The 95885-nt window shown below is 68.5% G+C and carries 89 protein-coding genes, 1 tRNA gene and 1 pseudogene (1 of these 91 running past the window's edge); 42 read left to right on the top strand and 49 right to left on the bottom strand.

Translation table 11 applies throughout. The annotated features are described in order from the left end of the window. On the top strand, positions 1 to 42 hold the end of the coding sequence (locus tag QSK05_RS15245) for an ester cyclase (protein ID WP_285597852.1). Its footprint begins 573 nt before the window's first position; only the last 42 of its 615 coding nucleotides appear in the window; its start codon lies off the left edge, out of view; it ends in the stop codon at positions 40 to 42. On the opposite strand, the gene QSK05_RS15250 is transcribed toward QSK05_RS15245, so the two are convergent. Further along, on the bottom strand, positions 21 to 170 hold the full coding sequence (locus tag QSK05_RS15250) for a hypothetical protein (RefSeq protein WP_285597853.1): 150 nt from the start codon (positions 168 to 170) through the stop codon (positions 21 to 23). The two genes, QSK05_RS15245 and QSK05_RS15250, sit on opposite strands and share 22 nt — an antisense overlap. 31 nt (positions 171 to 201) lie before the next feature. On the opposite strand from QSK05_RS15250, the gene QSK05_RS15255 reads away from it, so the two are divergent. Beyond that, positions 202 to 1734: a GGDEF domain-containing protein gene (locus tag QSK05_RS15255; protein WP_285597854.1), complete on the top strand. Its 1533-nt coding sequence runs from the start codon at positions 202 to 204 to the stop codon at positions 1732 to 1734. A 68-nt stretch (positions 1735 to 1802) separates the two neighbouring features. On the opposite strand, the gene QSK05_RS15260 is transcribed toward QSK05_RS15255, so the two are convergent. Then, a complete protein-coding gene (locus QSK05_RS15260; RefSeq protein ID WP_352301409.1) occupies positions 1803 to 3233 on the bottom strand; it encodes a non-reducing end alpha-L-arabinofuranosidase family hydrolase in 1431 nt (476 codons plus the stop codon). A 130-nt stretch (positions 3234 to 3363) separates the two neighbouring features. Further along, positions 3364 to 4704, bottom strand: coding sequence for a glycoside hydrolase family 10 protein (locus QSK05_RS15265; RefSeq protein ID WP_502879758.1), 1341 nt, complete (start codon positions 4702 to 4704; stop codon positions 3364 to 3366). Positions 4705 to 5477: 773 nt separating this feature from the next. Here QSK05_RS15265 and QSK05_RS15270 point away from each other — a divergent pair. Then, a complete protein-coding gene (locus QSK05_RS15270) occupies positions 5478 to 7043 on the top strand; it encodes a sigma-70 family RNA polymerase sigma factor (RefSeq protein ID WP_285597857.1) in 1566 nt (521 codons plus the stop codon). A 30-nt stretch (positions 7044 to 7073) separates the two neighbouring features. On the opposite strand, the gene QSK05_RS15275 is transcribed toward QSK05_RS15270, so the two are convergent. Further along, positions 7074 to 9218 (bottom strand): putative bifunctional diguanylate cyclase/phosphodiesterase, encoded by a 2145-nt coding sequence (locus tag QSK05_RS15275; RefSeq protein ID WP_285597858.1) that lies wholly within the window; start codon positions 9216 to 9218, stop codon positions 7074 to 7076. 187 nt (positions 9219 to 9405) lie between these two features. Beyond that, a complete protein-coding gene (locus QSK05_RS15280; protein ID WP_285597859.1) occupies positions 9406 to 9837 on the bottom strand; it encodes an SRPBCC family protein in 432 nt (143 codons plus the stop codon). Positions 9838 to 10049: 212 nt separating this feature from the next. Between QSK05_RS15280 and QSK05_RS15285 the strand changes: the two genes are divergently transcribed. Further along, positions 10050 to 10493: a hypothetical protein gene (locus QSK05_RS15285; protein ID WP_285597860.1), complete on the top strand. Its 444-nt coding sequence runs from the start codon at positions 10050 to 10052 to the stop codon at positions 10491 to 10493. A gap of 105 nt (positions 10494 to 10598) precedes the next feature. On the opposite strand, the gene QSK05_RS15290 is transcribed toward QSK05_RS15285, so the two are convergent. Both QSK05_RS15290 and QSK05_RS15295 read right to left on the bottom strand, forming a co-directional pair. Beyond that, complete coding sequence (locus QSK05_RS15290; RefSeq protein ID WP_285597861.1) at positions 10599 to 11153, bottom strand: hypothetical protein; 555 nt, start codon at positions 11151 to 11153, stop codon at positions 10599 to 10601. A gap of 53 nt (positions 11154 to 11206) precedes the next feature. Next, the gene (locus tag QSK05_RS15295) at positions 11207 to 11836 is read right to left on the bottom strand and encodes a TetR/AcrR family transcriptional regulator (protein WP_285597862.1); all 630 of its coding nucleotides are present in this window, start codon (positions 11834 to 11836) and stop codon (positions 11207 to 11209) included. Positions 11837 to 11928: 92 nt separating this feature from the next. Between QSK05_RS15295 and QSK05_RS15300 the strand changes: the two genes are divergently transcribed. From QSK05_RS15300 to QSK05_RS15325, 6 genes are all read left to right on the top strand, one after another. After that, a complete protein-coding gene (locus QSK05_RS15300) occupies positions 11929 to 14178 on the top strand; it encodes an MMPL family transporter (RefSeq protein ID WP_285597863.1) in 2250 nt (749 codons plus the stop codon). Between the two features lie 215 nt (positions 14179 to 14393). Next, on the top strand, positions 14394 to 15257 hold the full coding sequence (locus tag QSK05_RS15305) for an ABC transporter permease (protein WP_285597864.1): 864 nt from the start codon (positions 14394 to 14396) through the stop codon (positions 15255 to 15257). Further along, entirely contained in the window at positions 15254 to 16030 is a 777-nt protein-coding gene (locus QSK05_RS15310; RefSeq protein ID WP_285597865.1) for an ABC transporter ATP-binding protein, read from the top strand. Before QSK05_RS15305 ends, QSK05_RS15310 begins: the two co-directional genes overlap by 4 nt. A gap of 38 nt (positions 16031 to 16068) precedes the next feature. Next, positions 16069 to 17445 (top strand): NtaA/DmoA family FMN-dependent monooxygenase, encoded by a 1377-nt coding sequence (locus QSK05_RS15315; RefSeq protein WP_285597866.1) that lies wholly within the window; start codon positions 16069 to 16071, stop codon positions 17443 to 17445. Then, on the top strand, positions 17445 to 17957 hold the full coding sequence (locus QSK05_RS15320) for a flavin reductase family protein (protein WP_285597867.1): 513 nt from the start codon (positions 17445 to 17447) through the stop codon (positions 17955 to 17957). The genes QSK05_RS15315 and QSK05_RS15320 overlap by 1 nt, the downstream gene beginning before the upstream one ends. Beyond that, positions 17954 to 18949, top strand: a complete 996-nt coding sequence (locus QSK05_RS15325) for an Lrp/AsnC family transcriptional regulator (protein ID WP_285597868.1) — start codon at positions 17954 to 17956, stop codon at positions 18947 to 18949. The genes QSK05_RS15320 and QSK05_RS15325 overlap by 4 nt, the downstream gene beginning before the upstream one ends. A gap of 106 nt (positions 18950 to 19055) precedes the next feature. Here QSK05_RS15325 and QSK05_RS15330 read toward each other — a convergent pair whose 3' ends face one another. From QSK05_RS15330 to aztA, 3 genes are all read right to left on the bottom strand, one after another. Further along, the gene (locus QSK05_RS15330; RefSeq protein WP_285597869.1) at positions 19056 to 20171 is read right to left on the bottom strand and encodes an adenosine deaminase family protein; all 1116 of its coding nucleotides are present in this window, start codon (positions 20169 to 20171) and stop codon (positions 19056 to 19058) included. Then, positions 20171 to 21220, bottom strand: a complete 1050-nt coding sequence (locus QSK05_RS15335; protein WP_285597870.1) for an ABC transporter substrate-binding protein — start codon at positions 21218 to 21220, stop codon at positions 20171 to 20173. Before QSK05_RS15335 ends, QSK05_RS15330 begins: the two co-directional genes overlap by 1 nt. Positions 21221 to 21507: 287 nt before the next feature. Next, positions 21508 to 22128, bottom strand: coding sequence for a zinc ABC transporter ATP-binding protein AztA (gene aztA, locus QSK05_RS15340; protein ID WP_285597871.1), 621 nt, complete (start codon positions 22126 to 22128; stop codon positions 21508 to 21510). A 56-nt stretch (positions 22129 to 22184) separates the two neighbouring features. On the opposite strand from aztA, the gene aztB reads away from it, so the two are divergent. From aztB to aztD, 4 genes are read left to right on the top strand one after another with little or no spacing between them, the layout of a single operon-like run. Then, positions 22185 to 23045: a zinc ABC transporter permease AztB gene (gene aztB / locus QSK05_RS15345; protein WP_285597872.1), complete on the top strand. Its 861-nt coding sequence runs from the start codon at positions 22185 to 22187 to the stop codon at positions 23043 to 23045. A gap of 14 nt (positions 23046 to 23059) precedes the next feature. Continuing rightward, on the top strand, positions 23060 to 24277 hold the full coding sequence (locus QSK05_RS15350; protein WP_285597873.1) for a hypothetical protein: 1218 nt from the start codon (positions 23060 to 23062) through the stop codon (positions 24275 to 24277). Beyond that, a complete protein-coding gene (gene aztC / locus QSK05_RS15355; protein ID WP_285597874.1) occupies positions 24274 to 25179 on the top strand; it encodes a zinc ABC transporter substrate-binding protein AztC in 906 nt (301 codons plus the stop codon). The genes QSK05_RS15350 and aztC overlap by 4 nt, the downstream gene beginning before the upstream one ends. A gap of 24 nt (positions 25180 to 25203) precedes the next feature. Beyond that, positions 25204 to 26409, top strand: coding sequence for a zinc metallochaperone AztD (gene aztD, locus QSK05_RS15360; RefSeq protein WP_285597875.1), 1206 nt, complete (start codon positions 25204 to 25206; stop codon positions 26407 to 26409). 98 nt (positions 26410 to 26507) lie between these two features. Here the strand turns inward: aztD and QSK05_RS15365 are convergent, their stop codons facing one another. Beyond that, positions 26508 to 27044, bottom strand: coding sequence for a GNAT family N-acetyltransferase (locus QSK05_RS15365; RefSeq protein WP_285597876.1), 537 nt, complete (start codon positions 27042 to 27044; stop codon positions 26508 to 26510). Beyond that, positions 27041 to 27181, bottom strand: a complete 141-nt coding sequence (locus QSK05_RS15370) for a hypothetical protein (protein WP_285597877.1) — start codon at positions 27179 to 27181, stop codon at positions 27041 to 27043. The genes QSK05_RS15365 and QSK05_RS15370 overlap by 4 nt, the downstream gene beginning before the upstream one ends. Before the next feature lie 270 nt (positions 27182 to 27451). Here QSK05_RS15370 and QSK05_RS15375 point away from each other — a divergent pair, with 270 nt between their 5' ends. Then, a complete protein-coding gene (locus QSK05_RS15375; RefSeq protein WP_285597878.1) occupies positions 27452 to 29320 on the top strand; it encodes an AfsR/SARP family transcriptional regulator in 1869 nt (622 codons plus the stop codon). Here QSK05_RS15375 and QSK05_RS15380 read toward each other — a convergent pair. The 8 genes from QSK05_RS15380 to QSK05_RS15415 form a co-directional block, all read right to left on the bottom strand. Beyond that, complete coding sequence (locus QSK05_RS15380; RefSeq protein WP_285597879.1) at positions 29303 to 29914, bottom strand: GAF domain-containing protein; 612 nt, start codon at positions 29912 to 29914, stop codon at positions 29303 to 29305. The two genes, QSK05_RS15375 and QSK05_RS15380, sit on opposite strands and share 18 nt — an antisense overlap. A gap of 1 nt (position 29915) precedes the next feature. Continuing rightward, positions 29916 to 30788 carry a S8 family peptidase gene (locus tag QSK05_RS15385; protein ID WP_285597880.1) on the bottom strand — a complete coding sequence of 291 codons (873 nt, stop codon included), beginning with the start codon at positions 30786 to 30788 and terminating at the stop codon, positions 29916 to 29918. Then, on the bottom strand, positions 30785 to 33799 hold the full coding sequence (locus QSK05_RS15390; protein WP_285597881.1) for an adenylate/guanylate cyclase domain-containing protein: 3015 nt from the start codon (positions 33797 to 33799) through the stop codon (positions 30785 to 30787). Before QSK05_RS15390 ends, QSK05_RS15385 begins: the two co-directional genes overlap by 4 nt. 26 nt (positions 33800 to 33825) lie before the next feature. Beyond that, positions 33826 to 34056 (bottom strand): aroma-sacti cluster domain-containing protein, encoded by a 231-nt coding sequence (locus QSK05_RS15395; RefSeq protein ID WP_285597882.1) that lies wholly within the window; start codon positions 34054 to 34056, stop codon positions 33826 to 33828. Beyond that, positions 34056 to 34718: an iron-containing redox enzyme family protein gene (locus QSK05_RS15400; protein ID WP_502879763.1), complete on the bottom strand. Its 663-nt coding sequence runs from the start codon at positions 34716 to 34718 to the stop codon at positions 34056 to 34058. The genes QSK05_RS15395 and QSK05_RS15400 overlap by 1 nt, the downstream gene beginning before the upstream one ends. Positions 34719 to 34768: 50 nt before the next feature. Then, entirely contained in the window at positions 34769 to 35920 is a 1152-nt protein-coding gene (locus tag QSK05_RS15405; RefSeq protein WP_285597884.1) for a radical SAM protein, read from the bottom strand. A 20-nt stretch (positions 35921 to 35940) separates the two neighbouring features. Next, a complete protein-coding gene (locus tag QSK05_RS15410; protein ID WP_285597885.1) occupies positions 35941 to 37155 on the bottom strand; it encodes a glycosyltransferase in 1215 nt (404 codons plus the stop codon). A 153-nt stretch (positions 37156 to 37308) separates the two neighbouring features. Then, positions 37309 to 37551: a hypothetical protein gene (locus tag QSK05_RS15415; protein WP_285597886.1), complete on the bottom strand. Its 243-nt coding sequence runs from the start codon at positions 37549 to 37551 to the stop codon at positions 37309 to 37311. A gap of 120 nt (positions 37552 to 37671) precedes the next feature. On the opposite strand from QSK05_RS15415, the gene QSK05_RS15420 reads away from it, so the two are divergent. Further along, complete coding sequence (locus QSK05_RS15420) at positions 37672 to 38661, top strand: helix-turn-helix domain-containing protein (RefSeq protein ID WP_285597887.1); 990 nt, start codon at positions 37672 to 37674, stop codon at positions 38659 to 38661. Between the two features lie 253 nt (positions 38662 to 38914). On the opposite strand, the gene QSK05_RS15425 is transcribed toward QSK05_RS15420, so the two are convergent. Further along, entirely contained in the window at positions 38915 to 39832 is a 918-nt protein-coding gene (locus QSK05_RS15425; RefSeq protein WP_285597888.1) for a JmjC domain-containing protein, read from the bottom strand. Positions 39833 to 40292: 460 nt separating this feature from the next. On the opposite strand from QSK05_RS15425, the gene QSK05_RS15430 reads away from it, so the two are divergent. The 4 genes from QSK05_RS15430 to QSK05_RS15445 all read left to right on the top strand — a co-directional run bounded on the left by QSK05_RS15430 (position 40293) and on the right by QSK05_RS15445 (position 46437). Continuing rightward, the gene (locus QSK05_RS15430; RefSeq protein WP_285597889.1) at positions 40293 to 41477 is read left to right on the top strand and encodes a radical SAM protein; all 1185 of its coding nucleotides are present in this window, start codon (positions 40293 to 40295) and stop codon (positions 41475 to 41477) included. Between the two features lie 4 nt (positions 41478 to 41481). Further along, positions 41482 to 44901: an MFS transporter gene (locus tag QSK05_RS15435; protein WP_285597890.1), complete on the top strand. Its 3420-nt coding sequence runs from the start codon at positions 41482 to 41484 to the stop codon at positions 44899 to 44901. A gap of 203 nt (positions 44902 to 45104) precedes the next feature. Then, positions 45105 to 45920: a DUF3152 domain-containing protein gene (locus tag QSK05_RS15440; protein WP_285597891.1), complete on the top strand. Its 816-nt coding sequence runs from the start codon at positions 45105 to 45107 to the stop codon at positions 45918 to 45920. 46 nt (positions 45921 to 45966) lie between these two features. After that, on the top strand, positions 45967 to 46437 hold the full coding sequence (locus tag QSK05_RS15445) for a hypothetical protein (protein ID WP_285597892.1): 471 nt from the start codon (positions 45967 to 45969) through the stop codon (positions 46435 to 46437). 97 nt (positions 46438 to 46534) lie between these two features. Here QSK05_RS15445 and QSK05_RS15450 read toward each other — a convergent pair whose 3' ends face one another. Together QSK05_RS15450 and QSK05_RS15455 are read right to left on the bottom strand one after the other, a co-directional pair. After that, positions 46535 to 47290, bottom strand: coding sequence for a hypothetical protein (locus tag QSK05_RS15450; protein WP_285597893.1), 756 nt, complete (start codon positions 47288 to 47290; stop codon positions 46535 to 46537). 3 nt (positions 47291 to 47293) lie between these two features. Then, positions 47294 to 47854, bottom strand: a complete 561-nt coding sequence (locus QSK05_RS15455) for a SigE family RNA polymerase sigma factor (RefSeq protein ID WP_285597894.1) — start codon at positions 47852 to 47854, stop codon at positions 47294 to 47296. A gap of 280 nt (positions 47855 to 48134) precedes the next feature. Between QSK05_RS15455 and QSK05_RS15460 the strand changes: the two genes are divergently transcribed. After that, positions 48135 to 49175, top strand: coding sequence for a glycoside hydrolase family 26 protein (locus QSK05_RS15460; RefSeq protein ID WP_285597895.1), 1041 nt, complete (start codon positions 48135 to 48137; stop codon positions 49173 to 49175). 582 nt (positions 49176 to 49757) lie between these two features. Here QSK05_RS15460 and QSK05_RS15465 read toward each other — a convergent pair. Continuing rightward, positions 49758 to 50366 carry a class I SAM-dependent methyltransferase gene (locus QSK05_RS15465; RefSeq protein ID WP_285597896.1) on the bottom strand — a complete coding sequence of 203 codons (609 nt, stop codon included), beginning with the start codon at positions 50364 to 50366 and terminating at the stop codon, positions 49758 to 49760. 1755 nt (positions 50367 to 52121) lie between these two features. Continuing rightward, positions 52122 to 53060: an alpha/beta fold hydrolase gene (locus QSK05_RS15470; RefSeq protein WP_285597897.1), complete on the bottom strand. Its 939-nt coding sequence runs from the start codon at positions 53058 to 53060 to the stop codon at positions 52122 to 52124. A gap of 188 nt (positions 53061 to 53248) precedes the next feature. On the opposite strand from QSK05_RS15470, the gene QSK05_RS15475 reads away from it, so the two are divergent. Next, a complete protein-coding gene (locus QSK05_RS15475) occupies positions 53249 to 54196 on the top strand; it encodes a helix-turn-helix transcriptional regulator (RefSeq protein WP_285597898.1) in 948 nt (315 codons plus the stop codon). Between the two features lie 257 nt (positions 54197 to 54453). Here QSK05_RS15475 and QSK05_RS15480 read toward each other — a convergent pair whose 3' ends face one another. The 4 genes from QSK05_RS15480 to QSK05_RS15495 form a co-directional block, all read right to left on the bottom strand. Further along, entirely contained in the window at positions 54454 to 54864 is a 411-nt protein-coding gene (locus tag QSK05_RS15480; protein WP_285597899.1) for an Imm1 family immunity protein, read from the bottom strand. A 4-nt stretch (positions 54865 to 54868) separates the two neighbouring features. Beyond that, positions 54869 to 55273 (bottom strand): DddA-like double-stranded DNA deaminase toxin, encoded by a 405-nt coding sequence (locus QSK05_RS15485; protein WP_285597900.1) that lies wholly within the window; start codon positions 55271 to 55273, stop codon positions 54869 to 54871. 586 nt (positions 55274 to 55859) lie between these two features. Next, positions 55860 to 56717, bottom strand: coding sequence for an NAD(P)H-binding protein (locus QSK05_RS15490; protein WP_285597901.1), 858 nt, complete (start codon positions 56715 to 56717; stop codon positions 55860 to 55862). Continuing rightward, on the bottom strand, positions 56710 to 57078 hold the full coding sequence (locus QSK05_RS15495) for a VOC family protein (protein WP_285597902.1): 369 nt from the start codon (positions 57076 to 57078) through the stop codon (positions 56710 to 56712). Before QSK05_RS15495 ends, QSK05_RS15490 begins: the two co-directional genes overlap by 8 nt. A 168-nt stretch (positions 57079 to 57246) precedes the next feature. On the opposite strand from QSK05_RS15495, the gene QSK05_RS15500 reads away from it, so the two are divergent. Next, positions 57247 to 57831 carry a LytR C-terminal domain-containing protein gene (locus QSK05_RS15500; RefSeq protein WP_285597903.1) on the top strand — a complete coding sequence of 195 codons (585 nt, stop codon included), beginning with the start codon at positions 57247 to 57249 and terminating at the stop codon, positions 57829 to 57831. Positions 57832 to 57940: 109 nt separating this feature from the next. Here QSK05_RS15500 and QSK05_RS15505 read toward each other — a convergent pair whose 3' ends face one another. Further along, a complete protein-coding gene (locus QSK05_RS15505; RefSeq protein ID WP_285597904.1) occupies positions 57941 to 58729 on the bottom strand; it encodes a DeoR/GlpR family DNA-binding transcription regulator in 789 nt (262 codons plus the stop codon). 29 nt (positions 58730 to 58758) lie between these two features. On the opposite strand from QSK05_RS15505, the gene QSK05_RS15510 reads away from it, so the two are divergent. The 5 genes from QSK05_RS15510 (at position 58759) to QSK05_RS15530 (ending at position 65830) form a co-directional block, all read left to right on the top strand. Then, positions 58759 to 60009 carry an MFS transporter gene (locus QSK05_RS15510; protein WP_285597905.1) on the top strand — a complete coding sequence of 417 codons (1251 nt, stop codon included), beginning with the start codon at positions 58759 to 58761 and terminating at the stop codon, positions 60007 to 60009. A gap of 179 nt (positions 60010 to 60188) precedes the next feature. Beyond that, positions 60189 to 60443: a hypothetical protein gene (locus tag QSK05_RS15515; RefSeq protein WP_285597906.1), complete on the top strand. Its 255-nt coding sequence runs from the start codon at positions 60189 to 60191 to the stop codon at positions 60441 to 60443. 22 nt (positions 60444 to 60465) lie between these two features. Further along, a complete protein-coding gene (locus QSK05_RS15520) occupies positions 60466 to 61659 on the top strand; it encodes a sensor histidine kinase (protein WP_285597907.1) in 1194 nt (397 codons plus the stop codon). Continuing rightward, positions 61656 to 62336 carry a response regulator gene (locus QSK05_RS15525; RefSeq protein ID WP_285597908.1) on the top strand — a complete coding sequence of 227 codons (681 nt, stop codon included), beginning with the start codon at positions 61656 to 61658 and terminating at the stop codon, positions 62334 to 62336. Before QSK05_RS15520 ends, QSK05_RS15525 begins: the two co-directional genes overlap by 4 nt. A 170-nt stretch (positions 62337 to 62506) precedes the next feature. After that, complete coding sequence (locus QSK05_RS15530; protein WP_285597909.1) at positions 62507 to 65830, top strand: DUF4132 domain-containing protein; 3324 nt, start codon at positions 62507 to 62509, stop codon at positions 65828 to 65830. A 192-nt stretch (positions 65831 to 66022) separates the two neighbouring features. Here QSK05_RS15530 and QSK05_RS15535 read toward each other — a convergent pair whose 3' ends face one another. The 5 genes from QSK05_RS15535 to QSK05_RS15555 all read right to left on the bottom strand — a co-directional run bounded on the left by QSK05_RS15535 (position 66023) and on the right by QSK05_RS15555 (position 70203). Then, positions 66023 to 66466: an HNH endonuclease gene (locus tag QSK05_RS15535; protein ID WP_285597910.1), complete on the bottom strand. Its 444-nt coding sequence runs from the start codon at positions 66464 to 66466 to the stop codon at positions 66023 to 66025. 52 nt (positions 66467 to 66518) lie between these two features. After that, positions 66519 to 66592 (bottom strand) — tRNA-Leu (locus QSK05_RS15540). Between the two features lie 465 nt (positions 66593 to 67057). Continuing rightward, positions 67058 to 68665: a CotH kinase family protein gene (locus tag QSK05_RS15545; RefSeq protein WP_285597911.1), complete on the bottom strand. Its 1608-nt coding sequence runs from the start codon at positions 68663 to 68665 to the stop codon at positions 67058 to 67060. Beyond that, complete coding sequence (locus QSK05_RS15550) at positions 68665 to 69342, bottom strand: DUF4956 domain-containing protein (RefSeq protein WP_285597912.1); 678 nt, start codon at positions 69340 to 69342, stop codon at positions 68665 to 68667. Before QSK05_RS15550 ends, QSK05_RS15545 begins: the two co-directional genes overlap by 1 nt. Before the next feature lie 12 nt (positions 69343 to 69354). Continuing rightward, entirely contained in the window at positions 69355 to 70203 is an 849-nt protein-coding gene (locus QSK05_RS15555; protein WP_285597948.1) for a polyphosphate polymerase domain-containing protein, read from the bottom strand. Between the two features lie 362 nt (positions 70204 to 70565). Between QSK05_RS15555 and QSK05_RS15560 the strand changes: the two genes are divergently transcribed. Continuing rightward, positions 70566 to 71720, top strand: a complete 1155-nt coding sequence (locus QSK05_RS15560) for a sensor histidine kinase (protein ID WP_285597913.1) — start codon at positions 70566 to 70568, stop codon at positions 71718 to 71720. Continuing rightward, positions 71717 to 72397, top strand: a complete 681-nt coding sequence (locus QSK05_RS15565) for a response regulator (RefSeq protein WP_285597914.1) — start codon at positions 71717 to 71719, stop codon at positions 72395 to 72397. Before QSK05_RS15560 ends, QSK05_RS15565 begins: the two co-directional genes overlap by 4 nt. Before the next feature lie 10 nt (positions 72398 to 72407). Here QSK05_RS15565 and QSK05_RS15570 read toward each other — a convergent pair whose 3' ends face one another. Further along, positions 72408 to 72965, bottom strand: coding sequence for a TetR/AcrR family transcriptional regulator (locus QSK05_RS15570; protein ID WP_285597915.1), 558 nt, complete (start codon positions 72963 to 72965; stop codon positions 72408 to 72410). A gap of 159 nt (positions 72966 to 73124) precedes the next feature. Between QSK05_RS15570 and QSK05_RS15575 the strand changes: the two are divergent. Further along, positions 73125 to 73397, top strand: a pseudogene (locus QSK05_RS15575) (response regulator transcription factor); the annotation flags it as partial. Between the two features lie 252 nt (positions 73398 to 73649). Here the strand turns inward: QSK05_RS15575 and QSK05_RS15580 are convergent. Next, the gene (locus QSK05_RS15580) at positions 73650 to 74012 is read right to left on the bottom strand and encodes a hypothetical protein (protein ID WP_285597917.1); all 363 of its coding nucleotides are present in this window, start codon (positions 74010 to 74012) and stop codon (positions 73650 to 73652) included. Here QSK05_RS15580 and QSK05_RS15585 point away from each other — a divergent pair. From QSK05_RS15585 to QSK05_RS15595, 3 genes are all read left to right on the top strand, one after another. Continuing rightward, positions 73989 to 74615 carry a DddA-like double-stranded DNA deaminase toxin gene (locus QSK05_RS15585; RefSeq protein WP_285597918.1) on the top strand — a complete coding sequence of 209 codons (627 nt, stop codon included), beginning with the start codon at positions 73989 to 73991 and terminating at the stop codon, positions 74613 to 74615. The genes QSK05_RS15580 and QSK05_RS15585 overlap by 24 nt on opposite strands. Then, positions 74612 to 75160, top strand: coding sequence for a hypothetical protein (locus QSK05_RS15590; protein ID WP_285597919.1), 549 nt, complete (start codon positions 74612 to 74614; stop codon positions 75158 to 75160). Before QSK05_RS15585 ends, QSK05_RS15590 begins: the two co-directional genes overlap by 4 nt. Before the next feature lie 90 nt (positions 75161 to 75250). After that, the gene (locus QSK05_RS15595) at positions 75251 to 76705 is read left to right on the top strand and encodes a protein adenylyltransferase SelO (protein WP_285597920.1); all 1455 of its coding nucleotides are present in this window, start codon (positions 75251 to 75253) and stop codon (positions 76703 to 76705) included. Between the two features lie 13 nt (positions 76706 to 76718). Here the strand turns inward: QSK05_RS15595 and QSK05_RS15600 are convergent, their stop codons facing one another. The 3 genes from QSK05_RS15600 to QSK05_RS15610 all read right to left on the bottom strand — a co-directional run bounded on the left by QSK05_RS15600 (position 76719) and on the right by QSK05_RS15610 (position 80519). Beyond that, positions 76719 to 76964 (bottom strand): hypothetical protein, encoded by a 246-nt coding sequence (locus QSK05_RS15600; RefSeq protein WP_285597921.1) that lies wholly within the window; start codon positions 76962 to 76964, stop codon positions 76719 to 76721. Between the two features lie 144 nt (positions 76965 to 77108). Further along, the gene (locus tag QSK05_RS15605) at positions 77109 to 78494 is read right to left on the bottom strand and encodes a tetratricopeptide repeat protein (protein ID WP_285597922.1); all 1386 of its coding nucleotides are present in this window, start codon (positions 78492 to 78494) and stop codon (positions 77109 to 77111) included. A 942-nt stretch (positions 78495 to 79436) separates the two neighbouring features. Next, positions 79437 to 80519, bottom strand: coding sequence for a DUF3616 domain-containing protein (locus QSK05_RS15610; protein WP_285597923.1), 1083 nt, complete (start codon positions 80517 to 80519; stop codon positions 79437 to 79439). Between the two features lie 108 nt (positions 80520 to 80627). Between QSK05_RS15610 and QSK05_RS15615 the strand changes: the two genes are divergently transcribed. Together QSK05_RS15615 and QSK05_RS15620 are read left to right on the top strand one after the other, a co-directional pair. Next, a complete protein-coding gene (locus QSK05_RS15615) occupies positions 80628 to 81200 on the top strand; it encodes a TetR/AcrR family transcriptional regulator (RefSeq protein ID WP_285597924.1) in 573 nt (190 codons plus the stop codon). Positions 81201 to 81211: 11 nt separating this feature from the next. Beyond that, on the top strand, positions 81212 to 82162 hold the full coding sequence (locus QSK05_RS15620) for a PNPOx family protein (protein WP_285597925.1): 951 nt from the start codon (positions 81212 to 81214) through the stop codon (positions 82160 to 82162). 87 nt (positions 82163 to 82249) lie between these two features. On the opposite strand, the gene QSK05_RS15625 is transcribed toward QSK05_RS15620, so the two are convergent. Then, positions 82250 to 82978 carry a carbon-nitrogen hydrolase family protein gene (locus tag QSK05_RS15625; protein WP_285597926.1) on the bottom strand — a complete coding sequence of 243 codons (729 nt, stop codon included), beginning with the start codon at positions 82976 to 82978 and terminating at the stop codon, positions 82250 to 82252. Positions 82979 to 83512: 534 nt separating this feature from the next. Between QSK05_RS15625 and QSK05_RS15630 the strand changes: the two genes are divergently transcribed. The 4 genes from QSK05_RS15630 (at position 83513) to QSK05_RS15645 (ending at position 87026) form a co-directional block, all read left to right on the top strand. Next, positions 83513 to 85105: an amidohydrolase family protein gene (locus tag QSK05_RS15630; RefSeq protein WP_285597927.1), complete on the top strand. Its 1593-nt coding sequence runs from the start codon at positions 83513 to 83515 to the stop codon at positions 85103 to 85105. 38 nt (positions 85106 to 85143) lie between these two features. Further along, positions 85144 to 85719 carry a hypothetical protein gene (locus QSK05_RS15635; RefSeq protein WP_285597928.1) on the top strand — a complete coding sequence of 192 codons (576 nt, stop codon included), beginning with the start codon at positions 85144 to 85146 and terminating at the stop codon, positions 85717 to 85719. Between the two features lie 61 nt (positions 85720 to 85780). Beyond that, positions 85781 to 86428 carry a TetR/AcrR family transcriptional regulator gene (locus QSK05_RS15640; protein ID WP_285597929.1) on the top strand — a complete coding sequence of 216 codons (648 nt, stop codon included), beginning with the start codon at positions 85781 to 85783 and terminating at the stop codon, positions 86426 to 86428. A 127-nt stretch (positions 86429 to 86555) separates the two neighbouring features. Continuing rightward, positions 86556 to 87026 carry a methylglyoxal synthase gene (locus QSK05_RS15645; protein ID WP_352301415.1) on the top strand — a complete coding sequence of 157 codons (471 nt, stop codon included), beginning with the start codon at positions 86556 to 86558 and terminating at the stop codon, positions 87024 to 87026. Between the two features lie 191 nt (positions 87027 to 87217). Here the strand turns inward: QSK05_RS15645 and QSK05_RS36645 are convergent, their stop codons facing one another. The 5 genes from QSK05_RS36645 to QSK05_RS15670 form a co-directional block, all read right to left on the bottom strand. Next, complete coding sequence (locus tag QSK05_RS36645) at positions 87218 to 87448, bottom strand: hypothetical protein (RefSeq protein WP_285597931.1); 231 nt, start codon at positions 87446 to 87448, stop codon at positions 87218 to 87220. Between the two features lie 282 nt (positions 87449 to 87730). Continuing rightward, entirely contained in the window at positions 87731 to 88285 is a 555-nt protein-coding gene (gene cyaB / locus QSK05_RS15655; RefSeq protein WP_285597932.1) for a class IV adenylate cyclase, read from the bottom strand. Positions 88286 to 88490: 205 nt separating this feature from the next. Then, positions 88491 to 89246, bottom strand: a complete 756-nt coding sequence (locus tag QSK05_RS15660; protein ID WP_285597933.1) for an aldo/keto reductase — start codon at positions 89244 to 89246, stop codon at positions 88491 to 88493. Positions 89247 to 89399: 153 nt separating this feature from the next. Beyond that, positions 89400 to 90029, bottom strand: a complete 630-nt coding sequence (locus tag QSK05_RS15665) for a deoxynucleoside kinase (RefSeq protein WP_285597934.1) — start codon at positions 90027 to 90029, stop codon at positions 89400 to 89402. Between the two features lie 103 nt (positions 90030 to 90132). Continuing rightward, entirely contained in the window at positions 90133 to 90693 is a 561-nt protein-coding gene (locus QSK05_RS15670; protein WP_352301418.1) for a TetR/AcrR family transcriptional regulator, read from the bottom strand. 96 nt (positions 90694 to 90789) lie between these two features. Here QSK05_RS15670 and QSK05_RS15675 point away from each other — a divergent pair, with 96 nt between their 5' ends. Next, on the top strand, positions 90790 to 91743 hold the full coding sequence (locus QSK05_RS15675) for an NADP-dependent oxidoreductase (RefSeq protein WP_285597936.1): 954 nt from the start codon (positions 90790 to 90792) through the stop codon (positions 91741 to 91743). Continuing rightward, the gene (locus QSK05_RS15680; RefSeq protein ID WP_285597937.1) at positions 91740 to 93227 is read left to right on the top strand and encodes an MDR family MFS transporter; all 1488 of its coding nucleotides are present in this window, start codon (positions 91740 to 91742) and stop codon (positions 93225 to 93227) included. The genes QSK05_RS15675 and QSK05_RS15680 overlap by 4 nt, the downstream gene beginning before the upstream one ends. Before the next feature lie 43 nt (positions 93228 to 93270). Here QSK05_RS15680 and QSK05_RS15685 read toward each other — a convergent pair whose 3' ends face one another. Genes QSK05_RS15685 through QSK05_RS15695 form a run of 3 tightly spaced genes read right to left on the bottom strand, consistent with a single transcriptional unit; the run spans position 93271 to position 95596 of the window. Further along, positions 93271 to 94047: a MerR family transcriptional regulator gene (locus QSK05_RS15685; protein WP_285597938.1), complete on the bottom strand. Its 777-nt coding sequence runs from the start codon at positions 94045 to 94047 to the stop codon at positions 93271 to 93273. Positions 94048 to 94061: 14 nt separating this feature from the next. Further along, complete coding sequence (locus QSK05_RS15690) at positions 94062 to 94814, bottom strand: ABC transporter permease (RefSeq protein WP_285597939.1); 753 nt, start codon at positions 94812 to 94814, stop codon at positions 94062 to 94064. Next, the gene (locus QSK05_RS15695; protein WP_285597940.1) at positions 94814 to 95596 is read right to left on the bottom strand and encodes an ABC transporter ATP-binding protein; all 783 of its coding nucleotides are present in this window, start codon (positions 95594 to 95596) and stop codon (positions 94814 to 94816) included. Before QSK05_RS15695 ends, QSK05_RS15690 begins: the two co-directional genes overlap by 1 nt. Between the last annotated feature and the right edge of the window lie 289 nt (positions 95597 to 95885).

Consider the following 95885-nt stretch of genomic DNA (forward strand, 5'->3'; position numbering starts at 1 on the left):
TTCTGGGACAACCAGTCCTTCTACCAGCAGATCGGCGTCTGATCACCGACGATCTCCACCGACGCGGCCGTCACCGGCAGGGCCATCCCGCCGTTGACGGCCGGGCGGGACACCGTCAGCGAGCGCTCGGCCCCCTGAACAGCTGGGCCGAAAGAGTGCCCGCGTCTCATTCCCTGCCCTGGCTGCGTCGACCTTGCACCGGTGAGCCTCCCGCGCGCTGATGCGCTCTTCCGGTTGCATCTGGTCGTCGGCGTGGCGCTGTCGATCGGGTGTGCCCTCATGCCTGCGGGCCTCGGCCACGACGCTCTGTACACCGTCATCAGTTTCGGGTGTGTGGCCATGCTGGCCGTGGGTATCCGGCGGCACCGGCCGACGGCAGCTCGCGGCTGGTGGCTGGTCACGGCTGGTGTCGGGGTGTGGGCCTGCGCCGACCTGGTGTGGGCGGTCTATACCTGGATCCTGCACATCTCGCCGTTCCCGTCACCGGCGGATGCTCTGTACCTCACCAGTTACGTCATCATCGCGGCAGGCTTCTGGAGCTTCGTGCGTTCCCGTAGCGGTGAGGGCGACCGTGAGGGTTTCACCGACGCGGCCATCTTCACCGTCGGGTCCGTGCTCCTCAGCTGGGTCGTGCTGATGCGCCCGGGGCTGGAGGCCGCCGGGGACTCGACCGTTGCCCGGGTGCTCGCCGCGGCCTACCCGATGGGTGATGTGCTGATGCTGGCGCTGCTCGTGCGCCTGCTGACCACCACCGGGGCGCGCAGCACGGCGTTCCGCTGGCTCGTGGCGGGCAACACGCTGCTGCTGGCGGCCGACTGCGCCTACCAGTACACGACCACGACCGGAACCTACTCCGGCGGGATCATCACGTTGCCCTGGCTCCTGGCCTACGTGAGCTTCGCGGCGGCGGCCCTGCACCCTTCGATGCGCCACCTCACCGACGGCGGTGATGAGGGGCAGGACGCCCACTTCACCCGTGGCCGGCTCATCGCTCTCACGGTGGCCAGTCTGGTGGCTCCCGGCACGCTCCTGCTGCAGTTGGCTCTGGGGCTGCACCTGGACGCCTGGGCGGTCGCGCTGTCTTCGGTCGTGCTGTTCCTGCTGGTCGTGTGGCGGATGTCCGGCCTGCTGCAACGCCTGGACGCCCAGGCGTCCGCGCTGGCCGACCTGGCGCGCACCGATGCCCTGACCGGACTGCCGAACCGACGCACGACCGACGCCGAGCTGGAGCGCATGCAGACCCGCGCCCGGGGCGAGGGCCTGCCGCTGTGCGTGGCGGTCCTGGACCTGGATCGCTTCAAGGCGTTCAATGACACGTTCGGCCATCAGGCCGGTGACCGGCTGCTCGTGGCCGCGGCCGCCGCCTGGCGGGAGACCGTCCAGACCGCGAGAGCCGGAGTGGGTGCCGGGCGCGCTGTGATGCTGGGGCGCTGGGGCGGTGAGGAATTCGTCCTGCTGCTCCTGGGCCACGATCTGTCGGCGGCCGTGACTCTGGCCGATGCGATGCGTCTGAGTACGCCTGCGGGACAGACTTTCTCCGCAGGCGTGGCGTGCTGGGACGGCCTGGAGTCGGCGGCGGAGGTGTTCTCCCGGGCCGATGCGGCTCTCTACGCGGCCAAGTCCTCGGGGCGCAACCAGATTCACCCTGCCGACCCGATCGCCGCACCGGACTCGAGCGCCGCACCGATCCTGGTCGCCGAAGACCGGTCGGCCCCCGGACCGGCCGGCCCCTGATGAACCGGCTCGTGCAGCGCCTACCGGAACCGGCAGGCGCTGCACGTTTTCGGGTTATTCCTGCTCGCTCAGCGCTTCAGGGTGAGCAGGCCCGGCCGGTAGGGCAACAGACCGTAGTCGCCGCCGGAACTCGGGGATCGGCCTTGGTACAGCAACTTCAGGTTGCAGGGGTCGACGGTCATGCTCTGGTCGGCACTGGCGCGGATCAGCTCGCCGTGGCTGATGTCGTTGGTCCAGGTGGCACCGCTGTTGGCCTTGCCGGCGAACGGATTGCTCTCGGTGGCTGCCTGCGGCGTCCACGAGCCGTTCAGGCTCGTGGCGGTGAAGGACCGGAAGTAGCGGCCGTTGGAGCCGATCGCCTCCACGATCATCAGGTACTGGTTCTGACCCTGGACCTTGTACACCTGGGGTGCCTCGAACAGGTTGTTCGTGGTGTCGCTCATGACCACGGTCGAGTTGGTGCCGAAGGTCCCCGGGAAATTACCGATCGGCATGCTCGCCCGGTAGATCTTGCCGTTGTCGCCGGCGAAGAACAGGTACATGTTCGTACCGTCGCCGATGATCGTCTGGTCGATGGGCCCGGTGCCGGAGCCCGTGATGGTTCCCGAGAACAGCGGCTGCGCCGCGGACCAGCCGTTGGCGTTGGTGGGGTCACTGGAGGTGCGGTACGAGAAGGCTGTTCCGCCCCACTGGTAGGTGAGCACCCAGATGTTCTTGGGCGCGAAATAGAACAGCGTCGGTGCGACGGCCGACGACGTCATCGTGTTCTGGGTGGCCGAGGCCAGGTCGGACCAGTTGGTGACGGGGCTGAAATTCATCGACCCCCAGCTCGACCCGTTGTCGTGCGTCGTCGCGTAGACCAGGTTCTTGCCGTTGTACGGGACCGTGGTGAAGTCCTTGAGCGAGACCCAGCCCGACTTCGGGTTCGCGAGCGAGCCCGTCGACGACCAGCTGTACTTCGACGGCAGCGTGCAGGTGCCGGTCGACGTGGGCGTAGGCGTGGGGGTTGACGTGCCGACCGGGGCGAGTTGCCACTGCTGGTTACTGCCGTTCCAGTCGGTGTACTGGACAACAGCGGCGCCGTCGGTGGTGGCGCCGCCCTGCACCTCGAGCGCCTTGCCACTGTTGCGGTTGATCAGCTGGATGTAGCCGTCGATGTCCTGGACGCTGAACTGCTGGTGGGTGGCGTTGTTGTCGGTCCATTGGACGATGGCCCCGCCGTCGGCGGTGGAGGAGTTGGAGACGTCGAGCACCTTGCCCGACAGCTTCGACCGCAGCCGGTAGTAGCCGTTGCCCGAGTCGACGAACTGCCACTGCTGCTGCGACTGGTCGTTGCGGGCCCACTGAACGATCTTGGCCCCGTCGGTGGTGGCCAGGTTGTACACGTCGAGCGCCTTGCCACTGTTGCGGTTGACCAGGACGTACGAGGTGCTGGTGTCGATCGTGGCGGCGGACGCCGCGGAGACGGGCACAGCAGCCGCACCGTTCCCGCCCAGCATCACCGCCGCGACGAGCAGCGTCACCGCGGACAGCGCGACACCCCACCAGCGGTGCCGTCCCGTCCGCGGACCGGCCACCGGTGATCCTTCAGTCATCATGTGCTCCTCAGGGAGGTCATCGGGAAGACCGTCAGCTACCGGTGCAGGAGCTGATCTGCGGCCGGGCGGTGGTGTTTCCGTTGAAGGACGTGGTGAAACCGAACGCGGCCCCGGACCCGTTGGACTTCATGGTCATCACGTTCCCGCTGGCGTCCCAGGTCGCCGTGCCGTTCCAGGTGGACGTGATCTTCTGTGGCGCGGTCATGGTCACGACGACCGTCCAGGTGCTGGCTCCGCTGACCGTCACCGAGGTGTTGTACCGGTCTCCCCAGACCGTGCCGGGGGTCACCGTCGCGGTGCAGCCGGTCCCACCGTTCCCGCCGCCTCCGCCGCCTCCACCGCTTCCGGCGTTGAGAGCGTTCAGGACCGAGGTGTACGCGGCCTTCTTGTTGCCCGAGGAATCGAACAGCAGCGGGTTCTCACCGGTCCGCCACGAGTCGCTGTCGCGGATTCCCCACACCGTGATGCCGGTGCAGCGCGACACCGCCAGGCAGGCCTTGGTGACCGTGCCGTAGATGCTGGCCTGGTTGCCGCCCTGCGCGACATCGAGCTCAGTGATCTGGACGTCGACGCCGAGATCGGCGAAACGCTGCAGATTGGACTGGTAGTCGCCGGGTACGCCGGTGCCCAGGTGGGACTGGAAACCGACGCAGTCGATCGGGACACCGCGGGCCTTGAAGTCCTTGACCATGGTGTACACGGCCGTGCTCTTGGCGTTCACGCCGTCGGTGTTGTAGTCGTTGTAGCAGAGCTTGGCGCCCGGGTCGGCCGCCCGGGCGGCCCTGAACGCGGCCTCGATCCAGTCGTTGCCGGTCTGCTGCAGCGACGAGTTGCGCCGGGAGCCCTGACCGTCGTCGGCGAACGCCTCGTTGACCACGTCCCAGGCGTAGATCTTGCCCTTGTAGTGGGTGGCGACATTGGTGATGTGGTTGAGCATCGCCGAGCGCAGCGTGCTGCCCGAGAGCGACTGCGCCCAGCCCGGCATCTGCGAGTGCCAGGCCAGGGCGTGTCCGCGTACCTGCTGGCCGTTGCTCTGCGCCTGGCTGACGATCCGGTCACCGGAGGTGTAGTTGAAGGTGCCCCGGGACGGTTCGGTGGCGTCCCACTTCATCTCGTTCTCCGGGGTCACCGAGGTGAACTCGGTGCTCAGGATGCGGGTGTACGTGGTGTCGCTCAGCTTCGAGGCGGCGATGGCCGCACCGAAGTAGCGTCCGGTGGCGGTGGCGGAGGCGCCGAGCGTCGTGGCCGCCTCGGCCCGGTTGGCCGCCATCACGGTGCCGGTGGCGGCGACGGTGCTCGCCACGATCGCAGCGGTCAGTACGGCTGGTAGGTATCGACGTAGGCGACGGTGGGGGGATCGCGAACTTGTCATGATGAGCCTTTCCTGAGGTGTTGCCGGTCGGGAGCCGGATCTGGGCACCCGGGATCCAGGGGTGGGGTCGATGCGGTCGCCCGTGACGACCGGGCCGAGGGCGGCCAAGACGCAGCCAAGAGGCGGCCATGACGCGGCCGTGACGCCGCCGTGACGCCGCCGTGACGCTGAAGGGCGACCCGGTGGGCGTCGTCCAGGACGAGCTGCCCGGCGATGCCGTGGGCACGACATAAGAAGCCGTTGACGGCCCGGGAATGATGGGCCGGGTGGAGGCACAGCGAGGTACGACTGTCTCCTTCGTACAGTCCGGTCGCAGGGAATTCATGGGCCCGGTGACAAACCCGGCAGGACCTGCAGAATCGAGCTCGACCCGGGAGCCGGCGCAAAGTTTTCGGCGGTGATTCCGGCCCGCTATTGGATATTGCCAGAACATTTCAGCGGACTCAAGTTCCTATCCGAAACACATCATCCAGGGCGGTCAGATATCACCGGCATTATTCATAACCGCAGGTCAAGACAACGACAAGGAGACATCTCGCTCTCTCCAGCAGCACACGAGACGCACGACCCGGCGGGAGGCCGCCAGATAACAACTTTTCGGCAGAACATTCAACAATGATCACGGCATTCATGCGCAGTGATGGAAGATATGACGACGCATCGAAATATTTACGCCGCGAGGTAGGCCTTTATGAATGCGTTCGAAACGTCACGGCGAGGTACTATTGCGCGATCGCCAGGTAATTGACTGACCGGACAGAGGTAATGCACGGATGACGATGCTCGACGACGAGATGACGGCTCTGGTCGTGGCCGCGCAGCGCGGTGACCAGACCGCGCTCGATCGGCTGGTGACGCAGCACCTACCGCTGGTCTACGACATCGTGGGCCGGGCGATCGACCGCCGTGAGGACGCCGACGACGTGGTTCAGGAGACCATGTTGCGCGCGGTGCGCAAGCTACCCACGCTGCGTCGGCCGGCCAGTTTTCGTTCCTGGCTGACCGCGATCGCGATCCGGCAGGTCGGCACCCATCAGCAACGGCGGGCGACCACCCATGCCGGACTGGACGAGGCGGTGTCCTGGCCCGACCCGGCCGCCGATGTGGAAGGCATGACGGCGGTGCGCCTGGCCGTCTCCGCGCAGCGCCACCAGGTGGCGCAGGCCACCCGCTGGCTGGACCGGGGCGATCGCGCCGTGCTCGCGCTGTGGTGGCAGGAGGTGGCCGGCCGGATGAACCGGGCCGAGATCGCCGACGCGCTGCACCTGAGCGTGGCGCACAGCAATGTCCGCATTCAGCGGATGCGTGATGAACTCGACCTGGCCCGGGGCGTCACCGCCGCCTTGTCGGCCCGGCCCCGGTGTTCCCCGCTCAGCACCCTCACGGCAGCCTGGGACGGTACGCCGAACCCGTTGTGGCGCAAGCGCATCGCGCGGCACGTTCGCTCGTGTGCGGCTTGCTCCGCGGCGGCCGGAGAGCGGGTACCGGCCGAGCGTCTCCTGGCGAACGTGCCCGCCCTGGTGGTGCCGGCCGGATTCGCCCAGGCGACGCTGGCGAAAACCGTGGCCGCGAGCTCCACGGCGAGCGCGTCGGGCACCGCAACGGCCGCCGCCGTCACCCAGGCAGTCACCGCTCATCCTCTGGCCGGGGCGTTCGCCGCCATCACGGCGGCCGCGGTCGTGGTCGTGCCGTTCGTTCACTCTCCCGGAACCGAGCCCGCCCGGCCACGCCCGGTCGCCGTGCCGGCGGTCTCCTCGAGCGCCACGACACCGCCGGTGAGCACGACCTCCCGTCCGGCCCGCCCCACTCCTGCGCCCGCAACCACACCGGCGCCCACACGCTCCCGGACGGCTCTGGCGGGCACCACCGGACCCAGCACCTCGCCCATCTCGAACAGGGTCTATCTCGGTAGTCTTTCGCTCGAGTGGGTCGGCGGCGGATATCTTGCCTCGGACGAGGGCAGCGCCCCGGCCGCCGTGATCGGCCTGGACGAGAACAGTGGTGCGGCGAACCGGCGGCGGGCCACGTTCACGGCGACGGCCGGCCTGGCCGACGCCACGTGCTTCTCCTTCCGCACCCGTGACGGCCGCTACCTGCGCCATTACGAACTCCAGGAGTACACCAGCGTTCCGCAAGACACGGCGATCTTCCGCGGTGATGCCACGTACTGCCCGACACCGGGCCTGGACGCCAACTCCGTCATGTTCCGGTCGTTCAACTATCCCGACTTCTGTCTCCGCTGGACCGGAACCGAGCTCGGGATAGGATATTTCAAGGACACCAGCGCATTCCGCAGATCCAGTTCCTTCCGTGTCCGCCCTGCGCTGGAGTCGAGCTGACCGCTTTCTTCGACGTGGACGAGGCAGCGCTCAGGAGGGAAGGCCGAGCCGCACGGCTTCCAGCCGCTGCGCGAAGGCAGCGCCCGTCATCGGGCGCGCGTAGTGATACCCCTGGCCGAATTCGCATCCCATGCCCCTCAGACAAGTTGCTTGTTCGGCGGTCTCGATACCTTCGGCCACCACGCGCAAGCTGAACGCTTCAGCCAGATGAACCAGGGCTTCGGTCACGGCCCAGGCATCGGCATCGGTGTCGATGCCGGCGACGAAGGAGCGGTCTATCTTCAGGACGGTGACGGGCAGACTGCGCAGGTAACTGAGCGCCGCGTAGCCGGTGCCGAAGTCGTCGATCGCGATGCCCACGCCCCGGCTGCGCAGGGCGGCCATGCGTGCCACGGTCGCCTCGTCCGGTTCCAGGACGACGCTCTCCGTCAGCTCCAGCACCAGATGATCGGCAGGGAAACCGGTCTCGGCCAGGATGTCGGCAATGGTGCTCTCCAGGTCCGCACGGGTGACCTGGCGGACCGACAGGTTGACGCTCAGCGTCAGGTGCTGGGCCTGTGGGTAGGTCTGCCGCCAGAGGGCCGCCTGCCGGCAGGCCTCCCGCAGCACCCATTCCCCGATCGGGACCACCGCGCCGGTCTCCTCGGCCAGTTCGATGAAGGCACCGGGCATCAGTAGTCCACGCGTGGGATGGTTCCAGCGCACCAGCGCCTCGACCCCGACCTCGTGCCCGTCGGTCAGCCTGACCACCGGCTGGAAGTGCACGACCATCTCATCGTTGGCCACGGCCCGGCGCAGTTCGGCGTCCTGGGCCCGGGGGTCGAGTTCCGGGGTGTAGAGGCAGAACGTGCCCCGCCCGGTGCGCTTGGCCACGTACATCGCCACATCCGCGTGGGCCAGCAGTCGTTCGGGCTGGCTGACCGTGCTCTCGTCGTGGATGGCGACACCGATGCTGGCTTCGACGTTCAACAACAGATCACCGAAGATCACGGGTGTGCTGAAGGCCTCCACCAGTCGTCGGGCGACCGCCTCGGCAGCTTCGCGGCCGGGCAGATCCGGCAGGACGACGGCGAACTCGTCACCACCCAGTCGCCCGGCGGTGTCCCCGGAACGGATCACGCTACGCATCGAGGTCGCGACCGCCTTCAGCACGGCGTCACCGGCCTCGTGCCCGTAGGTGTCGTTGATCGGTTTGAAATGATCCAGATCGATCAGCAGGACCGCCTTGCACCGTCCGTCGTGCGCAGGCTGGCGGGTCATCTCGGCGACGCGCTCGTTGATCCGGGCGCGGCTGGACAGCCCGGTCAAGGAGTCGGTGACGGCCATCCGGTGACTTTCCCGCTGGACGATCACCTGCCGAACGATCACCAGGCCGGTCAGAACCATCGCCCCGAGGATCATTCCTCCCAGCGCGTAGAGCGATTCACGTCGGGCAACGAAAACCAGCATGCCGTAGGCCAGAGCGATGGCCACGTAGGGCAACCACCCGAAACTAGGATAGGTACGGCGTGCGGAACCGCGAAGATCGTCGTGCTGCAGTCGATGATGGGCAGACAGCAGAACCAAGAAGTCTGCCGTCACCCACAGCAGGAAGGGCCAACTACCGGGTGCATACACCACGTCGAACTGCACGATGGCCATGATGTAGGTGGTGTCGGTGACGACCTTGAGCAGGATACTCGCGGCCAGCAGCCTGAGCACCAGGCCGAGGTTCGGGCGGCACAGCACCAGGGTGGCCAGCGCGAAGAGCAGCAGCAGGTCCAGGACGGGCACGGTCGCCGCGAACGCGATGGCTTCGAAGTCCGCTCCCGGTGTTTGCAGCAGCGGAGCGATCTCGAGGTACCACAGGGCTGTACAGGCACCCGCCACCACGATCAGTGAGTCGATCAGCAGCTTGCGGCGTTCGGCCCGGCTCCGGACCGCGGTGGGCAAGAGCATCACTCCGGCCACCATGGCCGGGATCGGTGCCGCGTACAGGTAGTCGGCCACGGCGGGAAAGGGCGCCGACCCGGGTGTCAGAGCCTGGGCCAAGGACACGACGTGGGCGCTCAGGCCCACGACGAACGCCATCCCCAGGAGCACCCAACTGCGGCGTTCCCCGGCCTCCAGATCATCCCGGAGGATCAGCCGCCCGCCCAGCACCACCGTCAGCACGGCCATCGGCAGGCGCGTCAACTCACTGAAAGCTTGTGCCTGGGAGGGATGAACCCAATCGGTGCCGCTCTGGATCAAGAATGCGAGCAGAACGATCCCGAAGGTACCGACCAGGACGATCGGCACGCGAGGAGATCGCCGTTTCGCTCGGACCATACTCTCGGGATCGGCGGCGAAAGAGTGAAGGTTGAGCCGGTCCGGCCGTTGGTCACAGCGCGTTCAGGGCGCCGGTCAGCCGCTCGACGGTTTCACCGGCCAGTTTCTCGAAGATCACCTTGGCCAGGGGCGAGGCGACCTTGGCCATCCCGTTGAAGATGACCTCATTGGTGTAGGTGATGGACGATCCGGTGCCCTCGGGTGCCACCTCGATGGTTTCGGTGGACGTGGCGGTGTCGTTGCGCCCGACATGGACCACGCGGGTGGGAGAGAGGTGTTCCAGGGTGTAGAGCAGTTCCGTGGAGATCCCGGCGATCTTCGAGGTGTTGCGCCACTGCGAACCCACCTGCACCGGGCCGGCATCCACCCGGACACAGCGAACGGTGCCCGGGTCCCACTCCTGGGCGTGGCCGAAGTCGGCCAGATACGCCACCACCACGTCCGGAGCGGGCTCGACCGAGAACGTGCGGGACACCACAGCCATGGCTGGCCTTCCGATCGACGTGTGGACGAGGGACCGGCGCCCGAAGAACCGATGACCCGAGGGTGTGCCCAGCATGCCGCGCCCCGGCGAAAACGCATCCGGGCCCGGCCCACCCTCATGATGACGGCAAATTATGCAGCGATTAAGGCACTTTGTCCGTCTCGCGCAGAAGCTTGAAACATCCCGTACGCCATCGAAAGGCTCATGTCTTCATGCCGTTCAAGCGCAAGCTCACCGTCCTGGCCTCCACCGCGCTGCTCACCCCGGCCGCGCTCGCTGGCGCGATCGCCCCGGCCTCGGCCGCAACCGGCCAGGCGGCGGCCGATTCCTGCGCCGACTACCCCTATGCCGTGGCAGGCGAGTTCCGCGAGGGCTGGGCCCGGGAATCCACGCCCTACAACTACCTCGTGCCGCAGGAAGGCGCCTACACCGCCTGCCTCGACGGGCCGGCGGACGCCAACTTCGACCTCGAAGTCCTGCAGTGGAACACCGCAGCGGGCGGCTACCAGTTGATCGCCGCGTCCCGCAACGCCGACTCGACCGAGCGCGTGACCTGGGACTCCCCCGCGAACTCCACCCAGTACCGGCTCCGCGTGGTCGCGACCAGCGGCTACGGCACCTACACCGTGGGCGTCCGGTTCCCCGGCGAGGCCTGAGCCCGGCCGGAGCTGATGGGCCCGCGCCGGCCCGGTCGTGGGCCCATCAGCCCTGGGTCGACCCAGCGGGATGGGGCACCGCGTTCACGACCGGCCCCTGCACTGTCAGATCTGTTCGAACAGTTGACGTTTGCGGGCCTCGAACTCGGCGTCGCCGACGTCTCCGGCCTGATGCCGGGCCCGCAGTTCCGCGAGTGCGGTCAGCGGGTCGACGGCCGGCCCGGCCTCGGTGGGTGCGCGCAGGGTGTTCTCGGCGAAGGTCTCGGCCTGGGTGCCCAGGATCTGATCGACGACCAGGTCCCCGGACCCCGTGGTGAGGATGAGGCTGCCCAGTCCCCGGTGCGTCTGACCCCGGGCGTCCACGACGTCGGCGCGGTGGATGATCAGTGCTGCGCGGGGATCGGCGCCCTCGGCCGTGAAGAGGATGCGGCGGCTGGTCAGGGCCATCAGCCCGCTCACCTTGCCCCGGCGCCCTTCGAGCAGTTGCTGGACGATCTCGTCCGGTTCCAGCAGTCCGGCGAGGATCGCCAGCTCGCCATCGACGGGACGCCCGAAGGCGGCCTGGTCGGCGGCCTCGGCCAGGTCTTCGCGCACCTGGGCGGCCCGTAGCTGTTCGCCCACGGGAGTACGTCGCAGCCAGGTGAAGATTCCGCCGTCCATCCCGACATTCTCTCAGGCTGTTCGACGGACTCGAACGGGCCAACGGACAGCCTTCACGGCTCGGGCGGCGTCATCCTCGGGAAGGCCGGGGGCTCGCCCGTCAGGGCGTCCATGACCTCGCTCGCAGCCGCCGCGAAGGTCTCCCCACCGAAGACCGCCCCTTCGACCCCTCGCGCCCGCAGGCCGGCGAGCTCGAAGACGCTCATGGCCATCCGGGCGGTCATGGCGCAGTAAATGTCATCGGCCGGGCGCCGCAGGCGCTCGCCGATGGCCTGTTCCAGCCGGAGGCGCTCTCGTGTGGACTCCTCCCGCAGGCGCGAGCGCAGGGCGGGCGAGGCATCGACCAGCTGACTGACCTGCCGCAGTCGCTGCGGGTTTCCGCGGGGCGCCCGCAGGATCGCCATGACGGCGTGCCCGAGGGCTACGTCGATGGGCTCGTCGACGGGGCGGGCGGCGAGTTCTGCCGCCATCTGCCCGTTGAGGGCCACCGGGGTCAGGACCAGAAGGTCTTTCGTCGGGAAGTAGCGGTAGAGCGTCGAGATCGACACTCCGGCCCGCTCGGCCACCTGATCGAGCCTGGCCTCCTCGTATCCCTGCTCGGTGAACAGGGCGATGGCGGCGTCGAGGATCAGCTCCCGCGTCCGTTCGGCATTGAGCTCACGCAGTCCCACGAGGCGGACCATAGCACCGACGTTCTTTTTGAAGTTCCACTTCATCTTCGAGTACGGTTTCAAATTCGAGACGAACTTCATGATGGACGACGAGAGGTCCCGCCATGGCATGGCACCTGTTCAGACTCGGCCGATGGGCCTTCGTGCACCGACGACTGGTCACGGCCACCTGGCTGGCGATCTTCGCCGCCACCATCGCCGGGATGCTCACCCTCGCGGGTGAGACCAGCGACGCCTTCGAACTCGACGGCCTGGAGTCCACGCAGGCCTTCGAACTGATCGAGGCCCGCACCCCGAACGTGAACCCGGAGGCCGCCGGGGCGCAGATCGTGTTCCAGGCCCCGGCCGGTCAGCGCCTGGACACCCAGGCCGGCCGGGCCGCGGTCACCGACGCGCTGGCGGCGGTACGCACCGACCACGTCGATTCGGCCACGAACCCGTTCACGACCGGCACGGTCTCCCCGGACGGCACCGTGGCCTACGCCGCCGTCGACTACACCGTGTCCGCCCTCGAGCTGACCGAGACCGACCGGCAGGCTCTGGCCCGGGCGAAGGACATCGCCGGCCAGGCCGGGCTGCAGGCCTACGTCGGCGGTGATGCGGCCGAGGAGTCCAGCGAGCCCCCGCTGGGTGAACTGATCGGTGTGGGAGTCGCCTTCGTCGTCCTGACCATCACCTTCGGCTCGCTCGTCGCGGCCGGGATGCCCCTGCTGACCGCCGTCATCGGGGTCGGGATCGGCGTCACCGCGATCGGGACGCTCAGCGGTTTCGTCGAGCTCGGCTCCACCACCCCGGCCCTGGGGGTGATGCTGGGCCTGGCCGTGGGCATCGACTACGCGCTCTTCATCATGTCCCGCTACCAGCACGAGGTCCGGCAGGGACACGACCTGCCCGAGGCGGCCGGACGGGCCGTGGGCACCGCGGGATCGGCGGTCATCTTCGCCGGTGCCACCGTCGTCATCGCGCTGGCCGGCCTGTCGGTCTGCGGGATCGGCTTCCTCACCCAGCTCGGCCTGGCCGGTGCCGGGATGGTGGCCCTGTCGGTGCTCATCGCCCTGACACTGCTGCCCGCCCTGCTGGGCTTCGCCGGGCAGCGGGTCACGGCCGGGCGGCTGCGGTTCCTGAAGTCGCGCGACCCCGAGGGTGACACCGAGCGCACCAACGGCCTGCGCTGGGTCGAGGCCGTCGCGCGCCGGCGCTGGCCGGTCCTGGTCGCCGGTGTGGCTGCGGCTGCCGTCATCGCGGTGCCGGTGTTCTCGATGCAGCTGGCACTGCCGGGCCCGGCCACCGACCCGGCCGGATCGGACACCCGGGTCGCCTACGACCTGATCTCCGAGAACTTCGGCGAGGGTGTCAACGGCCCGCTCGTGGTCGTCGTGGACACCGAGAAAGCAGCCGACCCGGTGGGCGCCGTCCAGACCGCCGTCACCCAGCTGAACTCGATCGGCACGGGGGTCGCCTCGGTCGTCTCCCCGCTGGCCGGTACCGGGAAGAAGGCCCGCGCAGCGCTGGCCCAGCAGCTGGATGCCGTGGGCTTCGCGGCCGTGACTGTGATCCCCGCCAGTGGCCCCACCGACGCCGCGACCAAGGACCTGGTCACCACCATCCGGGCCGCCCTGGCCGGCCTTCCCGCCGAGACCGGGGCCCGCGCCCTGGTGACCGGGCAGACCGCGGTGGGCGTCGACATCGCCGACGAGCTGAACCGGGTGTTCCCCCTCTACCTCGCCGTCGTCGTCGGCCTGGCCTTCATCCTGCTGGTCCTGGTGTTCCGCTCCATCCTGGTCCCCCTCAAGGCCGCGGTGGGATTCCTTCTCTCCGTGGGTGTCTCGCTCGGGGCGACAGTCGCGGTCTTCCAGTGGGGCTGGCTCGGTGAGCTGCTCGGCCTGGACACCACCTCACCGGTGCTGTTCCTGCTGCCGCTGCTGCTGACGGGCATCCTGTTCGGCCTGGCCATGGACTACGAGGTCTTCCTGGTCACCCGTATGCGTGAGGCCTATGTGCACGGCGCCGACGCACACCAGGCCGTGGTCGAGGGATTCCGTCACAGCGCCCGCGTGGTCACCGCCGCGGCCGTCATCATGATCGGCGTCTTCGCCGGGTTCTCGCTCGTCGACGACTTCACCCTGAAGACGATCGGATTCGCCCTGGCGGTCGGGGTCCTGGCCGACGCGTTCCTGGTCCGCATGACCATCGTCCCGGCCGTCATGTTCATCATCGGCCGGCGCATCTGGTGGATCCCCCGCCGGCTCGACCAGATCCTGCCCGATCTCGACATCGAGGGCGAGAGCCTGATGCGGCGCCAGGAAGCGGCGGACTCCGCCGCGGACCTCGAGGAACCCGTCACCCAGCATTGACAGCGCTGACAGCGCTGACAGCGCTGACAGCACTGACCACTGCGGCATCGGGCCGGGAAGCGGCAGCGCCGCCCTTCCCGCGCCGGTGCCGGCAGCAGCGACGATCTCTGCGCACCACAATTAACATGTACGCAATACAAGAGCCGCAAGTACGTCACCTGGACGACGTTCTCTGTGCCCATGGCGTCATTTGATTCAAAAAACGCAGAGCAAGCATGACCACGACCATCGAACGGATCCAGAGTCCTTCGGCCCGGCCACCGGCCCCCTCGCGTGAGTCACCGCAGCGCTCCGGCCGCCCCGGCCGCGCTGCAGACACGGCCCTCCGCACGCTGGCGCCCGCCGCCGCCCTGGCCGTACTCGTCCTGGTGTGGCACCTGGCCGCCGGCCGCGAGAGCATGTCCGCCGCCGTGCTGCCCTCCCCGGCGCGCGTGATCACGGCCGGGTGGGACGATCGGGTGGCCCTCCTCGACGCCACCGGCGCCACCTTGCGGATCACCCTGCTGGGCCTGGCCGGTGCCGTACTGATCGCCCTGCTCACCGCCACCGTGCTCAGCTTCGTGGCACCGCTGCGGCTGATGCTCCTGCCCCTGCTCATCGGCGCCCAGTCGGTTCCGATCATCGTTCTGGCACCGCTGTTCGTCATCTGGTTCGGGTTCGACAGCGGGCCGAAGATCGCGATCGTGGCCATCGTCAGCATGCTCCCGATGACCATCTCGACCCTGCAGGGCCTGCTGGCCGCCGACCCGGAGGCGATCGCCCTGCTGCGCTCCATGGGCGCCTCCCGCTGGAAGATCTATCTACGCCTGCGGGTCCCGACGGCCCTGCCGCACTTCATCACCGGCCTGCGGATCATGTCGAGCTTCATCGTCGTCTCGGCCATCTTCAGCGAATACGTCGGCGCCCGAACCGGTCTGGGAATCTACATGCAGACCCAGAAAAACGTGTTCCGGACCGACCTGGTCTTCGCCGCCGTCATCGTCAGCATCGCCATCGGGCTGACCCTCTTCGCCCTCACCTATCTACTCGAGGCACTCGCCATGCCCTGGGAACGTCGCCGGAAGGCGGCCCAGCGATGAACACTCCCCTGCTCACGGTCGAATCACTGGCCAAGTCGTTCTCCTCGCCCCGCGGCCAGGTGACGCCCGTCATCCACGACATCAGCCTGAAACTGGCCGAGAACGAGTTCGTCTCGGTCATCGGGCCGAGCGGATCGGGCAAGTCGACCCTCTTCAACCTGCTCGCCGAGCAGACCGAACCGACCGGCGGCCGGGTCACCTTCCACGGCGAACGCCGTCCCGGGGAGCCCTTCTCGGCGTACATGCCGCAGCGGGATCTGCTCTTCCCCTGGCTGAGCGTGCAGGACAACGCCGGCCTCGGGCTGGTTCTGCAGGGGCTGTCGAAGAAGGCCGCCCGCCGGCAGGTTGCTTCCCTGCTGCCGACCTTCCGCCTCGACGGACGCGCCGGCGCCTACCCGTTCGAGTTGTCCGGAGGGATGCGCCAGCGGGTAGCTCTGCTGCGCACCGTGGTGCAGGGCCGGCCGGTGCTGCTGCTGGACGAGCCGTTCGGTGCCCTGGACTACCTGACCCGTACCGAACTGCAGCTGTGGCTGGCACAACTGTGCGTGGACGACGGTCTGTCGGTCGTCCTGATCACCCACGACGTGCCCGAGGCGCTGTTCCTGTCCGACCGGGTGTACGTGCTGTCGGACCGCCCGGCCACCGTTCGCCTGGTGCTGGAGCAGGACGCGCCGCGTCCGCGCACCCTGGACTTCCTCGAGACCGCCGAGTTCCGGCACAACGAGCGCCTGCTGCTGGACGAGCTCACCGCCGGCGCCGGCCACCTCACCTGACGTCATTCCAGATCGGATCAGATCGGAGCACCACCCGCATGAGCATCATCCTCGGCGCCTTCCAGACGATGAACCCGAACGGCACGGTCGGGGTCAGCTGGCGTCATCCCGAGAACACGTCGCTGGGATTTCTCACCCTCGACTACTGGACCCGGCTGGCCCGCCAGCTGGAGGAGGGGCACTTCGACTTCCTCTTCTTCGCCGACAGTTACGGCTACCCGACGACCCCGGACGGCCAGACCATCGACCAGGCCCTGGTCGACGCCACCAACCTGCCGCTGGCCGATCCGATCACCGTGGTGTCGGCGCTGGCCGCCGCGACCACGCGGCTGGGACTGGTCGTGACCTCCTCCACCCAGGTCGAACGCCCGCCCGCGGTGGCCCGCCGGTACGGGACCCTGGATCATCTGACCGGCGGCCGGATCGGCTGGAACGTCGTGACCGGAGCGGCCCAGGCCTCATCGGCGGCCCTGTTCGGCGAGGAGATGGTGCTGCACGACCGCCGGTACGCCCAGGCCGAGGACCACATCAGCATCTGTCTCAAGCTGTGGGAAGGATCCTGGGCCGATGACGCCCTGGTGGCTGACAAGGAGTCCGGCGTCTACGCCCGGCCCGAGCGGGTGCGCCAGATCGAGCACAAGGGCGAGTTCCTCAGTGCGAAGGGAACGTACGGCCTGCCGCCGGGTCCGCAGCGCAGCCCGCTGATCCTGCAGGCCGGGGCCTCCCGGGCCGGGCGGGACTTCGCCGCCACCTACGCCGAGATGGTGTTCATCGGTGGCGGCGACACCGAGGAGATCAAGGCCCAGATCGCCGACATCCGCGAGCGCGCGGTGCGAGGGGGCCGGGGTGCACAGGCGATCAAGTTCGTCGCCGGGGCACACTTCATCGTCGGTGCCGATGCGGCCGAGGCCGCCGGGAAGCGCGCCCAGATGTTGGAGTTCGCCACGCTGGAGAACGCGGCGACCACGTACGCCTGGCTGACCGGGATCGACCTCACCGGCCTGCCGCAGGACGAGCCGCTGCCCGATCTGCACACCGAGATGGGGCAGAGCGCTCTGGACCGTTTTCTCAACCCGGCGACCGGACTGCGCAGGACACCGCGCGAGATCCTCACCGAGTTTCGCGACAACGGCCTGAACGGAACTGTTTTCATCGGTGACGCCACGGCCGTGGCCGATCAGGTGGAGGCATTCCTGGAGTACACCGGGGCGGACGGCTTCCTGGTTCAGCCGCACATCACGCCCGGCACCTACGACGACTTCATCGGCCACCTGGTTCCGGAGCTGGTGCGCCGGGGACTGGTGGACGAGGCCAAGGGCGGCGGCACGCTGCGCTCCCGGGTGTTCCCCGAGCACGGTGACCATCTGCCGGAGCACCACGTGGGGGCCTCCTTCCGGGTTCCCCGGGAAGCGTGATGAGTCTTCCCCTGCAGCCGTACACCGGTGATGTCGGCCGGCTCAAGGAGGTCTTCGCCGAGTATCCGTCCGGGGTGGCCGCGATCGGCGCGCGGATCGAGGGTGAGGAAATCCTCATGATCGCCTCCTCCTTCACCGTCGGGGTCAGCTACGTCCCGCCGCTGTGCTCGGTCGCGATCCAGAAGTCGTCGCAGACCTGGCCCCGGCTGCGGTCGGCCCCGCGGATCGGGGTGTCGGCCCTGGGTGCCGGGCACGCCGCGTCCGTCGGTCAGCTGGCCTCGCGCCGGCGGGCCGGGCGGGCGGCCGGTCTCGGGATCCTCAGCACCGCCGGCGGCGCCGTTCTCCTGGACGGCGCCGCGACCTGGCTGGAGTGCCGGGTCGCGGGACAGCACGAGGCCGGTGATCACGTCATCGTGCTGCTGGAGGTCGTCTCGACCGGTGCCCCCACCGGCGCACCACCTCTCGTGCTGCACCGTGGGCGCATGCATCAGCCGGTCCTGATGGATCTGTGAGAGCCGGGTCCGGCACCGTGCTGATCTCCCCGGACGTGGGCCCGGTAGGGTTCACGATCGTGAAGGGCGACGTCCCGGGGCTGGACGCCACGGATCAGCAGATCGTCGCACTCCTGATCGCGGACGCCCGGATCTCCACCCGGGCTCTCGCGCAGGCTATCGGTCTGCCCGAGTCCACCGCCCGGGCGCGGCTGCGGGGTCTCATCGACAAGGATCTCGTCGGCCCGACCATCGTCGTTCACCCCTCGGTCGAGGATCACCGGTTCGTCTACGTGACGCGCCTGACCCTGGCTGAGGGGATGGTCGGCCTGCCGGATCATCCGGCCCTGGCGGACGCTCCCTGGGTGGCGCGGGTCGCCACCGCGCCCACGTACTTCGTCCAGCGGGCGGCCCGGACCTTCGAGGAACTGGTGGCGGCGATCGACACCGTCTCCGAGATCGACGGGATCGCCTCGGCGTCCCACTCCCTGTTCCTGCGGCTGTTCGTCGGGGGCAACTGGGACGGTCAGGCTCCGACGCCTCAGGGGTGGGAGCTGAATTCGGACCGGGCGCTGGACGCGATCGACCGGGTCCTGATCCAGGGGCTGCGCCGGGACGGGCGGGCCAGTTACACCGCTCTGGCCGTGACGGTCGGGCTGACGGTCGTCGCCACCCGTAAACGGGTGCTCCGCCTGGTCGATGACCAGGCCATCCGCTTCGTCACCCGGGTCCGCACCCCCGTCGACGAGCAGACCGCCAATCTGGACCTCCAGGTCGCGCCCCGCGACCTCTCGTCCGTGATCCAGCGTCTGTGCTCACTGGATTGCGTCCGGTACGTGGCTGAGCAGACCGGTGGGCACAACATCGCGTGTCACGTGGTGGCCCCCTCGACCCCGGACCTGACCGCGGCCATCGGCCACATCGTGCAGGATCCGCAGATCATCGCCCACCAGGTCTTCCCGTTCGTGACGGTGCGGGACGAACTCAGCTGGGTTCCGGCCGACCCTGGCTGAGCCGGCGCCTCCACCGGGGAACCCTCCGCCCGAACACCACGGGGCAGACGTCGACGGGGGCCAGGCAGATGCCTGGCCCCCGTCGACGTCTGCGGGTTGCGGCCCGCTACCGGACAGCTGACTGCTGAGCATCCGGTGCGTCCGGTGCGTTCAGACGTGGCGCCCGGGGATCGTGCAGCAGGGCCTGGGCCTCTGCCCGCCAGCCGTTCAGCAGACCGGCCCGCAGGTGCTCCGGCAGCCAGGCAGCCTCCAGGGAGGCCATCGCGATCTGAGCGAGATCACGCCCCCCGTACCCGTAGGCCCGGGCCGCCAGCCGGTACTCGCTCGAGGAGTCGGTGAAGAACATGGCGCCGTCGTCCACGTTCAGGGTCACGTGAACGCCGGCCCGGCGCAGTTCCTCGAACGGGAACCCGGCGGCGGTGGGGAACCGGCCGGGCAGCATGATCAGGCAGCTCGTGATCGCCATCGTGACCGGGACACCGGCGCGGGCGACCGCGCGCTGTAGCTCGTCCTGCCCCTGCAACTCCCAGGCGTGGTCGATCCGGTCCAGATCGAGGTCCAGGGCGTCGATCACATCCTGCGGCTTGTTCGCATGACACGTGGTGCGTAGTCCTCGTTCCCGGGCGGCCGCGAACGCCGCGGCGAATTCGGGGAGCGGCCGGGAGGGGAACCCGTCGTTGCCGATCCCGAGCACCGGGACACCGCGTTCGCGGGCCCGATCGGCCTGCTCGACCGCCTCCAGGGCCTCGGACGGTGAACTGTTGCGGTCCATCGCCACGATCAGGCCACCGCTGAGCCCGACGCGTTCGCCCATCTGCGCGAACGCGTCCCCCGCAGCGTCGAGTACGGTGGCGAAAGGCACTGAGCTGCCCTCGAACTCCGCGCGGTTGACCGAGAGTTCCAGGTGCCGGCAGCCGTGGTCGACGCCACCCTCAAGGATTCTGAGGGTGGCCTCGGTGATCCGCTCGACACTGTTCAGGTGCCCGGCGAACCGGCGATGGTTGACGAAAAATCCTTCCACGTCGACGTAGTCGTGCGCCTGATCGGGACGGACCCCCGGTCCCGCCCCGAGCCGGGTGAACGAGGGCCGGACGGCACCGGCCAGATGACAGTGCAGCTCCGCCCGGGGCAGCCGCCGGGCGAGAAGATCCAGGACCAGGTCAGGATCCAGGGGACCTGTCTGTTCCGAGGTCCAGTCGTTGTCGTGCGGCTCCGGTCCCATCAGCCGAGGTAGTCGTTGGTGAACAGCCCGGCCACATCGAGCGACTTCAGGGGCTTGCCACTGTCGTCGACCAGCAGGCCCTTCTCGGCCATCCAGTCGGCGTTCGCCTGCCACATCTGGGCGGACTGGTTCCCGAACTTTCCTTCGGCCGGTGGGTAGAAGTCCTTGTTCTGCAGTTCACTGATGTAAGACGTCACCTGGTCGTCGACCGCACCGGGGAACTGCGCCGCCAGCGCCTTGTTCGCGGCCTCCGGGTCCTTGAGCGCGACCTCGTAGCCCTTCTGCACGGCCTGCACGAACTTCTCGGTGACCTCGGGGTTGTCCTTGACGAAGGAGTTGTTGCCGATCAGGAGCGTGGCGGCGGCATCCGGCACCCCGAAGTCGGTCGTGTCGAAACTGGAGATCTTCGTCCCCGCCTGCTTCATCGCGTAGAGGTCGCCCGGGTAGGACAGCGTCGTATCGACACGACCAGCGCTCAGCGCCTGATAGGCGGCGGCACTGAGAACCACCTCGTCCGCCTTCCCGCTGCCGCCGTCGCTCTCGATCATCTGGTTCACGACCGCCAGCTCGAACGGAGAACCGAAACCGCCGTACGTCTTTCCCGCCAGATCGGCCGGACGCGCCACCTTGCCGTCATCGAGAACCGTCAGCTGGTAGGGCGTGTGCTGGTACACCGCCATCAGTGACGTCAGCGGCATCCCCTTGGCCTGGGCGAGCAGGGCCGATCGGACGTCGACGGTGTTGCCGAACTGCGCCTGACCACTGGCCACCAGGCTGTCCGACGACGTCGATCCGAACGGCAGCAGCTCCACCTCGATACCGGCGTCCTTGAGCAGGCCGTCCTGCATCGCGTAGGCCAGACCGTTCAGATACGGATCGGGGAGGTAACTCAGCGCAAAGGTGATCTTCGTCGTGCCGCCGTCGGCACCCGTGGTCGTCCCGCTCCCCGAGCCACAGGCGGCCAGGACACCGGAGACCAGGGCCGCGAGGGTGAGTGCAGCTGCGCGACGCCCGCGCCGGCCTGCACTATTTGAAGTTCTGAAAATCATTGCTACATAAAACGCAGGACTTGTGTCGCTACGGGGTACCCCACGTTTCATATATGTAACCTGCCATTGGGCCCTTGACGCCCTGGGCGCATCGCCGGTTTTGTCCGGGCGCCAGTCCGCCCAGGGCAGGACCACTCGGTCCGCAGGCGAGAGGACACCCGATTCCGGCCACGGTCCGTCACACCGTTTCACCACCGCCCAGGAACGCGACCCACAAGATCGCCATGGCCGCTCTTTGCTCGGCGAGATGCTCCACCCGGGCCCCATAGTCCGGCACCCCGAGCAGGTCACGCGGTGCGACGCCCGCGCTCGAGCCGGACCACCACGTCGGCGGCCACGATGGATTCGTCGTCGTGCGTCACGCAGGCCACCGCCGCGCCGCGCGCGGCCTCGGCGGCGAGCATGGCCCGGGTACGGGCACGGCTGTCGGCATCGAGCCCGGCCGCCGGTTCGTCGAGCAGGAAAATCCTGGCCTGCCGGGCCATTCCCTGAGCCAGAAGAGCGCGCTGACGCTGGCCACCCGAGAGGGCGGACAACGGCCTGGTCGCCAGCTCGGCGAGCTGCACCCGCTCCAGGGCCTCCTCCACCTCCCGGCGTCGCCGACTGCGGGACATCCCGGTGTTCCAGGTGCCCATGGTCACCACGTCCCACACCGTCAGGGGCAGCGTGTCGGGTGCGGCCGGGCGCTGAACCACCAGCGCCACCCCCTGCGCCCGTTCGACCGTTCCCGATCGCGGGGTTCGCACCCCGGCCAGGATCTCGAGCAGCGTCGACTTACCCGCGCCGTTGGGGCCGGCCACGGCCGTCACGGTTCCCCAGTTCAGGTCCAGGTCGACGCCGTCAAGGACGGGGACGTCGTCGAAGGAGAAGTGGAGGCCGCGGGCCCGGACGGCGGTCGAGGTGAGCATGGCGTCACCTTATTCGATATTGAGAACGATTATCGTTTGCGTGTAGGGTTCTGGCCGTGCAGTGGTTGACGGAACCTTTCAGCGCGGGCTTTGTCCTGCGGGCCCTCCTCGGTGGAAGCCTGGTCGCAGTGATCTGCGGCGTGGTCGGCACCTGGGTGGTGATCCGCGGAATGGCCTTCCTCGGTGAGGCAATGGGCCACGGCATGCTGCCCGGCGTCGCCCTGGCGACCGTCATCGGGGCGCCGGTGATGCTCGGCGGCGCCCTCAGCGCAGTGACGATGAGCGCCCTGATCGGCGTGCTGCAACGCCGCGGCCGTCTGTCCTACGACACCAGCATCGGCCTGCTGTTCGTCGGCATGCTCTCGCTGGGCGTCATCATCGTGTCGCACTCGCGCACCTTCGCCACGGACGCGACGGCCATGCTGTTCGGCGACATCCTGGCCATCGACGACAGCGACCTCCTGATCCTGCTGGTCGTCACGGCCCTGGCCATCTCGATCGCGATCGCCTTCCACCGCAGCTTCGTCGCCGCCGCCTTCGACGTCCGCATCGCCCAGACCTTGGGACTGCGCCCCCATCTCGCGCACCTGGCACTGGTCGCCCTGGTCACGCTCGCCGTGGTCTCCTCGTTCCAGGCCGTCGGCAGCCTGCTGGTGGTCGGGCTCCTGCTCGCCCCCGCGGTCGCGGCCGGCCCGTGGACCCCGACGATCCCCGTCCGCATGCTCCTGGCCACCCTTTTCGGCGTCCTGGCCGTGGCCACCGGGCTGCTGTGCTCCTGGTACGCGGGCACCGCCGCCGGTGCGTCCATCGCCGCCTGCGCCATCGCGCTCGCGGCGATCTCCGGCCTCCTCGCCCCACTGAACCACCGCCTGGCCGCCGCCCAGCGCCGCGCGCCCGCCCTCGTCCTCCATTCCTGATCGGTCAAGCCTTGATGTACCACCGAAAACTCCTGTCCGTCCTCGGCCTCCTCGCGCTGGCCGGCTGCGCGGGCGGCCCCTCGGCCCCCAGCACCGACGAACCAGCCGGTGGCCACGGCGTTGTCGAAGGCGCCACCGAAGTTGCCGAACCGCAGCTGCATCTGGTCGCGATCGATGCGAAAGGACAATCCTCGATGCTGGATCTGCTGGACGGCACCGATACCGGCCTCGACACCGTCACTCCCCCGGACACCGTCTCGACCGACGGCCGCTACGTCTTCGCGGCCGATGACGCCGGGGTGAGCATCATCGACAGTGGCGTGTGGACCTGGGATCACGTGGATCACTTCCACTACTACCGATCACAGCCGCGGCCCCTGCCCCGGCTCGACGGTGAAGGGACCGCCACCATCTCGACGGGCCTGTTGTCCACCGCCGGCAGCACCGGCGTCTTCTTCCCCGGATCCGGGGAAGCGGTTCTGCTCGACAACCAGGCACTCTCGCAGGGAGAACTCGCCGAAACCCTCCGCCTGACGGTGAATCCACACGACGGTCTGATCGCACCGCTCGGCCGTGGCGCCCTGGTGAGCCGGACCGACCAGGGCGAAAAGGCCACACGGGTGGACGCGGTGGACGATGCGGGAACGACCGTCACCTCCCACACCTGCGAGGCTGCCTCCGGCACGATCACCACCCGTGTCGGACTGGTGGTCGGCTGCGCCGACGGGGCCGTGATCGCCACGCTCGACGGCGACACGCCGGTGCTCGAGCACATCCGATATCCCAGCGGCGCGGCGGCTCCCGCCGCCACGTTCCAGGCCCGGAAAGGACGCCCCACGGTCGCCGGGATCGGTGACGGTAGCGGCATCTGGCTCCTCGACACCCGCGAACGCAGCTGGCAGTGGCTGGAAACCATTACCCCCGTGGTAACAGCCACAGCAGTGGACGACGCGGGCGAGCATGTTGTGGCCGTGGGCACGGACGGCACGATCCAGGTGTACGACGCCGGTTCGGGCCATCAGATCGGCTCCACCAAGCCGCTTCTGGCCTCGACACTGGCCGACCCCGGGCTGTCCGGTTCGGTCGGCGTGACGGTCGACGGGCAGCGGGCCTATGTGAATGCTTCCGCCGATGGCGTGGTGTACGAGATCGACTACGCCGATGCGGCGCGCGTGGCCCGCACACTCGAACTTCCCACGCGGCCGGTGCACCTGATGGAGACCGGACGATGAAGCTGTACGTGCTCATGGCTCTCACCGGGCTACTGAGCCTGGCCGGATGTACGCAGTCCGGTGGAAGCGACGGACCCCAGGTCGTCGTCACGACGAACATCCTCGGCAATGTCGTGGAGGAGGTGCTCGGCGACCAGGCCCGGGTGACGACGCTGATGCAGCCGAACGCCGATCCTCACTCCTTCGAGATCTCCGCGCGGCAGGCGGCTTTGATGGACGACGCCGATCTGGTGGTCTCCAACGGGCTGGGTCTGGAGGAAGGGCTCCAGCAGCATCTGGACCGGGCTGCGAAGACCGGTGCGCCCATGCTGGTGGCCGGTGACGTGATCAACGTCGTCCCTTATGCCTCGGGTGATGCGGCAGGCACCCCCGACCCGCATTTCTGGACCGATCCCGCCGCCATGCTCGACGTCGTCGATGCTCTCGAGACCTCCACGGCCACCATCGACGGTATCGACACCGAACGGCTGGCGGCCCAGGCCGATGCCTACCGCCAGGAACTCACGCAGCTCGACACCGAGATGACCACAGTGTTCGCGGCGATCCCCGGGAGTCGGCGGTCCCTCGTCACCAATCATCACGTCTTCGGCTACCTGGCAAAGCGTTTCGGCTTCCGCGTGATCGGTGCGGTGATCCCCGGCGGCACCACCCTGGCCGCGCCCAGCGCCGCCGACCTCCGTGACCTCAGCACGGCGATCGATCAGGCCGGTGTCCCGACCATCTTCGCGGAATCCTCCCAGCCGGACCGGCTCGTTCAGGTCCTGGCCGGCGAGGCGGACATCGACGTCGACGTGGCCGAGCTGTTCACCGAATCCCTCACCGCACCCGGCGAAGGCGCCGGCACGTACCTCGAGATGATGCGCGCCAACACCGAGCGCATCGCCACCGGTCTCGGGCCCTAGATTCCCAGAGAAATGAGAAGAAACATGACACCGCTCCGCCCTGACCGTCTCGCCGGCCTCGCCGCCCTGGCCGGGGTTTCGCTCCTGGTAACCGCTTGCGCTTCGGGTGGTTCCGTCCTCCAGGCGGCCGCCCCGCAACCGTCCTCGACGAATACGGAAGGACGCGTTGCCGTTTCCTACGAGGGTGGCCTGGCCGTGCTGGACGCCACCACGCTCGAGGTGGTCACGACGTTCGACGCCGAGGAGTTCACCCGGCTGAACGCCGCCGGCGACGGCCAGCACGTCGTCGTGACCACCTCCGACGGTTTCCAGTTGCTCGACACCCTCACCCCGGAACTGACCAGCCTGAAGTACGCCGCGACCACGCCCGGCCACGTCGTGCGGCACGCCGGCCGGACGGTGCTCTTCGACGACGGCACCGGCAAGACCTCGATCATCGAGACGGCCGACCTGGCCAAGGCCACCGACGTTCTGCCGCCGGCGCAGACCTACACCTCGGAGGCCGCCCACCACGGCGTGTCCATCGTGCTCGAGAACGGCACCCTGCTCACCACCGTCGGCGACGAAGCCACCCGCACCGGCGCGGTCGCCCTCACCTCCGCCGGCGACCAGTGGGACGAGATTGCCTCCAACAGCCAGTGTCCCGGCATCCACGGTGAAGGAACGGCCGCCGACGAGGCGGTCATCTTCGGTTGTGAGAACGGCGCCCTGTTGTTCAAGGACGGAAAGTTCCAGAAGTTCACCGCCCCGGACACGTACGGGCGGATGGGAAACGCCTACGTCTCCGGGACCAGCCCGATCGTCGTCGGTGACTACAAGGACGACCCCGACGCCGAGGGCTACCTGCTCAACGCGGTGACCCTGATCGACACCGCGAAGAGTGAGTACGAGGTCGTCCGGCTCCCGCAGAACGTGCAGTACACCTTCCGCGACGTGGCCCGCGGCCCCGACGACCTGGCCTACATCCTGTCCACCGACGGCTCGATCCACGTGCTCGACCCCGAAACCGGCAAGCTGGTGAACGAGTTCCCCGTCGTCGACGCGTGGGAGGGCCCGGTCGAGTGGCAGGATGCCCACCCCGCCATCATCGCGAACGGCGACATCGCCTACGTCACCGAGCCGGCCAAGAAGGCGGTACACGCAGTCGACCTGAAGACCGGCGAGAAAACTGCTTCGGTCACGCTCGATCAGACGCCCAACGAGATCGCCGCCGCTCTCGGCACGGACTGATTCCTCAGTGGTAGGGGCGGTGGCCACGAATGTCCGCGGCGGGTGGGCGTGCTTGCTCATTCGTGGTCACCGCGCGCGGAGCCTGCGGGCTCAACTGGCTACTGCATCATGACCCAGGTCGGCACCGGCTCGGTCAGCTTCGCCGCCACCTTCCAGCCCGCCCGCTCGTACATCGTCACGTTCTGCGCAGTGGATGTCTCCAGGTAGGCGGGAAGTTTCTCTGCGGCAGCACGCTCGAGACCGGCCCGCATGACCGCCCGCCCGTATCCCTTGCCCCGGTGATCGGGGTGGGTACCCAGCACCCCGAGGTACCAGAAGGGAGTGCTCGGCAGGGCTGCGTGCACGGCCTCGTCGTAGGCGCGCATGCGGGCCGCGGCCGGCCCGGGCAGATCCAGCGATCCCGTAGCGGGGGTGTTCGGCGGCTCCCAGACGGCCACGGACAGAGCGTCGCCGGCCATCCAGATCGAACCCCTCGACACCCGCTTGTCGAAGAGGTGACCGAAGAAGGCCCGCGCTCCGGGCGGATACTCCTCCGGCGCGGGAAACAGCATGCGCAGCACCGGGTCGGCCTCAAAAGCAGCCACCAGCGTACGGACGATGTGGGCGCGGTGGGCGGGCGTCGCGACGGTGATCACGGGAGACACCCGATCGACGGGCTCGAGCCGGCGCCGAACGATGCCCGGGCCGACGGTAGGTGGTTGACCTGCGCGGCCACCGGGCCGTCACGTTCACCGGTTTTCCGGGCGACCTGGCCCGCCGTCTCGAGGTCCATGCCCGAAGTTTAATCCGGTGCATCGGGAGAGTCGGCCACCTCCTACACCGATGCTCTCGGAGCTTGGCTGTTCGTCGACGCGACCTCCCCTGCCCCGCCCCGAGAGCGGTTGAGGGTGGCGGTGAGACTGCCACCCGACTGGTGGCGCCGGAGGTGCCAGGACCTGCACGGCGGCTGCGCACGCTGCGGCAGGCTCCTGCCACCGGCTGTCCGGTTGGTGCCGTGCCGTGGGGATCGCGCATCGGCGGTGTCCGGATTGCACTAGTTCCCATGCGGTCAACGAACGTCTCCACGAGTGACGTCTTCACAGCGTCAGTGCGTTTCCGGGTGCTGGGCCCCCTCGAGGTCGACGTCGACGGTGTCACGGTTCCTCTGGGCGCCGTGAAACAGCAACTCGCCCTGGCGGTACTGCTGAGCCGGGCGAACGCCGTCACCTCGATGGACCTGCTCGTCGACAGTCTCTGGGCCGATGCGCCACCCCGCACCGCGCGTAAGAACCTGCAGGTGTACGTGGCCGGGATCCGCAAGCTGCTGGGCAGCGCCGACGATCACCGGATCCGGTTCGGTATCGGCGGGTACCGGCTGAAGGCCGAAGCCGCCGAGCTCGACGCCCTGCAGTTCACCACGCTGGTGGCGGCGGGGCGACGGGCCGCCGTCGAGGAGGGGCCGGCCGCGGCGGCGGGTCTGCTGCGCTCGGCGCTGGACCTGTGGCGAGGGCCGGTGCTCGAAGGGCTGACCACCGTGCCGGTGCTGGCGGAGTACGCCGAACAGCTGGATCGTCTGTTCCCGGCGGCCTTCGAGGACTGGGCCGACGCGGAGCTGGCGGACGGCAACGCCGCCAAGGTGGTCGACGAGATCTGCACGACCGCCGCACGCTATGCCTTCCGGGAGCGACTGCGGGGCCTGCAGATGAGGGCTCTGGGGCATTGCGAGCGGCAGGGCGAGGCGCTGGCGGTGTTCGACGAGCTGCGCCAGAGCCTGGCCCGCGAACTGGGCCTCCAGCCCGGGGCCGCCCTCCAGCAGCTCTACCGCCGGGTGCTCGACGGTGATCCGGTGGACGATGCCGCCGCGTGGAGCGTGCGGACCCCCCGACGCGTGCCGCCTCCGCTGGCGCTGCCACCGGATCTTCCTGATTTTGTCGGCCGGGACGCCGAGACCGATGATCTGACCGGGGTTCTGACCGGGGGTGGCGATCCGATCGCGCTGGTGCGGGGGCCGGTCGGGGCGGGAAAGACCGCGGTGGCGGTCCATGTCGCGCATCGGCTGGCCGATCGCTTTCCGCACGGGCGGATCATGGTCCGGCTGCGGTTCGACGACGGTTCGCCCCGGCCGCCGGTGAGCGTGCTGAGCGAGGTGCTGCGGCGGGTGGGGGCCGAGCTCCCGCCGCGCGCGGCCGGCCCGCTGGACACCATCGAGGCGCTGGGGCAGGCCTGGCAGGACTGGGCGCGCAAGCGGAGGGTACTGCTGGTGGTCGACGGCGCGGGCCTGCTCGCGCCGCCCCCGCCCGGCCTCCTGCCGGTCTCGGGTCCGGGGGCGGCCCTGGTCACCGGGCGTCCCTGGGGAGGTCAGGCGGCGTCCGCCGTCCCGATCGAGTTGGCGCCCCTGACCGTGGCAGAGGCGGTCGAGCTGATCACTGCCCTGATCGGTGCCTCCCGGGTCGCCGCCGATCGTCCTGCCGCGCAGCGGCTCGTGATCGCCGCCGGGCTGTGGCCGGCCGCCGTCCGCGCGGCGGGCCTCAAACTGCGCCGCCTGCGGCACCTGCCCTTGGCCGAGTTCGCCGACCGGCTGGGCGAAACCGGCCGATTGCTGCCCGAGCTGAGCGGGAGCGAGGCCGACCTGGGCCGTCTGGTCGAGGCCGACCTGACCGATCTGGGTGCCCCCGAGCGCGCGGCTCTGCACCAGCTGGGGCACCTGCCCGCCGGATCGTTCTCGCTCACCGAGGCGGCCGGGCTCCTGGACACCGACCCGGCCACGGCCCTGCACCTGCTCGAGGCGCTCATCGAGCACGACCTGATCACGCCACCGACGGCCGAGGTGAGCGCCCACGCGGTCCGCTACGAAATCCCATTCCTGATAGCCTCTTTCGTTCGTTCGAGGACCGACCCCGGCCTCCTCTCGTCATCAACCAGCCAGCAGTAGGTTACGTAGGGTGTCGAGCAGCTGGACCCCGGCCAGCCGGGTGTGACTCGGCATCGCCTGTACCGACTGCACCAGCGAGCGCATCTCGGGCGGTGAGCTCGTGCGCTCGGCCACGACCATGCGCAGCGCCCCGGCCGCCTGGTTGGCGAACAGCATGAGCAGATCGAGTTCGCCCAGGGCGGAACGGTTGTCGGTTGCCGGGTCGAGCACCTCCAGCACCCCGAGCACCCGGCCGTGGTGCACCAGCGGGGCCGCCATCAGGGCCTTCGGCACGTACTCGGTGGACTCGGCCAGCTCACGATCGAAAGGCCCGCCGCCGGAGTCCAGGTCGTTCATCACCATGGGCTCGGCGGACATCGCCACCCAGCCCGCGATGCCCCGGTCGGCGGGAAAGCGGCGGCCGATCAGGAACTGCTCGCCCTGGCCGGAGACGGCCTGGAACACCAGTTCCCCGGCGGCCTCGTCGAGCAGGAACACCGAGCTCGCCTGGGCCCCGAAGATGGCCCGGGCGACCTCGACCACGGACTGGAGGAACTCGAGGGCATCGTGATCGGGCGCTTCGGCACCGGAAGCGGGCGGGGTCGCGGTGGTCATGTCACTCCTGTCGGTCGTGATCGGGAGAGGGTTCGGTGTGCACGTTGGCGGAGATCCGGTAGAGCACGGACTTGAGCTGGAACATCGTCAGCTGCGGATGTTTGGCCAGCACCCGGGCCGCGAGCCCGGCCACCCGGGGTGCGGCGAAGCTGTTGCCGCTGGAGCGTTTCGTGCCTCCGTTCAGCCAGGCCACCTCGACGTCCTGGCCCTGCGCGAAGAACTCGACCGGCGGAACCGGGTTGTAGAGAAAGAGGTTGGGGTCGGCGCGGCGGTGGCTGCCCACCGACAGCACGGACGAGAACCGCCAGGGAAAGCTCTCGACCGGGGTGTTGTGCGCCGACGCGACGATCGCGGTACCGCCGAAGAAGGCGGTGTCGGCGAGCTCCCGCAGCTGGGGTGCGAATTGCAGGCGGGTGGTCGAGAGGCTGAGGTTGATCACGTCGAATCCCTGCTGCACGGCCCAGGTCAGACCGGCCAGCAGCACCTCACCGGTGCCCGAGAACTTGCCACCGAGTACCTGCACGCTGGTCAGCTCGCAGTCCGGGGCCTGCTCGCGCACGATGCCGGCGCAGGCCGTGCCGTGCCCGCAGGTGTCTCCCCCGGCGCTGGGCACCACCTGGCACCCGTCCTCGTCCTTGACCACCACGAACGAACCGGCCAGCGGCCCGACCCGGGGGTGATCAGGTTCCACGCCGCTGTCGACCACGCAGACCCGCACGCCCCGTCCGGTGGAGCCGGACCAGGCCCAGTCCGGGGTCAGGGCCGCCAGACCGCCGGCCCGCACCCGCAGGGCGTCGGGATCGTGCTCGCGCAGACCCCACGTGAGTTTCGGCCGGTCGTCGGGTGCGGCCCGGACCGGTAGCCCCGCGGTCATCGTGGTCCTCCTTCAACGTCGTAGGGGGCCGCGCGTAGTTCTTTGCGGGCGAACCATCGCTCAGCGCTGCGGGTGGCGTCGGCGGCACCCGGGCGGCCGAGCACCAGCAGCGTGTCGGCCCGGTCGAACTCGGCGAAGCCCCGGGACCACGGCGAATCCGTGCCGGAGGCGATCGCCACGGCCCGGTCCGCCCAGGTCAGGGCTTCGTCCCGGCGGCCACCGCTACGGGCGAGCACGCGGGCCCGCAGCCCGGCGTCGTCCGCGGCCTCGGCGGGTGGCAGATCCGCAGGGCTGTCCACCGGAACCTCCCCGAGCACGGCGGCTGCCTCCGGCCAGGCCGAGCGCAGCAGCAGGGTGCGGGCCAGGTCCCGCGAGGCGCTCTCGACCAGGACCGGGGAACCGAGCGTGCGGGCTGCTTCCCGGGCCTTGCGGATCAATCGTTCCGCTTCGTCCCGGTTCCCGGCCGCGATCTCGATCTGGGCAGCGAACTGTGGCAGGACCACATCGGCCTCGGCGTATCCGAGTTCCCGGGCCCCCGTCTCCGCTCTGGCCATGTGGTCCCGCGCCTCGGCGGGCCGGCCCTGCAACCCCAGCAGGACCGCCTGCGTGCACGAGAGCGTCACCTGCGCGGCCCGGCCCCCGTGTTCAGCCAGCAGGGCCCGGCACTGCTGCACGGCCGAGCCGAGCGGCTCCGGTCCCAGCCACAGTGAGACCCCGATCGCGCCCAGTGCCAGCGCCCGGTCGGCCTCGGCGCCCAGGGACACCGCCTCCGCCAGGCCCTGGCCCAGCAGATCGAGGGCCTGCTCGTGACGGCCGTGGAACTGTTGCTCCTGAGCGAGCCGGATCTTCGCCCGGGCCACCCCGAGCCGGTCCCCGGCAGCCTCGAAGACGGCCAGGGCGGCCCGGGCCGCCTCACCCGGGTTCCCTTCGGGGGCGTGCGCACTCAACAGCAGCCGGGCGTGCGCGGCCGTCACGGGATCGGTGAGCGGGTCCTCGAGCACCTCACCGAGCAGGGCCGTGCCCTCGGGGATCCGGCCCAGCGCGAGCAGCACCTCTCCGAGATGCCGGGCAGCGGTGTTCTGGCCGGGCTCCCCCGGGCGGGCGAGGTCGTGAGCCCGGCCGAGCAGGTCGACCGCCCAGGTCAGGTCGGCCCGGGCCAGGGCCAGGGTCCCGGCCGTGGTCAGGGCCGCGCCGGCCCGCCGCCGCAGGTCCGCGGTGGCGGTGTCGACCAGGCCCAGTTCGGCCCGCAACCGGTAGGCCGCCTCCAGGTGACCGGCCGAGGACGCCAGGTTCTCGGCCGGCAACTGATCAGCGACCCGCTCATGGCGTTGCGCCCGGATCCGTTTCGGGGTGCCCACGTACGCCACTTCCTGGATCAGCGCGCTGCTGAAGCGGAACCGGCCGCCGGGGCCCGCCCCCTCGACCAGGCGTCGCCGGCGCAGATCGCGCAGCACCGGGCCCGGGTCGTCGAGTTCTGCCCCGGCCAGCTCGCGCACGGTGCGGGCGTCGAAGTCGCGGCCGATCACCGCCGCCAGCTCCAGCACCGCGCGCTCGGGCGGGCTGAGGGCCCCGATCCGGGCCGCCAGCAGCGCGTGCACCGAGGCCGGGAGCGCTTCCGAGCCACCGTCCTGCAGCAGCGCGGTCACCACCTGCTCCAGGTGCAGCGGATTACCGCCGGCCCGCTCGACGGCCCGGGCCAGCACCCCGTCCGCGTGGGCGCCCACCTCGACCAGACCGGCCGCCAGGAGTTCCGCCTCGGGACGCGCAAGCGGTTGCAGCACCATTGAGTTCATGTTCAGCCGACCCCCGCCCCAGCCCGGCCGGGTCTCCATCAGCTCGGGCCGGGCCAGACAGACGAACAGCACCGGCGCCTGGTCGGTCCGGTCGATGATGTCGTCCAGCACGTCGAGCAGCGCGGGCGCGGCCCAGTGGCAGTCGTCCAGCACGAGCACGACCGGTGCCTGCGCCGCCAGCAGCTCGCTGACCGCTGCCACGGTCTCGGCGACGGAGGGGTTGGGCGTACCGTCCCGCAACAGCCCGTCGCGCAGGACGGAGGGGATCTCAGCGGCACCACCCGCGTGCGTCAGGGTCGTGATCGCCTCGGCCAGCGGGGCCAGCGTGCCCGCCGCGCCGTAGGGCCGGCACCGGCCGGTGCCCGAGCGCACCCCGGATGCCCCGTTCGCGAGCCAGGTCCGCACCAGACGGGTCTTGCCGATACCGGCGTCACCGAACACGCTCATCAACTGGCCCTCGCCCTGCCGGTGGAGGCGATCAAGCACCAGCGTCAGCTCGGCCAGCTCCGGGGCCCGCCCGACGAAGGGCAGGTCGAAACGACGCACCACCTCGGGCTCGTCCGAGAGCACCCCCAGCAGCACGTAGGCGGTCACCGGCTGCGACTTGCCGCGCAGCACCAGGTCACCCGCGGGCTCGACCACCGCCACGCCTCCCGCGGCACGTACCGTCTGGGGTCCGACCAAGATCTGCCCGGGCGCCGCGTTCTGCTCCAGGCGCGCGGCCACGTTCACCGTCTCCCCGGAGACGAACCCGTGCCCGGCCGAGGTGTCGGGGGTCGTGACCACCTCGCCGGTGTTCACCCCGATCCGCACATCCAGCCGGATCCCCAGCCCGGCCTCGAGTTCGACGTTGAAATCGGCCAGGGCCGCGACCATGTCGTAGGCGGCGGCCAGGGCCCGGCGGGCGTCGTCCTCGTGCAGCACCGGAATACCGAAGGCCGCCATCACCGCGTCGCCGATGAATTTCTCCACCACCCCGCCGTGCGCCTCGACGCAGTCCCGCATCAGATCGAAGTACCCGAGGGTGACCGAGCGCAGCACCTCCGGGTCCAGGCGGCCCGCCAGCGAGGTCGATCCGACCAGATCGCAGAACACGATGCTGACCAGGCGACGCTGTTCGGCCGACCCTGCCGGACCCGAGACAGACTGCGCAGTACCGCAGTTCGCGCAGAATCGGACCTGCTCCGGGGACAGCGCCCCGCACGCAACGCACCGCATCAGCAGCCCTCTGCTCCCGGCCCCGGTCAGAACAGTCCCGCGCCGGCGACCGTGACGTGCGCCTGTACCTCGGGCTCCACCGCGTCCAGACGCTGCTTGATATCCACCAGCAGGGTCACCTCGTCAGCGGACAGGCCGGTCAGGACCTCGAGCTGTTCCTCGGTGAGCTCATCGACCGGGAAACCCGCCCGGCGCAGGCCGGTCAACGGGTTCGCCGGCGGGCCGGCGGGTGAGTTGTCGTGCGGTGCTGGGGTCATCACGATGTCCATTCGGGTTTCGGTGGGTGCGCAGGTGCTCTGGAGGTCGACACCCGGTGCAGCAGATGGGCGAAGGCGTCGACGGTGTGGAGGGCGCTCAGGCAGACTGCGTCCCGGTGCGGCGGTTGCAGGGGCAGCCGGTCCAGCAGGGCGTCGAGCTCGTCCCGATGACCGGTGTCGAGGACCGCGTGGGCGTGCAGGGTACGGAAGGCGGCGTCCGGCAGACCGGTCCGCTGCGCGAGGTGCCGGGCCAGCCCGGGCGGTGGGGCGTTGCCCTCCAGCACCGCGATATAGCCCAGCAGCGCCACCGGGTGGTGGTGGGCGATCCAGTAGTACTGCGGCCCCACCAGACGGGCGATCACCGGGCCGGGCAACCCCGATCGCACGGCCTCCGGGTCACGGCCCGCGACCCGGAGGTCCTCGAGCAGCCAGTCGTCGTGCCCGGTCTCTTCCGCCACGTGCCCGACCAGGTAGGAGGCCAGCGTCCCCGCCACCGGGTCGGCCGGGAGCTCGCGGCAACGTGCGATCGCGGCCACCATCAGGGGTACTGAGGCCCGGATCACGCCGTGCATGGCCTCGAGGTAGTCCAGGTAGCGTTCCGCCAGCCCGGGCGACGGTTCCCAGAGCAGCGCCGAGGCCGCTCTCAACGCGGGTGCGCTCATGTCGAGCCGGGCCTGGAGCATCGTGCTGGACTTTCCGCCGGCGCCCGGCGTCACGGCTTCACCCCGGTGGCGGCCGGCCGGCCCGGCTCGATCAGGTGCGCGTAGCGGGAGGCGCCGTAGCGCTTCAGGAGGGCAATGGCTCCGGCGCGGCGCTGGCGATCGGCGGCGTCGCGGTCGAGCATCGCCCCGGCCGGGCCCGCGAGCGCACCCAGTACCGCCGCAGCGCCGGCCGGGCCGGTCTCCTTGGCTGGATCGACCCGATCGACCCGATCGACCCGATCGGCCCGGTCGCTCAGGGCGTGGCAGCGCCCGCACACCCCATCACGCCCACGGGCGTGCGGGGCATCGTCTGGGTGCGCGAAACGCGCCGCCAGGTGGTCGGGTCCCATCACCCGCACGCCACGCAGCATCGGTGAGGCCAGCAGGCGGGTCCGGACCGTCTCCCAGTCGTCACGGCCCAGTGTTCCCAGGAGCAGGTGCCGGGGCACCGGCCGGCGGTCGAGGGTCGCCGGGCTGCAGCAGGCGGTGATCACCCCGTCGGCGGCCAGGACCGGCCAGGCGGCGAGCGCGCACGGCGAAAGTGGCGTTGTCGTAGCTGCTTGCGTCTCGGGTCGGGCCTGACGCCAGGCCGCCGCGCGTCCGACGGCCTGAAGGTCGCTGACGAGCATCGGCACGTCGGCGCCGAACCGGCGGCGCACCTCGGCCGTGGTCGGGGCCAGATAGGCCTCGGTACCGGTCAGGTGCAGGCTCACGCGGTGGCCCCGGCGCAGCAGCTCCCGCAGGACGGCGAACACATCGGGGCGCGGCACCTCCCGCTCGTGGAAGGCGTCCAGGCTGATCGAGACGTGCCCCATCGTCAGCAGGGCCTCGCGTACCCGGGCCGGGATCCGGCCGCCGCGGGCGAAGTAGGCACCGGTCAGCACGACCGGGATCGATCCGGTGGCCCGGGCCGAACCGGCCAGCTCGGTCAGCAGCCGGGGGCGCAACAGTGGCTCGCCCCCGGTGAAAAAGGTGACATCCGGCCGGTTCAGGGATGTGAAGCCCTCGATGAACCGGTGCAGATCAGCCGCCTGCGGCTGCGGTCCTGTCATGGTGGAGGCGGTCGAGCAGTGGGCGCAGGCCAGGGGGCAGCGGCTGGTCAGGGCGATGAGCAAGCCGGTGCCGGGCACCGCCCGGCGGGCCATGATGTCGGCCAGGTGCATGACGGTTCCTCCCTTCCCGATCACAGGATCGGCGCCCACGGTTGGGCAACGACTTCGGGTGGGTTCGCCAGCGGTTCGGCCGCGGCCGGGCGGCCTGCCCCCACCGCTGCCTCGACGGCGTCGGCCGCCCGCGCCGGGCCGTGCGCGCCGGCCAGCCGGCCGCCGAGGTCACGCACCCGCCCGGTCAGGGCCGCGTCGGCCTGGGCGGCCCAGATCGTGGCCCCGATGCGCTCGTCGGGCTCCTCCGGCAGCCGCACGGCCACTCCCGCCCGCAGGCAGGCCGCTGACAGCACCGGCTGCTCGGATCCGGAGGGCGCCAGGACCAGGCCACGCCCGGCCAGGAGAGCTGCCAGTACCGGCGAGCTCGTGCCGTTGGCCAGGACCAGCCCGGCGTGGCGGATCAGGGGCGCCATCCAGGGCTTGCGCACCACGGTGATGTCGGCTCCGGGACCGGGTCGGGGTGGGCCCGAGCGTCCACGCTCCACGACGGCCTGAAGGCCGGTCCCGGTGAAGGCCGCGTTCAGCCGGGGCCACAGCGATGCGCCGCCGAAGTCCCGGCCGAGGTGCACGTAGACCAGTGGTTTTCCGATCTGCTCCACCCGCTGGGCGATCTCCTCGAGCTCCCCGGCGGGAACCGGTGGTTCCCAGGTGCAGGGACCGATATGGCGTGCCCCGGCCGGCAGGCGGGCGCCGGTGGCCTCGAAAGCCGTGTCGCCCCGGAGCAACAACCCGGCTCCGAGTAGCGGTGACTGACCGGGGCCGGGCGCCGGCAGACCCAGACGACGCCGCAGCCGGTGGTACTCGCGCAAGGTAACCGCGGTGCGCCAGCGTCGCAGTTCCGTATCATCGGTGCGGTCGGTGACCGGTTCGGCATACGCCCAGAGGTGGCTGGCGAAGCCGATGACCACGGCCGGACGGTCGAGCACCTGGGCCGCCAGCAGGGCACCGTGGCCGAGCACCGAGGTGACCAGCACCTCGGCCCGTACCGCCCGGGCAGCCCGCAACACGGCCTCGAACTGCTGTTCGCCGGCCGAGAACCAGTGCCCGACGCCGAATCCGGGGTCCGAGGCCGGGGGCGGGGAGAGCGGGGTCAGCCCGGCGGCGGTGACCGTTCCCGCGGCCGTGCGCCGGGTCAGCACGTGAACGCTGTGCCCCCGCCGGGCCATTTCCCGGCCGATCGCCAGGGCCGGGTAGAGATACCCCGGCTCGGCCAGTGCGCAGAGCATCACCCTCATCGCCGCTCCTGGTCTCGATCACCGGATCATCGGATGACCGGAACGCTAGAAGGATGAGCTTAAGGTTCGGTATGGTTTGCGCTGGTTCGTGATGCTGACCCGCCCTGAGATGTCTTGTCCACGAAGGAGGTACAGCATCCACGCGCCGATTTTTCAACCCCCGCGCACTGCCCACCGGGCGAACCGGGGCTCGGCCAGCAGGGTGTTGATGCGGGTCTGCACGATGTCGAGTTCCTCGGCGGTCCCGGTCTCCAGGGTGACCAGGTCCGGGTGCTGGAAACGCACGCTCACACCGGGCACGTTCAGCAGTTCGCCCATCATCCAGGTGGCCACCATGGCCGCCGGCTCTCCGGCCGTGTCCACGCGGACCAGGCGTAACTGCGGCTTCGCGTTCATACGGGTATCCCGTCCACTCGGATCATCCACTCCATCGTCGGTGCGGCGGGAGACCGGGGGGCGGCCCGGCCGTGGCCGGTTCCTGACGGTATCGGTCATCAAGTAGACATCGCGGGTTCGATGTCTCTTCGTGATCTCGGTTTCTCCGTCGTCCAGGAGCGCGTGTACCGCGAGCTGCTCGCCGACCCGGTGGCGGAGCTGTCCACTCTGGCCGCGCGCACCGGCCTGCCCGACGAGGACGTCATCAACGCCCTGGACGCCCTCGCCGAGTTCCAGGTGGTGCGGATCGACGCCTCCGGCGTCACGATGAACGATCCGGGCCTGACGCTGGGCAGACTGATCGAGACCCGGGAGGACGAGCTGATGTCGCAGTATCGGCGACTGTCGTCCACCCGCTCCGACGTGGCCGCGATCGTGGCGGCGTTCACCCGCCCCCCGGCGGTGCAGGAGCCGGAGATCGAGAGCGTGCAGGGCGTCGAGGCGGTCCGCGAACGGATCGCCGAGCTGGCCTTCTTCGCCCGCAGCAGCGTCGACTCGATTCAGCCGGGCGGGCCGCAGAGTGCGGCGGCACTGGAGGCCAGCCGGCCGCTGGATCTGCGGGCCATCCGGCGGCGGATCCGGATGCGGGTGATCCACGAGACCAGCGTGCTCGACGACGAACTGAACCGGGTGCACCTGCGCGACCTGGTGATGCTGGGCGTCAGCGCCCGGGTGACCGACCCGCCGATCGGGCGCATGCTGATCCTCGACGAACAGGTGGCCGTGGTGCCGATGGACCCGGCCGACAGCCGGCGAGGGGCCCTGGTCGTGCGTAATCCGGGACTGGTGGCGGGATTACAGCACCTGTTCGACCGGACCTGGAACGCTGCGGCGGAATTGCCCTGGGGCACCGACGACACGAACGCCGAGGGAACCAGTGACGAGATCACCGATTCCGACCGGCGGGTGCTGGCCATGCTCGCCTCGGGCTGCACCGACGAGACGGTGGCCCGCGACCTGGAGGTCTCGGTACGTCACCTGCGCCGCCGGATCGCCCGCCTGATGGTGGTACTCGGCGCCCGTAGCCGCTTCGAGGCAGGGGTGGAGGCCGCCCGGCGGGGCTGGTTGTGACGGCAGGTTGATGTCCTGACCGGGACAGTTCATGACCGGTCCAGGTCGTTGTCCGCCGGCCCGGGACACGGTGTTGTTGTCCTCATCGGAAAACACCAACTCCCCGACCCTGAGGTGGTAGCGACCATGAGCCGGACCTTCTCCATCGACGTTCCCTGGACCCCCTTCGTCAGCAACGGCCTCGGCACGCTCCCCCCGTGCGGCGACGGTGTGCTGGGGTGGGACTGACCCCTCGTCAAGCTGGTCAGACTGGTCAGGCTCGGTAGCGGTCCAGCGCCTCCTGAAGCCCGGCCGGGGAGGGCAACGAAGCCTTGGCCCGCGCCGGGTTCCCGGGATCGATCGATGACCAGCGGGCCGCGCCCAGTCGCTCGATCAGGAGCCCGAGCCGCTCCTGCATCGCCTCGTCGGGGTCTACCGTCGCGAACCGCGAGGGCAGGAACTCCGCCAGTTCGTCGATCCCGGTGCCGACCGCCTGGGCCAGGTTCGCCAGGGCCTTGGCCCAGGTGATCTGGAACATCCCGATCGACAGGTGCAGCGACGGCTCGTCCAGGGTCTCCCCGACGTGCATGCGCCCGCGCGGGATGTAGATGCAGTCCCCCTCTTTCAGCAGGATGTCGATCTCGGGAGGGGTGCGGGCGAACTCGAGGGGGTCGGGGCGCTGATCCGCGGGCCCGGTCTCGGCCGGCCAGACCCGCCAGCGCTTGACCCCGTGCACCTGCCGCAGGAAGAAGCCCACCTTGTCCCGGTGCGGGCCGGCTCCCCCGGCCCGGGCCGGGGTGAGGAAGGCCGTACTGTCCACGTCGTACCCGGTCTGGGCCGACACCGCCGACGTCAGGGCCTCGACTCCCGGGCTGAACAGCTGGAGTTCCTCGATGGCCACCGTCGCCCCGGCGCGGACCTCGCGGTACAGGGCGGGGGCGTGCACGAGCTGGCGGGCGTTGCGCCCCCGCCGGCCCGCGGGCCGGGTGAGCAGGTCGGAGGACAGGAACTCGCCCTCCTTGAAGAGCCGCGCCGCCGCCAGCGGCAGGCTCCCCTCGATGAGTGCCTCGACCGACGCCACCGAGAGCACGTCGTCGAAGTCCCCCAGCCCGGTGCTGACCACGGTCTCGCGTTCCCAGGCGCGCGTCAGCACCTGCACGTCGTTCACGAGTCGGTTCAAGCCCTGCTGCACGATGACCTCCCGGAAACAGATGGTGGACGTTCAGGATGGTTCACGGTCGGTCGCGGGACCCCCGAAGAACGAGGGTCCCGCGACGCGCCGCTGATGGATCAGGCTGCGAACTGTCCTCAGGCCGCGTTGAACTGACCGACGCAACCCGCGCCGTCCTCGTCCTCCTCGGCGCTGTGGGCCAGCACCTCGTCGGTCTCGGGCTCTTCGGGGCTGATTTCCTGGTTGCTCATGGGAATCTCCTCACCGTGTCGGGCCACTCGGCAGCGGCTCTGGGAAAGACATTAGGAAGGCCGGGTTCGGCGTCGGTATGGTCCGGCTTCATTGTCAGCCAGGCCTTTTCGCTGACCCTCGTTCCGGGTTCCCAACCGTCCTCATACCGGCCCCATACCGGTTACGCCTAGCGTCATCACGTTCTGGTGGACGCCCGCGGACACGCCGGCGACGAACGACAGGAGCGGGCATGATCGGCACCCGGCTCGACGAAACGGACTCACCCCGCCTGGTTCGCAGCGACCGGGGGTGGTGGTTCATCGGGAACCAGACCTGGACGCTGCTGCGCCACGACCAGGTCGGCCCGGACGGCACGATCAATCCCGAGACCGAGGGTTTCCTGCGCGAGGCGGGCGCCTACCGGCCCCGGGTCCCGCGCTCGTACATGATCACGGTGCTCACCAGTACCGTCTGTAATCTGGGCTGCGGCTACTGCTTCCAGAACACCGGCGCCGGGGACGGCAACCCCTTCCGGCCCGACCGGATCACCCGCAAGCGCCTGACCAGCCCGATGATCGACAAGATCATCGACTTCACCCGGGAACGGATGGATGCCGCCGGGCTGGACCGTCTCTACCTCCTGCTGTTCGGCGGCGAGCCGCTGCTGAACCCGAAGGGCTGCCTGGAACTACTGACCCGGACCGGTGAGATCGGGCGCGGGTACGCCAACATGGCCACCAACGGGGTACTGCTGAACCGGAAGCTGGCCATCGATCTCGAAGCCGCCGGGCTCTGCGGGGCCCAGATCACCCTGGACGGCAGCCGCGCCGATCACGACAGCGTGCGGGTGAAGCACTCGGGGGCCGGAACCTTCGATGCCATCGTGAAGAACGTAGCTCGCGCCACCGAGGCCACCGACCTGCGCTGGAACCTGCGGGTGAACGTGTCGCACCACAACGCCGAGCGGATCGGCGAGCTGTTCGGCCAGCTCGACGGCGCGATCGACCCCGCCCGCAGTACCATGACCTTCGCCTGGGTCGGCGACTCCGGGGTCGGATACGCCAACGATTTGCGCCACCAGGACAGCGTGGCCGACCGGTTCCTCGACTGGTCGATCCAGGCGCTCGAAGCCGGATACCGCATCGCCCGGCCGACGATGCGCACCACCTGCCAGACCTGCTCCGACCCCGGAGGCCGGCACGGCGCAGTGATCAACGCCGACGGAACCCTTTACAGCAGCTGGCAATCCGCCGGCAAGGAAGGCTGGCAGGTCGGCACCGTGGACTCGGGCTACCTCGACGTCGACAGGGTCCGCAACCGCTGGGTCACCTGCGGCTACGAATACCAGCAGGCCGACGGGACCCAGGTGGCCCGGTTCCAGGACAGCGTCGACGGCCGGCTGCTGGACTACCTGCTCGCCTCCGATCGGCTCTGACGCCGTGATCACCGTCCTGATCGGCCTGGTTCCCGCCGTGCTGCGGCGTAACCCTCTCTACCGGAGGATCTTTCTCTCCGAGTTCGTCTCGACCCTGGGCTCGTCGATGTCGACGCTCGCCTTTCCCCTGCTGGTGCTGTCCACGGGTGGCAGCGCCGTGCAGGCCGGGTCGATCGCCACCGTGGCACTGGGCACCCGCCTGGCCTTCCGGCTCCCGGCCGGGTCGCTGGCCGACCGGTGGGATCCCCGGCGGGTGATGATCGCCACCGACCTGGTGCGGCTGCTGGCCCTGGGCAGCCTGCCGGTCGTGGCCCTGACCGGCGAACCCCATTTCGCCCAGATGGTCGCGGTGGCCGCCGTCGAAGGGCTGGCCGGGGCCCTGTTCAGCCCGGCCGCCGGGCTGATGACCCGCGACGTCACCGCCACCCACAGTCAGCTCACCGAGGCGATGGGCCTGGGCCAGATCGTGCAGGCCGGGACCAGCCTGCTGGGCCCGGCCCTCGGCGGCTCGCTGTTCATGATCGACCCGATGCTGCCGTTCCTGCTCGACGGTGCTTCCTATGCGGTCTCGGCCCTGCTGCTGGCCGGTATCTCCCGGCCCGCCACCGTCGTCGCGGCAGTCGCCGAACGCGGCGGCGTCACGGCCGGGATCCGCTGGCTGCTGACCGCCCGGCCCCTGCTGCTGGTACTCGTGTTCTGCGGTGTGATCAACCTGGTCGGCGGCGCGATGGAGCTGCTGATCGTGATCGACCTGCGCCTGCACGGCGCCACCGGCAGCATGATCGGTCTGACCATGTCGTGCGCCGGGATCGGCGCCGTGGCCGGTTCGGTGCTTGCCCTGCCCGTGACCCGCCGGCTGGGAGTGGCCTCGATCCTGCTCGGCCTCGGCGCGACCTGGGCGCTCGCGTTCACCGCATTGGCCCTGGCTTTCAGCCCGGCGCTGGCGGCGGGTCTGCTGACCACCCTGATGGTGCTCTCCCCGGCGGCCGGGGTCGTGGTGGGCACGACCGTGCTCGGCGGCACCCCCCGGCACCTGCTGGGCCGGGTGAACGCCGCCACCAGCCTGCTGCTGATGGGGCTGGCCGTGCTCGGCCCGATCACGGCCGGGGCCCTGGTGCAAGGGGTCGGGACCTCCGGGGCATGGACGGTGCTGGCCGCGGTCACCGCTGCCCTCACCGCCCTGATCTGGCAGCCCCTACGCCAGGCCTGGAGGGCCGACGCGTCCCCGCCGAACCGGAAGGACGAGCAGGACGACCTCGCTGAGGCCGCCCAGCCCGAGGTGCTGGCCCACCTGGCCCCCGACGCGATCGCTCCTGTCGTACCGGCCGACCCGTTGCTCTGGCTGGAGCAACGCGACGACCCGCGCACCCAGGAGTGGAGCCGAGAACGGGCGGTCGAGTTCGACCGGGCCACGGCCGGCTGGAGTCACCGGGACCACTTCGCCACCGAGATCGAGCGGCTGGCGCAGGTCAGTTCCCCGGTCTCGACGCCCCGCCCGGCCGGGGGACGATGGTTCGTCCAGTGGCATCCCACCGGCTCCGAGCATCCGGTGATCGCGGTGATCGCGCCCGGCGGCCCGGTGCGCACGCTGCTGGACCCGCACCGGCTGGACCCGACCGGCCGCACCACGCTCGAGGCCTGGCACCCCTCCACCGAGGGGCGCCTGCTGGCGTACCAGGTCGCGGCCGGGGGCACCGAGAACGCGCAGCTGTGGGTGCTCGACGTCGACACCGGCACCGTGGTCGACGGCCCGATCAGCCGGGTGCGCAACTCCACCGTGGCCTGGCTCCCCGGCGGGCAGGCCTTCTACTACGTGCGGCGACCGGATCCGGCGCAGCGGCCTGGGGAGGACCAGTACCACCGCCGGGTGCGCCTGCACCGCATCGGCACCGATCCGGACCACGATCCCGTGGTGTTCGGCGAGGGCCGCCGATCCACCGAGCACTACGCCGTGCGCACCGATCCGGACGGCCGGTGGCTCGTGGTCAGCGCCTCGGCCGGGACCGATCCCCGCAAGGACCTCTGGCTCACCGACCTACGCAGCAGCGACCCGGCCGCCCCGCAGTTCCGGGTCATGCACGAAGGGATCGACGCCCGGACCCGGCCGAACCCGCGCCCGGACGGCATCTACGCCCTCACCGACCTCGGCGCGGACCGCAACCGGCTGATCCGCTGCACACCCGACGCTCCTGAGCCCGGCTCCTGGAGCGACCTGGTGCCCGAGGACCCTGACGCGGTGCTCGACGACTACGCCGTGCTCGACCACCCCGGCCTACCCCGCCCCCTGCTGCTCGTGTGCCGGGTGCGCCATGCCGTCGGCGAGCTCACCGTGCACGACCTGCGCGACGGCACCCTCCTGAACGTCGTTGCCCTGCCGGGGAACTGCTCGATCGGCCAGCTACGCACCGAACCCGCCGCAGCCGACGCGGCCTGGTTCGCCGTCACCGGCTTCGACCACCCCACCACGGTCTACCGATTCGACGCCCACACCGCTCTGGCCGCCCCCTGGACCCCGCCCGCCGGCCTCGGAACCCACGACGCGCGCACGCCCGACGGCCCGCCGATCCGCACCCGGCAGCTGACGTACCCCTCCGCCGACGGCACCCCCGTACGCCTCTTCGTCGTCACGGCCGATCCCCCCGACCCGCAGACTGCACCGGCCCCGAGGCCCCCGGCACCGACGATCCTGATGGCGTACGGCGGTTTCGGGCAATCGACCACCCCGAGCCACGCGCCGGACGTGACAGCCTGGGTACGCGCGGGCGGCGTGTACGCGATCGCGGCGGTGCGCGGTGGCGGCGAAGAGGGCCGTGCCTGGCATCGGGCCGGCCGGCTGGCGGGCAAGCAGACCAGCATCGACGATCTGAACGCCGCCGCGCAGCACCTCGTCGACCTCGGTCTCACCACGCCGGGGCAGCTGGGGGTGTGGGGCGCCTCGAACGGAGGGCTACTGGCCGGCGGCGCCCTGACCCAGCACCCTGAGCGCTACGGCGCCGTGGCCTGCCTGGCGGCGCTGCTCGACATGGTGCGCTACCAGCAGTCGGGCCTGGGACCCAGCTGGGTCGGTGAGTACGGCGACGCCGCCGACCCCGAGCAGTTGGCCTGGCTGCAGGCGTACTCGCCCTACCACCGGGTGAGACAAGGGCAGGCCTATCCCGCCGTGCTGCTCGCGGTGTTCGAGGCCGACACCCGGGTCGACCCGCTGCACTCCCGCAAGATGGGCGAGGCCTTGCGGCGGGCCGGGTCCGGCGCCGCGCCGGTGCTGCTGCGGTCCGAGGCCCACGCCGGGCACGGTGCCCGGTCCCGGTCCAGCCTCACGGCCCTGCAGGCCGACCTGCTCGCCTTCTTCGCCCATGAGCTGGGGCTCGGCTCGCACGCGCGTGGCTCATCCCCGGCTGAGCACAGTGATCCTGAAGTCTCGTGAGGAGAGGGACCCGTCACTGCGCCGAAGCTCGCCCTGACCGATGATGCGGCCCACGACCCGGAAGCGGCCTACGCATCGTGCACGCCCACCTACTTCCCGTGGACCGTCGGCTCCGCAATGCCGAAACAGCAGACCACATACAACCTCCCGCGCCCCCAAACCGTGTCTAGGTCGCAGATACGGAAACGGGCAAGGGAGCAAGGATGCAGGTCGACACAACGCCGTCCACCCGGAGAACCGGGCGCCGGCTGGTCGGGGCGCTCGGCTCCGCCGCGCTCCTGGCGATGACCGGGTGCGCGCCGGCGCCCCACCCGGTCGCGAGCGCTCCTGTGGGTCTCGCCCGGGCCGCCTCGACGTCTCCGGAGCCGAGCACGACGGTGGAAGTAGTTCCCAGTTCTTCGCCTTCGCCTCCGGTCACCTATCCCCGCTCCGGTTCGGGTCGCTGGCGGACAGCTTCGCGTGAGGCTCGGGTCGCCGGCGATCGGGGCCCGTTGCGCCGGTACCGGGTGGCGGTCGAGCGAGGTATCACCGGTGTGCGGATCGAGGATTTCGCTGATCGGGTGACGAAGACGCTGGCCGATGGACGAGGTTGGACCGTTACCGGGGAGGTTCGGCTCCAGCGGGTCGGGCCCCAGGATCCCTACGACTTCACCATCTACCTGGCGACGCCGGGCACGCGGGACGAGTTGTGCGGCGATGCCGCGGCCGGGGAGGTCGACGAGTACACCTCGTGCCGGAACGGGCCGAGTGTCGTGCTCAACGTTGCCCGGTGGGTGCACGGAGTTCCGGGCTACGGAGCGTCTTTGGGCACGTACCGCAGCTACATGATCAACCATGAGACGGGGCATGCCCTGGGGCACCACCACGAGCTGTGTCCGGGTCCGGGGCGGAAGGCTCCGGTGATGGAGCAGCAGACCCTGGGGTTGCACGGATGCGTGGCCAATGGCTGGCCGGTCGTGCGGGGAAAGCTGCTGAGTGGGGCTCCGGGGCAGTACAACGATCCGGTTCCGGCGCCCTGATCAAGATTGTCGGTGGTGACCTCTAACGTCGCACCTCATGACGGGCATGACGAGTATGACCGGTACGACGGGCTGGGGACAGATCATCGCCGCCATCGGGATCGCGCTCGGGGGTGAGCCTGAGCGCGGGCGGCACATGATGCTGGCGTGCTGGAACGCCACGGCAGAGAGCGATTTCGCGCAGCGGTGCGTGCTGGCCCATTACCTGGCCGACACCGAGGCCGTCCTGGATGACGAAGTGTCCTGGGACGAGCGGGCTCTGGCGGCGTTCGCCCACGTGGGGAAAGACGACCTGGCCGCGATCGGGATTCCGGACGCGGCTGGGTTGGCTCCCAGCCTTCATTTGAATCTGGGTGACGGTTACCTGCGCCAGCACCGCCCGGCCGAGGCCCGGGTTCAGCTGGACGCCGGACTGGCCGCGGCCGGTGTCCTCGGTGCGGACGGGTACGGGACGTTGATCCGCGACGGGCTGGAACGGCTGGCCGGACGCATCGCCGATGTACGGCAGGCGCAATGACCCGGGCACTCACGCGTGCGTCGACTTCCTCACCGGCACAACGCAATCCACCCGCGTCCCTGATGTTGAGGACGCGGGTGGATCGGTGGGGAACAGCTCAGCCGAGGCCGGCCTCGGCGTTGCTGAGAACCTTGACGCTCTGGGCGAACTTGAGCCACTGGGTGTCGTTCCAGTTCAGGGACGACGGGCCCTGGACCACGATGTTGTGGCCCTTGTCGTCGGTGAAGTCAACGCTCACCGACGTGGACCGGCCCGGGGTCCTGGACCGGTCCGGGGTCTTGGGCCGGGTCAGCCAGGCCTGGTGCCCGTTGACGGTGACCTCGGTGACGGTCGTCTCGAGGTCCTCCCCCTCCATCCCCCACGCCTCCAGATCGGCCTGGGTGACGGGTTCGTGGTCCGGAGCAGCGTCCTTGGACTGCAGCAGGACAGCGATCTTGCCCACCCACTGGTTGATGTCCTGGTTCTTGAAACCCTTCGGGGCGATCGCCAGCACGGTGCTCGATCCGCCCTGGATCTCCCAGCCCTTCGGCACGAACCCGACCTGGTAGCCGGGCACCTGCTCGCCGGTGTAGGCGACCAGCGCGATTCCCGGGAGTGAGTCGTCCTTCGTTGCCGCCGTGGTGGCCGCCGGCGCCGAGGCGATGGCGGGCACCGGGGTGACCGTCTGGGTGCCCTGGGTGGACAGCACGCCGCCGACGGCCGCGATCACCACCAGTCCGGCAGCACCGGCACCGGCTCGCGTCATGCGGCGCCGGCGTAGCTGACCACGCGCACGGGCGAGGTCAGCGGACGGGTCCACCGGTGCGTCGTCCATCAGAACGGCTCTGTCGAGAATGTCTTTCAGATCGTCCATGGCTTACCTTCCCGTCTGATATCCGGGCGCCGTCGGGAGTGACGGCGCGGTGAGGAGGTCGCGTAGTTTCGCTGTTCCCTTCGCCGCCTGGCTCTTGATCGTGCCCTGGGTGCACCCGAGCATGCGGGCGCTGTCCTCGACGCTGAGGTCCAGCCAGTAGCGCAGGATCACCACTGCTCGCATCCGGGCGGGCAGGGTCGCCAGCGCGACCCGTACCCGTTGCCCGTCGGGCCCGAACCGACCGTGCTCCAGCCCCAGGATCCCGTCAGGACCTTCGTGCGCGGCCATGTCGGGCAGGACGGGGGTGGACCGTTCCCGTCGCCAGCGCGGGCGGCGGGTCTCATCGATATGGCTGTTCAGCAGCGTGCGCCGGGCGTAGGCCAGCTCACCCTCGCTGCGTCGCAGCTTCGGCCAGGCCAGGTACACCTTGGTCAGGGCGGTCTGCACCAGGTCTTCGGCCTGGTGCCCGTCCCCCGCCGTGAGCAGGCAGGCGAACTTCAACAGCGACGTCCGATGGTTCTGGACGAACGTCGCGAACTCGTCGTCACGAGTGGGGCGCGGCATGTCGGCACCTCCTTCGCCCCCTGTACGGATCCAGCACTCCCCCAGGTTGCCTGGTTTCAGAATCTTGGTGGACGCCGGTCGGCCCCCAGGGGGCCCCGCACCTGCCCAACGTGACCCGAACGGGCTCTGGACGTGCTCGTCCATTTGCCCTTTCCGGGTGAATCTCCTCGACCCGCCCCTCAGTCGCGCCGATGTTTCTCCGTAGTAATCGGTGGAGTGCAGTGCCGCGCCCGGTAGATCTCGGCCGGTTCCGCCGGGGCGGACCACGCAAGGAGAGCTCATGAGACGCGTCCACTCGTTCAGCGCCGCCCTCGCGGCCGCCACGGCGATCCTCGCCGGTGCGGCCGCCGTGGTGGCCCCGGCGGTGGACGCACCCGGTCGGCCCCCCGCGTCGCCGGCCCTCAGCTACGACCTGGTCGCGGAGACCGGCCAGGCCCCGGATCCGACGACGTACGCCTCGGGCCTGCCCTGGAGCGATGGCGGGTTCTTCGGGCACTCGGCGACCAAGGCCCGAGACTTCGCCACCTGGCGCGGCGCCCCGGTCGACAATGTCGTTGCTTACACCACGCGCACTACCTGGTCGGCGGAGCTGAACAACTGGTGGGCCTCCAGCGTGCCGGCCGGCTTCGACCCCGCACGTGACGACTTCATCCTGTCGGTGCCGCTGTGGACCGACGACGGCATGGCCGGCGGCGACCAGGGGTGGAAGGAACTCGGCCGGCAGATCGCGGCCGTCGACCCGAACGGCCTGGTGCGCCTGGGCTGGGAGATGAACTGCTGTTTCTCCCACGCCACGAACGTCGCGCAGTGGCGCAAGCAGTTCTCCCGGGCCGTGAACCTGATGCGGTCCACCGCTCCCGGCCTGCAGATCGTGTTCAACCCCAACGAGGGCGCCGCGCAGAACGGCACGGTCAGCGCCATCGAAAGCCTCTACGTCAAGGGCAAGGTCGACATCATCGCGCTGGACGCCTACGACTGGTGGGCGCCGTTCACCACGCAGGCCAACATCAACAGTCACTTCACCAAGAAGTACGGCTGGAACTACTGGTACAAGTTCGCCCGCGCCCGGGGCCTGCCGTTCGCCCTGGCCGAGTTCAGCGTGTCGTCGGCGGCCGCGGGTTCCGGCGGCGACAACCCGAAGTTCTTCGACGCCACCTACTCCTGGTTGTCGGCCAAGGCGAAGTCCGACCCCGGCTCCATCCGCTTCGTGTCCCTGTTCGACGAGGGCGCCAGCTACTGCGGGTGCGCCATCTCCTCGAGCCAGAACCCCAAGGCGGCCAAGGCGTACAGGTCCCGGATCCTCGGGCTGCGTCATCCCTGAACGCCCCGGCCCCCCGGAACTGACTACGGGTAGGAAGGATCTTGACTTGTGCAAATTCACGTTCAATCCATGGAGTCGTTCGCGAACAGAGGGACTTTGGACGTGGACACCGGCATAGTCACGCCCCTGACCAAGGAGCGATGGAAGAGAGCGCTTCCACCGGGACCAATACGGGGACATTTCGCTCTCGTCAACGACAAGGACATGGTCCTGTATCGACGCGATGGCGGCCATCTGCGCTTGTCGTACTCGGGTCAAGACATTTGCTTGGACGACAGCGTGAGAGTTACGTGGACAAGAGTTGACACCCACTCTGCACAGCTCGAGGTTTCAGGAAGCTCGACTCTTGAAGTACGGTATTCATCCGACGAGGAAAAGATTGCACGACTTGTGGCAGGGGCCATCATGTCCGAGCCGGAAGATTACGACTTCGGTTTGTTCGTGCGAAACGTTTCCTCTGACGAGGCGCGCCGAAATGGCATCTACCAGGAATAGATTGATGTCGATGATGTGATGGCGCTCGCGGGATTCACCAAAACGCTATCCGCTGGCCGTTCAGCATCGCCGGCAGAAAGCCTCCGCTCAGGCTTCGTCGGGGTGGGACCGAGCGATGACGTGCAGCCAGTTCTCCGAGCGGCCGACGACATGGTCGACAGCAAGCACCGACCACCTCGCCCCCTCCAGAGCCTCACGGACGGCCGCTTCCCGCCAGTAGGTGAAGTGCCTCGGCAGATCTACCTTTTCCGTGCTCCACCCGTCGCCATCACCCTCCTTGAGGGTGAAACCCAGCAGACCGTCGGGCACGACGGCCTGCCCCGCACGCCGTAGGAAGTCCTCAAACCCGTTGCGGGGCAGATGGAGCAGCACAGCGTCGGCCAGGATGGCCTGGTAGGGACCACCCAACGGGTCGGTCCGCGCGTCCAAAATCTGGGCATCATGGCCCCGGGCCCGCAAGCGCTCGACGAATGCCCTGGTCGCGTCGGTCCGGACCACCCGCAGCCCGCGGGTCTCCAGATGATCGGCGTCCCAGCCCGGTCCGCTACCGATCTCCAGGACCGTGCCCCCACCGATCAGAGCCGCCAGACGGTCCAGGAATCCCAGGACCGTCGATCCAGGGAGCCCACTCATGTCGACATAGGTCTCGGCCGCAGCCTCGTAGGTAGCCAGGGTGATGTCGACCGGATCTTCCACCGTTGACTTCTACCATCCGTGACGGCTACCAGTGGATGCGGCAATGGGCCGACGGCGGCTTCGATCATCTACTGACATAGGTTTCGCTCGGAGCGATGTTCAAGGTCATCACCGAGAACTCCGGCGTACCGCGAGCATCACTGGCCCCGGTCCGGCCGCTTCGAGGCCATAAGACGGCCGTCACAGGTCTCACCTACGCCTTGATCACATCGCCGTGCACCGATAGCCATGAACCGTGACGGATCGAACTGACGCGATGGTGGAGTCGCTCACGTGGCGCTCGGGTATGAGAACGGCGCCGAACATCTTGCCCGAGCTATCGGTGATCTCCGGGTCCCTACCTACATAGGATCTCCGATACCGCCCAGGTCAGTAACCCCTCGCACTCACACGAGGTGTCCCATCCCATCCTGACCAAGAGGGGCCTTGGATGCTGTGGCGGACACCGACGTCATCGCCCGCTGGGCATCGTCACAGCAGATGCCAGGGGTGGCCGACTTATCACTCGCCCGCTCCCAGCATCTTCGAAACAACCCCTCAGTACAACAGAGCCCAAACTACGCGGTCATTTTCGCTGTACAGGTTGACGCGCCGAAGGTCAAGATCGTCTGTTCCGGAACGGCATTCTCCATCTTCTCCAGCGATTCTGACTGTGTAGCCGCCTTGCTTGGCCTGCTCCGTAGCCTCATTTAAGTTGAGCCCTTCCAACTCCGACATGCCTTCCCAGTCTCCGTTGGGACCACATGGAAGATCAGCCGGCCGTGATGCCGGTTCAGTCGTTGCCAGATCATCTGGCCCAGGAGTCGCGCTCGTTGTAGACACTGCTAGCTTCTGGCTGGCACCCACTTGCGTGGCACTCCCGTCAGCGCAGGCGCCGAGCAAACCCACCAACGCGCTGGCCAAGATCACACTACCGATTATTCTCATTGTGGCTCCTGGTCAGTGACCGTCTGAACGGCGCCGGCCACGAGGCCAGCGACTCGATCAGGGTATCGGCGAGGCCATCAGAGTTCTTACCCTGGGGCAGGCCCAGTATGGTCGCGAACCGTGTCGTGCGTTCAACGAGAGTTGCTGCAGCACTGACATTTTAGGTGCTAACAACCAGGTCACCTTCCCAGTGTCCCGGGAATTTCCGGTCATCGGCCTCGGTCAGGCGCTTATCGATCGAGGTCATCCCCACGATCGGTCCTGGGCGTTTGCCCAGCTGGGCACGGGGCTGCGGCGGGTTCGGCCGGAGTACAGGAGGACCCATGCCAAGTAATCTCGCGCTTGGGCGGGGCATACATCCAGGCGTAGATCGCTTCGTGACTCACCGTGCGTCCTCGTCCCTGCGGGCTGCCGACCGCTGTCTGCAGCCCAGGATCGCCTACCTCGGCCATCAGCCGGTCAACGATCTGCCAGGGCGAACGCCAACGCCGCAAGTCCGACCAAACACGTTTCCGGACAACCGTATCAGTGTCAATCTTGCGTTCCTGCGGGCGCCGACGTCGCTTCTCTGCCTTCACATCCGCGGTGACCGGAACGTACCGGCCGTCCGCACCGCCGTTACGCGAGACGTCCCATGACACGACCGACACGTCCCTGTCGATCAACCGAGCGATCTGCCGCAGCGTCTGACCCGACTTCGGACCGGGTGGAGATCTCCACCCGGTCCGAGACCGTCAGTACCCGCCGACCCAACCCATGCTCCAACCCTGACCTGCTCTGTTGCTAGGCAAACCACGATAGGACACCGGCCTTGGACCAGACCATGACCTACGTGGCATCCCGCTGATCCAGCCAGTTCAAGATCGCCTGGGTTGTTTCTTCCGGCTTCTCCTGCTGGATCCAGTGACCGCAATCCAGAGTCATCACTTCCGCACGGGGCACGAACGTTGTGAGCCTTTCGGACTGCTGGACCGCATCTCGCTCGCCGTAGATCATGAGGGTCGGCTGGTGAATGATGGGGTCCACGTCCGCCAGCAGGCGCCAGTTTCGGTCGAGGTTCCGGTACCAATTGATACTTCCCGTGAACCCTGATGCTTCAAAGGCGGAGACGAAAACAGCCAGTTCGCTATCACTCATCACGGGCTCGCCCAGTGGTTTTTCTGCGTTGGCGAGATTGATCATCGCCATTCCCGGTTCTGGCGCTGCGAGTGGCACGTTCTTCCGGTACAGGTTGCGAAGAAAACGGAACGTCTTCGCGTCCAGTAGTGCGTCCGCGACTCCTGGCTGCCGATTGAAGTGAACGAAATAGAAGTCTGCGCCCAGTATTTCTTCCATGAACTCGATCCAGGGCTTCTCTCCGCGCTCCTGGTACGGCAGGCTCAGGTTGATCACCGTGTTCACGCGGTGCGGATGCAGCAAGGTCAGCCCCCAGACGACCATGGCACCCCAGTCATGGCCGATAAAGGTGGCATCTGGATATTCGTAGTGATCGAGAAGTGCGACCAGATCACCCGACAAGTTTTCGATGTCGTAATCTGTCATCTCGGACGGCCGGGACGAGTTGCCGTAACCGCGCTGGTTGGGAACGATGACGTGGTATCCCGCTGCGGCCAGGGCGTGTATCTGATGGCGCCAGGAAAAGGCATGCTCCGGCCAACCGTGACACAGCACAATGGGTTTTCCTGGCCGGCCCGCTTCAAAGACTTCAAGTTCCACACCATTGACGGCGATGAGGGTGGGCTGGGGAAAATTGGCTGGATCGAACACGCTATGTCCTCGGTATCTCTTCGGGATGATCAGGCGACGACGGTGCCCGTAGGCAGCGTCGTCCCCGCCCTGACAGGCCCCGGGTCGATCCGGTGGTCGCAAGGCGGACTCGTCGGTGAGGCCATGTCGCCATCTTGGCGACGGAAACCGGTCATCTCCTGACCGGTTTCCTGTGGAAGTGTTACCCGATGCGAGCTGACCGGCTGATAGCCATCCTCCTGTTGCTGCAACAGCGCGAGCAGGTGACGGCACCAGAGGTCGCCCGAGAACTGGAGATCTCCGAGCGCACCGCCCGCCGCGACCTCGACGCCCTGGCCATGGCCGGGGTACCCGTGTATTCCACCCAAGGTCGAGGCGGCGGATGGCGCCTCGTGGGCGGCGCCCGCACCGACCTGTCCGGTTTGACCGCGAGCGAGGCCCGAGCACTGTTCCTGGTTGCCGGCCCGGCCGCGCCTGCGACACCGGCCGTGAAGGCCGCTCTGCGCAAGCTTGTCCATGCCCTGCCGGAGCCCTTCCGGGTGCACGCCGAGGCGGCGGCAGCATCGTTGGTGATGGAACCGCAACGATGGGGCTCACATCAGGTCGAGCCTCAACCACCTCGTTTCCTCGACGAACTCCAGGACGCGGTCATCCGTGGCTTTCAGGTGCGACTCGGTTACGTGGACCGCCAGGGCGCCGCAACGCAGAGAAACGTCCACCCACTGGGCATCGTCGCCAAAGGTCCGTCGTGGTACCTCATCTGCACCACCGAGGCCGGCCGGCGGACCTTCCGGATCGACCGCGTGTCGTCCGTCGAACCGACCGATGATCCCGTGCACCGACCCGAGGATTTCGACCTTGCCGAGAGCTGGCGCGAGATCGCCGAGGAGGTCGACCGTCAGCGCATGCCCCTGGAGATCCAGGCGGTATGCGTGCCCCATGGAATAGGCCTGCTCCGCATGGGGTTCGGCAGTCGGCTCGTGGTGGGAGGTTCCACGGCGGATGGCCGCATCGAGGTCGTGATCCGCGGCTACGACGAGTACACCCTCGCCGGAGAGCTTTCTGGGCTGATCGAATGGCTCGAGGTGACCGGCCCCCAGGGCGTGCGAGACCATTTGGCCTCGATCGGCAACGCGCTCGTCGAACGTTACGGCTGAGACCGGAACGAGCGCTCATCGACGGGTGCGCCAGCGAGCTCGGCTGCAGCACATGACAAAGCTATTGACCTGCAATCATAATCAATGATTATGGGCCAGGATCGGGCGAGTCTTCTCCGGTAGACAATTGCCGGATCCGCGCGGGGCCCACAAGGTCGCCACCCTCAACGCAGACGACAGCAGTGACGCCGGCATCAGCGTGCACGCCGACCTACTGCAAGCAGCCCTCCCCGCGCACCTCAGCAGGACTGAGATTGCTACCCGTTGGCGACCCACTCGAGTGCAGTGTCCATGCTCTGGTCCCTGAGCCAGCACTCCACCGCTCCCAGAGCGGCCTCACGGGGCACGAACCAGGACGCCGGCAGATCGTCGGGCACAGACCACACGACAGCGTACGAGCCAGTGGCCTCCTCATCCCCAGCGGTGCGCCAGGATGCGTCATCCCCGTCCCACAGGACCAAACTCCAGCCGTCCGGGGTTACCCCGAATGCCAGACTCTCCGAGGCTTCTTCGCTGATCTCCAGCGCCATCCCCGGGTACCGGTCAGGAGCCTCCTGGGCATAGATGCGCAGTTGCTCGTCGACCTTCGCCACCAGCTCTACGATCCCACCGGTGAAGGGTGCCCTCTGTTCGATGCGAGTCTTCGCGTCGGTCCAGACCAGGTTCACGTGCTCAGAGTTCCTTCCATCGTTTGATGCCACCGACGAAGCGCCAGGTCTTCACCCGGCCGCTGTCCACCTCATCGATGAACGTCACGTCCAGCACCTGCCCTGGGCCCAGCAGCTTTTGCAGCACGGTCGAACAGTTCGCCGCACCACGCCCACAGGGCCGCTTGTTCAGGAAAAGACTTCCATACTTCGCCCCCGTCTTTCGCATCAGCCCAGCAGCGTGCCCCTCAACATGGGTCGTAGCCCTGGTGCGCCCCGAGGTCGGACCACCAGGATGATTGCCTCCCTCGTAAAACCATTCCCCATGGCCCTTCTCGCCAGAGACGAGGTCGGTCTCCTGACCCCCGATAGTGATGATGCCCCTGACCTTCTCGCCGTCAGGCGGCGTCGGCGGGACGCGAGGGTGCATCGGGCGGGGCCGCGGCTCAGGAACGAGGTCCGGATCGCTGGACCCAACACTTTTCCCGCGTCACCACCGCCACCCCCGGTAGCCTGACCGGCCTGCATCGACGCCGCCAGCTCGGCTGCCAGAGCCTCGCTGACGACGTTCAAGCGTTGCGCCGCGTCCAGCAGATCCCGCTCCAGACTCTGCAGCCGACCAACCAGCGACGCATCCTCGGCGGCCTCCAGGTGCTCCCGGGCCTCACCGGCGCGGGCGCTCGCGCCGTCATGCGCAGCCCGGGCACCATCGACCGCCTCACGGGCCTGACACAGATGATCGGTCACGTCGCCTTGTGCCGTCTCGGGCGAGATATTGGTCAGCGCAGTCACAGCCACTTCACCAGCCTCGTGCACCACCGCAAGCTGACCAGCGGCGTCCTCCAAGTACTCGCGCGCCGCTTCGTATTGGAAGGCCAGGCCGTCCCACCCGTGCCCGTAGCTGCTGAGGGCCAACTGCTCACAGGAATGCATGGCTCTCTCGGCCGTCAATGTCGCTCCGAGGCTGCCCGGTACCCACCCCCGCTGCCGTTAGGCGATTTCGGTCAGGCGGCGTGTCATCGGTGGGTGAGTCCCTCGACCAAGGTCGCCGTCGGACGGCCGATCAGACGGGCGAGGTCGTCGCCGGCCCGGGCGAATAGACCTCCGGCAATGGCTTCGTCGAGGCCGACCAGGAACCCGGCCATCGCCTCGTCCATCCCGGAGTTCACCAGCATCGCGTTCAGCTCGTCGGGAGTCACCGGGGTGTAGGTGACCTCGCGCTCCAGGACGACGGACATGGCCCGGGCGATGTCCGCGTAGGTGAAATCGGTGTCGCCCGAGAGGTGGTAGGTCACGTTGTCGTGCCCATCGCTCGTGACGACGCTCGCGAGGGCGTCGGCCAGGTCTTTTCGGCTGACGGCTGCGACGACGGCATCGCCGACTGCGGCCGCCAGCACTCCGGTGTGGCGGGGCCCGGCCATGGCCTGAAGGTAATTCTCGATGTACCAACCGTTCCGAAGGATGGTGTAGGTGACCCCGGAGGCGATCAGGGCGTCCTCAGTGGCCTGGTGGTCGGCCCCGATCGCGAAGCGGACGTCGTCGGCGCGCAGTCCGCTTGTGTAGTAGAGGTGCTCCACACCGGCTTTCGCCGCGGCTTCGATGACGGCCGTGTGTTGCTCGAGCCGGTGGGAGTCTCCCCCGGAGATCAGGACGACCCGGCGGTGGCCGGCCACGACGTCCACCATTCGATTCACGTCCGACAGATCTACTGTCGCCGTGGCGAAACCGGATTGGCCCAGTTCCTGGAGACGTTCGGGGTTGCGGCCCGCTGCCGTGACCGTCGCCGGGTCCACTCCCCGAGTGATCAGGGAGTCCAGGACGTGTCCTCCGAGTGCGCCGGTCGCCCCGAAAAGGAGCGTCGTCGGCTCAGCCACGGTCGTGGAGAGTGATCTGGTAGCCGTCGGGGTCGGCGAAGGTGAAGGTGCGGCCGAAGGGACCGTCGATCGGCGCGGACACGATCGTCGTACCGGCGGCGACCAGGGCGTCGTGGATGGCCTGCACGTCATCGGCGTGCAGCCAGAGGGCAGCGCCGATCCCGGGCTGTGCCACCGCGTCGAGGTCGACGCCGGGCACCAGATCGCGCAGGGCGAAGGCGATCGGCTTGGTCTCGAAGACCACGGCGTGCGGAGGGCCGGCCTGCGATCGGACCAGGCCGAGGTGCTGCTCGTAGAACGCTGCCGACCGTTCGAGGTCGCGCGCCTGCAGGGAGATGAAGTCGGGGCCCGTGACGGCCATGGTGAAGCTCCTTCGTCGTGTCAGTGTGTTGACACGCATGAAGCTATGTCAGAGTCCTGACATGAGTCAAGGCGGCAGGCGGTTGCCCTGGAGACGTCGCTGGGTCGCGGCCCGGGCCCCCCACCTCCGAATTGGTCCAGGATGCATTCGTTCTGGGACTCTCGTGCGGTGACTGCAACGAAGCTCCCGGACTACGACCATCACTCCGCTGCAGCAGCGGAGGAGAATCGCCAAGGAGCCCACCGCTCGAGGACCAGAACGATCTCTGCCGCCCTGCCGGTCATCGCGGGCATCGCCGTTGTCCTGTTGTCGATCGGCGCAGTGTCCATGGTCATCGGCAACCGCCGCTCCGCGTCGAGCGACAGCTCGGCCTCCGGCCAGGCACTGACCGAAGACACCGCAACCACGGCGGCACCCACCGCGAGTGCCGATCCCGAGGCAACGCCTGTTGCCGATGGCGGCGACGCCGCGGTGGACCCGTCCGTCGAGGTGGTCCTCCTCAACTCGCTCAGCGTCAACGGCCTGGCCGGGCGCTACCGGGCCAAGCTCGAGGACCAGGGCTGGAGCATCTCCCTGGTGGACGACGCCAAGAGCCGGAACCTGTCGGTCAGCAAGATCTACTACCGCGACGCCGACATGCTGGGGACAGCTCGAGCCGTCAAGAAGGTCATCGGAGGTATCGGGGTGCTCACCGAGAATGCGACGGTCTACCCGGGCCGCGTGACGGTCGTCCTCGGGCAGGACGCCCAGTAGGCCGGCTCACCCTCCCGCCGGGCGGCAGGAACGCGTCAGGTAGAGACCGGACGGCCCGGTCGATTCGAAAGCCTTTCCATCGCTTGCTAAATCACCCGCGGTCTCCAGATCAGTGACGCCGCTGCGGCTCTGTGGGCGGGGAAACGGTGACGACCCGGACGCCGGCGTCCCGCAAGCTCGCGAGAACCTCGGCCGGGGCGGAGGCGTCGGTGACCAGAATGTCGACCTCCTCGAGCGCGCAGACCACGGCCAGGGCGCTGCGGGTGAACTTCGCACCCTCGGCGATCAGGATGGTGCGTTCGGCGGCAGCCCGCAGGGCCCTCTTGATCGCGGCGTCCTCCAGGTCGTAGGCGGTGACGCCGGCTGCGGGGGCGGCCGCACAGCAGGTCAGGATGGTGGTGTCGAAACGCAGGCCGGTGAGGGTCTGCTGGGCCAGGGGGCCGACGATCGTCCCCTCCGGCAGGCGTACCGATCCCCCGGGCAGCAGCAGGGTGACGGTGGAACTGGCGGCCAGGGTGGCGATGGCCTGGGTCGAGAACGGCATTGCGGTGACTCGGCGACCGGCCAGGACGGCGGCGGCCGCTGCCCCGGTGGTGCCGCTGTCGACAGCGACCGCCTCACCATCGGCGATCAGGTCGACGGCGGCCTGGGCCAGCTGCGCCTTCACGGCAGATTCGTCGACCGCCCGGACCGCGAACGGGAGCCCTTCCCCGCGTAGCGAGGTGGTCACCGCTCCGCCCCGCACGCGGCGCAGCGACCCGGCCTCGGCCAGCTGATCCAGATCCCGGCGGATCGTGATCGCCGAGATCCCGATCCTCTCGGCGAGCGCGAGTACCTCGACGCGCCCTTCGCGGTGAAGCTCGTCCAGAATCTCTTTCTGTCTCTGGTGGCTCCCCATGTCCCATCCGCCCTGATTGAATGATCTCTGTGGATGATCGAATAATCATAACGGCGGACGCCGTCGATCGCCGCCAGCTGGTGCGCTGGCGCAACGCGATCTTCGCCGCCTTTGCCGTGGGAGGTCTGGCCCTGTCGACCTGGGGGCCCCGGCTGCCCGCGTTGCGCCGTGACCTCGATCTGGACACCGGCGGGATCGGCGTCCTGCTCGCAGGGATCACCGTCGGCTCGGTCGTCGGCCTCACGGCCTCCACTCCCCTGCTCCTGCGGTTCGGTGCCCGGCGCGCACTGCCCGGGGCCATGCTCGTGATCGCCGCCGCCGTGACGAGCATCGGGATCGGTTCCACCGTGTTCGCGTCCGTTCCGGTCGTCGCGGTGGGATTCGTCGTGGTCGGCCTGGCGATCGGCACCCTCGACGTCATGATCAACGTCGAGGGGGCGACCATCGAGCGAGCGATCGGGCGCACCCTCATGCCGCTGATGCACGCGGCCTGGTCGGCCGGTGCCGCGGTGGGTGCGGGCATCGGCGCCGCCGCGGCGGCCCTGTCCATCAACCCGGCCACGCAGTTCACCGCCGAGGCGGTCGTCATGGTCGCTCTTGCGCTGTTCGCGGCCGCTGCCATCCCTGACGGACCGCGCGGCGAGCCGGAAGAGGCTGGTAGCAAGCTGTCCCGCGCCGACCGGTTCCGCAGCTGGTTCAGCGGCTGGAGCGACTGGCGTCTGCTCCTGATCGGCGTGGTCATGCTCGGCGCCGAACTCGGTGAGGGATCGGCCAACAACTGGCTCACCCTCGCCGCCAGCGACGGGCACGGCCGCTCGCCCTCGGTCGCCGCCCTGTTCTTCGCCGCGTTCGCCGTCGGCGAGACCACTGCCCGGGTGCTCGGCGGTCCACTGGTCGACCGCCTCGGCCGGGTCCGGACCGTCCAGATTACCTCGTGCCTGGGTGTTCTCGGCGTCGTCCTGTTCATCCTGGTCGGCAACCCCGTGGTCATGCTGATCGCCGTCCTGCTCTGGGCGATCGGTGTATCGATGGGCTTCCCGCTGGGGATGTCCGCCGCGGCCGACAGCGGCCCGAACCCGGCGGCCCGCGTCAGCGTGGTGGCCAGCATCGGCTATTTCGCCAACCTGGCCGGGCCACCGGCCGTCGGTTTCCTGGCCCAGGCCACCAGTCTGCTGAGCGCGCTGTGGCTGCTGGCCATTCTGTTCGTGGTCGCCGCGGTCGCGGCCGGAGCGCTGCGACCCCGCAGCCCTCGCACGGCCGAGGAGCCGGTCAGTCCTTGAGGTCCCCGTCTCCTCAATCCGCGCGTTCATGAAACTTTCGGCCATCTGAAGAGCTGGATCCCCACGTCCAGGTCGTGGGGACCGGCCATCCGGGCCCGGGTCCCTACGACTTGCGGCATAGCCGGCGGTAGACGCGCGAGTTATGGTGGCGCGCACCGGCGGGAACCATGCTTCCCGACATGACTTCCTTCCAGGCGGCTGCCCCCGGTCCGCACCCTCTGCACTGGCTGCTGGCCGCCGCGATCATCGCCGGGCTGCTGTCCCTGCTGGTGATGTTCGTGGCCGTGGTGTCCTCGATCCTGAACTCCGGACTCTCCCTGGGCATGAAAGTGTTGTGGGTGCTGTTCGTGGTCTGGATGCCGGTGCTGGCCTGGTTGGCCTGGTACTTCATCGGGCGCCCGGAGACCCGCCGCCACAGTCTCGACCCGGCGTAGTGCAACGAACGAAAGAGCTCTGATGCTGTCGACGTGGTGGGCCGAGCTCAGCCGGCCCGTGACCCCGCTGCGAGGCCGCGGTCGCCGGTCCTGGGCGCTGGACGGCCTGCTGGCCGGGTTGGTCGCGGTGCTGTCGGTCGATTCCGTCAACCTCCTGTCCCTCACCATCGTGCTGGTGGTGGCCCCGCTGCTGCTGGTGCGCCGGATCTGGCCGGTGCCGGTGAACCTGCTGGTGATCCTCATCGCCGTGAGCACGTTCGGGACCGGCAATCTGATGCTGCAGTTCGGCGCCGTGGCGGTGGCCCTGCACACGCTCACGGTGCTGGGCCCGCGCCCGGTGGCGGTGACCGGGCTGGTGCTCTCGATGATCTGGCCGGTGGTGGCCACACTCGGCCCGATGTCCGCGCTGAACTCGGTGGCGCAGAAGGTCCTGATCTTCATCGGCCTGTCCACGCCCCAGATCCTCGCCTTCACCCTGGGCGTCTACCGCCGCGACCGGGACCAGCGTCACGCCGATCTGCAGGCACGCAACCGGCTTCTGGAGATCGAGCGCGAGCAGCGGGACGCCCTCGCCGCTGCCGACGAACGGGCCCGGATCGCCCGCGAGATGCACGATCTGATCGCTCATCACCTCACCGTGGTGGTGGCCCTGAGCGAGGGCCTGGCCCGCAGCGGAGAGATCACCAGCGATCGTTCCCGTCAGGCGGTCACCACGACCGTCGCGATGGCCCGGGCTGCGCTGGAAGAGACCCGCCAGTTGCTCGGCATGATGCCCCGCGAGAAGGATCTAGGTGGCGCGCGGCAACCGGTTCCGGATCTGCGGTCCATCACCGGGCTGGTCAGCCAGGTCCGGGCGGCCGGGTTGCCGGTCACCTTGGAGACCGAGGGCGAGCCCTGGCCCGATGGGGCCTCCAGCGGGCTGCAGTTGACCATCTACCGCTTGGTGCAAGAGGCGCTGACCAACTGCATGAAGCACGCCCAGGATGTCACCCGGGCCGTGGTCCGGCTTCGCTACCGGCCCGATGCCCTGGCGATCTCGATCGAGGACGACGGACGCACCGTGGGTGCCTCGCAGACAGACGGTCTGGGACGGGGCGTTCTGGGGATGCGGCAGCGGGTCCAATCGTTCGGGGGAACGGTCGAGGCCGGCCCCGGGGCGAGTGGTGGTTGGATGGTCAGTGCCCAATTCCCGCTGAATCATCAGGTGGATCAATGACTATCGGCGTCCTGCTGGTCGACGATCAGCCATTCCTGCGGCTCGGACTGCGGATGGTGCTCGAGCCGGAAGAGGGCATCGAGATTGTCGGGGAGGCCGAGGACGGCACGTCGGCGGTGCCGATGGCGGCCGCGCTGAAGCCCGACGTGGTGCTGATGGACATCCGGATGCCGACGATGGACGGCATCACCGCCACCGAGAAGATCCTGGCCGGCCGGTCACAGACCAAGGTCCTCATCCTGACCACGTTCGATCTGGACGAGTACGTGTTCGCCGGTCTGCGCGCCGGGGCCAGCGGTTTCCTGCTGAAAGACGCCCCGCCCGAGGTGCTGCTGACCGCGATCCGCACGGTGGCCACCGGAGACGCGGTGCTCGCCCCGTCGGTGACCCGCCGGCTGCTGGAGCGTTTCGGCTCGGTGCTGCCGGGAGCCCAAGGCGCGCGGCGCCGCGAGGAGGTACTGCAGCTGCTGACCGAGCGCGAACGGGAGGTGTTCCTGGAGCTGGCAGCCGGGCAGTCCAATCAGGAGATTGCCCGGCAGCTCTACCTTTCCGAGGGCACGATCAAGGTTCACGTGGGACACATCCTGACCAAACTCGGTCTGCGCGACCGGGTGCAGGCCGTGGTGCTGGCCTACGAGGCCGGGGTGGTCGTGCCAGGTTCGCACGAACTCGGCTGATCCGGGCCTGTCCGTCCGCCTGCTTGCCTGCCTGGTGTCGGGGAATCGTGGAGCGGCCCTCAACCGGATGATCGAACCGGCCCGAGGACGGCCCGGCATTTTGTCGTACCTCGTGGCTAGTGTCCGGCTCCGTAACGATTGCGGCGCACCACCGGCGGAGGGCCACAGACATGCGTGAGTTCGAGTTCACCCCAGCCTGGCAGCAACACGTGGCTGCCCGACGGGGAAGCCTGGGAGCCGAGCCCTTCACGCCCAGGGCGGGGGCCGACACAACGACCGAGGCTTTGTGGACCCTTGTGAAGCCGCAGGTCTCGGCCCTGCTGAGCGCATCCGACGACCGCGTGCGCAAGGCCGCTGTCGAACTGAGCATCGCTGCCTCGCAGGCCTCACCGCTGGCCGTGGCTGCGCAGGCCCTGGTCGTGATCAGGAATCGCCAGGCCGATCCGGGCGAATCGTGGATCGCCGATGCGTGGATCGCCGAACGCGGACTGGCCTTCGCCGCGCAGGCCGCCGTCGAACTGTTCGGGCTGACCGTCCGCGACGACGGGATCGTGCATCTGGGGCCTGGGCAGGAACTGCCGCATTACCCGGGTGAACCCCAGTCGCGGATCGAGGTTGTCCTGCGGGTCCGTGCCGCGCTGGCCGTCGCCGCGGAGCCCGAGTACCGGCGCATCGTCAGCGACCTGGCTGCTCACCGTTCCCGGCACGCCTACCACCGCCTCGCCACGTCCATCCTGGCGCCGACCGAGGCGTCCTGGGTCGAGCAGGACCTCGCTGATGCCATCGCGGCCAGGGACGACTGCCGTCTCGTGGCCCTGACCCAGGTGATCAGCCGGTCGGAGCAACGCCACCGTCTGGATGCGGCCAGGTCCTCACCCTGGACCTTCGATGCGGTGCTGGCGAACAACGACACCTACCTGGCCACCCTGACCGACGGCCTGGGCGTCGACGTCCTGCCGGTCTTCCTGCGCTGGGTGGACGAGAGCTACCTCCAGGACCCGGCACGCCGGCGCCTGCTGTCGCTCATCGCGCAGATACCCGCCGAAGCGGCGATGCGTGCGCTCACCGACCGGGTGCAGCACCCCTTCGCCACTGACGCCTTGATCGAGGCCGGCGAGCGTTTCCCCGCGCTCGCCCTCCAGGTGCTCGCCGGGTGCGAGAGCCACGGGCAGCTCGCCGACCTGCTGAGCGCCCTGGTGCGCACCCACCCTGAGCTCGCCGAAAAGCACCTGGCCAGTGCCTCGCCGCAGGCGGCGAACCGGGTGCGGGCCGCGCTGGAGCAGATCGCCTCAGCCCCCGAGGCCCCCGCGCAGGCGGTGCCCCCGATCCTGATCGATCCGCCGTGGCTGAACCGCGGGCAGCAGGCCGAACCCGTGGTTATGAACGGTCTGACCTGTGCCGATGGGCCCACGATCAGCTGGCTGGACGGCGAGCTCGACGTTTTCGGCGCAGGGCCCCATCACCACTACTCGCCCCAGGACACGGCGAGCTGGCACGAGCGGGCCCAGAGAGCTACCGACGGCCAGGGCCCGTGGTGGGAAGACCTTGCTTTCTTCACCACGGCACCGCCGGAGCTGGCCCGGCCCTGGCTGGAGGTGTGGACCCCGCATGAATGGATCGAGGCTGACCACCTGCGCCCGGTCGCTGCCCGGTTCGGTGTGCAGGCATTGCCGGCCCTCCTGCGTCGCGCGCGCAGCACATCCGCCACCGCCGGGCCGGTCCTGATGCCCTTCTCCTCGCCGGAGCTCGCCGTGCTCATGGCCGATTGGCTGGACCGGCTCAAGAGTGGGCGCGCCCTGGCGGGTACGTGGTTGCAGCGGCATGCGCAATCGGCCGCGGTGGCCCTGCTGCCCCCGGCGCTGGGCGATCCCGGCAAGGAGCGCCATCAGGCACGAAAAGCTCTTTTATATTTGGCGTCTCACGGCCATCGGGCTGCTGTGGTCAACGCCGCACAGGTGTACGGCGACGAAGCGGCAGCGGCGATCGAGGTCCTGGTGAACGAGGGAGCGTTGAGGGTTCTTCCGGACCGGATTCCTGCCCGGCCGCAGTGGCTCTCGATCCCGGTGGCGGCACCGGTTCGGCTCAAGGACGGCTCGGGGGTGCTGACTGTCCCGGCGAAAGAGCATCTGATCACGGTGTTCGCCCTCAGCAGCATGGACCAGCCCTACGCAGGGCTGGCCGTGGTGAGCGAAGCGGTCCACCCCGAAGATCTTTCCGCCTTCGCCTGGGCCCTGTTCCAGCGATGGCACGCCGCCGGGGCCCCGGTCGAGGGCAGCTGGGCACTCGACGGGCTGGGCCTGGTCGGCGACGACACAGTGGTGCGCGAGCTGACCCCGATGATCTTGGCGTGGCCCGGTGACGGCAGACATGCCAGGGCGGTCAGCGGGCTACAGGTCCTGACCGCCATCGGCACCGATGTGGCGCTCATGCACCTGCACAGCATCGCTCAGCGGGCCAAGTTCAAAGGCCTCAAGGCCGCCGCCCAGGAAAAGATGCGCGAGCTGGCCGACGGTCTCGGCCTCACCGGCGAGCAACTGGCCGACCGTCTGGTGCCCACCCTGGGGCTGGACCACAACGGCAGCCTGCACCTGAACTACGGGCCGCGTACGTTCGTGGTCGGATTCGACGAGCACCTGAAGCCGTACGTCACCGCAGCCTCGGGCAAGCTACTCAAGACGTTGCCCAAACCCGGGGCAAAAGACGACGCCGAGCTGGCCGAGGCCGCCTACCAACAGTTCTCGATGCTGAAGAAAGACGTGCGCCGCATCGCGCCCGACGTCATCCAGCGCCTGGAAAGGGCCATGGTCACCGGCCGGCGCTGGAGCGGTGAAGAATTCGGCCGGTTCTTCGTGGCGCACCCCCTGCTGTGGCACATCGCGCGGCGTCTGGTCTGGGGCCGCTACGACACCGACGACCACCTGATCGGCGCGTTCCGGGTGGCCGAGGACCGCACGTTCGCCGACTCCAGTGACGAGGAGGTGACGCTCGTCGATGACGTCAGGATCGGGGTGGCCCACCCCTGGCACCTCGGTGCCGACGCCCCGGTCTGGGCCGAGCTCCTGGCCGACTACGAGATCCTGCAGCCCTTTCCGCAGCTGACCCGGGAGGTCTTCGCGCTGACCGAGGCAGAGGCACAGACCGGTGTCCTGGAGCGGTTCGAAGGCCTGAAGATCGCCACCTCCCGGGTACTGGCACTCGAACGGCGGGGGTGGCGGCGGGACGATCCGATGATGGCGGGGGTCCAGGCAGGCATCGACATCTCCTTCGCCTCGGGCCTGGAGGCCGGGATCACCCTGTCCCCCGGCATCTTCATCGGCCAACCCCATGAATGGGACACCCAGACCCTGCTGTCCGTGGGCTTGCACCACCGCAGCACGGGGGCCGACGAACAACGTCAACAGACGGGGCGCCCCCTTCCTCTGCAACCGGCCGACCTGGTGGCTGTCTCAGAGATCCTGCGCGATCTCGAGGAGATCACCCGGTCGCCGGGCTGACAGGTTTCAGGGCCGTTCCGGGCGCCGCCCGCTCACCCGGGTCAGCGCCGAGCAGGCCGCTGGTGGGGCTCCGCACCATCACACTTCGAAAGTGCCGGGTTGCCAAGCCGGTCTCGGCCACGTACACACCTCACGCCCTGACCCGTAGTTCACCGGGGCGAGTTCGGTGATCCGACCTCCCGAACTCGCCCCTCAGCTGCCGAGCACCTGCTCCCACCCCGGCGCATACGGTCTGACCCGCAAGGGCATCCCGGCCTCCGACGGCGTCCGGTCACGCTTGCGATGGTTGCACCGCGCACAGGCCGCCACCGTGTTCAGCCAGGTGTCCCCACCACCGCGCGACCGCGGCATCACATGGTCAACCGTGCTAGCCCGTCCACCGCAGTACGCACAGACGTGCTGATCCCGGGCCAGCAGCGCCCGGCGGCTCCACGAAGGGCCCGATCGGTACCGCCACCGCATCGCCACATACCGCAGCAGCCGAACCACTTTCGGCCGCGGCCACGGTCCCAGCGGCCGACCGTCAGCGGCCTCTTCGACCACCGCCACCTGCCGCACCAGCATCCGTACGGCATGGGGCAGGGAAACGTAGTGCAGGCGCTCGTAGGAAGCGTTCAGCACGAGAACCGTGGTCATCTGGACACCTCCTTCGTTCGTCTGAAATACCCTGAAATACAGGAGACCGGCGTGCCCGCGGAGGGATTCGAACCCCCACCATCTGCGTTCTGAACGCAGCGCCTCTACCAGTTGGACTACACGGGCAAAACATGTTGCTGGAAATGAAAAGACGCCACTGCCGGGATCTCCGGGAGCAGCGTCGCCGTGGAAGCGCGAGATCAGCGCATCACGACAAGTCCCCGGCTTCCGACAGACCCAGGGCGCCCCGAAGTCGGCTGTTCAGGGGTGACGTCATGAACATCCCCGCGACTCCTCTCCTTCGAAACGCTCCGGCTGACTGCGGATGAAGACTGGCACGCCTGTCGCGAACGGGTCTACTGATTTTTGACGATGTGGCCAGCCGGTGCAGTCGGCTGGCAGTTCTCAGGGTTGAACACGTTGGCTGACCGTTCACGTGGGCTGTGTGACCCTGGCGCTTCCCGGGCGGGGCACCGCTGGTCGTGTTCGCTGACCCGGGCCGTGAACCTGCCGTTTCATGCTGGACATACAGGCCGCGGCGGGCGACGACGAGATCGTGGTGGGCCCGTCGTCGCCCTGTCGCTTCGAGCCCTAGCTGATGATGGAGGTGCCGGCCAAGTAGCTGGCCCGCTGCTGAAGCAAGGTCCGCAGCGACTGGACCTCGCTGTCGATGGCCTGCCGATCGCGTCCGTCCACCGTGCTCAGCACCTTCGCGATGGCGTCCACCGCCTTCGTCGCCGCATCGTGGGCGTACATCTGATCGTAAAGATTGCGGTAGGCCTCCTGATAGGCCGGCATGAGGGCGTCCGCGGCCAGGAAACGCTCTTTGAGCTTGTGCCCTCCCAGCCCGCCCGGCATTCCACCTCCACCCGGCATCTCCATCCCTTCCGGAAGCTCCATCCCTTCCGGAAGTTCCATACCCTCCGGAAGTTCCATACCCTCCGGAAGCTGGAGCCCACCGCCGTCCTGACCTCCCTGACCAGCCCGTGCTCCCCCGAATCCACCCATGCTGACCGCGGCGTTCGGATCCTGCTCGGCATTACCGGTCAGGGCCAGGTTGTAGTCCCAGCCGATGACCGAGAACTTCCTGGTGTCGAGGTCGTACCAGAGGTAGTAGTTCTTGCCCGGACCGGCCATGTCGTCGGAGTTCACCAGCAGGTTCTGCGCGGCCAGGTACCGCGCGAACGAATCCACATCCAGATGATCGTCCAGGTCCGCGGCGAACTCGGCGTCGCTGCTGCGATCTACCCACCGCATCAGGTCGATCACCGGCTGCAGGTCCTGACTGCCCTGCTGGGTGATCTGCTTGAAGTCCTCCGTGTAGTCCGTCGGATCATCGCCCTTGTAGGCGAACTCGCCGGTGGACAGGCTCTTGTACAGGACTCCGTTGCCACCGAGGTCTGCGGCGAACTCCTCGTCCGGGTGCTCGACCACCAGCCGGGCCACCGTGGGGCGGCTGTTCACCGTGAAGCTGGTGTAGGCGTAGCCCTCGGCGCTGATCCCGGCATTGGCGAGCAGTTGCAGCGCGGTCGCCTCGTTCACCACGCTCTGGCCACCGCCCATGCCGGCCACCCGCACCGCGATCTCGCGATGTCCCTGGTACCGGCGGCCTTCGACGAACTCGTCGAAGCGGATCAGCCAGGGCAGGGTCTCGGGTTCCTCCGACTTCAGCAAGGACATCCCCATACCTCCACCCGCCGGTGCGCCACCAGGAAATCCTTCCGGCCGGGCCTCGTCCGCCGCTCCTGCCTCCTGGCCACCGGGGAAACCCCCGGCTCCACCGGGAGCGGTACGTCCATTGGTCCGGGCCTGCCCGTCACGGGTCAGACCGGACAGCGTCGAATTGCCCTTGAGCCGGATCCCGACGCTCTGGACCAGTACGCCGTCGATGGTGATATCGGCCTCGACGTAGTCCTTCTCACCCTGGTCGAAATAGTCGTCGAGCATTCGCTGGTATGCGTCGTCGCGGAACGTCAGATCGATCTGGTGGGCGATGCCGGAGTCGAACAGGTCGGTGGTGCCGACGATGTTCTGCGTCACCCTCCCGGAATTGGCCGAGCCCGTGCTGGTGACCAGGGGGGCCACCCGAACGGTGCTGAAAACCACGCCGAAGGTGACGATCACGGCCACGCAGATAGCCAGAAGCTTCCAGTAGTGCCGGATCCGCACCGGGATCCGGTGCTGCCACCGCGCCCGCATCACAGATCGGTCTGGTCGTATCCGGTCAGGACCGTCACCCGCTGGCCCCCGGTCCGCTCCCCCAGGGCCGCGATCAGCTGGCCCGGTTCGTGGCCCTTCTTCAGTCTGACCGTGTACATCATCTCGGTCATGCTCCCGGCCCGGATGGATTCCAGGCTGACCAGCTCGAACTCGTCGGTGTGCTGGATCAGCACGTCCTGGATGTGCTCGGTGTAGTTCCCGTCCGATGGCACCTGGACCTTCACCACCTGCCGGTGAACGCTGGAGGCGAACCAGTTGAAGCGGAACATCACCACGATGACCAGGCAGATCGACACTGCCGCGACAGTCGCGAGGCTGTAGAAGCGGGTGCCGGCAGCCATCCCGATGCTCATCACCAGGAAGATGAAGCCGACGTCGCGGGTCTCCTTGATCGCATTGCGGAACCGGACCACCGACAGCGCTCCGACCAGGGCGAAGGCCCGGGCGATGTTCGAGCCGACGACCAGCATGATCAGCGAGATCAGCATCCCGAGGATCACCAGCGTCTGGACGTACGACTGGCTGTAGGAGACGTTGCGGTGGGTGTAGCGGTAGACATACCCGATCATGCTGCTGAGGAAGAACGACAGACTCAGGGCGAGGGCGACATCGCCCATGCTGAATGTGCCGGACAGATCCTGGACCTCGAAAGGCATGGGGAGACAGACCTAACTGTGGATAGCGACCGGCAGGACGCCGGCCGGCTCGTCGTCGGGAACGTGGAAGATGGAGCGTGGTGCACGGTCATACGCTTCGATGCCCTGGCAGTACTTCGAGACCCGCACCACGGAGAGGTTCATCCGGGCAGCCAGGTCGGTGAGCCAGTAGGGAACGCGTTCGTCGGCCTTGAACTCGACCACCGACAGTCCCGCCGGGACGATGAGCCGGTTCTCTGCCGATGCGGCGAAGTGGAAGTCGCGATCGCGGCCCCGGACCCGATGGTCCATGGTCACCCGGATGCCCTCGTCGGCTTCCCGGCCGACGAAGGCCTCACGCTGGTATCCCGTCATCATCACCGGCCGAAGGTCGAGCATCGAGACGAGTTCCAGGATCTCCTCGACGAAAGCCTTCTGGGAGGAGTGGTGCTCGATCATCCGGCGTCGGTCACACAGGTCCTGTGCCTGCGCGTACGGCAGGGCGATGCGACGCTTCTGGGTGACGCGGTTGACCCGCTGCTTGATCTCGACGTGTACGGTCGAGTCGTCGCTGACCGCGAACCGGTCGCCGTAGTGCCGGATCCGCAGTTTCCGGCGGAATTTCAGGCCCTCGATCTTCTCCCAGTAAAATCGCAGCTGGCGGGTGTCGTAGTACGTGCTCCAAACCCCGTATCCGCCGTCCGCCCCGTGGCTGTCGAAGTCGAGTCGCCGGGTCAGTTCCCCCCGTAGTTCGGGGATCTGGTGGCTGGGCACGAGGTACTTGATCTCGTACCGGTTGAAGGCGTGCAGCTTGCTGGGTGTGCGCAGGGCATGTCCGGTTGTGTCGTCGCTGATCGGGTGCCCGGGCGTCTCGCTCAGCATGCCCACCGCGACATTCTGCGTTGCGTGGTCCGGGGGTTTCTTTCTCTGGAACCACATTCCGGAAGCTTCCAATCGTCGTTTCTCCAGAACTGCCGATGCCTTGACCAACTTCAAACGTGAGATGAAGTCAAAGAATCCAAAAGGTTGACATCGAGCGGGTCAACGATGTCGCAGAGGCCCGACCGGCACCATCCTCCGATCGCAGGCAGGCCCGGGACCTGCGTCTACTGCGATCGCGGTAGACGCCCGACCGGAACGCCGCAGTGCAGCTCTCCTCACAGCATGTCCACAGGTTCACCGGGCAGTTCAGGCCCCTGACCGGCCACCGCGGTCGACTAACGTCGGGAGTTATGGTCGCCAACGTGGTCCGCCGGTTTCGACGCGGTCGTCCATTGCTGGTGGACACGCTCATCGGCGGGCTGGTCGCCGCGCCCCTGGTCCTGGGCGATCTGCCCGTGCGGGGTTCGACCGAGCCGGAGACCGGAGAGCTCTGGATGGCAGCCTGCATCTGGGCGGCCGTGGCACTGCGGCGTATCCGCCCGCTGCCGGTGCTGGCGGCCTCCACCGGCCTGGGCGTGACGGCGATCCTGACCGGAGGGTCGGCACAGCCCGGGGCGATCGTGGCCCTGGTCCTGGTGGTCCACACCGTCGCTGCCGACCCCGAACGCCCCGTGTTCTGGTTGGTGGCGGTCGCGTCCACCACCGTCCTGATCTATCTCGCGGCGACTCTGGTCTCCACCGCGGCCTGGTGGGCTCCGCAGAACCTCGCGCTGGTGGCCTGGCTCGGTCTTGCTGTCGCCGTCGGCGATGCCACCCGCTCCCGGCATGCCTACGTGACCGAGGTGGAAGAGCGGGCCCATCGCGCGGAACAGACCAGGAGCAGCGAGGTGCGCCGCAGAATCATCGAGGAACGCATGCGGATCGCCCGCGAACTGCATGACGTGGTCAGCCACAACATCGCCGTCATCAGCGTCCAGGCCGGTGCGGCCCGGCACGTGCTGCGCGAACGCCCCGAAGTCGTGGACTCCTCGCTGGAACACATCCGGGCCGCCTCCGACACCGTGCTGAAGGAACTCTCCTCGATCGTCGGGATTCTGCGCGATTCCTCCGATCTGGAAGCTTCCAGCGGCCCGACCCGCGGACTGGCCCACCTACCGGAACTACTCAGAAGCGCGGACGCCTCCGGCCTACGGGTGAAACACGAGGAGATCGGCTCGCCCCGGGATCTGCCGGCAGTGGTCGACCTCGCCGCGTACCGCATACTCCAGGAGTCCTTGACCAATGCCCGCAAGCACGGCATCGGGCCGGCCTGGCTGCGTATCGAATACGCCGCCGGTCACATCACTCTGGAGATACGCAACCAGATCGCCTTCAGCGGTGCAGTCGACGGGCCCCAGGGCTACGGTCTGGTGGGAATGCACGAACGAGCTCAGGCCGCCGGGGGCAGACTGAACACGCAGTTGCAGTCCGACGACAACTTCTGTGTGCGCGCCGTGCTCCCGGCGGTGAACGCATGACCAGGATTCTCCTGGCCGATGACCAGGCCCTGATTCGCGCCGGCTATCGCCTGATCCTCGAGAACAGCCCCGGTATGGACGTTGTCGGTGAGGCCTGCACGGGCGTGGAGGCCGTGGACCTGGCCCGGACCACCCGCCCCGACATCATTCTCATGGACCTTCGGATGCCGGAGATGGACGGACTGGAAGCCACCCGAACGATCGCGGCCGACCCCGCCCTGGACGGCGTGAGGATCCTCGTCCTGACCACCTTCGAGAACGACGAGAACGTGGTCCGGGCCCTGCGCGCGGGGGCCAGCGGATTTCTCGGCAAGAATGTTCAGCCGGTCGACCTGGTCCAGGCCGTTCACACCGTGGCCGGCGGCGAGGCCCTGCTGTCGCCCCAGGCGACCCGGGCGCTGATCGCCGAGTTCCTGAGTATCCCGGAGGTGGAACCGCTTCCGGATCCTGATCAGGACCTCATGTCCCGGCTGACCGAACGGGAGCAGGAAATCCTCGTCCTGGCCGCCCACGGGCTCTCCAACCACGAGATCGCCCGTCGGCTCTTCCTCTCGCCCCTCACGGCCAAGACCCATATCAACCGCGCGATGAGCAAACTGGGGGTGCGTGACCGCGCGCAACTGGTGGTTCTGGCCTATCAGGGAGGCATCGTCAACCGCGGCGATCAGCTCTCATGACCCGGCCGGGTCAGCACCTGCTCTGGAGCCCCCGCAGCAAGGTGTCCAGGAACACCAGTTTCCGTTCCGGCGGAACGTCGTCGTTACGGGCCAGCTGAACGAGCACCCCGGCCGCCACGACGATGTCATTGCGATCGATCCCGGCGCGGATACGGCCACCGGCCTGGCCGCGCTCAAGGATCTGGTCGAGCGCGACCCGGATCTGCATCCGGGCCTGCTCGATCTCGGCGCAGTCAGGCGTTCGCCCTTCACCCAGTTGCAGCAGGCACAGATCGGCGGTCTCCAGCGTCCACAGCAGGAACCGGCGCAGGCCCTCCACCGGGTCCAGGTCGTGGAGCCCGTCGAGCAGGTGGACGACCTGGCAGGCCCGGTCGAGGAAGACCGCCTGTTGCAGTGCCTCCAGGCCCGAGAAGTGCCGGTAGAGCGTGGCGTTGCCCACACCCGCACGCTGCGCGACCGCATTGAACGAGACCTCGAAACCCTGCTCGGCGAACAGGTCCGCTGCAGCCGCCACGATGCGCACCCGGTTGGCCCGGGCATCGGCGCGCCGCACTGAGGTCTCGGTCATCACAACAGCATAACGGGCGTCGGTGGTATCCGGGGAAGCCTTCCCCACTTATAGTGGTCGCTGCCCCGACAGGACCGAACCTGTCCTCGTGAAAGCAGCTACGCCATGGTCATGCCCCTTGCCCAGAAACGGCCCGACCCCCCGATGCCGTCCCTCAGCCGTCGCCTCGCAGACCTGACGCCCCGCGAGCGCGAGGTCATGACGCTGGTGGCCCGCGGCCTGACGAACGACGAGATCGGCGCCGTGCTCTTCATCAGCCCGACGACGGCCAAGACGCACGTGAACCGCGCCCTGGCCAAGACCGGCTGCCGAGACCGCACCCAGTTGGTGATCCTCGCCTACGAGACCGGTGTGGTGCGGGCCGGCGAGCGTACGGGCCAGTGCAAGACCGATCTGGTGCAGCGGCCGCCGTACCTACAGCGCTCGGCGTAGTCAGCGGCCGGGGCCGCGTTCAGTTGGCCAGGGACGATGCCGATCGATCGCGGCCGCCATACGAACCGGAAGCTGCAGGCTGCCGGGAGCAAGGCTGCACCCACCCCTGAGCGAGCCACGAACCGCCCCAAACACGTCGAAGCCCACCGGCACACGACCGGCAGGTCACCCGCAATTCAGTCCCATCCGTGCCCCGAACTCACCAATATCGTACACTCTGCGTAATTGGTTGCGAGCGAGGAGTAGCGGACGTCAGGGGTCGAGCAGCTGACCGCCGGTGTCCGTTCCTTGTCCGCTGCGCTGGAGGAACACCAGCAGCATGTTCAAGGACGCTGTGATCGTGCCGGCGAGATAGCTGAGGATGCCACCTGGCACGGCTGGGACGGCATCACTGGGGTCATGTACCAGGCGATCGAGACCCTGGAAGCTCTCCAGGAACCGCTTGTAGAGGCTCAACAGAGTTGCGAGTCGGCGATCCTGACGTTGGATGCGGTAGCCGCCCAACTCGGCGCCAACGGAGTTAAAGCCTGCTTGCGTACAGCGCACCGAGACCTGTCCTCGGCCGCACATGAACTCCATCGCGCAGCCGCGATGAGCCAGGAAGTCCAGGACCATGTCCAGAGCGCCGCGCTGGAAGAGTTCGCTCAGACGATCGCCGCTCTACGCGAGAATCTGCACATCATCGCCGATGTCTTGGAGAAGGCACGCGCGGAGATCGATGTCGAACTCCAGGTCCTGAAGTCCTGGAAGTCCCCCGATCCATCTGGCCCGGACGAGACCGACGCTGGTGCGGCGGGAGCGTTCGTTCGTGCTGTGCGGGAGGCTGCCGACGCCTTACCGGTTCGGGTGGGCAACGTCGGCAAGACCACGGGTCTGGTTCTGGACATGCGTGGTCGACGAGCTTCAGGAGGCCCGATCGTCTCCGGCCGGGATCCCACTTTGATCGATGATCTGGTTCTGTCTCCCAGAGAAGCTCTGGCCGACCCCCTGAAGTCGCATGTGGAGGCCTATGTCGCCCGGGGCGTACGACGCGGTGACTTCCCGCGCGAGATCGTCCTGGTCCTCAATAACCGACCCTGCTTCGGACCCAACGGGTGCGATCAATGGCTTCCCCGCATCCTGCCTGCTGGGGTGCGCATGCACGTGTACGTTGCCGACGACCGGCCCTTGAGACTGCACAAGACCTACGAAGGACACGGACGAAGGATCAGACAGTGACAACCTCCTCCCCCGCGCATGACCGCCACACCGCACGATCCGCCAGCAACCCGCGGCCTGCTCTGACCTTGGCCTGGGGTGTCAACCCCGAGGAGACCGACCAGAATCAGGTCCAGGTCACCACCACTCGCGAGCTCACCGACATCCTGGCCACCATTCACGCGCAAGCTCTGCGCCGGGGCGTCGCCCAGCAGATCGACATCTGGGAGGGCCTGTTGCCGGACCCCACCATCAACGGCGCTCCCGGTGACCCGGCCGAACTCGACGACTTCCTCCCCGAGCCGTTCCTCCAAGCCGTCATCGGTCATCCCGAACGGGCTGGGTTGCGTTGGCTCGGACGCGATCAGCAGGTCCAGGCCATCCATCCCGCACTGCCGCTCCTGGCCGAACCGGTCCTGTACGACAACGGCGGTGCCACCGACCCCATGCCGCCGGAGCTCCTGCCCCTGACCTACACCGACGTCGAGCACATCCTCACCGTGTTCCTCCTGCACCGAACCCGCGCCGACGACGTCACCTGGACCGATCTCTCCGAAATCCTCTAGAGCCAGTCCTATCCGGCCTGGGGTTGCCGGATACGCCCCCGCTCCAGCTCGATCGCACAGCGATGGATGGTGCGAAGTACCCTCGAAGGCATGAGCCTCACCCCGGCCACCACGTTCCGTCTGGACAACCGCTTCGCCCGTGAACTCCCGGAGATGGCGATCGCCTGGACCGGCGAGGCCGCCCCGGAGCCCCAGCTGCTGGTGCTCGACGAGAGTCTGGCGAAGGAACTGGGTCTGGACCCGGCCTGGCTGCGCAGCGCCGAGGGCCTGGAACTGCTGGTCGGAACCGGTGTGGTGGACGGAGCGACCCCGGTGGCTCAGGCCTACTCCGGGCACCAGTTCGGCGGATTCTCCCCGCGGCTGGGCGACGGGCGGGCTCTGCTGCTCGGCGAGCTGACCGATGCCGACGGAACCGTCCGCGATCTGCATCTGAAGGGTTCAGGGCGCACGCCCTTCGCCCGGGCCGGTGACGGCCTGGCGGTGGTCGGCCCGATGCTGCGCGAATACATCGTCAGTCAGGCCATGCACGCCCTGGGCATCCCGAGCACCCGCTCGCTGGCCGTGGTCGCCACCGGTCGCCCGGTGCAGCGCGAAACGATGCTTCCCGGAGCGGTTCTGGCGCGGATCGCCAGGAGCCACCTGCGGGTCGGCAGCTTCCAGTACGCCTCGCTGGCCGACGATCCGGACCTGCTGCGCCGCCTGGCCGACCACGCCATCAACCGGCACCACCCGAGCGCCACCCAGGCCGAGCGTCCCTACCTGGCGCTGTTGGAGGCCGTGATCGCGGCCCAAGCCGATCTGGTGGCGCGCTGGATGCTGGTGGGGTTCGTGCACGGGGTCATGAACACCGACAACATGACGATCTCGGGCGAGAGCATCGACTTCGGGCCGTGCGCCTTTGTGGACGCCTACGACCCGGCTGCGGTCTACAGCTCGATCGACCGTGAGGGCCGCTACGCCTACGGCAACCAGCCGGCGATCGCCCAGTGGAACCTGACCCGGCTGGCCGAGACCCTGCTCCCCCTCATCGACGCCGACCAGGACACCGCGATCGACCTGGCCACGACGTCCTTGCGCGGGTTCGCCGGACAGTACGAGAACGCCTGGGCGAGCGGGATGCGGGCCAAGCTCGGCCTGAGCGAGGGTGCGGATGCCACCGCGCTGAGCGAGGAACTGCTGGATCTGCTGCGGACGCACCAGGTCGACTACACGTCGTTCTTCCGCTCGCTGTCCGGGGCGGCCCGTGGCGATGCCGAGCCCGTCCGGCGCCTGTTCCCCGACCCCACGAGCGCCGACGGCTGGCTGGCCCGGTGGAGCGCCCAGGAACCTCAGGCGACCTTGATGGACGAGGTCAACCCGGCGTACATCCCGCGCAACCACCTGGTCGAGGAGGCCCTGACCGCCGCGACCGACGGCGACCTCGACCCGCTCGAACGGCTGCTGGAGGCCGTGACGAGCCCGTTCGACGAACGACCCGGGCTGGAGCGTTACGCCCGGCCGGCGCCGCCGGACTTCGGCACGTACCGGACCTTCTGCGGTACGTGAGCGCCTGAACTGATCAGTGCCGACGGTGCGAGAACCTGGAGCGGTTGGCCTCGGCCTGTCCACCGGCCGCGAGGTCCTGGCTCTTCTCGCTCCGCCGGCCGATGAAGTTGCTGGCCGAGATCAGGGCCCGCGACACCGTCGTCGGCCCGTTGCGCTTCTCGATGCGATGCGCCACCGCCCGGGCAGCGACCGCGAGCGCGGGAACAGCGACGGTCAGCAGCAGCCAGGTGCGCAGACGACGGCTGAAAAACGCGAACATGTAAGCCTCCTGGGCCTGGGTGGGAACCTTGGGGAAGCATCTCCCGGCCCGTGCGCCCCTGCGATTCGAGGCGTGACGAGAACCTTCCGCACAGCGGCTCGCCCTACGGTGGTCGCTGCGGCATCACGTAGTGCCGCGGCCTCGTCAGGGCAGCTTGGCGAGCCGCGCCGTGGCCGTCTGGGCATGTTGGGGATGACCGGACGACATCACCTGCTGGTAGATCCGGCGCGCCTCGGTGACGTCTTCACGCCTGACGAGCACCGCTGCGAGGTTGAGTGCTCCAGCACCACGGGCATCGGGATGCTCCGACTCGGCGGCGAGCCGAAACAGGCGCTCGGCCTCGATGAAGTCACTGCCGTGCACAGCCATCAAACCAAGGTTCAGCGCAGCCGCACCGGCCGAGATCGGATCGTCTCCCCGCAGCGCTGCCTCGTACGCCTGCCGGGCGCCGTCGTGATCACCACGCTGTTCGCGCAGCAGGCCGAGATTCAGCGAGGCCAGGGCCCGGGAGGGCCGGTTGCTGTCCGCCAGCGGACGCAGAATGCTCTCGGCCTTCTCGGTCTCGCCCTTCTCCTGCTCGGCCGCGGCCAAACCAATCGTGACCTCGTCGAAGTCCTTGACCAGGAACGTGGGGATGCCGATCCCGACTGCCTCGGCGGCGATGTCCAGCGTGACATTCTGAGCGACAGATTCTTGACCGGCCGGGCCATGGACAACTGCGTTGTGGTCAGCGCCGTCGTGGTCGGCCGCGTTCTGGTCGGTAGGGACTGCGTCGGTGGGGCTGTCGGTGGGTCGTGTAGTACCGAACGGCCGCCAACGGCGCTTCTCACGGCCGGCCCGGCGAACCGCGGGTGGGGCCATGCCCTGGTCCGGAGCCGGCTCTGCTGTTCGCGTCAGCTGCTCCTGCCGGTCGATGAGTTCCAGGTTCGCCAGAGCCAGTTGGGTCTGCTCGGGATCACCGGACGCGATGGCTCGCTGGAACGCCTGCCGGGCCCCCGATGCGTCCTGCAGATGGTGGAACCGGATGCAACCGATGTTGACCTCGGCTTTCGGGGTCAACATCGGATCGTTCGTGGCGAGCGTCCTCTCATACGCTTCGACGGCCTCGGACCAGGCCGTCCGCCGCTGGTGCAGCAGACCGAGGTTGAACCAGGCAGAGGGGAGGAACTGCTCGACACCGGTCTCGGTGACCTGATGAAAAGCATTGATAGCCAGCTCGGTCTGCTGCCGCTCGGCAGCGATGAGGGCATACACCAAGATGGCACCGACCGACCACTGCGGGTGCCCCGAGGCCATCGCGATGATGACGTAGTCATCTGCCTCGGCCAGCTCACCCCGATCCAGAAGGGCCATCGCCCATCGGTAGGCAGCCCTCGGCGACCATTCTGGATCCGCCGCTTCGATCGCCGCGACGAAGGCGCCCCGCGCGATCTCGAACGGGTCACCCGAGCCGAGGACCACCTCACCCGAGAGCAGAGCCACAGCCAGGGCGAAGGAGTCTTCGGCCGATCCGCCGGGAGAGTTCGTCATAGGATGATCTTCGCAAGCAGAACACTGCTGCAGAAGCAATTCCGGCAAGTCGACCATTCATGACCGTCGATAGCCCCGGCCCGGTCCGCCGCGAGGCGCAGATGCCAGACGGCCCACCCGCTGCGCTTCATCGACGAGCGTCCACACCAGGGACGGAAACGACTGCACGAAATATTTCGAGGTCAAAGCGGGCCAGAAAGACGGGAGTTGCGCAGAGTGTCATTCGCTCGAATTTCTTGGGTTGCCCTGGTGGCTTCCAGCCTTTGCTCCTGCGCTCTTGTGGGGCCCAGTGATCCGGATAACCCACCGCTAGGCCTGAGTCGCGTCGGCAATGCCTACGAAATCCGAATGCCGGAATGTGCGACCGGTATCAGCCAATCCGTGACCCTAGAGGGCGTCGCTTCTCCGGAAGTCCCCGATCCACAGATTTATTGGGAAGTTGAGCGCCCCTGGCCCGAGAACTCAGACACAGCGCACCAGATAGTCGTGGGTCGCGTCACGCCCGACATGAAAGTCATCCACGAGTACACGCCGCCGCCCAGCTCTTCGGAAGTATATGTAAGCGTCGGTGGGGCAAAGGGGTCCGCCCTGTGGCTGGGGTACTTCGATCTGTCGAAGGTCGGATCTACCCTGAACCTGGGATTGGACTACGATGACGCCCCGGCAGTTCCTGATCCTGAAGTTGAGCTCAACGAACAAGCCGGCTGTGAATGATCGGTCAGCGGCAAGCCCTCACCATCACGTTTCGCTTCGTCTGCACCGGCGGCGCCGTTGTCTCGGTGAAGGCGGTGCCGGACATTCGTGAGTTGCCTGCCGCCGATGCGGAAGAGGTCACGTGCGACGGCTCGGTGGCGAGCATGAGCGTGGCTGTCGACGGCCCCGGTCAGCTGCGAAGCGCAGATGCCAGACGGCTCACCCGCTGCGGTTCGTCCACGAGCTTTCCTACAAGCGGACGACGTCGGCCAGAACCCCGCCCGGTGTCAGGCGTTCGGGAGCCGGGGAGTCGTAGACCACGAGCAGGTGGTCTTCGTCCAGCAGGGTGATGCCTTCGGCGTGATCGGCGCCGTCCCCGTGCGGCAGCGACATCACGATCTGGAGTTCGTCCTCGCGCACGATGTCGGCCGCCTCCACGACGCACCCTCCGCGCCAGCGCACCACTTTGATCGGGCCGGAGATGCTCATGCTCGGGCCGGCCAGCAGCAGAAGGTCGTCGCCGTGCGGGCACAGGTCACGGATGCCCAGGCCGCCCAGGTCCAGGAAGTGCGTGCGGTAGCGCTCGCCGTTCTCGAGAGGGGCCAGGACGAGGCGGTGTTCGTCGTCGGGGTCGGTCACCGGCCGGATCTCCAGCAGTGTCGCCCATCCCCGCAGGACCGGTCCGCGCAGGCCCAGGTACAGGCGGTCGCCGTGGGCGGCGATGCCCTCGATGTCGACGCCGTTGTCCTTGCCCGGGATCTCCAGGAACGGTTCCAGGTGGGGGTCGTGTTCCTGGGCCAGCAGGTCGGTGATCGAGTCGCCCCGTCCACCGAGGACGGCCGATGTCAGCCGCCGGCCGCCCGAGGTGGCCGTGCGGGCGAGGCCCGGGCCACCATCGGGGTCGGTGGTGACCGCGAGCCGCAGCAGGGTGTAGCGGTTTTCCTCGCGCAGGACCTTGGCGAGGCGTTTGCGGGCCTTGGCGTCGGGGTGCGTGTCCTTGATCCGGCGCCGTTTGAGACTGTGTGAGCCGACCGCCCACAGCCAGTCACCGCTGCGGGCCAGGCCTTCGATGTCGGCCTCACCGTCCGCGTCCTGACCGGGAAGCTCGACCAGATCGGCCAGGCGCACGGTGCGGTGGCCGTCGTAGCGCTCGGTCGTGGAGCCCGCGGGAACGGCGGTGAGCCGCTCGAGGGTGGCGGTCTCGTCCCCGGCGATCCAGAGGTGCTCGCCGTCGGTGCGGATCCCAGACAGGTTGGTGTGGGTTCCGGCCTCCTGCGCCGTGGCGTCGAAGACCAGCTCGATCTGCCGCTCGGGCAACCGCCAACCGTTCATGCCGCCATCCTGCACCGGCGGGCGAACTCGGCGGGGACGCAACGCCGCAGGTGAAGGGCCAACCTGCCCTCTTCTTGTATTTTACCGAACGAACGGTAAAGTATGGCCATGGGTCGTACAGCGAGTGTGGACGAGGCAGTGGTTCAGGCCCGCCTGGCCGAGGTCTTCCGGGCCGGCGGATATGCGGGCGCGTCGCTGTCCGCCCTGTCGGCGGCGGTCGGTCTGCAGCGTGCGAGCCTCTACCACCGCTTTCCCGACGGTAAACCCGCGATGGCGCGAGCTGTGCTCCAGGGCATCGAGGCGGAGCTGCAGGAGACGCTGCGGCCACTGCACGCGGAACCGGACGTGGCCGAGGGCGTGGCCGAGATGGCCCGGCGGATCGCCCGTGGTTACCAGGACGGCCGGGTGGCCTGCGTCCTGGACACGATGACGCTCACCGGTGCACCCGACGACATCACCGCCCACGCCGCGCGGCTGGCCCGGCAGTGGCTTGCGGCCATGGCCGATGCGTCGCTGCGGGCGGGCGCGGACCCGCAGCAGGCGAACGCCCGGGCCCAGGCGGCCCTGGTGCGCATCCAGGGAGCACTGGTGGTGTCGCGCGTGCTGCACGACCCTTCTGTGTTCGAGCAGACTCTCACCGAGCTGCCCGCGCTTCTCCTGTCTGATCGACGAGCCCTGTAGGAGCATCGGATATGTCGCACCAGGTCGATCCAGAAGCCCTGACCTTCCAGGAGACAGGGCGCGAGGGCGCCGAACATCCCGGGGAGCAGGCGGTGCAGGAGCACGCGCACGAGGGCGGCCCCGGATGGGGTTCACCCATGTTCGGAGCCGAGATTCCTCACGGGTTCCAGCCTTTCCTGCGGGCCCAACGCATGCTCACACTGGCGGCCACCGATCATGAAGGACGCGTATGGGCCACGACGGTGTCCGGGTCACCGGGGTTCGCCGGCGCAGTGGACGATCGGACCCTCTTCATCGATGCGCTGCCGGCTCCGGGCGACCCCCTGCGGGAAGTCTTCGAGGAGCAACGGGATCTGGGCCTGCTCGCCCTGCAGCCGCAGACCCGGCGACGGGTGCGGATGAACGGGGTGGCCCGGCGCGACGGCGAGCGTCTGGTGCTGCGGACCGAGCAGGTGCTGGGCAACTGCCCGAAGTACATCCAGACCCGCGAGATCACCGCCGTCGACCAGAGTGCTCCGGCCGGAACTGCCGTTGTGGCAGAAGAACTGACGGCTGATCAGCATGGGTGGATCGAGCGGGCCGATACCTTCTTCATCGCCAGCCGCTCCCCCGGGCACGGTGCCGATGCCTCCCACCGCGGCGGGATGCCGGGTTTCGTGAGGGCCGGTACGCGCCGGCTGCGCTGGCCCGATTACACCGGCAACCAGTTCTACATGACGCTGGGCAACCTGCAGTTGAGTCCCGCGGCCGGTCTGCTGTTCCTGGACTGGGAGCAGGGCCACACCCTGCAGGTGACCGGAACGGCCCGCATCGACTGGGATCCGCGCAGCGCCGCCGCCTACCCGGGTGCCCTGCGGATGGTGGAGTTCGACATCTCCGGGGTGGTGCAGATCGACCGGGCCAGCCCGCTGCGGTGGAGCCGGCCGCAGTACTCCCGCTTCAACCCGCCCGCGGCCGCCTGAGTTGCACCGACCTCACCGGTGACGCTGGGCGGCGGCGAGAGTGACGGGCGCGCCTTCCCCGGACGACGGTGAGTGCCGGGCTCACGTCTACATCGGCGAATCAGGCAGGACCGCCACGACGATCTCCTCATCCCGGCCGACCGCCACGGCGCCGAGCGAACCGTCGGGCGCCCAGACTCCTGAGCCACCGGCGGATCGCTCCCCCACCGGGTGGCCACCGAGATTGGCGGCCAGCGACCACATCCTGTGGTCCCGGGCGCGAGCCGCCATCCGGTCGGACATCTTCTGTTCCTCTCCTGCGGTGTAGAGCACTGACGCCACGTACACCTGGGCCCCGGCCTCCCGGGCGGCCTGGGCGTGCTCGGGAACGCTGGTGTCGAAACACACGGACAGGCCGAGCTTCCAGCCCTCGACAGTGATCACGAGCGGCCCGGTCCCGGCCTCGACGAGCTCGTTCTCGGCCCCGTGCAGGTGGGTCTTGGGCGCCACCAGGTCCGGGCCGGTCCCGGTCACCAGCATCGCGGCGATGTAGCGGTGGCCGTCCACCTCGACCGGGGCCCCGAGCACGACGGCCGTACCCCGGGCGGCCGCGGCCCGCCGGATCCGGTTCAGGCGCTCGTCCCCCGGCCGGAACCACACCCGGGGTTCGTTCTCCAGGAGGTCAAGGTCGTAGCCGGTCACGGACAGCTCCGGGAACACCACCAGGCTGGCCTCGGCCGCCTGCACCAGGAGTTTCTCGGCGCGCAGCAGGTTCTCCTCGACATCGCCGAGCACGGGCACGGACTGCACGGCGGCAACGGTCAGGGACGAGGTCACGCGCCCATCACCCGGGCCCCGGCCAGGTAGGGGACCAGGACCGTGAACCGGTCACCGTCCCCGGACGGTGTCAGGACCGACGGCACGGCCAGGGCGATCATCACGACGGCAGACATCAGTTCTCCTCATGGACTGTTGCGGTGAAGCTTGTTCCAGCCTGACAGCGAGGCATCAGCAGATCCCCGAAGGGTCCCGACCACGGTGCGGCCGGCCCGCAGCGAACCTCAGCCGTCCGTGAGCTGGCGTGAGGCCACTGTGATCGCTTGCGCGTCGCTGTCCAGGAGCGACCGCTCGCGATCCAGCGTCTACGGGCTGATGGTCCAGTCGCCTCCCGCACACCGGGGGATGACGGAGTGCTGACGATTCAGTCCCGCCACCCCCGGTCGCGACCGCCTGCGCCGGGGCGGGCAGCAGCCTCAGCTCACCGCCCGTCACCCGGCGCTGGGAAGCGGCCGAACTTTCTGATGATATCTTCAGTTCTGTGGATTCATTCATTTTAGTTGTGGCGAGGTCCCGGCCGGGACGAGGTCAGGGATGACCCCCGCCAAGCGCGACCAGGCCGAACCGGCCGGCCCGTCACGGCGGGCCGTTCTGAAGGGTGCGGGGTTCTCCGTCGCGGCAGTGGCCGGCACCGCCTCGGTAGCAGTTCCTTTCGCCGCAAGCCAGACCAGCAGCACTCCCCCGCGAACCACCGTTCCGGCGGCACAAGCCCTTCGAATCGACCATGTCACGGTCGTCGATCCCCGCGATGGCCGCAGGCGTCCCGACCGGTCGGTGCTCGTGCGGGGCGGAAAGATCGTGTCGGTCACGGCCGCCGCCACAGCACCGGCTGCGGCCGGAGTACGGGTGATCGATGGGGCCGGCCGTTTCGTGGTCCCCGGCTACAACAACATGCACACCCACGTGCTCCAGGAAGGCCCCCGCTCACGCCTGTTCCTGGCGACGATGCTGGCGGAGGGCACGACGGGGATGCGCCAGATGGCCGGCAGCGATCAGCTGCTGCGCAACCGGGCTGAGAACCGGCTCGGGCTGGACGAGTACGCTCCCAGGCTCCTGGCCATGCCCGGCGCCCTGCTCATGCCGTTCAACGCCCCCTCAATCGCCAGAGCCCGTCGGGAGATCAGCCGGCAGAAGGCTCTCGGCGCCGATTTCATCAAGCTCATCCAGGTCGAGCCGGACGTCTTCTTCGATGCGCTCAGCTGGGCGCACGAGAACGGGCTGAAGGTGGCCGGACACCTTCCCGCCACGGTGAGCCCGACGCAGGCCGCGGAGGCCGGGTTCGACTCGCTGGAGCACCTGGGCACCAGTATCAATATCTGGATCGAGACCTCTCGCGAGCGAGAGGCCCTGCGCCAGGAGGAGGACACCGCCAGCCCCATCCCCAACTGGCTGGGATACGTGCCCTACTCCCAGCAGATGTTCACCAGCGGCATCGCCACGAAGGCCACCTCGAAGACCTTGCTCAACCCGGCTCTTCTGGAGTCGCCGGACGACATCGCCCTGCTGCAGCGGGCACTCGACTCGTTCGACGAAGGCGCCGCTGAGGATCTGGCCAGAAGTTTCGCGAGGAACAACACCTGGCAGACCCCCACCCTCGTGCGACTTCGTTCCGAGTACCTGGCGGATGCACCCGAATACGCGAACCACCCGTGGCTGAGCATGATCTCACCCGAGGCGCGCAGCAGCTACCAGGACATGCGCCGAAAATTCCTGGCCCTGCCGTCAGCGACCCGGTCGGTCTTCCACCGTTACTACGAGACGACCCTGAACATGATCCAGCGCATTCACGACGCCGGCACGCCGATCATGAGCGGCACCGACGGCCCGTCCGGAAATCCCGGGCACGACCTGCAGTCCGAGTTCCGGGAAATGGCCCGCGCCGGACTGACGCCCCTGGACATCCTGCGCTCCACGACCACCGTGCCCGCGGCCTTCCTCGGACGTTCCGACCGGATGGGTGCCGTGGCCAGGGGCATGGACGCCGATTTCCTGCTGCTCGAGGCCGACCCGCTCGCAAAGGTCGAGCACCTGGGAACCATCAGCGCCGTGGTGCGCGAGGGTCACTATCACACCCGTGAAGACATCGGCGAGACCGTCGATCGTCTCCTGACGGCGGCGGAGGCGTGATGAGGATCAAGGTTCGGTCAGGACATCGGCGGATACGCGTGCGTGCACTGGCATGGTCACTGGTGGCCCTGGGCGTCCTGGTCTCGTGGGCCTGGTCCACCGAGCTCTCGATCGCCGGCTCGTCGGCGACCGAATTCATCGCGGGGATAGCGACCTTCGCGCTGCTGGCAGGGGGCATCGCACTGCTCTGCCGCAGCCGGACCCTTCACCATCGGCCGGTGCGGGTGGCTTACCTCCTCGCGTTCGGAACCTGCGTCGCAGCGGCGCTGGCAGCCGCGGCAGTGCCGCCCGTGGCCACGAGAAGGTCAACGGAGAGCGTGAATTCAACGATCGGCCCGGTCACCTTCAGCACCTTCTGGCTGGCCCGCACCGCGGGCGTCACCAGCGACCAGTACCGGCGAACCCACCTGAGCATCACCGTGCACGCGCATGAGCTCAGCGCTCCCCGGTTGCAGGCGACCGTGTCGTTCACGGACGGAACCCCCGACCTCAGCTGTGCCAATACCCAGCCGGTGTGGATTCACGAGGTCGCGACCCTCACGCTCGGGTGCGACAGCTTCACGCCCGCCTCGTCCCTGCGATCCATCAGGGCCATCACCATCACCGAACCGTAGGAACGCCCGGACGAGGTGACAGTTTCTTCAGAAGTGAAGCCTCCGGCGTAGAATGGTCGGCGTGAGCACTCCTGGAACCGCCGGGGCAGACGCCGAGCCGGGGCGCAACGCGCGGCGCCGAAGCCGCACCCGCGCAGCGTTGATCGGGGCCGCCCAGCAGATCTTGATCGAGGGCAACGGCGCCAACGTGAGCATTCAGGCGATCACCGAGCGGGCAGACGTCGGGCTGGGCTCGTTCTATAACCATTTCCCCGGCCGGCCAGAGCTTTTCGCCGCTGCCCGCGAAGATGCGACCGCCCGGTTCCGGGCGTGGATCGATGAGCGGATCGGCGAGGAGACCGATCCGGTGCGGCGCCTGACGCTCAACATCCGCCTGACGGGACGCTTCGCCGCAGCCCACCCGGACGTGTCCCGGGTCCTCCTGAGCCGTCTTGCCGATCCTGATGTTTTCTCCACAGCGATCGCGCCCGGGCTGCACCGCGATGTCCTGGCGGTGATCACCGCGCAGGGTCTGGACGACGACGACCCGGACGTCGCCGTGATCGCCGTTTCCGGAGCGATCGAGGCCGTCATCAATGCTGCGGTGCGTCAGGGGCCGGCCGACCTGACCCGGATGGCCGATGCCATTGCCAGGAACGTGCTGCGCATGCTCGGCGTCGCCGAGACCGACCTCACGAAGGTGCTCGCCGCTCCCTTGCCCGGCGCGTGAGGATCGAGCCTGTCGGCCAACAGTGGTCGACAGGTTTTACGTGCCAGACATATCAACACGAAAGGGTTCATCCAGGCCAAGGAGGGCTGTCGTCCGTTTCACCGATGCCCCTGGAAGGACCATCGTCATTTCCGCCTCCGGAAGACACATAGCTCTGGTCGCGCACGACAACAAGAAGGCCGACCTGATGCGCTGGGCCGAGCACAACCTGCAGGCCCTGCACGGTCACACCCTGTACGCCACGGGCACCACCGGCACCCTGCTGGAGTTCGAGCTCGGCCTACCGGTCACCCGATTCCTGAGCGGCCCGGTCGGTGGAGACCAGCAGATCGGCGCCCGGATCGCCGAGGGCAGCATCGACGTCCTGATCTTCTTCTGGGACCCGCTCGAACCCCAGCCGCACGACCCCGACGTCAAGGCACTCCTGCGCATCGCGGCGCTCTGGAACATCCCCGTCGCCTGCAACATCGCCTCGGCCGACATGATCATCACGTCACCGCTGCTGATCGACGTGGTGGGATACCAGCCGCTGCGCCCCGACTTCGGCCCCCGCACGATCGACGAGTTCACCACCGCCGAACTGGAACCGATCGGCTGACCCACCCGCATCCGGCCCCGCCAGGGCGATGACCACGAAGGTCGCCCACCTTCTCGTTCGTGATCATGCGATCCCCCAGCCTTCCCCGGGAAGGTTCGCATGATCACGGACGAAGAAGTGCCTGCGGACCGGGACGCCTCGCCCGCGATGCCGCACCCGCTGGCCATGACCGGCCGACACCGGTCAGCTGGTCAGCTGGTCAGACAGGCGCTCACCCGGCGAACCACATCGCCCAGCGCATCGTCCTCCCGCAGGTCGACCACTTCGGCGTCCACGACCATGACCGGGCTGCCGGTGTAGCCGTCGACCACGACCAGACGGGCAGTCCAGTTCGTCGAATCGTTCGGATGGCCACGGGCCCTCGAACTGCGCCAGATTCCCGTTCCGGCCGTCGGCCCGGGGCAGGTCCGCGTGGAGGTCACCGCCGCCGGGCTGAACTGCTGAACCCGATGGACTGGTTCTTGAACATACTCCCGGCCCTGAAGGACCGGGATTACAACGACTACGCGACCTGGGGAGACCGGTTTCGTTGAGATTCGCGTTTCATCGACCGGGCCGACTTCACCCTGTCTTCACGCGCTGTCATCGCAAGTCCTGCGGCGATATTCCGTGCCGCGTTCACGTCGGCGTTGTCCTGATGCCACTCAACGATCGAAGGTCTACGTACCCCCAAGGCCGCTGAACACATCCCCCGCCATTTCAGATCAGTAGGGCCGGTCCAGCAAAATGTGAGGATACCCCCGAGTGACCAGATCCCCCAGCTCTACGCTCAGCTCGCCAATCAGGTGATCGAGGGTCGCGGTTGCTTTCTCTATGCTGTCGGCTTGTCCTTTGTACTCGAATTCGACGAAGTCACCGGCCCCGGCGACCTGGTCCAGTGCCACTTCGACGTCGGGTAGTTCCCAGATCGTGCGGGTCTTGTCGACGGTGACCAGCGGCGTGAAGCCCAGCGCGATGAGGGTGCGGCGGATGGCTTCGGGGTCGCCGACCGGTGACTCGTATTCGTCGGCGTGCGTCTTGAGCTGCGCCCCCGTCGGGTGCCAGAGCTTGTAGTTGAGCGAGGCACCCCGCTTGCTGGTGCGCAGGCGCAGCCACTCGTCAATGGTGTCCGCCGCAGTGAAGTCGCGGTGCGGGGCGTTGTAGTAAGCGTCGATCTGCTGCACCGGATCGCTTGGCTGGGCCCCGGTCGCCGCGAGCCTGGCCCGCAGCTTCTCCGCGTTCGGCAGGATGAACTTCTTCTCCACCTCGATGTAGTCCATGAAGCCCTTCCGCTGTGTGATCTATGGTCTGACGTGCGGGTGAATGATCGAGCGAGCCTCTTCCAGCTCACCCGGCTGGAGCGGTTGAAGGAGGCTACCGACGTTCATCGTGATCTGGTCAGGGTTCCGGAATCCCGTCAGCACCACTGCGTCCGGGGTGCTGTGGAGCGCATAGCCTAGGGCGACTCGCACGAGGTCTGCCGTGTCAGTGCCGAAACGGTCTCGCAGTGGGCGCAGTCGATGGGCTACCTCGGCGAGTACCTCTGGTCTGAAGGCGGTCGGCACTGCGATGGTCCTGAGCACTGAACACCGGCGTGGGATGCGAGGAGTAGTTGCGCACCAGGCGTCCCTGCCCGAGGGCCTGCTTGATCAGGACACCGACATCGTGCCGGCGCGCGAAGGCGAAGATGTCTGTCTCACCTTCGTGGGCAGGTGAGCTCAGGAGGTTGTAGCGGACCGCGATGACCTGGGGCTGGATCATGTGGAACAGGTGCAGCCAGCGGGCAGTTCGCGTTGCGGTCGGGCCTTCCCCTCTGGCCCATTCTTCGGCGAAGGTGTGCGGTGCCCTCATGCCGATGGCCCGGATGACGCGCATGTCCCGCAGACCTCGCAGCAGTTCGAGTGCCTGCTGAAGGTATTGATCGTTAGGGCCGAAGTTGCTGCTGTGCAGGAAATAGCAGTCGATGTAATCGGTTCCGAGGTTGGTCAGGCTCCTCAGGATCTGGCGTTGCAACCGCTGTGGTTCGTAGGGGTGTTCACCCTTCTCAGCGAAGAACCCGCCCTTGGTACAGATCACGACATCTTCCCGCTCGGCGCTAACCAGCAGTCTGCCGAGCAGTCGTTCGCTGGTCCCGTGGCCGTAAACATCTGCGGTGTCGAACAGGTTGATGCCCAGTTCCAGCGCTCGCACGAGAGCGGCGAGCGCGGTCTGCGGGTCGACGTCGTCCCATCCGATCGGCATCCCGGCGTTGGTGGCGGGTCCGCTGATCGTCCAGCATTCGTCCCGTTCCCCCTGAGAGTGTCCTCACGACGCACGAACGGTACGCCTATCGATGTGACGGCACTCACGCGACACACAGGATCGCTGCGGCACGCCGGGCGCAGCCGAGACCGGTCACCTGGCCAGGTGGGCACTCACCCGCCGGACCACATCGTCCAGTGCTTCGTCCTCCCGCAGGTCGACCGTTCCGGTGTCCACGACGATGACCGGGCTGCCGGTGTAGCCGTCGATCCAGCGGTCGTACGCCTCGTGCAGCGCCTGCAGATAGTCGAGACTGATCCCTGATTCATAGCCGCGACCGCGGCTCTTCACGCGTTCCAGGAGCACGTCAGGCTCGGCCCGGAGGTAGACCAGGGCCGCCGGGGCCGGCAGCACGGTGGCGAAGGAATCCAGCAGCGTGGTGAATGTGGCCCGCTCGTCGTTCGTGGCCAGACCGCCGTCATGGGCCACCGCCGCGAAGACGGCACCCTCCAGATAGCTCCGGTCGAAGACGGTGGGCACCCCACCGGGGCGGTACTCACGCCCGACCGTCAGCGTGCGTTCGGCCAGGAAATGCACATCGACGTGGAAGGTCCATCGGCGCATGTCGCCGTAGAACCGGTCGAGGTAGGGATTGGTGTCTGCCGGTTCGGTGACCAGTCGCCCGGCCAGGGCGGACGACAACCGGCTGGACGTCGTCGACTTGCCCGCCCCGATGTTGCCGGCCACGAAGACCAGGTTCGACGTCTGGATGTCAGCGTCCACTCCTCACCCACCTCGCTCTGCGGCCAGGAGGCCGATCGTCGGGATCACCGCGTCTTTCATCATGTACCGCCGGGGTCAGGGGCGCGTTCCCCGCGCCCGGCTGTCATCCGGTTCGCAGGCCGTGCAGGAGAACGCCCAGGAGGCGATCGGCCCGGGCGGCGTGCTCAGGTAGTGGAGCGACCGTGAAGATGCCGATGAGGTGGGCGGCGACATCTTCGGCGGTGACGTCGTCGCGTAGCTCCCCGGCGGTCCGGCCTGCACGCAGCAGGCTCTCGATCGCGTTGATCAGGTTGGTGTGGGTCTGGGCGTGGGCGATCTCGTCGGACTCGATCATGGCCAGCAGCGTGCTCAGCATGCCGTCCTTGGTGGCGATCCAGTTCCCGAAAAGGTCCATCCAGCGCCGCAGGGCCTGCGTGGGAGGCAGTGTCGCCAGGAGCTCGTGGGCGCCCTCGGTGAGCCGGACCACCTGGTCGGCGTAGACGGCGGCGACCAGGGCCTCGCGGGTGGGGAAGTGCCGGTAGAGCGTGGCGATGCCGACCCCGGCCTCGCGGGCGATCTCTCGCAGCGACGGCTCGGGGCCGGCTGCCATGAAGACGCGGGTGGCCACCTCCAGGAGCTGCGTGCGGTTGCGCGCGGCATCCGCCCGAGGGGGTGACGACGGCATCTCTTTCAAACGGATCACGCTCCGGTTGTGTTATGTTCGTTGAACCGGAGCATAGTCCGTTTCTTCGTCCGAGTCTTCTCAAGGAGCTTGACCAGCATGAACACCTCAACCATCACCGGCCGGGCCGTCCAGTTCGTCGAGTCGTTCGGAGGGCCGCAGGCCCTCGAACTGCGCCAGATTGCCGTCCCGGCCCTCGGCCCGGGGCAGGTCCGCGTGCGGGTCACCGCGGCCGGGCTGAACCCCATGGACTGGTTCATGACCTCCGACGCCGACGCTGCGGCCCGTTTCGGCCTGAGCCTGCCGTGCGGGTTCGGGAACGACTACGCGGGCATCGTGGACGAGGTCGGTGACGGCGTCGATGGCCTGTTCACGGTCGGCGAGCGGGTGTTCGGCGGCGCCTTCTCCCGCAGCGTCGCCGACTACGTGGTCGTGGACGCGCCCGGTCACATCGGCCGGGGCGGCGACATCCACCCCACGCCGGACGACCTCGACGACCGCATCGCGGCCACCCTGTCCATCGCCGGGTGCACGGCCGCCGCCGCACTCGCCGTCATCAACCCCGGCCCGACCGACACCCTGCTGATCGGTGGCGCCGGAGGCGGCGTCGGCGTCTTCGCCGTCCAGCTTGCTCGCCTGGCCGGCGCGCGCGTCATCGGGGCCGGATCAGCCGCCTCGGCCGACGCCCTGCGGGCGCTGGGGGCCGAACCGGTCACCTACGGCGACGGCCTGGCCGAGCGGGTTCGCGAACTGGCCCCCGAGGGCATCACCGCAGCCATGGATCTGCACGGCACGGACACGATCGCCGTGGCCCGCCAGCTCGGCGTACCGGACTCCCGCATGACCACGATCGCCGCCGTCGTCGAGGGCATCACGCCCGCCAACGGCGCCAGCGCCACCCCTGGCGCCATCGAGGAGATCGCCCGCCTCGCCGCGCAGGGCCGACTGCGCGTGCCGATCGCGGCGAGCTTCCCCGTCCAGGAGATCCGTGCCGCCGTCGAGCTGCAGGCCGGACGGCACGTGCACGGAAAGGTCGTGATCAACCTCGTATGAGAATCCGGACCGGACCCGCCACCGCCCCGGGCGATGCGGACCACATCGAGCACGCCGTCTGGGTGACGGCCTTCACCATCATCGTCGGGGCCATGGCGGTGGTCTTCGACGCCACCATCGTCAGCGTCGCCCTCCAGGACCTGACCACCGACCTGCACGCGTCACTGAACACGATCCAATGGGTGAGCACCGGCTACCTGCTGGCCATGTTCGTCACGATCCCCGTGACTGGCTGGGCCCAGGCCGCCCTGGGCGGCAAGACCCTCTGGCTGGTGTCCCTGTCGACGTTCCTGCTCGGATCGGTCCTGTGCGCCGTGGCCTGGGACGCCCCCAGCCTCATCGCCTTCCGGGTGCTCCAGGGCATCGGTGGTGGCGTCATGCTGCCCCTGATGACCACGCTCATCATGCAGGCGGCCGCAGGTCGCAACGTCGGCCGGGTGATGGCCGCCATCACGTTGCCGACCACCCTGGGGCCGATCATCGGACCCGTGATCGGAGGGGCCATCCTGGCCGTCGCCGACTGGCGCTGGCTCTTCTTCGTCAACGTCCCCTTCTGCCTGGCCGGCCTCTGGCTCGCCCACCGCAACCTGCCCGCGCAGGCGCCCCGAGGCAACGTGCGCCTGGACGCGATCGGCCTGGCGCGCATCTCCCCCGGCATCACCGCGCTCATCTACGGCCTGTCCCAGGTACCCGGCAGCGGCGGGTTCACCAGCGCCCGGGTCGAGGTACCGCTCGCCATCGGCATCCTGCTCGTGCTCGCCTTCATCGCCTGGGCCCGCGCCCGGGGCTCCCGGGCACTCATCGACCTGCGGCTGCTGAAACACCTTCCGCTCGCCTCGGGATCGCTCCTGGGCTTCCTCGCCGGCGCCACCCTGTACGGCGCCATGTTCCTGCTGCCGCTCTACTGGCAACAGGCCCGCGGCCAGGACGCGCTCGGCGCAGGACTGCTGCTCATCCCCCAGGGCATCGGCACCCTGCTCTCGCGCAACCTCGCCGGCCGATACACCGACCGGTTCGGGCCACGCTGGGTCGCCCTGGCCGGGTTCCTGCTCGTCACGATCGCGACCATCCCCTTCGGCTTCGTCACCAGCGACACCAGCTACATGCTGCTCATGCTCTCGCTCCTGGTCAGAGGTTTCGGGATGGGAGTGGCGATCGTGCCACTGCTCGGAGCATCTTTCGTCGGCATCTCCCACGACGACATCCCCAACGCCAGCATCATCACCCGAGTCGCCCAGCAGATCGGAGGATCCATCGGAACCGCCCTGCTCGCCGTCGTGCTCCAGCACACCTCGTCCAGCAGCCCGGCATCGGGCGGCGCCCCGGACTTCGGCAACGCTTTCTGGTGGGCGATCGCCTTCACCGCCCTGGCCACCCCCGTGTGCCTGCTGCTGCCCGGGCGAACTCTCCCCGCACGTTCAGACCTCACCGGCCCCCCGTCGCCATCGCCCACCTCGGTCGCGGGAATGACATCCCGGGGATAATCCGTGCCCGGTCATCAAGCCCGATGAGGGGCCGGTGCCCCGGTCAGGGCCGGGGAGACGTCGACGGGGCCTGCTCGATGCGGGTCCAGCCCTTCCATCCGCGCCCCTGCAGGATCTTCAGGATCCGCCCCGAGATCGGGGACGCCTCACTCATCGCCGCGTCCATCAACTGCACGAACGGGTCGTCGAGGCCCTGAGCCCCGCTCTCCCCCGCCTCGACCGCCCGGAACATCAAACGCTCCAGCACATCGGCGATCTCGACAATACGGGGCTCATCGGGACTCCAGTCGATCGCCTCGCTGAGCAGGCGGTAGAGCTGGACCATGTCCGCGTCCTCGAGCTCGGCGTTCTTACGGGCCACGATGTCGTCGATCTGCTCGGGAACCTGGGCGGCCAGCATGATCCAGGCCGGCCGCTCCAGATCCAGGTAGCGCTCGTTGATACCCAGCGCGCGCAGCCGGTCGAGGTAGGACACGACGACGGCCGGCAGGGCCAGGTGATCGCCCGCGGCCAGCCGCGCGATCCGGGTGCGGTTGTCCTGCAGCCGCCGGATCTCGGAGCGCAACTCCTTGTCGATCTCCTGCACGCCGCGAGCGAAACCGGCGTCGTCGGCGTCCAAAAGCTCCTGCACCCGGGCCAACGGCACCCCCGCATCGGCCAGGGTGCGGATGCGGATCAGGCGCACGACCGCTGCCGCGCCGTAGGTGCGGTAGCCGGAGGCATCACGTTCGGCCTCCGGCAACAGCCCGATCTGGTGGTAGTGCCGCACCGCCCGCACCGTCACTCCCGCGTGCCGGGCCAGCTGGCTGATGGTGATCATTGGGACATATTTCCTCAGCCGATGCGGCGGCGGTAGTTCCGCCCGGCGAAGGCCCAGGCGATCACCAGCACCCCGACGCACCAGGCGAGCGCGACCCAGATGTCGTCACCGGCCGCTTGCCCGCCCAGCAGCGCGCGGACGGTGTCGACGATCGAGGTCACGGGCTGGTTCTCGGCGAAGGCCCGCAGCGGGCCGGGCATGCCCTCGGTGGGGACGAAGGCGGAGCTGATGAACGGCAGGAAGATCAGGGGGAAGGCGAAAGCGCTCGCTCCGTCGACGGATTGGGCGGCCAGGCCGGGGATGACGGCGATCCAGGTGACGGCCAGGGTGAAGAGCGCCAGGATGCCGATGACCGCGAGCCACTGCAGCAGGTCGGCGCCGGAGCGGAACCCGATGAGCACGGCGACCAGGACGACCAGGGCCAGGGAGATCAGGTTGGCGACCATGGAGGTGAGCACGTGGGCCCAGAGCACGGCCGAGCGGGAGATCGGCATCGACTGGAACCGCTCGAAGATACCGCTGCTCAGGTCGGTGTAGAGCCGGACCGCGGTGTATGCGACGCCGGAGGCGACGGTGATGAGCAGGATGCCCGGCAGCATGTAGTCGACGTATTTGACGGGGCCGGTGTCGATCGCGCCGCCGAAGACGTAGACGAACATCAGCATGATGGCGATCGGGGTGATCGCGGTGGTGACGATGCTGTCGAGGCTGCGGGTGATGTGTTTGAGGGATCGCCCGGTCAGGATCGCGGTCTCGGTGAAAAACATTACTGCTCCTCGTTCTTGGTCGAGCCGACGACGGCCAGGAAGACATCGGTGAGGGTGGGCTGCTTCTCGACGTACTCGACCTTGGCGGGAGGCAGGAGCTGCTTGAGCTCGGCCAGGGTGCCATCGACGATGATCCGTCCCTCGTGCAGGATCGCGATCCGGTCGGCGAGCTGCTCGGCCTCTTCCAGGTACTGGGTGGTGAGCAGCACGGTGGTGCCCTGCGCGGCCAGTTCCCGCACCGCGTCCCAGACCTCGATCCGCCCCTGGGGGTCCAGACCGGTGGTGGGCTCGTCGAGGAAGATGACCGGCGGGTCGCCGATCAGGCTCATCGCGATGTCGAGCCGGCGCCGCATGCCACCGGAGTAGGTGGCGACCTTCTTCTTACCGGCCTCGCTCAGCCCGAACCGCCGCAGCAGCTCGTCCGCGATCTTGCCCGGTTCCCGCACCCGCCGCAGCCGGGCGATGAGCACCAGGTTCTCGCGTCCGTCCAGCACCTCGTCGACCGCCGCGAACTGCCCGGTGAGGCTGATCGAGCGGCGCACGTCGCCCGGCGCGGTGGCCACGTCGAAGCCGTTGACCAGTACCGTTCCGGCGTCGGCCCGGGCCAGGGTGGACAGGATCCGCACCGCGGTGGTCTTGCCCGCCCCGTTGGACCCCAGCAGCGCGAACACACTCCCCCGCTGCACCTGAAGGTCCACCCCGCGCAGTACCTCGTGGTCCCCGAACGCCTTGCGTAACCCTCGAACCTCGATCGCGAGGTCTTTGCTCTGTTCTGACGACATCGTCTTTTCCTCCGCTCCCGGCTGGTGATCACCAGGGTGGAGGGTTGACCCTGCGTCAGGGTCAAGTCGCTGCGGGAAGCAGTTCCTGACTCCGGCAGGCCGGCAAGCCGCTGTGAGAGCTGTCCGGCCTGCTGCGACCACGTTGTGATCCAACGTCCACTCAGCCCGGATCCGCCGACCCGGTTTGAGTGGCCGAGTGCGGTCATTTCCTGATCGTGATTTCAGGTATTTCCTGGCGTGGGCGTGAGTGATGACCCGGTCTGCCCGGGTTTTCCACTTCGGTTCCTGG

It is taken from the genome of Kineosporia sp. NBRC 101731 (assembly GCF_030269305.1).
Taxonomy (GTDB): domain Bacteria; phylum Actinomycetota; class Actinomycetes; order Actinomycetales; family Kineosporiaceae; genus Kineosporia.

Coding starts and splice junctions, on each gene's coding strand:
- QSK05_RS15250 (WP_285597853.1), bottom strand. CDS start 170: ATGAGACGCGGGCACTCTTTCGGCCCAGCTGTTCAGGGGGCCGAGCGC.
- QSK05_RS15260 (WP_352301409.1), bottom strand. CDS start 3,233: ATGCTGGGCGGGAACGGTGCGGCTGCTGTGCCCGTCTCCGCGGCGTCC.
- QSK05_RS15265 (WP_502879758.1), bottom strand. CDS start 4,704: ATGACAAGTTCGCGATCCCCCCACCGTCGCCTACGTCGATACCTACCA.
- QSK05_RS15270 (WP_285597857.1), top strand. CDS start 5,478: ATGACGATGCTCGACGACGAGATGACGGCTCTGGTCGTGGCCGCGCAG.
- QSK05_RS15280 (WP_285597859.1), bottom strand. CDS start 9,837: ATGGCTGTGGTGTCCCGCACGTTCTCGGTCGAGCCCGCTCCGGACGTG.
- QSK05_RS15285 (WP_285597860.1), top strand. CDS start 10,050: ATGCCGTTCAAGCGCAAGCTCACCGTCCTGGCCTCCACCGCGCTGCTC.
- QSK05_RS15290 (WP_285597861.1), bottom strand. CDS start 11,153: ATGGACGGCGGAATCTTCACCTGGCTGCGACGTACTCCCGTGGGCGAA.
- QSK05_RS15295 (WP_285597862.1), bottom strand. CDS start 11,836: ATGGTCCGCCTCGTGGGACTGCGTGAGCTCAATGCCGAACGGACGCGG.
- QSK05_RS15300 (WP_285597863.1), top strand. CDS start 11,929: ATGGCATGGCACCTGTTCAGACTCGGCCGATGGGCCTTCGTGCACCGA.
- QSK05_RS15305 (WP_285597864.1), top strand. CDS start 14,394: ATGACCACGACCATCGAACGGATCCAGAGTCCTTCGGCCCGGCCACCG.
- QSK05_RS15310 (WP_285597865.1), top strand. CDS start 15,254: ATGAACACTCCCCTGCTCACGGTCGAATCACTGGCCAAGTCGTTCTCC.
- QSK05_RS15315 (WP_285597866.1), top strand. CDS start 16,069: ATGAGCATCATCCTCGGCGCCTTCCAGACGATGAACCCGAACGGCACG.
- QSK05_RS15320 (WP_285597867.1), top strand. CDS start 17,445: ATGAGTCTTCCCCTGCAGCCGTACACCGGTGATGTCGGCCGGCTCAAG.
- QSK05_RS15330 (WP_285597869.1), bottom strand. CDS start 20,171: ATGGGACCGGAGCCGCACGACAACGACTGGACCTCGGAACAGACAGGT.
- QSK05_RS15335 (WP_285597870.1), bottom strand. CDS start 21,220: ATGATTTTCAGAACTTCAAATAGTGCAGGCCGGCGCGGGCGTCGCGCA.
- aztA (WP_285597871.1), bottom strand. CDS start 22,128: ATGCTCACCTCGACCGCCGTCCGGGCCCGCGGCCTCCACTTCTCCTTC.
- QSK05_RS15350 (WP_285597873.1), top strand. CDS start 23,060: ATGTACCACCGAAAACTCCTGTCCGTCCTCGGCCTCCTCGCGCTGGCC.
- aztC (WP_285597874.1), top strand. CDS start 24,274: ATGAAGCTGTACGTGCTCATGGCTCTCACCGGGCTACTGAGCCTGGCC.
- aztD (WP_285597875.1), top strand. CDS start 25,204: ATGACACCGCTCCGCCCTGACCGTCTCGCCGGCCTCGCCGCCCTGGCC.
- QSK05_RS15370 (WP_285597877.1), bottom strand. CDS start 27,181: ATGGACCTCGAGACGGCGGGCCAGGTCGCCCGGAAAACCGGTGAACGT.
- QSK05_RS15375 (WP_285597878.1), top strand. CDS start 27,452: ATGCGGTCAACGAACGTCTCCACGAGTGACGTCTTCACAGCGTCAGTG.
- QSK05_RS15380 (WP_285597879.1), bottom strand. CDS start 29,914: ATGACCACCGCGACCCCGCCCGCTTCCGGTGCCGAAGCGCCCGATCAC.
- QSK05_RS15385 (WP_285597880.1), bottom strand. CDS start 30,788: ATGACCGCGGGGCTACCGGTCCGGGCCGCACCCGACGACCGGCCGAAA.
- QSK05_RS15390 (WP_285597881.1), bottom strand. CDS start 33,799: ATGCGGTGCGTTGCGTGCGGGGCGCTGTCCCCGGAGCAGGTCCGATTC.
- QSK05_RS15395 (WP_285597882.1), bottom strand. CDS start 34,056: ATGACCCCAGCACCGCACGACAACTCACCCGCCGGCCCGCCGGCGAAC.
- QSK05_RS15400 (WP_502879763.1), bottom strand. CDS start 34,718: ATGAGCGCACCCGCGTTGAGAGCGGCCTCGGCGCTGCTCTGGGAACCG.
- QSK05_RS15405 (WP_285597884.1), bottom strand. CDS start 35,920: ATGCACCTGGCCGACATCATGGCCCGCCGGGCGGTGCCCGGCACCGGC.
- QSK05_RS15410 (WP_285597885.1), bottom strand. CDS start 37,155: ATGAGGGTGATGCTCTGCGCACTGGCCGAGCCGGGGTATCTCTACCCG.
- QSK05_RS15415 (WP_285597886.1), bottom strand. CDS start 37,551: ATGAACGCGAAGCCGCAGTTACGCCTGGTCCGCGTGGACACGGCCGGA.
- QSK05_RS15420 (WP_285597887.1), top strand. CDS start 37,672: ATGTCTCTTCGTGATCTCGGTTTCTCCGTCGTCCAGGAGCGCGTGTAC.
- QSK05_RS15430 (WP_285597889.1), top strand. CDS start 40,293: ATGATCGGCACCCGGCTCGACGAAACGGACTCACCCCGCCTGGTTCGC.
- QSK05_RS15440 (WP_285597891.1), top strand. CDS start 45,105: ATGCAGGTCGACACAACGCCGTCCACCCGGAGAACCGGGCGCCGGCTG.
- QSK05_RS15445 (WP_285597892.1), top strand. CDS start 45,967: ATGACGAGTATGACCGGTACGACGGGCTGGGGACAGATCATCGCCGCC.
- QSK05_RS15450 (WP_285597893.1), bottom strand. CDS start 47,290: ATGGACGATCTGAAAGACATTCTCGACAGAGCCGTTCTGATGGACGAC.
- QSK05_RS15455 (WP_285597894.1), bottom strand. CDS start 47,854: ATGCCGCGCCCCACTCGTGACGACGAGTTCGCGACGTTCGTCCAGAAC.
- QSK05_RS15460 (WP_285597895.1), top strand. CDS start 48,135: ATGAGACGCGTCCACTCGTTCAGCGCCGCCCTCGCGGCCGCCACGGCG.
- QSK05_RS15475 (WP_285597898.1), top strand. CDS start 53,249: ATGCGAGCTGACCGGCTGATAGCCATCCTCCTGTTGCTGCAACAGCGC.
- QSK05_RS15485 (WP_285597900.1), bottom strand. CDS start 55,273: ATGCACCCTCGCGTCCCGCCGACGCCGCCTGACGGCGAGAAGGTCAGG.
- QSK05_RS15495 (WP_285597902.1), bottom strand. CDS start 57,078: ATGGCCGTCACGGGCCCCGACTTCATCTCCCTGCAGGCGCGCGACCTC.
- QSK05_RS15505 (WP_285597904.1), bottom strand. CDS start 58,729: ATGGGGAGCCACCAGAGACAGAAAGAGATTCTGGACGAGCTTCACCGC.
- QSK05_RS15515 (WP_285597906.1), top strand. CDS start 60,189: ATGACTTCCTTCCAGGCGGCTGCCCCCGGTCCGCACCCTCTGCACTGG.
- QSK05_RS15520 (WP_285597907.1), top strand. CDS start 60,466: ATGCTGTCGACGTGGTGGGCCGAGCTCAGCCGGCCCGTGACCCCGCTG.
- QSK05_RS15525 (WP_285597908.1), top strand. CDS start 61,656: ATGACTATCGGCGTCCTGCTGGTCGACGATCAGCCATTCCTGCGGCTC.
- QSK05_RS15530 (WP_285597909.1), top strand. CDS start 62,507: ATGCGTGAGTTCGAGTTCACCCCAGCCTGGCAGCAACACGTGGCTGCC.
- QSK05_RS15535 (WP_285597910.1), bottom strand. CDS start 66,466: ATGACCACGGTTCTCGTGCTGAACGCTTCCTACGAGCGCCTGCACTAC.
- QSK05_RS15545 (WP_285597911.1), bottom strand. CDS start 68,665: ATGCGGGCGCGGTGGCAGCACCGGATCCCGGTGCGGATCCGGCACTAC.
- QSK05_RS15550 (WP_285597912.1), bottom strand. CDS start 69,342: ATGCCTTTCGAGGTCCAGGATCTGTCCGGCACATTCAGCATGGGCGAT.
- QSK05_RS15555 (WP_285597948.1), bottom strand. CDS start 70,203: ATGCTGAGCGAGACGCCCGGGCACCCGATCAGCGACGACACAACCGGA.
- QSK05_RS15565 (WP_285597914.1), top strand. CDS start 71,717: ATGACCAGGATTCTCCTGGCCGATGACCAGGCCCTGATTCGCGCCGGC.
- QSK05_RS15570 (WP_285597915.1), bottom strand. CDS start 72,965: ATGACCGAGACCTCAGTGCGGCGCGCCGATGCCCGGGCCAACCGGGTG.
- QSK05_RS15585 (WP_285597918.1), top strand. CDS start 73,989: ATGAGCCAGGAAGTCCAGGACCATGTCCAGAGCGCCGCGCTGGAAGAG.
- QSK05_RS15580 (WP_285597917.1), bottom strand. CDS start 74,012: ATGGTCCTGGACTTCCTGGCTCATCGCGGCTGCGCGATGGAGTTCATG.
- QSK05_RS15595 (WP_285597920.1), top strand. CDS start 75,251: ATGAGCCTCACCCCGGCCACCACGTTCCGTCTGGACAACCGCTTCGCC.
- QSK05_RS15600 (WP_285597921.1), bottom strand. CDS start 76,964: ATGTTCGCGTTTTTCAGCCGTCGTCTGCGCACCTGGCTGCTGCTGACC.
- QSK05_RS15605 (WP_285597922.1), bottom strand. CDS start 78,494: ATGACGAACTCTCCCGGCGGATCGGCCGAAGACTCCTTCGCCCTGGCT.
- QSK05_RS15610 (WP_285597923.1), bottom strand. CDS start 80,519: ATGAACGGTTGGCGGTTGCCCGAGCGGCAGATCGAGCTGGTCTTCGAC.
- QSK05_RS15615 (WP_285597924.1), top strand. CDS start 80,628: ATGGGTCGTACAGCGAGTGTGGACGAGGCAGTGGTTCAGGCCCGCCTG.
- QSK05_RS15620 (WP_285597925.1), top strand. CDS start 81,212: ATGTCGCACCAGGTCGATCCAGAAGCCCTGACCTTCCAGGAGACAGGG.
- QSK05_RS15630 (WP_285597927.1), top strand. CDS start 83,513: ATGACCCCCGCCAAGCGCGACCAGGCCGAACCGGCCGGCCCGTCACGG.
- cyaB (WP_285597932.1), bottom strand. CDS start 88,285: ATGGACTACATCGAGGTGGAGAAGAAGTTCATCCTGCCGAACGCGGAG.
- QSK05_RS15660 (WP_285597933.1), bottom strand. CDS start 89,246: ATGCCGATCGGATGGGACGACGTCGACCCGCAGACCGCGCTCGCCGCT.
- QSK05_RS15670 (WP_352301418.1), bottom strand. CDS start 90,693: ATGCCGTCGTCACCCCCTCGGGCGGATGCCGCGCGCAACCGCACGCAG.
- QSK05_RS15675 (WP_285597936.1), top strand. CDS start 90,790: ATGAACACCTCAACCATCACCGGCCGGGCCGTCCAGTTCGTCGAGTCG.
- QSK05_RS15680 (WP_285597937.1), top strand. CDS start 91,740: ATGAGAATCCGGACCGGACCCGCCACCGCCCCGGGCGATGCGGACCAC.
- QSK05_RS15685 (WP_285597938.1), bottom strand. CDS start 94,047: ATGATCACCATCAGCCAGCTGGCCCGGCACGCGGGAGTGACGGTGCGG.
- QSK05_RS15690 (WP_285597939.1), bottom strand. CDS start 94,814: ATGTTTTTCACCGAGACCGCGATCCTGACCGGGCGATCCCTCAAACAC.
- QSK05_RS15695 (WP_285597940.1), bottom strand. CDS start 95,596: ATGTCGTCAGAACAGAGCAAAGACCTCGCGATCGAGGTTCGAGGGTTA.